Here is a 112,530-nt window from a genome sequence, read left to right as displayed (position 1 = left end):
CTGCCCTCCCGCCTCGCCGCAAGACGTGGGATCACAAGGAGACCGAGCAGTGGATCGCGAGCGTCACGTCGGCGGGGGTTCCCTCACGGGCGCTCGTCTCGGTGGTCATGCCGGTTCTGAATCGGGCCGACCTCGTGGCTACGGCGATCGAGTCCGTCCTCGCGCAGACCCACGACCAGCTCGAACTGATCGTCGTCGATGACGGGTCGACCGACAACACCCGTGACGTCGTCGCGGAGTACGTGCGCACCGACCCTCGGGTGACCCTCCTCGCCGGCCCCCACGCGGGCGTCAGCGCCAGTCGCAACACCGGACTCGAGCAGGCACGCGGCGATTACGTCGCGTTCCTTGACAGTGACAACAGCTGGACACCCAGATTCCTCGAGCTGTCGCTGGCTGCTCTCGAAGCGGCTCCCGACGTCGTCGCCTCCCATGCGGGACTGCGATTGCACGGCGATGACGAGGTCGCCTATCGCGGCGGCGATGCGCAGCTCATCGATCTTCAGCTCGGAAATTCCATCGACCTGAACGTGCTGGTCGTCCGCTCCCAGGCTCTGCAGGAGGCCGGCGTCTTCGACGTCACCCTTCGCCGTTGGGTGGACTACGACCTCGTCCTGCGGCTGGCCAGGCTCGGGCGGCTCGAATACCTTCCGTTCGTGGGCTGCGAGTACGACAACAAGAGCGCCGACGGCCGTATCACCCAGAACCAGTCGCAGCACTGGCAGTGGGTCGTCACCGAGCGCAACCTCATCGACTGGGAGGCCACGCGCCGGTCCGTCGAGAACCGTGTCGTCGACCGCACGAGTCTCGTCACCGTCGTCGCCGGAACGATCGGGCATGCAGCCCGGTCCATCGATCGCCTCCTGCAGTCCTTCGATGAGGATCTCGAGGTCGTCATCATCGACAACGGCTCCCGAGCTGCGGTCGGTCGGCATCTGACACTTCGTTACATGAACGAGCCGCGAGTCCGCTACATCCGCCTCCCGGCGAACAACAACTTCGCCCTCGCGGCAAACTACGGATTCGCCCTCACCACGGGTGCTCACGTCGCTTTCCTCGACCCGGATGCGGATGCCCGTGACGGCTGGCTCCAGGCTCTGTCGACCAGGCGCAGGGAGGTCGGGGCGGCCGGGGTCCAAGCTCTCCTGGTGAACCGCGACTACACCGTCCAGCACTCCGGTTACGCCTTCTTCAACGAGCTGCCCCTCCCAAGCGGGCTGCTGGCGAACCTCACCATCGACGACGCGGCTCTCGCACGGCTCGACGACCTCACCGCCATCAGCGCCAGCGCCAGCATCTTCGACGCCGCGATCTTCGCGGAACTCTCCGGATTCGACCCGCTGTACGCGAACGGGCTCGAAGACGTGGACTTCTGCCGCAGGGCCAAGCAAGAGGTGCCCACGGCTCGATTCGACTGCGAACCGCAGGCGATCGTGATTCATACGCCGGGGACCAGCGCATATCGGGAACGGCGTCAGGTGCAGAATCGCCGCACGTATCTCGATCGTTGGGGCGGACAGGCAGCCCCCGACGACCGAGACCGTTACGACGCCCTGGAGATGACGGTCGCGCGCTTCGCACCGACCTTCAGCCCTGGGCAGCCGACTGCCGTTCCCGTGCTGCTGAGAGAGCCGCGGCACCTCGAGACGGCGTACTCGGATTCCGCCACGCGACTGCGGTGGGCGATCAAGACCGGCGTTCCCTCCACTCGGGGTGGCGATCACTGGGGCGACATCCCGTTCGCGTCGGATCTCGCGCGCGCACTTCGCGCTCACGGGCAGCAGGTGGTCACCGATCGACACGAGGCGTGGACCCGGTCGACGTCGTACCTCGACGACGTCGTGCTGACGCTGCGAGGACGACATGCGATTCCTCCGCAGCCCGGGGCCGTCAACATCCTGTGGGTCATCAGCCGGCCAGAGCTGGTCACAGTCGATGAGGTCCGCGGATACGATGTCGTCTTCGCCGCGTCGGAGAAGTGGGCCTCGTGGATGTCGGCTCGCTCCGGTCGGACCATCGAGCCGCTGCTGCAGGCGACATCCCCCGAACGCTTCCGGCCGGACCTGGAGCCGGTGAGCGAGCCCGACGATCTGATCTTCGTCGGAGGAAGTCACGGGCACGAATTCGGACGCGCGATCGTGGGAATGGCCGTGCAGGCCGAAGCCCCGGTCGGCCTCTGGGGTCCCGGCTGGCACAAGTTCGCTCCCGAGCGCTATGTGCGCGACGGGTATCTCGATGCCGACCGTCTGCCGCACGCCTACAGGTCGGCGAACATCGTTCTCAACGACCATTTCTCCGACATGGCGGAGTGGGGCTTCATCAACAACCGCACGTTCGACGCCCTGGCCTGCGGAACACCGCTGATCAGCGACGCGATCGACGGTCTGGAGATCTTCGAAGGTGCCGTGGTCATCGCGGACTCGGTGGAGCGCATGCGAGAGCTCGTCACGGATCGGAGCTGGATGCCGTCGAGCGAGCAGATGGCGGAGATCTCCTCGAGAATCCGCGCGGACCACTCCTTCGATTCGCGAGCGCGAACGCTTCTCGAAGCGGCGCTGTCGCGGCGTCGGTGATTCCCCGCCCTCCGCATCGCCCCGTCCGTCATCATTCGCACGATTCACTCACTACGCTTAGATCGTTCGCGTCAGCGTCGTCGGTCAGAACAATCCCGAACGTCGCCCGCGCGTCCCCAACGCACGTGCTTCGGTGAGCGGTGCCGCGGCTTGCTCTGACCTGTCCAACCGGCACTTCACGAAACTTGGAGATCCAGTGAGAATCGCTCACTTCGGCACTTTCGACGTCGCCAACTACGGCGATCTCCTGTTCCCACGACTTCTGGAATGGCGACTCGCGGACATCTCAGATGAGATCGTTCACATCTCGCCGGTGGGCGGTGTGCAGATCTACCGTGATGTCGCGGTCAGCCATTCCCTGGCTGACGTTCAGCGAGCAGGAACCGAATTCGACGCCGTCGTCGTCGGGGGCGGAAACATCATCCATGACAACGGGACCAACCTCACGACCTATCAGAGCGTGAAGAGGGTCGCGTATCCGCGACTCTGGCTCGGTGCGACGCAACTCGCAACCAGACAACGCATCCCCCTGGTGGTGAACGCCCCGGGGGTGCCCAAGGTGCCGGGCACGGTCGCGGCGCCGCTGATGCGTCGCTTCGCCACGCGAGCCGACTATCTCGCTGTGCGTGACACATACAGCCAACAGGTGCTCCGGTCCATCGGCGTCCCGGATGCCGCGGTGGTGCCGGACTCCGCCCTGGAGATACGCGACATGTTCTCCTCGAACGCGCCCGCAGACCTGGACGTGCCGCCACGGCTGGCGGCGACTCTGGACTCTCGATTCGCAGCCGTCCACATCAACGACCGGTACAAAGGTGGTGACGTCGCATCGCTCGCCCGTCGCCTCGATGACCTCTCCTCGACGCTGCAAGCGACGATCGTGCTGATCGCCATCGGCCCGTGCCACGGCGATGACCGATTCGCCGAGACAGTGGCTGCGCAGATGCAGTCCGACCCTGTCGTCTTCAGCGCGCCGAAGGCCGTGGAGGACGTCGCCTATGTGATCTCTCGCTCATGCCTGTATGTCGGCTCGTCCATGCACGGGTTCATCACCGCGGCGTCGTTCGGAGTGCCCGGGCTCATCGTCGCCAGCCACGCGGCTCAGCACAAGTTCCGGGGGCTGCTCGCTCACCTCGACGCTGAGGATCGTTTGGTCTCGAGCTGGGAAGAGGCCCTGAACGTCCTCCGATCCAGCGAGCAGCAGGCCGCGCTCGATCCCGTCAATATCGATTCCTCCCTCAAGAGGATCGACGATCACTGGGCAGACCTTCGAACCGCGCTACAGGGCGGTGCCAGCTCGGTCGCGGCTCGGTAGCGCCCGAGCGCATCCGCCCGGCGGGGCGGTCGAGCCGTCGGGCGGCCCCGCGTGGCGGGGCCGCCCGACGTTCACGCCGCTGTCAATGATCGCGAGCGTGAGGTGCTCGCGATGTCCGCAGCGGATCTCAGGAACCGATCGAACTGCGGCTGCTGACCTGCGAGCATGCCGTTCTCGACGAGCCAGGCGCGGGCATCGATACGCGATCCTTCGGCCTCGACGTCGGCTGTCGTGCGACGAAGCGCATCGACCCATGCCTCGAGCGAATTCGCGACCGCTGTCACTCCGGGGATCGGCGTCTCGCTGTACGGTCCGACGGCACTCGCGACGGTGCGCAACCCCAGGGCGAGATGTTCGAGGAGCTTCAGGTCGGATACGGACGCAGGGAGGTCCGCGTCTGCCAGCGGCGCGATCGCGAAGTCGCTCTGTTCGGCGCGCGCACGGAGCCATTCGACCGACTGCGGGTACTGCCGAGCTCGCTCCGGCACCTGCACGCGATGCAGCCAGGGCCGGGTGGCCTGGAGGTCCGCCCACTCGTCTTCAGCGGAGTCACCGACTATCACGAGTTCGAAGTCGGGGCGGGTGGCCGCGAACGCATCGAGAGCAGGAAGCACCAGGTCGAGCTCCCCACGGTGCGCGCGATCTTCAACGTAGAGCGCGCGGACTTTGCCGTCACGCGCCCGAGCGCGAACCGGCACGTTCCACAATCGATCGCTCAGCGCGACAGGGAAGACCTCGACAGGCGCGCCCTGGTCCGCCAACCGGTCGCGGCGCGCTTCCGTCGACACCGAGAACGCGGTTGCTCCACGCAGCAGGGCCGTGACCGCAGGCGAATCCGCGTCGGCCCTCGGGTGCGCTCCTCGTTCGGAGTCGCTCGACATCGGGTCGAGGCCATCTTCGATCACGAGTGCCGCGCCGGCGGAGTCTAGTGCCGCCACAAGGTCAGCGATGGCCGCGACGGGTACGGCGTCCGGCTGCACGATCAAGACGTCGAGCAGGCCTTGCCGCACCGAGGCGACCGCGCCATCCGGTGTGACCCGCACGAAATCCAGGTCGCGGGCTACGGAGTTCCGCGTGCGTTCCCACATGCGGATGTATGTGGATGCCGAAGCCTGCGTGAGGTCGCGTGAAGAACGGGAGAGAATGCCGACGCGAAGAGTGTCAGACGAGTCGCCTTCGGATTCGGAGAGAATCCGACGATAGACGTCGAGGTAGCGCAGCGCCATCTGTGTGGTCGTCCATGCGATGCCCCACCCGTTCTGCCAGTCGTGGACACCACGCAAGGCGGCGACGCGCACCTCGCGATCGTAGAGCGTCTCCGTGATCTGCGTGACCAGGGCTGGTCCGTCCGTGCCGTCGAGAACCCAGCCTGCGCCGAAGCGTCTCACGCGCTGAGCCACGTTGGGGAAGTCGAGAACGAAGACGGGAATGCCGACGCTCCACATCTCCGTCAGGGTATGACAGTAGGTTTCGTCCCAGATCGAGAGCACCGCGCCCGCGTGTGGGGCGATGCTCTCGACGAGCTTGCCGAAGTTCTCGCGCTTGTAGGCGCCGTGATAGACGACGCGCGAGCCGCGCGATTCGAACTTCTCCTTGATCGGTCCGAGAATGTGCCACTCGATCTGGCCGAGGGCGTCGGCGTCCGCCATCGAGCGCAGGATCTCCGCGCCCTTCGCCGCGTTGATGCCCCCCGGCACGAGAATCCGGACGGGCTCGCCGTATACCGGGCGAGCAGCGACGAACCGGAGGACCTCGAAGTCCCGGCCGTGTTCGATGACGCTGAACTTCTCGGGATCCATCTCGGGAAAATGGTAGAGAATCAGATCGCGAGCGCTCTCCGACGTGGTCACGAACGCGTCGCACATCCGAATCGCTCGCCAGAAGCGGTCCTGCCACCACTGCAGCCAGTCCCCCTTCGGAAGAGGGTAGTGCTGCTCCGGCCAGCCGGAGTCGCGGTAGACCGAACCGGAAGCGACGTACTCATCGCCCAGGTACGTCCCTCGATCGTCGATCAGCTTCAGATTGGGCGACAATGCATAGTAGTCGTGGAAGGAGACGACGACCTTCATCCCCAGCTGGGAGGCGATACCCGGGAGCGACAGGGAGTGCCACAGCAGATGCCTGATGTGGACGATGTCGAAGTCGCACTGTCTGAGCCACGACCCCACAACGCTGTCGTACTCCGGAGAGATGTGGCCGATCGGCTCCAGCTCGTGATGCAGCTCGTGCGTGTAGACATCGCGAAGTTCGCCGTTCACGACCCGGCTCAGAGTCATCTCCCGCGAATCGCAACGCAGCACCCACGGCTCCACCGCGTCGTCGAGTGCGTTCATGAGGTCCGCATTCGTCTGGGGCGTCCCGCCCGTCGTCGTCGAGATGACGTAGAGAACTCGGGGCAGGGCCACCGCGTTCCGGGACGCGACGGTCTGCGCCACATGCGCCCGATTGCGTGCGATCGCTATCTCCGGACTCTCGCGGAAGACGCGGATCGCATTCTTGTACTCGGGGTATCGAGCGTCTACGACTGCTCGACCCGCGGCGAGCAGTTCGGTCTTGGTGTCACCGAAGCTCTTCGACCGGTCGTGGAACACGTAGGTGCTGTCATCGATCACGTGGACCCAGCCGGCGCGGCCTGCACGCATGCAGAAGTCGTTCTCCTCGCCGTACCCCCGGGGGAAGGCCTCCGCGTCGAGGGGTCCGATCTCCTCGATGCACAGTCTGCTGATCCACATGCAGAAACCGTTGCCGGTGGGAACCTTCGGATAACTCCTCACCGACTCCCGGCGGAAGGCACGTGCATACGCGATCTCGTCGACGCCGACAGGCAGGGCGTTGTCGTTGCCCATGCTCGGTGCGGAGAACGCGCCGGCACGATCGGACATGGCGGTCACTGTCGCAGTGCGAGGCGAATCGGCGGCGGCGACGAGCATGCCTTCGAGCCATCCGGGCGTCACACGCGCGTCCGAGTTCAAGAGCACGACATCGTCGTCCCCCGCTTCGACGATGCCCCGGTTCACTGTCCTCGTGAACCCCATGTTGGTCTCGTTGGCGAGGATCCTGATCCTCGCGTCGTCCCGATAGGGCGCGAGCACATCCTGCACTCGCTGATCGGGCGAGCAGTCATCGATCAGCAGGATGCTGGCGGAAGCCGGGGTGTGAGCCAGCAGACGTTCGATGCAGACCGCCAGGTCGTCCGGCGCGTTGTAGATCGGGACGATGACGGTCACGCCACGGAGCGAAGGCTCGTCGAACCGAATGCTGCCACCCTGCGAGTGCCGCGGGGCGGAACTGAAGCGATACTCGGTGGTCGTCGTCTGGTCGGGGAACCGCAGCGAGAGCGTGTGCTCCGCACCGTCGGAGATCCACCGGTGCACCGGATTGATGAATCGCAGCCCGCCCTGGCCGTTCGCGAGACCAGCTTTGCGCAGGTCATTGCGAGGCAGGGAGTTCTTGACCGTCAGGTAAGGATGGCCGTCGAGAAGAACCTCGACATCGAAGACGTCGTCCGCCCAGGCCTCATTGACCGCCCATCCGCGTACGGTCGCCGCGTCAGTGAATTCCAGATTGCCGCGGTACGAGTCTTTGAGGGCGGCGGTGCTCACTTCCCTCTCCAGCATGATCGAGCCATCCGCGGGGTCGCGGAGCGTTACCATGACGGATTCCGAAGTGGGGCGGAACGCGCCCGTGGGCACAGAGAATCCCCAGGCCCCCGTGCCGGCCCCTCCGGTTGCGAGTTCGGGGATCACGACGTCGCACCGGTACCCCTCGGCGACACGGCGCTCACCGAGGTAGACGTCCGCGACGACCGGGTCGTTCTTTCCGTTGAGCTTGACCCAACCGCTCAGGGTCCGGTTCTTCGGCTCGCGGATGGAACCGCGCCAGGGCGTGCCACTGAAAGGAGCTCCGAATTCACGCTCTGCGATCAGCTCGCCCGATCCGCTCGCCGAGACGGCGACCTTCACCCGCTCCCCGAACGTGGCGGATGGCGGGAGTTCCCACACGAAACCGTGATTGCCGTGCGGGCCACCGGCGGAGCGGAGATCCTTCCGGAACCTGTTGGCGGGGACACCCTCGGCGACGAGTACGCCGTCGAGCCTGATGTCCACGTGGACGTTCGATTCATCGTCGTCGCGACGAGCCCACCCGAACACACCTCGTCCATTGAACCCGTCGATGACTCCGACCAGTGCTGTCATGTTCGCAGCCCCACCCCTCCTAGTACGGCGCGCAAGATGAACTTGATTTGCGGATCACGAGCCAAAGCCAGGATATCGCAAGCCCCCGATCCGGCCCGGTCCGCGCAGGCGAGTCCGACTGCCCGGTCTGCGCACGGGAGACCGACTGCGAGGCCGTCGGAGCCCGCCCCGTCGTCCGGATCGCGGCGTTCAGGAAACTGTCTGCTCGCGCGGAACGCCCCGGCTCGCGAGGAACGCTCGGGACTGGGCCGCACGCGGCGAGCTGACGCTTCTCCAGGCCTCCAGAAAATCGGGTTCGAAAGGCTCGGCAACGCCTCGTGACGCCCGGTAGAGGGCGAAAGGCAACGCATTCTCGTCCGAGTACACGCGAGAGAGGTACCTCTCGGCGTTGCCGGTGAAGATGATGTCGGGCTCGATCAGCTCCACCATCTCGCGATGATAGAACCTCGTTCGCAGGCATATGACCCTGGTGAAGATGCCGCTCAAGTGCCGCAGCATCAGGCGGAAGAACGAGTCCCCGAACAAGAGGACCGTGGCATTGACCGGCGCCTCCGGGCTCAGCAGGACATCAACCATCCCGTCGTTGAATCCTCCGCCGCTGTTGAACTCCTCGATCGTCCAATCGGGGTCGAGATGCAGCGCCTCTTGGAACTGTTCCGGAAGCAACTTGCTGCCGAGATCACCCGACCACCGTCGCGGCTTCGTGATGCGGCCTGCTAGTCGATCCAGCGCCTCGGGCGCGACGATGTCGACGGCCGACAGCATGTTCCGAAGGACGACGAGCGAGCCCGTGTGCGACAGGTGCGTGTCGAGAGGGAGGCAGCTGGCCGGCTGCTGCCGCAGCTCGCTCACCGGGTACACCACGCGCGACGCCAAGGCCTCGGGCAATTGGTCGAGGTAGGTCTCACCCAACCTCACGACCGGCTGGAAGGGGAACTCCTCGGTCAGCACCGACTGCTTGTCCGGGAAGACGACGTGCGCGAAAGCGATTCCCCTCGCGGCGGTGTCCTGCGAACGAGCGGTCAGATTCCGAGCGAAGACCCGGAGTGACTCCGGCGACGGAGTGAGCTCACCGGTCGCGTACTGCAGCGGCTGCTGATTGCCGCCTGCCAAGAAGGCGACGCCGGTGCCGGACACGAGAACGTCGTTCTCGATACGCCAGCTCGGGGCGGCTGCGTGGTCGTGAGCTGTCGCGTCCATGGGGTTCCTCCGGTCAAGTCGGCTGGCTCTCCGAACTACGAATCCTATCGGCGTGGGCGCGCGTGCCACTCGCCACCCCGATGCGCGCGTGTCGATGGATTCTCGGTCGCGAACTAGACCGGGATCCGCACGGTGGGCGCATCCCCCGTCTCCCAGAAGTCCGCGTCCAAGACGCGGGTCACCGGGTCGGGCTCCTCCGCCCACACCGCAGCACGCCGTGCTCCCTCTGCCGAGCGCGCTGTGGCTCGAGCCTCATTCTGGCGATGCAGTTCGGCCGCGGCGGCGCGACGCTCCCACAGCTCGCGTTCGATCATCGTGCGATCCCTGGCGTGGATCATCGCCCTCAGGATCATCGCCAGCAGCAGACCCGCATATCCGCCGACCGTGTTGGCGAGCACGTCGAGAACGGTAGACACGCGCTCGTCCAGGGCGATGCCCTGCGTGAACTCGATCGCTCCGGAGAAAGCCGGCAGCAGGAAGATCGCGAGCCACCAGGCCTTGCGCGCGAGCGCGAGTCCGAGCAGGAATCCGAGCGGCACGAACATGCCGATGTTGGCGACGAACTCCAGCTCGTTGTAGCCGAACCGCTCGGGCACCCCGAGGTTGTGCAGTGCGCGGAGCACGCGCCCGGCGATGCTGTCGAACTCGAGCTGCTCGGGCTGCGGCCACATCGTCACCAGCAGCACGAAGGCGGAGTAGACGATGAGCAGCAGCGTCGAGATCCACAACCGCGCATGGCTTCGCGGAGGCGGCGGTCCCACGTGGATCTGTGTCATGGTCGCGTTCCTCTCATGCCCGGGGCCGGGCGACGACGCCTGCGGACAGACTCGGGCCATGCTATCGATCGTCGATCGCATCTCGCCGCGAAGTCACCGAGAAACCGCCCCGAGGCCCACTGCCCCGGGTACGACACAGGGGCCGGACCCGAAGGCCCGACCCCTGTGCGAGAAAGCAGATGCTTACTTGATGATCTTCGTGACCGTACCGGCGCCGACGGTGCGTCCACCCTCACGGATGGCGAAGCCGAGGCCCTCCTCCATGGCGATCGGCTGGATCAGCTCGACCGTCACGTCGGTGGTGTCGCCGGGCATGACCATCTCGGTGCCCTCGGGCAGCGTGATGACGCCGGTGACGTCGGTGGTGCGGAAGTAGAACTGCGGGCGGTAGTTCGTGTAGAACGGGTTGTGACGCCCGCCCTCATCCTTGGACAGGATGTACGCGGTACCGGCGAAGTCGGTGTGCGGCGTGACCGAACCCGGCTTGACGATGACCTGACCGCGCTCGACGTCCTCACGCTTCGTGCCACGGAGCAGGAGACCACAGTTCTCGCCGGCCCATGCCTCGTCGAGCTGCTTGTGGAACATCTCGATACCCGTGACCGTGGTCTTGACGGTCGGACGGAGTCCGACGATCTCGACCTCGGAGTTGATGGCCAGCGTGCCACGCTCGGCGCGGCCGGTGACGACGGTTCCACGACCGGTGATCGTGAAGACGTCCTCGACGGGCATGAGGAACGGCTTGTCCTTGTCGCGCACGGGGTCGGGAACGTTGTTGTCGACGGCCTCCATGAGGTCGAGGATGGACTGGGTCCACTTCTCGTCACCCTCGAGTGCCTTCAGAGCGGAGACGCGGACGACAGGAGCGTCCTCGGCGAAGCCCTGCGAGGCGAGCAGCTCGGAGACCTCGAGCTCGACGAGCTCCAGGATCTCCTCGTCGTCGACCATGTCGGCCTTGTTCAGTGCGACGAGCAGGTAGGGGACGCCGACCTGCTTGGCGAGCAGCACGTGCTCACGCGTCTGAGCCATCGGGCCGTCGGTGGCGGCGACCACGAGGATCGCGCCGTCCATCTGAGCAGCACCGGTGATCATGTTCTTGACGTAGTCGGCGTGGCCGGGAGCGTCAACGTGCGCGTAGTGGCGCTTCGGGGTCTCGTACTCGATGTGCGAGATGTTGATGGTGATTCCACGCTGGCGCTCTTCCGGCGCCGAGTCGATGGAAGCGAAGTCGCGCTGCACGTTCGTGTCGGAGGGGTACTTGTCAGCAAGCACCTTCGAGATCGCTGCGGAGAGCGTGGTCTTGCCGTGGTCGACGTGACCGATGGTTCCGATGTTGACGTGCGGCTTGGTCCGCTCGAACTTGGCCTTAGCCACTTGGTCCTCCTCAGGACGTCGTGTAGAGGTCACCGGGCACTGGATTGCGACCGGATCTCTACGGGTTAGGTTCTCAGTTTAGTAGAGAGGGAATGTGAAGTTGTAGGGGACCTGGGAGCCGGGCGTGAACCCGGCTCCCAGGAAAGTGTTACTCGCCGCCGCCCTGGTGCTTCTGGACGATCTCGTCGGCCACAGCGCGGGGAACCTCAGCGTAGCTGTTGAACTCCATCGAGTAGACGGCGCGGCCCGAGGTCTTCGAGCGCAGGTCGCCGATGTAGCCGAACATCTCGGACAGCGGGACGTGTGCACGGACGACCTTGACGCCTGCGGCGTCCTCCATCGACTGGATCTGGCCACGACGCGAGTTCAGGTCGCCGATGACGTCGCCCATGTACTCCTCAGGAGTACGCACCTCGACCGCCATGAGCGGCTCGAGAAGCGCCGGGTTCGCCCGACGAAGGGCTTCCTTCATGCCCATCGATCCTGCGATCTTGAACGCCATCTCCGAGGAGTCGACGTCGTGAGCAGCACCATCGACGATGGTCGCCTTGACACCCACGATGGGGTATCCGGCGAGCACGCCGACGTTCATCGCGTCCTGGAAGCCGGCATCGATCGAGCCGATGTACTCACGCGGGATGCGACCACCGGTGACCGCGTTGACGAACTCGTACGTCTTCTCGTCGTCGAGGTCGAGCGGCTCGATGTTGAACTGGATCTTCGCGAACTGACCCGATCCACCGGTCTGCTTCTTGTGCGTGTAGTCGTACTTCTCGACGCCCTTGCGGATCGTCTCGCGGTACGCCACCTGCGGCTTGCCGACGTTGGCCTCGACGTTGAACTCGCGCTTCATGCGATCGACGAGGATGTCGAGGTGCAGCTCGCCCATGCCCTTGATGGTCGTCTGACCGGTCTCGGGGTTGAGCTCCGTGCGGAAGGTCGGGTCCTCTTCAGCGAGCTTCTGGATGGCGACACCCAGCTTCTCCTGGTCGGCCTTGGTCTTCGGCTCGATCGCGACCTCGATGACGGGCTCGGGGAACGTCATCGACTCGAGGACGACCGGTGAGGCCGGGTCGGTGAGGGTGTCACCGGTGGTGGTGTCCTTCAGACCGATGACGGCGTAGATGTTGCCGGCGGTGACCGAGGGAACCGGGATCTCCTTGTTGGCGTGCATCTGGAAGATCTTCCCGATGCGCTCCTTCTTGCCCTTGGTCGAGTTGATGACCGCAGCGCCGGAGTCGAGCTGTCCCGAGTAGACGCGGACGTAGGTCAGGCGACCGAAGAACGGGTGCACGGCGACCTTGAACGCGAGAGCCGCGAACGGGTCCTTCGCGTCGGGGTGACGCTCGATGATCGTGTCGTAGTCCTTGGGGTCGTGCGCCTCGATCGAGCCCACGTCGAGCGGGTTCGGGAGGTAGTCGACGACGGCATCCAGCATCGGCTGCACGCCACGGTTCTTGAACGCGGAACCGCAGAGGACCGGGTAGATCTCGGAAGCCACGGTGAGCTTGCGGATCGCTCCCTTGATCTCGGCGACGGTCAGCTCCTCGCCACCGAAGAACTTCTCGAGCAGCGCGTCGTCGGTCTCGGCGACGGTCTCGAGGAGCTGCTGACGGTACTCGTCGGCCTTCTCCTTGAGGTCGGCCGGGATCTCCTGGATCTCGTAGGAGGCACCCATGGTGACGTCACCCTTGGAGTCACCCGCCCAGACGAGCGCGCGCATCTCGACGAGGTCGACGACGCCGATGAAGTCGTTCTCCGCACCGATGGGCAGCTGGATGACCAGCGGCTTGGCGCCGAGGCGGTTGATGATGGTGTCGACGGTGAAGTAGAAGTCTGCGCCGAGCTTGTCCATCTTGTTGACGAAGCAGATGCGGGGGACGTTGTACTTGTCGGCCTGACGCCACACGGTCTCGGACTGGGGCTCGACGCCCTCCTTGCCGTCGAAGACGGCGACAGCACCGTCGAGGACGCGGAGCGAGCGCTCCACCTCGACCGTGAAGTCCACGTGACCGGGGGTGTCGATGATGTTGATCTGGTTCTTGTTCCAGTAGCAGGTCACGGCGGCAGACGTGATCGTGATGCCGCGCTCCTTCTCCTGCTCCATCCAGTCGGTGGTCGAGGCACCGTCGTGGGTCTCGCCGAGCTTGTGGTTGACGCCCGTGTAGAACAGGATGCGCTCGGTCGTGGTGGTCTTGCCAGCATCGATGTGAGCCATGATGCCGATGTTCCGAACCTTGCTCAGGTCGGTGAGCACGTCTTGTGCCACAGGAGTGTCCTTATCTTTTGTGCAGTCGTACTGCGAAGAGGGGGTGCCCGCCCCTGATGTGTGATCGGGGGCGGGCGAAGCTGTTTACCAGCGGTAGTGAGCGAACGCGCGGTTCGACTCGGCCATCTTGTGCGTGTCCTCGCGGCGCTTGACCGCTGCACCGAGACCGTTCGACGCGTCGAGGATCTCGTTCTGGAGACGCTCGGTCATCGTCTTCTCACGACGACCCTTGGCGTAGCTGACGAGCCAGCGCAGCGCGAGGGTGTTCGCGCGGTGCGGCTTGACCTCGACCGGAACCTGGTAGGTCGAGCCACCGACGCGGCGGCTCTTGACCTCGAGAGTCGGGCGCACGTTGTCGAGCGCCTTCTTCAGAGTGGCGACGGCGTCCTGACCGTTCTTCGCCTCGACGCCACGGAGGGCGTTGTAGACGATCGACTCGGCGAGGGACTTCTTGCCGTCGACCAGGATCTTGTTGACCAGCTGGCTGACGATCGGAGCGCCGTATACCGGGTCGTTGACGACGGGACGCTTGGGGGCGGGACCCTTACGAGGCATTGGACTCAGCCCTTCTTTGCGCCGTAGCGGCTGCGAGCCTGCTTACGGTTCTTGACGGCCTGGGTGTCCAGGGCGCCACGGACGATCTTGTAACGGACACCGGGGAGGTCCTTGACACGGCCTCCACGGACGAGCACCAGCGAGTGCTCCTGGAGGTTGTGACCCTCACCGGGGATGTAGGCGGTGACCTCGGTGCCGTTGCGGAGCTTCACACGAGCGACCTTGCGCATCGCCGAGTTCGGCTTCTTCGGGGTGGTGGTGTAGACGCGGGTGCAGACCCCGGCCTGCTGCGGGTTCGACTTGAGTGCAGGCGCCTTGGTCTTCGAGACCTTGGGCGAGCGACCCTTGCGAACCAACTGCTGAATGGTTGGCACGTTCTCTCCTCATAATGCTGCACGGTGACAGCGTGATGGGTTTCACATCAGTGACCCACCGGCACGCCGGAATCGACGAGCCTTTGTGGTGGTGGGTATGCCGTGGGGGCGGACCGGCATGGTGCCGACGCCCAGCGCGCACGTCGAGACGTGCACACACCTGATCAAGTGTAATGCCGCGTAACGTGGTGGTCAAATGAAGGCCGCTCAGCGGCGGTCGCTAGGCCTGGTCCGAGTCGAACGGGGAGTCGAGCGAATCGGTGAGCTCGGCGAGCAGCGCCTCGATCTGCGGCTCGACATGCTGCGAGATCGCGGCCTGGATGTAGATGCGGTGGCGCAGCAGGATGCCGCAGATCTCACGGCCGACCATGTTCGCGTACTCGTCGGCGAGGGCGACCTCCTGTCGCAGCGCCACCTTCGCCTCGTCGCTCAGCGGCGGCAACGGCGGCAGATCGTCGACCGCCTCGTCCGCCAGTCCCGCGATCGTGAAGAGGAACGGCGCGCCGGGGACCGGCTCAGGATCGAGCGGGAGGCCGTCGAACTCCGGATCCAGCCCGTCGGCCGGACGGTAGCTGCGCGCCCGGTTCCGTGCGGCCTGCTGGTCGAGCTCGCGCTGCAGCATAGGGAGGTTCCTCGCGGTGTACTCGGCCACGGCATGATCGACGATCGTCTTGATCCGGGTCGAGAGGCCGTGCTGCACGCCGTGCGGCGTGTTCGATCCGATGCCCGCCGCCGACAGGATAGGCGAGCCCAGGCAACGCCGACAGGGCGCGACCCGACCACGATGCGTCGCCGGCTCCCAGCGCGGCACCCACCGCAACCAGGCCTCGACGGCCTGGTCGACCTGCGTCTCCAACGAGCGCTCCACACGTAGAGCGTACGGCGCGTGCACCGCTGCTGCCGAGATTTCGTCTCGACGGCGGGGCGTCATTCCTCGTCGTCGCGCTCCCACGGCCACTGCGGCTGCTGCGCGCGCGTGCGGCGCAGCGCGATGCCGCCCCAGGCGGCGATGGCCCCGGCGGCCAACAGCACCGCGCTCGCCCCGCCACGGACGAGATCGCCCGCGACGACCGTCGCGACGATCAGGTCACCGCTCGCGACCGCGACCGCGACCCAGAGGACGACCAGATGCGCGAGCGCCGTGGCCAGCGCGACGGCGGGCGCCGCGAGGAACGACGGATGCGATCGCCGCAGCGACCCCCAGAGCGACAGCGCGAACGCCACCACCGCCGCGAGCATCCCGACCGCTCCCGGCACCTGCCCCAGGCCAGGGACGGCGATGATGTCCCGGTCGGTGGCCACACTCAGCGCGCCGAGGCCGAACACCGCCAGGGCGAAGAAGCTGATCGTGGCGAGAACCAGAGCCAGGATGACCGAAACCCCCGGGGACGCGGGTCCACGGGGGTTCGGCGATGACATGTTCGTGATTACCTCGAGAGCGTCGGACCGGCCTCGAGCGTGCGCTCGTACTCACGCTGCGCCTCGGCGTTGAGCTCGGTCTTGCGCGCCCCGCTGCGGGCGACCCACGCGCCGAACCAGATGGTCAGCTCACGGCCGAAGACGAACGCTGCGATGGCGAGCGGGTGGAAGAGCTGGGCTCCGATGAGCTCGCTCCCCTCCCGAGCCGTGAGCAGCCAGAACGGCGCCTCGAAGAGAGCACCGAGGATGTGTCCGCCGTAGGCGATGAGCCCGACGATGATGCCGAAGACCACCCAGAGTCCCCAGCGTCCGCGGTTGATGAACGCTCCGAGAAGCCAGAAGCCGAGGAAGAACACCACGACGGGGACCCAGAAGCCCCAGGTCATCAGCGGAGCGAGAGCCGCTTCGCCGATGTTCTCGCCCGTGATGTCACCCGCGACGGCACGAAGGCCGAGCGTCGCACCCAGGTAGAGGATCGCGAAGGCGATGGTCGCGAGCAGACCGATCGCACCGGCGGTGCCGCGGTTACCCCGCTCGCGGGGCGGCTCGGGAGCCTGGACGAAGATCGGCTGCTGCTGGACCGGCGCGATGACCGGTTCGGCGGCGGCAGGCTCGGACGGGACGATCCGGGTCTCGGTGCGGTCGGCCGACGAGTACGCGGCTCCGGCGAGAGCGGACTGCTCGTGCGCGACCGGCGGCGTGTAGGCGGGGGTGCGTCCGCATCCGTGCTGAACGACTTCGTCGTGTCGGCATCCGTGTTCCGCGACGTCGTCGTGTCGTCTGCGTCGAGGTACTTCGGGTCGTTGAGCTCGGGCGTCGCGAAGGTGCCGGGGTGATCCTTCTCGGCGGCTTCGAACGCGGCGAGATCCGGGTCGACGGCGGGCTGGGCAGGTGTCGGAGCCGACGTGTCGTGCGCAGCGTCCGCGGGCGTGCCATGCACGCCTGCACCCGCTGCGGCGGCGGCGTCGAGTCCAGCGTTCGCGCTGTCGACGACGTCGTTGACGTCCTTCGGCCGCTCGGGCTGGGGAACCTCGGGGTCACTCATGGGGGTGCGCCTCTCATCGGATGTGTGCACTGCGAGATTACCGCCGCCCGACCGCACCCCGAGGGAGGCGTGCCGACGTGTCGTGCAGCCCGTGATCGCTAGGGAAGCGTCGAACGGAGGGTGTCGCCGACGAACGATGCGACGACCGGCACGATCGGCATCGAGAACCAGACGAGAGCGCCGATCACGCCCGCGCACAGCACTCCGGCGACCCAGCTGATCGCCACGTTCCGCCCGGCCACACGCGTCATGCCATCACGCTACGGCCGCCGTCGCACGGCGGGTGATCGCAACGCCGCGAACGCGACGACCATGATGGCGGATCAGCCCTTCGTGGCGCCCGCGGTCAGTCCGCCGACGATGTACCGCTGCAGGAACAGGAACAGGATCATCACCGGGATGGCGGCCATCACCGCGCCGGCCGAGAAGGCCGACCAGTCCGCGTATCGAGGGTTGGCGACGAGCTTGGTGAGACCGACGACCAGGGTCTGCTGCTCGACATCGACGAGCATGACGCTCGCGATCACGTACTCGTTCACCGTGCCGATGAACGACAGCAGCGCGACGACCGCGAGGATCGGCGCGACCAGCGGCAGGATCATCGTGAAGAAGATGCGCGCGTGTCCGGCGCCGTCGATGCGCGCCGCTTCATCGAGCTCCATCGGCAGGGTGTTGAAGAACCCGTACATCAAATAGGTGTTCACCCCGAGCGCGCCGCCGAGGTAGACGAGGATCAACCCCGTGTGCGTGTTCAGTCCGATCGCGGGGAACCAGTCCCCCAGCGTCGACATCAGCAGGAAGATCGCGACCACGGCGAGGAGCTGCGGGAACATCTGCACGACGACGATCGTGACGAGGCCGATGCGGCGACCCGCGAAGCGCATGCGCGAGAAGGCGTATGCCGCGAGGGCGCCGATGAACACCGTCACGGCTCCCGTGACCACGGCGATGACGAGCGTGTTCAGGAACCACAGCCCGTAGGGGTTCTGCGGGTCGCTCAGGATGCGCACGTAGCTGTCGAAGCCGAACGCCGAGAACAGCTGGTTCGATCCGGTCAGTGTTCCTCTCGGATTGAGCGAGGCCGAGACGACGTACAGCAGCGGGAACAGCGCGAAGGCGCTGACGACGATGGCGACCACATGGCGCCATCCGGTGTCGGCGAACCATGCGCCGAAGCTGCGGCGACGCGGCGCGAGGTTCTGTTCGACGGCGACGGTGCGGGCGGCGGTGCCGATGTCCGTGGTGCTCATGTCAGTTCAGCTCCTCGAGGGCCTTGGTCTTGCGGAAGCTGATGATCGAGATCGTCGCGACCACGATGAAGATCAGGATCGTGAACGCGGAGGCGAGGCCGTAGTCGCGGGACTGCCCCGTGAAAGCCACCTTGTAGACCATCGAGATCAGGATGTCGGTGTGCCCGACCGGGATGCTGACATCGTCGAACCGCGGCCCGCCCTTGGTCAGCATGTAGATCAGGTTGAAGTTGTTGAAGTTGAACGCGAACGACGAGATCAGCAGCGGCGCCACCGTGACGAGCAGCAGCGGAAGCTTGATGCGCCGGAAGACCTGCCACGGGTTGGCGCCGTCCATCACCGCGGCCTCGTTGACGTCTTCGGGGATGCCCTGGAGGGCGCCCATGCAGACGAGGAACATGTAGGGGAAGCCGAGCCAGAGGTTCACCAGCAGCACCGAGACCTTCGCGAGGTTCGGATCGGTGAGCCAGGGGATGTCCGCTCCCCCGAAGATCACCTGGTTGATGAAGCCGAAGCTCTCGTTCATCATCCCGGCCCAGACGAGCGCGGAGAGGAAGGCCGGGAACGCGTACGGGAGGATCAGGATGATCCGGTACCCGTTGCGGAAGCGCATCCGCGTGTTGTTGAACACCAGCGCGAGGAGCAGGCCGAGGAATAACGTCGTCGCCACGGAGAGCACCGCGAAGACGAAAGTCCAGATCGTCACCGAGATGAGCGGGCCGCGGATCGAGTCGTCGGTCACCGCGCGCACGAAGTTGTCGAACCCGACGGTGGTCTGCCAGCCGGGAAGCAGCTCGGTGCCGTCCTCGGCGATGAACGAGCCCTCCCCCGTGTCGGAGTACACCGCGCCGGTCGTGGTGTCGGTGATGGTGTCGGCATCCGCGTCGTACTCGAGCGTCGAGACGTACAGGTAGCACTTCTGGCCGTCGGGCGCACGCAGGCTGCCGTCGTTGGGGTCGTCGCTGAACGGCACCGAGAGCTTCTCCAGCTCTTCCGAGAGCGTGAACACCTTCGCGAGGGGCAGCGTGGTCCAGCCGTCGACGGCCACAGCCTGGTCGCCGTCGAACTCGGCGTCGACCTCCTCCAGGGGCTGCTCGGCCGTGCCGAGCAGCGCGTCGCCGGAGTCGGGATCGGTCACCAGCAGGCCGTAGGTGCCGAACTGCTCGACGACCGTGACCGGGTACGTCGGGGAGTCCTCGACGCGTTCCTGGGCGGAGGCGAGGAGCGACGAGATCGCCTGGTCCTTCGTGCCGTTGTGGCCGGTGCCGTAGTTGGTGAAGCCGATGTACCCGGTGTACAGCAGCGTGAACACCTGGAAGATGATCAGGAAGATGATGCCGGGCGTGAGGTACTTCGCGGGGATGCGCTTGCGCGAGAAGTAGATGTAGTTGACGAGCGCGGTGACGGCCACGACCAGGCCGAGCACCAGCCACTCCTGCTGCCCGAAGAGGACGAACGCCGCATACAGCGCGATGGCGTCGACGATCGCCAGCAGCAGGATCTTCAAGAGCATCCAGCCGATCGGCCCGGATGCGGCCTCGGCGATGCCGGCGGCCTGGCGCTGGCGCTTGGTGAGTGGAGCCGTGGGCTCGGCGGTGTCTGTCATCTCGTCCCCGTCGTCGAGCTGCCGGGGCGGACGAGGTCCGCCCCGGCAGGGATGGTGCTGGGTGTCTTACTTGATCGCTGCGGTGACGTCGTCGACGAGCTTCTGCCACGTCGACGCCGGGTCGGAGCCGTTGATGATCGCGGCCTCGGCCACGCCCCAGAACTCCCAGACCGATCCCATCGCGGGGATCGCGGGCATCGGGACGGCATCCGCACCGACGGCCTGGAAGCCGGCGATGATCGGGTCGGAGGCGGCGGAATCGGCGGCGGCCGTCAGCGCGGGGAGGATGTTGCCGGCCTCGAACAGCTCGAGCTGCACCTCTTCGGTGCCGATGTAGTTCACGAGGAAGTCGTTCGCGGCGACCTTGTTCTTCGACTCGGAGCTCACGAAGAAGCCCTTGACGCCGGCGAACGGCGACGCGGTCTCACCCGTGGGGCTGGGGATCGGGTCGATCGCGACGTTGATGCCGGCGTCGACTGCGGCGCCGACGTTCCACGGGCCGGTCAGCCAGAAGGACGCGGTGCCGTCGAGGAACTGCTGCTTGGCGATCTCGCCGTCGACGTCGGTGTTCAGCGTGCCTGCGGCGCCCTGAGCGGCGAGCCAGTCGGCGAAGGCCGTTCCGCCCTCGCTGCCGAGCTGCAGATCTGCCGAGTCGTAGCTGCCGGAGTCGTCGGTGCCGAAGACCGGAGCGCCGAACGCCGTCTGGAACGGGTACAGGTGGTACGGGTTGCCCTCGGTGCCCTGCTCGACGACGAACGCGCCCTTCGAGACCATGTCGTCGAAGCTCGTCGCGGCGGCGGGCACCATGTCGGCGTTGCGCAGCACGGCGATGTTCTCGACCGCGTAGGGAAGCATGTAGACGGTTCCGTCGTAGGTCGCCGCCTGAAGGGCGACGGGCAGGTAGTCGGCCGACGAGTCGCCGAGCTCGAGCGGGGCGACCACGCCGTTGGTCGAGAGCTCTCCGAGCCAGTCGTGCGCGCCCATGACCACATCGGGGCCCTTGCCGGTCGGCACCTGCTGGATGAAGTCGTCCTTCATGTCGTCGACGGACTTGCCGACGAGCTCGACCTTGACTCCGGTCTTCTCCTCGTAGGAGTCGGCGGCGCTCTGCAGCGCGTCGACGCGCTCGGCGTCGACCCAGACGGTCAGCGTGCCGCCGTTCTCACCCTCGGATGCGTCGCCGCCGTCGGTCGCGGTCGAGCAACCGGCCAGGGAAAGAGTCGAAACGATCGCGATGACGCCGGCGGCGACGATGCCCCTCTTGTTCACCTTCATTGGTGTGTGCCTCTCTGAGTACTGGTGGCCTGCAAGGACTGCAAGCGCTTACAGTATGCATCGAGAACGACGGGAATCGCAATGCAAAAGCCCTTCGATATCAAGCTGTAACCGCGGATTGGTGCGTGAGAGTCGATGGAAGCGCTTCCAAGCGAGCGTGAAAACGGCGGTGTCGATACACTTTGCGTATGGCTGACAGTTCCTTTGACATCGTCTCGAAAGTGGATCACCAGGAGGCCGAGAACGCCCTGAACCAGGCGCGCAAGGAGATCGAGCAGCGCTACGACTTCAAGGGCACGGGCGCCTCCATCGCCTGGAGCGGCGAGCAGATCCTGATCATCGCCGGCACCGAGGAGCGCGCGAAGGCCGTTCTCGACGTCTTCCAGTCGAAGCTCATCAAGCGCGGCATCTCGCTCAAGAGCCTCGAGTCGGGCGAACCCTTCGCCAGCGGCAAGGAGTTCCGCATCGTCTCGACCCTCAAGGACGGCATCTCCTCGGAGAACGCGAAGAAGATCAACAAGCTCATCCGCGACGAGGGTCCGAAGGGCGTGAAGAGCCAGATCCAGGGCGACGAGCTGCGCGTGCAGTCGAAGAGCCGTGACGACCTCCAGTCGGTGATCGCGCTGCTCAAGGGCGCGGATCTCGATCTCGACCTGCAGTTCATCAACTACCGCTGATCCCACAACGCAGGGGACGGATGCCGCCGCATCCGTCCCCTTTTCTGTGCCCTCGGATCCCATTCCGATATATGGGTCGGAGTGACCGAGACTGGATGCAGTCGCGTCCCGACGCGACAGACGATGCGGCGATGCATGACGCGCTGCCGAACCACGGTTCCGCGCTTCGCGGATCGCGGTTCCCGCCTTGTGGGGACTGGGCGCAGTTCAGCTCCGTGCACGCCATCGTCTGTGGTCGGCGAGTGTCCCAACACTCGCCGACCACAGAAAATCACCCGTACTCAATCCTGCGACGACGCGCCGACGACAAGCGCCTGCGTGATCGTCGGAAAACTCGTCTGTGGATTATTGGCATCGCGATCCACTTCGTGATGTAGTGGCCGTCCGGGCACATCATGGGGAGCCCGGATCTGGAAAGCAACTGGGGGCAGTCCATGAACACCAACAACTCGATGACGAGTATTCGAGAAAGCAAGCAGCTCTTGGCGGAGGAGGTGTTTCAGCACATCGGCGCGCAGATCGTCGACGGTGTGCTGGAGCCGGGGTATCGCATCCGCGATGTCGACGTCGCCGAAGAACTGCATGTGTCACGGACTCCGGTGCGAGAGGCGTTACAGCGTCTCGAGCGTCTCGGGCTCGTGACGATGTACCCGAGCAGATACACCGAGGTCACCACCGTCACGGCAGAGACCGTCGAGCAGACGCTCGAGTTCGCGGGGTATCAGGCGGGGATGGCCGCGCGGATGGGCGTCGCGCGGATGAGCCAGCAGGACCGCGAGAGTCTCGCCGCACTGGTCGAGGAGATGTACACGGCGCTCGATGACGATGTGCACATCTCCAACACACGGTGGGCGGTGTTCTCGTTCCTCAGCGCGCGCAGTCGTAACGCGCAGCACCAGGTGCTGATCAACGACGCGAGCATGGCTCTCTTCCGCAATCTCCGCGGCTGGAGCGTGCCCGAGAACGACCGCGAGCGCATGCTCCAGGTCTACCGGGACTTCCACGACGCGGTGCTGCGCGGCGATGCCGACGAGGCCGAGCAGCAGGCACGTCTGATGCACTACGTCTGACCACTGGGTCGGACACTGCGCCTGATCACTGTCGGCGCGCGGCCGTCCAGCCTCTGACCCATCGGTCGAGGCGGCGATACGCTTCCTCTCTGGCCCCATGCCGCGAGAGGAAGACGTCGTGCAGGGCTCCGTCGATGCGCTCGACAGTGACAGACGGACCGAGCTTCAGCGACGCCCGCGCGATGTCGTCGACGACCAAGACCGAGTCTGCTCGGGTGAGGTCCTCCGACCATCGCGTGGGCGTCGCTGAGCGCGCGGACAGCAGCACGCACACGGGCGCGTCGATCGTCAGCCCCGCCGCGACCTTGGCGTGTCCGGTGAGTATCGCGTGGAACCACCCCGCGTGGACGGCCATCGTCTGCGCCGGACGCCAGAGGAGGTTCACCTCGACCGGATCGTCGGGGTCGGCGACCTCCTGCTGCGCGCGGGTGTAGAAGCCGAGATCGACCTGCGGCGCGACCTCCCGAGGGGCCCACCTGGCCTGCAGCTCGGCGACCGGAGCGATGAGCGGGCGGGCGGAAGCGACCTGGAACTCGAGCCAGGGGCTGTTCAGGATCACGGCATCCGCTGTCTCGGGGTGCCGCGACGCCCACAGGCTCAGGGTGAGTCCGCCGGTCGAATGGCCGAGCAGCACGAGCCGCCGGGGGGATGCCGCGGCTCCAGTCCCGTGCCCCATCGCGGACAGAGCCGCGGCGATGTCCTCGTCGTACGCGACGAGGTCGGTGATGTAGCCGGGAGTCTGCCCATCGCGCAGACTCCGGCCGTACTTGCGCAGGTCGAGCGCGAAGAAGCGCGCCCCGCGAGACGTCCAGAATCGAGCGAGCCGCTTCTGGAAGAAGTAATCCGACCAGCCGTGCACATAGAGCACGTCGACATCGTCCAGCGGGAGGCTCTGCCCGCGCAGCCGGTCCCACCAGGGCCGGTCCCGCGGCACCGCACGCACGAGCGTGGCGACGAGCGGTCCCTCATCGTCCTCGCCGAGCTCGAGCGTGAGCTGCTCGAACTCGTCGCCGAGGACGTCCGGTATCCACTCAGGCATGCCGCCAGGCTATCGAAACGGTGTCGACTACTGGGGAGCGGTGTGTCCGACCGTGAGGCTGCGCACGACCTGCTGCGCGAGCGGTGCCGGATCAGCGGCCCCGGCTCCGTTGTCGAAGGTCACCAGCCGGATCCAGTCCGGACCGACTCGCACGTCGACGATCTTCTCGCCGTTCGCACCCGTGCTCGCCGTGGCGGCATCGGCTCCCTCGAGTTCGACGGGTTCACCGTCGATCTTCTCGAACGCCCATGCCCCGGCGGGAAGTGTCGTGAGCATCAGATAGCTGGATCCTTCGTACTCACTCCCGGCCGACTTGAAATAGCAGATGCGCGATCCGTTGACGACCTCGTACACCTCCGCTGGGATGCCCCAGCCGCCGAAGTCCGAGAAGAGCGCGGCATCCGTCACTCCGAATTCGGCATTCACCTGCTCCGGTGTGATGAAGCGCTCGCACGGCGCACCGACGATGTCGCTCTCGACGTAGTCGACGTCGCGCAGGCTCGCAGCCGCCGAGGCGGCGATCCGACGCAGCGCCTCTTCGATCGGAGCGGTGTCATCCGCTCCGAGATCGGGGTCGACGACGGTGGCCGACAGCAGCACGTCTCCGTCGGGAAGCTCGAAGCCGCAGCGCCCGTCCTCGCAACTCGCCTGCTCACCCCAGAAGCCCTGACGCTCGGTCGCGCCGGCGATCACAGCCCGAGCATCCGGCACGATCGTGACTTCCCAGCTGCGCTCCGTGTCGCCCGCGGAGCACGCGATTCCCCCTGCGCGCTGGAACATGTACTGCCCGGGGCCTGGCAGCCAGCCCATCGCAGACACGAGCGACAGCGCCGGTGCGACCGGCGTCGACGGCTCCCCCACGAGTTCGGCCATAGTGGCGGCGACGTCGTCGCACGTCACATCGAACGCCGCCGCCGGTTCGACGATGGACGCCGGCGTCGGGGACGGTGTGCCGGTCGACGACGCCGTCGCAGACGGCGACCCTGATGGCTTCGGCTCGGCGGCCGGCTCGGCAGTGCACCCTGACACCAGCAGCAGAGCGGCTGTGCCGAGGACGATCAGGGATCGCAGTCGCATCCCTTCACCCTACGGATGCCGCCCCGCAGGCGCACCGGGTGCCGGCAACGATCCGGTGTCGGTCACTCTCCGCGGGAGACGCGCACCATCTCGTCACGCGGCACGACCTTGACGCGCGCGCGCTCGTGCGGCGCACCGAGAGCGACCTCATGCTCGTCGAGCCGGTGCCAGCCTTCGAGGTCGGTCCACTTCACACCGCGCTCGAGCAGCAGGGCGGGGATCGCCTCTTCAGACGGGTCCTCCGGGTGCCACCACGAGCCCTGGTCGTTGATGATGTGCCGCACGGTCTCCATGGCATCCGACTTGGTGTGGCCGATCAGGCCCACCGGCCCGCGCTTGATCCACCCTGTCGCGTAGATGCCGGGCATCTGCTGGTTCGAGTCCTTGGCGAGCACCTGGCCCTCGCGGTTGGGGATGACGCCGTGCTTCTTGTCGAACGGAACGCCCGGAAGCGGCGAGCCGAAGTAGCCGATGGCGCGGTAGAGCGCCTGCAGCGGAACCTCGCGCATCTCGCCCGTGCCCACGGCTCCGCCCTGTCCGTCGGGCTTCGTGCGCTCGTAGACGAGGGCCGCGACGCGACCGGCGTCGTCCTTGCGGACCTCGACCGGGCGGGCCCAGAAGTGCAGGTGCAGACGACGCGATGCCGTGCCTCCCGCATTGTTGACCGAGTCGCGCTTGCGCCACGACTGCAGGATGCGGTCGATCACCATGACCTGCTTGTTGCTGGCCACCGCGTCTTTCGACGCCTCGTCGTAGTCGAAGTCCTCGTCGTAGACGACCATGTCGACGTCACGCAGCTCGCCGAGCTCACGCAGCTCGAGCGGGGTGAACTTGACCTGAGCGGGTCCGCGGCGTCCGAATACGTGCACATCGGTGACGGCGCTCGCCTGGAGACCCTCGTAGACGTTCTCCGGCACCTCGGTGACGAGCAGGTCTTCGGCGTGCTTCGCCAGCATGCGGGCGACGTCGAGAGCGACGTTGCCGTTGCCCAGCACACCGACGGATGCGGCGTCGAGCGGCCACTCGCGCGGCACATCGGGGTGGCCGTCGAACCAGCTCACGTAGTCTGCTGCCCCGTAGGCGCCGACCGCGTCGATGCCGGGGATGTCGAGCGTCGTGTCGCGGATCGCGCCGGTGGCGAAGATGACCGCGTTGTAGTGCTTCTTCAGGTCGTCGAGGGTGATGTCCTCGCCGAACCGGACGTTGCCGAACAGACGGATGTCACCGCGGTCGAGCACATCGCGCAGCGCGTTGACGATGCCCTTGATGCGCGGGTGGTCGGGGGCGACGCCGTAGCGGACCAGGCCGTAGGGGGCGGGGAGCTGCTCGAAGAGATCGATGGAGACGTCGAACTTGCGCTCGGCCTTCAGCAGGATGTCTGCTGCGTAGATGCCGGCGGGGCCCGCTCCGACGATGGCCAGTCTGAGCTTGGTCATAAGGGGTCCTTTCGTATGCCGTCACGCCCGGCGCACGCGGCCGAGGGCCGCGATGCGATCAGCTGGAGCGTTCGACGAGGGTCTCTGCGAAACGAGTGAGCGCTTCGCGCACGGTGCCACGCGGGAGCGGGGCGAGCGCGTCGATCGCATCCTGAGTCCAGGAGTGCGCGAGCGCGAGGGTCTTCTGCGTTCCGACGTGGTCGCGGAGCTCGGTCAGCGGTCCGTCGAGGATCGCGGGGTCGGCCCCTTCGGCGATGCGCGCCACCCCGTCGTCGATGCGCGCGGCGAGACCGATCGAGGCATCATCGGCCTCGGCCTTCAGCAGCAGGTACGGCATCGTCGGAACCCCGGCCCGCAGGTCGGTGCCCGGCACCTTGCCGGTGTCCTCGGGCTTCGCCGACAGGTCGATCACGTCGTCGAGCAGCTGGAAGGCGACGCCGATCTTCTCGCCGTACACGCGCAGCGGCTCTTCGTACTCCGACGGTGCGTTGGAGAAGATCACGCCGCCCTGCGTCGCCGCGGCGATGAGAGAGCCGGTCTTGTCGGCCAGCACCTGGAGGTAGAACTCGATGGGATCATCGTCGGGCTGAGCGCCGATCGTCTCGTGCATCTGTCCGAGGACGAGGCGCTCGAAGGTGTCGGCCTGCAGCCGGATGGCCCGCTCACCCAGACGCGACATCAGCTGGCTCGCACGGGAGAAGAGGATGTCGCCGGTCAGGATCGCGATGTTGTTGCCCCACACGGTCTGCGCCGCGGGCACTCCGCGACGGCGATCCGCACCGTCCATGACGTCGTCGTGATACAGCGAGCCGAGATGGGTGATCTCGAGCGCCTTCGCGACATCGATCACCTGATCGGTGTTGCCGTCGCCGAGCTGGGCCGCGAGCAGCGTCAGCACGGGGCGGATGCGCTTGCCCCCCGCCTCGTACAGATAGCGGCTGGCGGCATCGGCGAGCGGATCGGCCACACGCACGTCGTCGGCAAGACCGGTCTCGACGAGCTCGAGCCCGTCTTCGATCGCCTGCGCGATGCGTCGACCGGCGGTGCCGATGAAGACACGGTCGCTGAAACCGAGACGGCTCGCCAGTCGCGAACCCGGGGCTACGCGGCTCGAAGTCACGGTCTCAGCCTACCGTCGTCAGCTGGGCGGGTACGCGCGTCGCATTCACGCGGGCTTGAACGCCCGGTGCAGCGCGACGATACCGAACGAGAGGTTGCGGTATTCGACCTCGGTCCACCCGGCCTCGCGGATCCACGCGGCGAGCTTCTTCTGGTCGGGCCAGTCACGGATCGACTCGTTCAGGTAGTCGTAGGCGTCGCCGTTGGTGCCGGCGACGCGAGCCACCCGAGGAAGCACCTGCGAGTTGTAGAAGCGGTACGCGGCGCGGAAGACCGAGCCCGGCGGGGTCGAGAACTCGTTGATCACCAGACGACCGCCCGGCTTCGTGACGCGCAGCAGCTCACGCAGCGCCTTCTTCGGGTCGTTGACGTTGCGCAGCGCGTACGACATGGTGACGGCGTCGAACTCGCCGTCGTCGAACGGCAGATCGGTGGCATCCGCCTGCACGAACGAGAGATTGCGGATGCTGCCGTGGCGGCGCTGCCCCTCGGCGAGCATGCCCGGCGAGAAGTCGGCGGCGACGACCTGCGCACCGCTGCGGGCGAGGGATGCCGACGAGGACGCGGTGCCCGCACCGAGGTCGAGGATCTTCTCCCCCGGCTTCGGGGCGACGGCCCTCGTCGTGGCCGCGCGCCAGAGCGCGTCGTTGCCGACCGTCATCGCCGTATTCGTCCGGTCGTAGCCCGCGGCGACCTGGTCGAACATGCCGCTGACGCGGGCGGGGTCCTTGCCGAGATCGGCGCGGTTGGCTTCGTTCGAGGTCACACGCCCAGTCTAGGCGCGAGGTGCAGCGCGTCGAGGCGGTCGAGCCAGAGATCCGGCGTGGCATCGTCGAAAGGGGCGAGGCGATCTCGCACCCGCCGCTCGAGATCGAGGGCCAGAGCCTCGAGTCCGGCCATGATCTCGGCGGGGTATCCGTAGCTCACGCTGTGCTCGGCCCACTCGTCGCGGTCGTCGACCCATGTGCCGCGCGGACCCTCGACCCGCACGACGTCGAGGTCCATGTCGATGCCGACGGCGAGGAGCGGGTCGTCCGACCAGCGCACCTCCCATCCGATGTCGATGTAGATCCGCATGCCCTTCGGGTGGTCACGGTTCACGGTCAGGGCGAAGTCGGACCGCCTCGGCACGAGCGTGACATTGGGGGCCTCGGCGATGTAGCCCGCGCCCGGTCGAGCGCTCGACCAGCCGACGGGCTGGCCGAGCCAGTCGCCCCACTCGTCGGCGCCGAGGTACACGCACTCATGACGCCAGTGCGGAGACCCGTCCCACTTGCGCCACTGGAAGATCATCTCGGTGCCGGGTGCGGGGCGGACGTCGCTCATGCACTCAGCGTAGGCGTGGCCTGTCACATCCCGGTCGACGGGTGACGAACTAGGCTGGAGGGGTGAGCAGCAGGCTGGTCGTGGAGACCCGTGAGATCGATCCGGTCGAGGATCTCCTGGCCTACGCCGACCCGTCGCGGCCTCTCGCCTGGCTGCGCCGCGGCGACGGCATCGTCGCCGTCGGCGACGCCATCGTCGAGACGGTCCGCATCCCCGCCGGCGCAGCGGCCCTGCGATCCGCTGCGATCGCTCGGGCATGGCGAGAGCTCGCGCAGGATGCCGAGATCGATGACGAGCTCGGTCTCCCCGGCTCCGGACTGGTCGCCTTCGGTGCGCTGACCTTCGACGAGGACTCCGCCGCCGACAGCATCCTCGTCGTGCCGGCGCTCGTGATCGGTCGACACCACGGGCGCACCTGGCTCACCCGCATCCGCTCGTCCTCGGCGTCGGCGTCGGCACCCGCAACCGAGCCGCGGCCTGAGGCGGCGACGATCGCCTACGGCCCGCACTGGGCCGGCACCGTCGGCCCCGGTGCCCAGAGCCCGCAGGGCTATCAGGACTCGGTGCGGCAGGCACTCGAACGCATCGCCGCCGGCGAGCTCAGCAAGGTCGTACTCGCACGCGACCTCACCGGCAGCATCCCGGTCGGTTCCGACCTCCGTCGACTCGTGCGCGCGCTGTCGACCGGATACCCCGACACGTGGGCGTTCGCGGTCGACGGGCTGATCGGCGCGAGTCCCGAGACCCTCGTCACCGTGCAGCAGCGCACCGTCACCGCCCGCGTGCTCGCCGGAACGATCGGACGCGGAGCCGACGCGGATGCCGACACCGTCGCATCCAGCCACCTGGCCTCGAGCACCAAGGACCTCGACGAGCACGAGTACGCGGTGCAGAGCGTGCTGGCCTCGCTGCGTCCGCACACCCGCGCGCTGGCGGCGAGCGAGCAGCCGTTCCTGCTCAAGCTGCCGAACCTCTTCCACCTGGCGACCGACGTCGAGGGCGAGCTGGCCGATGGCGGCTCGTCACTCGACCTGGTCGGCGCCCTGCATCCGACCGCCGCCGTGGCCGGCACCCCGACGTCTGCGGCGATCGCGGCGATCCGCGAGCTCGAGCCGTTCGACCGCGGGCGGTACGCCGGTCCGGTGGGATGGGTCGACGCGGCCGGCAACGGCGAGTGGGCGATCGCGCTGCGCTGCGCGCAGTTCACCCCCGCCGAGACCGACATCGCCGTCACCGCCTACGCGGGCGCAGGCATCGTCGCAGGCTCCGACCCCGAGTCCGAGCTGCTCGAGACCCGGGTCAAGTTCCGTCCGCTGGTCGACGCGCTCGCCTGACCCGCGCCGGACCGCCCGCAGTCAGCTCGCTGCGAGGCGCTCCTTCTCGGCTTCGACATCGAAGTCGGCCGCCGGCCACTGCGGATCGATGCGCTGCAGCGCGTCGAGCAGCAGCTCCTGCACGGCGAGGCGGGCGAACCACTTGTGGTTCGCCGGGATCACATGCCACGGAGCCGCCTCGGTCGAGGTGCGCTCGAACATGATCTGATACGCCGCCATGTAGTCGTCCCACAGCAGTCGCTCGTCGACATCGCCCGGGTTGTACTTCCAGTGCTTGTCGGGTCGCTCGAGCCGCTCCATCAGTCTCGACTTCTGCTCGTCGGGCGAGATGTGCAGCATGACCTTGACGATGCGCGTGCCCGATGCGGCGACCGCGGCCTCGAACTCGTTGATCGCGTCGTACCGGCGCTCGATCTCGTCCGCCGGGGCCAGCGAACGCACCCGACCGATCAGCACGTCCTCGTAGTGCGAGCGGTCGAAGACGCCGATGAACCCGGGCTCCGGGAGGCGCCTGGACACACGCCACAGGAAGTCGTGCTCGAGCTCTTCGTCGGTCGGCGCCTTGAACGCCGTGAGTGCGACGCCCTGCGGATCGACCCCGCCGACCACGTGGCGCACGATGCCTCCCTTGCCCGCGGAGTCCATCGCCTGCAGGATCAGCAGCACCGAGTCCTTCGCCACGCCGACGCGGCTCTCGGCGAAGAGCCGCTCCTGCAGCTGATTGAGCTCGTCGAGGCCCGCCTCGAGATCGCGCTTGCCGTCGGCTTTCGCGCCGCTGTAGCCGGGTGTGCTCTGCGGATCGAGGTCGGAGAGGCGGAATCCGTCGCCGACCTGGAGGGCCTTGGCCCACTCATGCGCTGTCATGCGTTCATCCTGCCACTGCGCATCCGCAGCGGAGGCGAAGATCCTCAGCGGGACAGCGGGATTTCGATCAGCTGACGGCCACCGGCCGGGGTGGTGAGGGCCTGGTCGAGTGCCGTGCGGGTCGTCACGCGCTGGTACTCCCATCCGTAGGCGAGTGCCAGCTGCTCGAGCCGCACGGCATGGGGCGTGTAGAACGCGCGATCGAGATCGGCCCGATCCGCCGTGCCCGCGACCTCGAGGCCGTCGAAGATCGTGCCGCCGCCGTCGTTGCCCACGATGACCTGGATGCGAGGCTCGTGCTCGTCGGGCGGGAGCAGCAGGGCGCCGACATCGTGCAGGAAAGTCAGATCGCCGAGCAGCACGCGGGTGACCCCGGGCGCTCCCCGGCCTGACTGGCGAGCGCGATGCCCGTGGCGGTGGCGATCGTGCCGTCGATCCCCGCGAGCCCGCGGTTGGCGTGCACCGGGACCTTCTTGCCACTGAGCACCGCATCGGCCACCCGCACGAGCCGCGACGAGCCGAAGACGAGTCGATCGTGCGGCCAGGTCGCCCGCCAGACGGCGTCGGCGAGCAGCTCACGGTCGAGCGGCCGGCGCACCGCCGCCAGCTCGGCCTTCACCGCGTCGCGCCGCGCCGACGGATCGGTCGACGTGAGACCGTCCTGGTCGGGCGCCCGCTCGCTGAGATCGACGGCGTGAGCCGCGGATGCCGTGAGCCACGCACCGAGCCACCCGCGGTCGGCGACGCCGGGTGCGACCGACACGGACGCCGCGGCCGTCGTGCGGCCGTTGAGATCGAGAGCCTCGCCGCCACGTCGGACGGCGATCACGTCGACATCCGGCCGCGACAGCAGGCGAGCCACCTCACGACTGAGGGTCGGGTGCCCGAGCACGACGGCGCGCTCGATGCGACCGCCCAGCTCGTCGTCGCGCAGCAGCGCGCGATAGCCGTGCACGACCTGGCGGCCGAAGCGCGCACCGCTGACGATTTCGGCGATCAACGGCCAGGATCCGGCGTGCGCGATCTCTTCGGCATCCGGTCCCGCGTCGGCGCCGGCGATGACGACCGTGCGCGGCCCCCGCTCGAGCAGGAGCGGTTCTGCCGCCACCGGTCTGGGCACGTCGCCCGGCACGATGTCGACGGTCGGCACGTCGCCCGACAGCGGCTCGCGCGACGGCAGGTTCAGGTGCACGGGGCCGGCGACACCGGCCAGACCGTGGGTGGCATCCGCGCCCATCGCCGCGGCGACGGCGCGCATCGCGAGACCCGCCCAGTCACCGTCGCCCGGCACGGGGGCATCGATCTGCTCGCGCACCCAGGAGGCGAACATGCCCGGCTGGATGGTGGCCTGATTGGCTCCCACTCCGCGCAGCTCGGGCGGCCGATCGGCCGTCAGCAGCAGCAGCGGCACCCCCGAGTGGAAGGCCTCCATCGCTGCGGGAAGGAGGTTGGCGGCAGCGGTCCCCGAAGTGCAGAGCACCGCCGCGGGCACACCTGTCTCACGCGAGAGACCGAGCGCGGTGAATCCTGCGACCCTCTCGTCGATGCGCACGTGCAGAAGCAGCTGCCCCTGATTCGCGGCATGCACCGCGGCGAGCGCGAGCGCCTGAGATCGAGACCCCGGCGAGAGCACGAGATCGCGCACGCCGTGGCCGATCAGGTCGGCGATCAGGGATGCCGCAGCATCCGTCGCGGGCGATGACGTCACGGACGCGCGTCCGGCGCCGTACCGTCCGGTGCGGCTCCGTCGTCGGTCTCGTCCTCGAGACGAGCGAGCTCCTCCTCGAGACGGCGGATGCGCGCATCCTGCTCGCTCTTGCTGATACTGCGGAGGAACTGGGGGTCGTCGTCGGGCGCGATGATCGTGATCGCTCCGCCGTTGTCGTTCGCGCGGCGTCGGCCGATCGTGAACCAGAGGATGCCCCCGATGACCGGGATGAGGATGACGATGGCGATCCAGGCGGCCTTGGGCACGCCCCGGTGTCGCGTCGGCGGCTGCACTGCGCAGTCGACGATGCTGTACACCCAGAATATGGCGGCCAGGAAGCCGCCAACGATCAACAGTCTCGCCACCCCTCCAGTGTAGGCGGGTCTGTGACGCGTGGATCTGCCTGGGCGCTCAGCGCGGGCGCCGATGCCCGATTGTTAGACTGCGCGGACCATGCCTGCCCCGTCGATGCCGCTGCGTCACCAGGGCGTCGAGCGGATGCTGATCCTCCGGGTCGGTCTCGCCCTCGGCCTCGCCCTGCTGCTCGTCATCGGCGCGTGGTCGGCGTCGCACGGCAGGGCGGATGCGCACACGACGCTGTGCCTCGCTCCGGGCGCGAGCGTCGCGTCGGTCACGGCGCACCACGACGAGACGAGCATGGTCGAGTCCGCTCCGTCGGACGACGCCGGGATCGTCATGGTCGCGGCGCTCTGCTGCGTCCTCCTCGTGCTCCTCTCGTTGCGCTCCGTCAGAGGCGCGCCGCTGATCGGTCGCGCTGCGGCGGTGCGCGCCTCGGCTTCGAGCCGCGCCGGTCCTCGTCTGCACGTCCCCGCACTCACCCTCGCTCAGCTCTCGGTCTCCCGCACCTGAATCAGGCACGCCGCTCGTCGGCGACCCCGGCCGCGCTCGTCGCGGCTCACTCACCCTGCCTGATCCGAACCGTTGGAGAACCCCATGAAGACCCCTGTCAAGGTGGCCCTGATCACCGTCGCCGCCGCGATCGTCCTCGCGATCGTCGGCGTCGCCTACGCCCTGTCGCAGCGCCCCGCAGAACCCCTGTCGCCCGAGGGTGAGAAGCGGCAGACAGTGCGCACCGACTCGCACGTCCTCGACGACGGAGGACCGGACGCCGTCACCGTCGTCGAGTTCCTCGACTTCGAATGCGAAGCATGCGGAGCGTTCTATCCGATCGTCGAAGACCTGCGCGAGAAGTATTCGGGCGAGATCACCTACGTCGTGCGGTACTTCCCTCTGCCCGGTCACATCAACTCGACGCAGGCCGCTCTCGCCGCCGAAGCCGCGGCGCAGCAGGACCGCTTCGAGGACATGTACCACCGCCTCTTCGAGACGCAGGCCCAGTGGGGCGAGAAGTCCGAGGAGACGCCCGAGGTGTTCCGGGGAATCGCGGCCGAGCTCGGACTCGACATGGCCGCATACGATGCGGCGATCACCGACCCGGCGACGCTCGATCGCGTGCAGGCCGACAGGAGCGACGGCGAGCGGCTCGGAGTGCGCAGCACCCCCAGCTTCTTCATCGACGGCGAGCCCGTGGTGCTGGAGGCGTGGGGGGACCTCGAAGCGGCTCTGGAGAAGGCCGTGGAGCAGTAGCCCGCAGAGCCGTCGTCAGAGGAGTCCTCGGGCGAGGAGCGCCTCCTGGTACGCGCCCGCCTTCGCGCTGACGACCTGACGGCAGGCGATCAGCGTCTCGATCTGCGCGTCGAGAGAGCGCTCGTGCGCGCGCAGCAGGGCGAGACGCTCGGCCTCGTTGCCGCTGCCGGCGCGCACCAGGGCGGCGTACTCACGCAGCAGGGCGATGGGGGCGCCGGATTCGCGCAGTCGCGCCAGCAGCGCGAGCCACGCGAGCGAGTCGTGCGCGTAGACCCTCCGACCGCCGGGGGTGCGCGGCACGTCGCGAGGGAAGAGCCCTTCTGCCTCGTACCAGCGCAGCGTGTGCACGCTCACGCCGGCCAGACGGGCGAGCTCGCCGATGCTGAACGTGCGCGTCGTGTCGATCACATCCTCCACGAGGACTCCTCCTTGACTTCGAGTGCACTCTAGATCGTACGGTCGGAGCATGACAGATGCACTCCCCCTCTCGACATGATCGCCCGTCAGCAGCCCCTCGCCTCGGAGTTCGGCTACCGCTCCACTGCGGCCGAGGTGATCGCCGGAGTCGACCTCTCGGGCAAGACCGCGATCGTCTCGGGCGGATACTCGGGACTCGGACTCGAGACGGTGCGTGCGCTCGCGAATGCCGGAGTGCGCGTGATCGTGCCTGCGCGTCGCCTCGACGCCGCCGAGGAGGCGCTCGCAGGGATCGACGCGGTCGACGTCCGCATCGCCGACCTCGGCGACCTCGACTCGGTGGCAGCGTTCACCGAGACCGTCCGTCGCGACGGACGCCCGATCGATCTCGTGCTCGATGTCGCCGGCATCATGGCCACCCCGTTCGGTCACACCGCGCAGGGCTTCGAGTCGCAGTTCGGCACCAACCACCTCGGCCACTTCGCCCTGGTCAACGGAGTGGCCGAACTGCTGCCGGAGGGCGCTCGCGTCGTCTCCTACTCCTCGGGAGGGCACTTCCGCTCCCCCGTGCGATTCGAGGACATCGACTTCGAGACGACGCCCTACGACCCGTGGGTCGCCTACGGGCAGTCGAAGACGGCGAACGCGCTGTTCGCCGTCGGGCTGGCCCGTCGTGGCGCGGCCCGCGGCATCCTCGCCTTCTCGGTGCACCCGGGCGGGATCATGACCGACCTGCAGCGGCACGTGCCCCGTGAGGAGCTGATCTCACGCGGCTGGATCGACGAGGACGGCACGCCGAACCCGCGCTTCAAGACTCCGGCAGAGGGAGCGTCGACGGGTCTCTGGGCCGCGACGGCTCCCGAGCTGGCCGATCGCAGCGGCGCGTACTGCGAGGACTGCTCGATCAAGGGCATCGTCCCGCCCGAGCACACGGACATGACGACCGGCGGCGTGAAGCACTGGGCGATCGATCCCGAGGCCGCCGAGCGGCTGTGGGCGCTCTCGGTCACCGCGACGGGAGTCGACGGCTTCGCCTGAGCAGCGGCCCGCGTCGGGCTGCTGCCCTCAGTCGGCGGCGAGACGGAGGATGCGGTCGTCGCCGGGCGAGGGGCTTCCGCGTCCGTCGGTATTGTTCGTGAGCACCCAGAGCATGCCGTCCGGTCCGGCGACGACGTCGCGCAGCCGCGGAATCGACGCCGAGCGACAGCGTCGACCGGGTGTGCGTGCCGATGAACCCATTTCGGAGAGTCGGATGCAGGAGCACAATACCGATATGAACGAGGGCGCTTCCGTGGAGCAGCCCGTGCCTGCGGAGGGGCCGGCAGGGCCGCACGACGATGTCGCGCCACCACGGACGAGCGGGGAGTCGGATGCGGTGCTGGGCCGCCGTGCGCAGCTTCTCGCCACCGAGCACTGGGGGCTTCTCGCCGCCCGCAGCACCGCGCAGAGCGAGGTGCTGTCGCGCATCACGATCTTCCTGACCCTCGTCTCCGCCGGACTCGTGACCATCGGACTGCTGGGGCAGGCATCGGACTTCGGCGGGTGGTTCGGCGGCGCGTCACTCGCGATCCTCGCGTTCCTCGCGGTCATCGGCTTCATGACCCAGGTGCGCGTGATGAACGTGTCGGAGGAGGACATGATGTACGTCGTCGCGATGAACCGCATCCGCGGCGCGTACGTCGACCTGGATCCGGAGGTCGCCGATGTCTTCCTCGCCTCGCCGCACGACGATGAACCGGGGATGAAGCGCACGTACTCGTTCCTCCGTCCCCGTCGCCTGAGCATCCTGCTCGGCAGCTCGGTCATGCTGCTGATCGTCGTGAACGCCTGCGTCGTGGGGATGCTCGTCGGCTCGGCCGTGATCGCGGGTGGCGGCGCTTTCGCCGGGGCGATCGCGCTCGGCATCGTCGCCGGACTGGTGCTCGCCGCCGGCTTCATGACGTTCGGCGGCGTCGGCTACCGCTGGGCATGGAGCCATCACGCGCCACGACGTTCCACTCCGGAAGGCGACGGTCGGTCGCTACGCTGAGCGCATGACCGAGGCGCGAACCCCCACATCGCATCCCGTCGCCGCCGTACTGCGGCGCATTCCTGCCACCCTCACGATGGTGGCTGTGATCCTCGCCGTCGGCGTGATCTGGCAGGGCCTGTGGACCCCGTTCGAGAAGACCGATCTCTTCGGCACCGTCGCATACGGCCTGCCCAACCTCGCGCAGGGGATGTGGTGGACGCCGCTCACCGGCACGTTCTTCGTCAACGAGCCGTGGGTGTACCTGTTCACGATCTCGGGCTTCTGGGGCATGGCGTATCTCGAATACCGACGTGGCACCAGGGTCGCCCTCGCGTACTACTGGGTCGGACAGCTCTTCGCGATCCTCGCCACCGCGCTCGTCCTGTTCGTCGCCTCGCAACTGCCCTGGGCGTGGGCTCAGGAGCAGGCCCAGGCGCTCGATGTCGGCGCCTCCGGCGGCACCATGGCGTGCATCGCCGCCGCGATCGGGCTCTTCCGCCCGCCATGGCGAGTGCGCGGCTGGCTCGTGCTGCTCGGTTTCGTGTTCATCGCGATGCTGTTCTGGGGTGCGGTCGCCGATCTCGAGCACCTGCTCGCGGTGCTGCTCATCCTCGTCGTCGACCGCACCCTGCGTGTGCAGCGGACCACGGTGCGAGAGCAGCGTCTGATCGCCGTGATCTCGCTCATGGTGCTCGGAGCGGTCGAGATCATCACGACTCTCGTCGCCACCGACGGCCCGTTCGGCCCGACCGAGCCCGCGTCGGGAGGGTTCATCGACCTCGCGCTCGACCTCGTCGTCATCGTGGTGCTCGTGAACGGACTCCTGCGCGGTCGTCGCTGGGCGTGGGTTCTCGTGATGCTGCTCGGTCTCTTCAACATCCTGGTCGCAGCGCTGGTCCTCATCCTCATCACGGTGTTCTCGCAGGCGCAGATCGATCTGCGGTGGGACGGCGAGACGGAGCTCGCGCTCGCCAACGGCTTCCTCTGGGTGATCCTGCTCGTCTACCTGATCGCCGTGCGCCGCGCGTTCCGGGCGAAGCGCAAGTCTCTCCTCGGCATCCAGCCCGCCCCCACGGTCGACGACGTGAAGACCGAGCTGCGCGCGCACGGCGGGGGCACCCTGTCGTGGATGACGACCTGGGAGGGCAACAGCTACGCCCGCAGCGATGCCGGGATCGTCGCCTACCAGCGACGGGCCGGCGTGGCGCTCGCGCTCGCGGATCCGATCGGACCGCCCGCATCCCGCGCAGTCGCCGTCACAGAGTTCATCCGCACGGCGGAGCTGGTGGGCCTCGTCCCGTGCTTCTTCAGTGCAGACGACGCCACCCGGGCCGCTGTGCCCGCCGGCTGGCGCAGCCTGGTCGTCGCCGACGACACCATCGTCGACCTGCCGGGTCTGGAGTTCACCGGCAAGCGCTGGAACTCGGTGCGCAGCTCTCTCAATCGGGCGGGGCGCGAGGAGATGACCTTCCGGATGACGCGCCTGGCGGACGAATCGTGGGGAGTACGGCAGCAGCTGCGTGCGATCTCCGAGGCATGGGTCGGTGACAAGGACCTGCCTGAGATGCGGTTCACTCTCGGCACGCTGGATGAGGCGGAGGACCGCGAGGTGCGACTCGCTCTCGCGATCGCCCCGAACGGCGACGTCGACGGCTTCCTCTCGTGGCTGCCGGTCTATGGCGAAGGCGGCGTCGTGCGCGGCTGGACGCTCGACCTGATGCGCCGCCGCGACGGCGGCTTCGCACCGGTCATGGAGTACCTGATCGGTTCGTCCGCGAAGCAGTTCTCCGAGGAGGGTGCCGAGATCATGTCGCTCTCGGGTGCTCCGCTCGCGCACGACTATCCGCCGGACGCGGGCATCATCGCCGTCCTCAGCGAACGCCTCGCCGAAGCGCTCGAGCCCGTGTACGGCTTCGGCTCGCTGCACCGCTTCAAGCAGAAGTTCCACCCACGGTACGAGACCATGTATCTGCTCTTCCGCGACGAGAGCGATCTCGCGGCGATCGGCACAGCGCTCACCCGCGCGTTCCTGCCGGATGCGACGCTGAGGCAGTTCGCGGGAGCGGGGCTGGAGCTGGTGCGCGGCAGCAAGGACTGAGGCCTCACCTTCCTGAGGTGATGATTCCGCGCTCGCCGAGACCGGCAGCGCCAGGATGAAGCCATGACCGACACCTCCGTTCCCGTCACGTTCGCGAACTTCGCCGAGATCGAGACCGCCCGCATGTTCGCCGCGATCGCGGCGTCGGCCGGCGGTTCCAACCGGTGGAACCACTATCGAGTGCCCACGCCGATCGACCAGCAGACCGTGATCAGGATGAATCGCGACACCCTCTACAGCGCTGCGATCATCGACATCTCCGAAGGGGCGACGATCACCGTGCCGGATGCCGGCGACCGGTACGTCTCGGTGATGCTGGTGAACGAGGGCCACTACATCGACAAGGTGCTGCACGACCCCGGCGTCCACTCGCTCTCGGCCGAAGACCTCGGTTCCGATTTCGTGCTCGCGGCCACTCGCATCCTGGTGGATTCCGAGGATCCTGATGATGTCTCGATCGTGAACGCCCTCCAGGACGAACTCGCTGTGAGCTCGACCGGCGCGCGGGAGTTCGCTGCGCCGGCCTACGACGAATCGAGCTTCGCTGAGACCCGCCAGGCGCTCCTCACCCTCGCGAAGGGCCTCGGCGGTCTGGAGCGCTGCTTCGGTCGAGCCGAGGACGTCGACCCCGTGCGGCACCTTCTCGGGACCGCAGCCGCCTGGGGCGGTCTGCCCGAGAACGAGGCCTTCTACATCAACGTCGATCCCCGGCTCCCGGTCGGCGAGTACACGCTGCGGGTCGGCGATGTGCCGGTGGACGGCTTCTGGTCCGTCTCGCTGTACGACGCGGAAGGCTATTTCGCTCCGAACGACGCCGGCGCATACAGCGTCAACAGCGTGACGGGCGTGCGGGATCCGGACGGGTCGATCACCGTGCGCTTCGGCGGCGACCCCGCACTGTCCAACGTGCTTCCCCTCACTCAAGGGTGGAACTACCTGGTGCGTCTCTACCGACCTCGACCAGAAGTGCTGGACGGCACGTGGTCGTTCCCCGCACTCACGGCGAGCTGATCCCGCGCCCGAGGGGTGGCGCTACGGGGTCGAGCGGAGCGGCACCGAGACGTCGCCGCCCGCTTCCTCCGTCAGTCGCTCCCCCATCTGCACGAAGGTCGGCTCGGCGATGAACCCCCCGGCGAAGAGGGCCTGACCCTGTGTGAAGGTCTGGGACCTGCGGATCGCCTCCTCCGGCGCGAAGCCGAACACCTCGGCCAGCTCCGCCAGGTCGCGCGGCGCGTTGACGCGCATCAGACCGAGGTTGTCGCACTGCGAGAGCACGTTCGGATGGATCTTCGTCGGCCGCTGTGTCGACAGGAACAGCCACAGCCCGAACTTGCGCCCCTCGGCGGCGATCTGAACCAGCTGCTCGGTGAGCGCCCGCTCGACCTCGGTGCGCGGGTCGGGAGGGCACAGATTGTGCGCCTCGTCGATCACGATGAGCAGGGGCTTTCGCTCCTCGCGACGAGACCACAGGTGCTCGAGCACCGCGAGGGCTGCGACCTTCGGTTCGGCGGGGTGGTCGAATCCGCCGAGGTCGAGCACCGTCACCCGCGGCCGCTGCTCGATCACGTCGACGACCGACGCCTCGCCGCGGGACCAGAGCTCCCACTCCAGCACCTGCAGGTTCTCCATGCGGTCGGCGAGTCGGTTGCGGGCGTCGTGCCCGCCGTCGCGCAGGTGGGGCACGATGCGATCCGAGCCGAGCAGCCTCGCGTTCTGATCGAGATGGAGGAGGACGTTGTACTCCTCGGCATCCTGGATCGGACTCATCCGCAGCACGGCTGCCTTGGATGCCGGCGACAGATCGATGTAGCGCACGCGCAACGGCTCGCCCTCGACGCGCCCCGAGCGGAACACCCGGATGTCGGAGTCCGCGATGCGCTCGGCGTGATGCGGGGCCGCGGACGGCCGCGTGCTCTGCAGCCGCACGAAGTCGGCGTTCGGGTCGAGGATCAGCATCGGCAGCTCTGTCTCGAGCAGGAGCTGCTCGAGCACGACGCCCAGCGCGTAGGTCTTGCCGCTGCCGCTCTGGCCGCACCAGAAGGTGTGCCGGTTGAAGCGCCGCGGATCGAGGGTGACGGTTCCGAGCCCGCTGTCGAGAGGCGTGCCGATGGTGAGTGCGGTCATGAACTCAGAGTGCCCGCAGAGGGCGGGTGGCGAAAGCGGACCTCACCTTGTCGGTGCGATGCGCGGGTCAGTCGCTCGGGCGCCTGCGCAGCTGCTTGACATCGGTGCGCCGCTGCTTCGCCTTGAGCCGCCGCTCTTTCGACCCTCGACTCGGCTTGGTCGCGCGGCGCTGCGGCGCCGGCGGACGCAGCGCCTCGGCGACGATGCTCGCGAGTCGTTCACGCGCGGCGTCACGGTTGCGCAGCTGGGCGCGGTGCTCGGATGCGGCGATGGTCAGCACGCCGTTCACGAGACGCCCGCTCAGCCGATCGAGGAGGCGATCCCGCTGGTGCGGGGTGAGCGCCGTGCTGCCCGCGGCATCCCAGAGGAGTTCGACCCGCGAGTCCGCCGTGTTCACCCCCTGTCCGCCGGGGCCCGACGACCGCGAGAACCGCCACGACAGCTCGGCCTCGGGGATCGTGAGACCCGACGAGATCCGCAGACCGGGGCGATGAGGACTGGGCATGTGTCCATCATCCCCCGGCTGCGGAGCCTGCGTCTCAGCTGCGGGCGTCCGTGACCGCGACCGGGACGTCCCTCGCGTCGGTCTCGACCTCGGCCCCTGCATCCTGCGTCCGCGCATCCTTCTTCGCCGTGTTCGCGATGTGCGCACGGGACACGACGATCACGGCGACGATCATCAGCGCGACGCCGAGCCAGTAGGGAGCCGCATGGCTGACCGTGACATAGAGCGCACCGGCGATCAGAGGGGCCGCCGTGTTCATCGCGGCGTTGAGCGACTGCGTCGCTCCGCCCAGCCAGCCCTGCTCGTCGTCGCCGACCGCGTTCGACATGGCTCCGTCCATCGCTGCGGTCGAGGCGCCCTGCCCTGCAGCGAGCATCAGCGCACCGACGATGAACACCCACGGCTGCGCGAAGATCGACGCGACGACAGCGAGCCCGGCCAGTCCGATCGCCTGCGCCACGATGCCGCTGATGATCACGCCGCGCTCGCCGATGCGAGGAAGCAGGATGCCGAGCAGCACGCCCTGGATGAGGATGTCGATGATGCCGACGCCTGCCGTGAGCAGACCGATCTGCGTCGGCCCCCACTGGATCGAGTCCAGCGCGAGCACGCTGAAGTTGTTGACGAAGAAGCCGAACGGGAGCGCCAGGAGGCCGAATCCGATCATCAGACCACGCAGCTCCTTGCGTCCGAACGCTTCCTTGAAGACGCCGAACGGCTGGATCTCGCGCACCGAGATGCGCTCGATCCGGTTCTCGGGCGCGAGGCTCTCGGGCAGCAGGAAGATGCTGAGGATCGCGATCACGAGGGCGACGGCTGCGGTGAGGAAGACCGGCAGCTGCAGACTGACGGCCGCGAGCAGTCCGCCGATCGCGGGTCCGATCATCATGCCGATTCCCGAGAGCGCACCGAGCAGACCGAACCGCTGAGCGCGCTTCTCGGGCGGCGTGATGTCGGCGAGGTAGGCGAAGAGGGCCGGAAGGTCGCCGGCGGTCAGCCCCTGGATGACCCGCGCGAGCACGAGCACCCAGATCGCTCCCCCGATGCCGAACAGCGCCATGGCGAACGCTGCTCCGAAGGCGGCGGCGATGATCACCGGTCGTCGCCCGAAGCGGTCGGACAGGCGACCGAGGAAGGGGGCGACCAGGAAGGCGCACAGGCCGTTGATCGCTTCGAGGATGCCGACCCAGATGGCGAGGTCGCCTTCATGCGACACGTACTGCAGCACGACGAACGGCAGGACGGGAAGCACGACGGTCATGCCGACGACGGTGAGCATCGTCAGCACGATGAGCATGGTCCAGGCGCGCTTGTCGCTGCGCGCGAGCGATATGTTTAGTGAAGTCACTCCGAAACTGTATCAATACCAGTTTTGTTGTCAAGCCAGTTTTGGATCGGGTTCGCGATATCGTGGACGCATGACGAACGCTGAGCCGATCGGTCGCCGCGAGCGCAAGAAGGCCGCGACGCGCAAGAACATCTCCGACGTCGCGACGATGATGTTCCTCGAGCGCGGGTTCGACAACGTCAGCATCCGCGAGGTCGCGGACGCAGCCGACGTCTCTCCGACGACGGTGTTCGCACACTTTCCGCAGAAGGAGGCGCTCGTCTTCGACGAGGACGACGAGCAGCGGGACCGGCTCGTCTCCGCCGTTCGCGACCGCGCCGCGGGCGTCACCATCAACCGCGCGATCCACGACTTCTACACGGCCGAGGTGCACGCGAACCTCGCCGAGCACGGCGCGGAGGTGTCGCAGGTCTTCTCGCGGTTCCTCAACGAGACACCGGCGCTGCGTGAGTACGCCGCCCGGATGTGGCTGCGACACGAGGACGCGCTCGCGGATGCGATCGCGGTCGAACTGGGACTGACCCTGGCCACCCCGGAGATCCGCGTGTACTCGCGGTTCGTGCTGCAGATGCAGCTGCTCGTCAACGAGAGCGACGACCAGCTCGGGATCCTCGCCGCCGGATTCACCGTGCTCGAGAACGGATGGGCGCCGGTCGAAGCGCGGATCACCGGCGAGGACTGACGGCGTCACCGGTGAAGTGGACGCGACGGCGGGAGTCGAACCCGCAACGCCATCAGGTATGAGCTGAGGCCCGGGACCGCCCGGATCGCCGCGATGGGAATGACGCTACCCGGCCCCGACCGGGAAGACCAGGAACGTTGCGGGGATTGACAGAGTGAGTCCGCGCATGACAAGGGCCGTCGCGGGGCGTCACACGTCGGCGTCGGCCCGGCGGTGTACCGTCACGATCATGGCAGCCGCAGACGCCCCCGTCACGACCGGACAGAAGACGCATCGCTACCTGCGTCTGGCGCTGGTTCTCATCGTCGTCGCGCTGATCTTCGCTGTCGTGCTGCAGAGCGTCGTCGTGTCGTGGACACCCCTGATCTTCGGCTGGAACCCGCTGCCCTCGATCAGCCACGCCTTCTACACACCGGTCCGCGACGTCTTCGTCGGCACACTGATCGCGGCATCCGCGGCCCTGCTCGCGCTCTCGGGACGCAGTCGCGCGACGACCCTGCTCGACGTGTGCGCGGTGTTCGCGCCGCTCATCGCGATCGTTCCCGTGGGCATCGCCGATCCGCGCGCGGTCGACCGGATGCCGTGCCCGACGGCGCAGGAGTGCATCCCCGTCGACGCCGTCGCAAGCGCGAAAGCGGGGATCGCCGTCTACGCCGTGGTGGTCGTGGCGGTCGTGGTCACGATGGCGCTGATCCGTCGCCGCACCCGCACCCCGAATCGCTCGGCGACGCTCGTCTCGATCATCGCGCTCGTGACCGCGGTCGTGGTCGTGGCGCTCGCATTCGCTCCGGCGGTCAACGAGCACTTCCCGTTCAACTTCTGGCCGGTCAACAGCATCCACTTCGCAGCGACCCTGTTGTTCTTCGGAGTGTTCGCAGCCGTCCCGATCCTCTACGCGGGAGGGCCGCTCGACCCGGACGAGACGCCGCCCACGCCCCGACAGCGCACGATCTATCGGTGGATCTCGGGGCTGATGATCGCCGACCTCGTGCTGCTGGTGGTGGCTCTGCTCTTCCGTCAGGCCTTCGGTGAGACTCCGGTCGTGCTGATCGGCGAGGCCGTCGCACTGATCCTGTTCGCCACGTTCTGGTGGGTGCAGACCTTCCAGCGGTGGAACGACCCGAACCCGCCGTCGATCGCCCCGCCTCGACCGTCCGCCGCGTGAGGGCACTCAGCCGTGCGAGGGGTCGGCCGCACCCTCAGCGCCGGATCGAGTCGTGGAAGGGGTTCGGCTCGAGCGTGAAATCGGTCGACGCGTCGGCCCAGGTGCCGCCGCCCGCCGACGATCGACCCCGCCGCAGAGCGCCGAGCAGCGCCGTGGCGGGCACACCGACGGCGAGCGCCGCGGTTCCGCGGAGTGTGCGGTCGTTCGCCCCGAGCACACTCGCGCGATGCCACGCCTCGTGCATCGCGCCACCGCGGGCCGCCGGCACGCGCTTCGCCAGGAGTCCCCCGGCGCGGCGCAGCGCGACGAGCTGTTCGACGTGCTCCCACCAGGTCGATTCGGCCGAGGGGTGGAAGTAGTTGTCACGCAGCCAGACGGGGTGCGGATGCCGGAAGCGCCCGGCCACGACCTCGCTGCGCCCGCCCAGCAGACCGCTGCCGACGAACACCGTGTTCAACAGGCTCTTGCTCACTCCGAACGAGTCGAGGGCGATCACCGGCACCCCCTGTGCCACCGCCTCGACCGCCGCGGTGGAGCTGACCGTGACGAGTCCGGCCGCCGTCGACAGCGCCTGTGCCATGGATCCGTACGAGACGACGAGGTTCTCCGGACGCCTCGCAGGGAGCAGATCGAGGTACGCGTCGCGTTCGAGATGCGTCTCCGACTCACCGGGCCGCGACCGCAGCTTGACCACCACACGGCGGTGCGGGTCCGCTTCGGCCGCGCGCACGAGGGTGGCCGCGATCTCGGTCCGCTCCTCCCGGTCGGTGGGCACGAGGGCCTGGGCCGCGAACACGATGTCGGTCGCCGGCATCCGCACCGCCCGGGGCTCGGCCGGCCTCTCGGCGACGAGGGTTCCGGTCGATCCTCCGGACTCGGCCGCGATCACCCGTGCCCGATCAGCCGCCACCATTCGCGATCGGGATCTCGCGAACGGCAGGGTCGCGAGTGCCGTCGGCACCTGCACGCCGATCCGGCGACCGAGCTCGGCGAACGCGCGCTCCTCCCGATGCGAGTGCACGACGAGCAGATCGGCGTTCCGCCGGTACTCGAGGGCACCGCGCTGTGCGGGAACGGCCATGCCCGGAAGTCCGGCGACGACGACCGGTCGCACGGTGAGCCCGTCGACGACCCGGCCCAACAGGCGAACGAACGGGCCGCGGCCGGCGAGCAGCACGACGTCAGGGCGCTGGCCCTCGAGCCAGGCGCTCACGCGCGCGAAGGACAGGCGGGTCACATCGTCGGACAGCATCCCCGTGCCCGCCAGCGCACTCCGCTGCTGGTCGAGGCTGGCGGTCAGCGGCGTCTGCACGAGCAGCAGGTGCGGACGGATGCCGGGCACGCTGCCGAGCAGCGACGCCGACCATTTCACGAACGAGTCGGCGTCGGTGATCGCGACGACCCGCAGCGAACCGGATCCGCTCATGCCGGGATGCGGCGCAGCTTGGCCATCGGCGCCCGCTCGCTGTCGAACACGCGCTTGACGCCGTCGCCCAGGGCCATCTCGATCACGCGGATGTCGCGCACGAGGTGCTCGAGTCCGGTGGGTTCGAGGGATGCCGCATGGTCGGAGCCCCACATCGTGCGGTCGAGCGTGATGTGGCGTTCGACGGCCACCGCTCCGATCGCGACGGCGGCGAGCGAGATCTGCAGCCCCCGCTCGTGGCCCGAGTATCCGACCGGAACACCGGGGTAGCGGTCGCGCAGGGTGGCGATCGCGCGCAGGTTGGCCTCTTCGGGCTCGAGCGGATACGTCGAGGTGGCGTGCATCAGCACCACCCGGTCGGTGCCGAGGGTCGTGAGGGCGCGATCGATCTGCTCGATCGTCGACATGCCGGTGGAGAGGATGACGGGCTTGCCGGTCTCGCGCAGCGCGACGAGCAGCTCGGTGTCGGTCAGGCTCGCGGAGGCGACCTTGTGCGCCACGACGTTGAGGTCTTCGAGGAAGGCGACGCTCGGCACGTCCCACGGCGACGCGAACCAGTCGAGCCCGAGCATCGTGGCGTGATCGCCGATCGCGATGTACTCGTCACGGCCGAACTCGACGCGGCGGCGGTAGTCGAGGTAGCTCATGGTGCCCCATGGCGTCTCGCGCGGAACATCGCGCATGTGCTCGGGGGTGGAGATCTCGGGGGTGCGCTTCTGGAACTTCACGGCGTCGGCTCCCGCCTTCGCCGCGACGTCGATCAAGCGCTTGGCGAGGTCGACGTCGCCGTTGTGGTTGAGGCCGATCTCCGCGATGACATAGGCGGGGTGACCGCCGCCGATCACGCGTGAGCCGATGCTGACAGTCATGGTTCCTCCGGTCGTCGAAATGGCCTTCTCTCCTGAGTACGCGCCGGGGGTGAACGCCGAACGACAGGAGGGTTACCGGCACCGGTCAGGCGGGCAACACCCGTTCGATCAGCTCGCGGACGGCGCCGTGGCCGCCCCTGCGCGTCAGCACGACCCTGGCGGCCTCGAGCACCAGCGGATGCGCATCGGCCACCGCCACCGGCCAGCCGACGATGCGCAGCGCCGGCAGGTCGTTCACGTCGTTGCCCAGGTACGCGATGTCGGCCAGCGCGATGCCGACCTCCTCTGCCCACCCGCGCAGCGCGGACTCCTTGTCGTCGATGCCGTGCAGCACCGGAACGCGCAGCTTGTCGGCCCGAGCCCGCACCACCGCGTTGACCTCGGTGGAGAGGATCAGCATCGGGATGCCGGCCCGCCGCAGCAGCGACACCCCCATGCCGTCTTCCCGGCTCACCCGCACCCGTTCGATGCCGTCGGCGTCGACCGTCGCCGTGTCGTCGGTGTGCACGCCGTCGAAGTCGGTCACGATCGCTCGCACCGGCACCCGGTCCGGGCTCTCGTGAAGGGCGGCGAGCGCTCGGGCGATGCGGAGCTGCTGCTCGTCGTCGATCTCGATCGCCGTCCATTCGGGCACCTCGGCGATGCGGATGCGGCCGAAGAAGCGGTGCTCCGCCTCACGGAAGCCCTCAGCGCGGAAGACGTAGAACGCGCCCGTCTCGAGGTAGTGCGGCTCGCGATCCTGGCGACGCGGGCGACGCGCGGCGTCGTGGTTGAGTGCGACGGCTGCGTCGGCATCCGCGCTGCGTGCCCAGAGGAATCCGTAGGTCTCATGGGCCGCGAACACGCTGTCCGCCCGACGCACGCTCACCTCGCGCACGGCACGAGACAGGGCCTCGCGCGGGATGAACGGCGATGTCGCCTGCAGGAAGGCCACCACGTCAGCCCGGTCTCCCCCGGCGGCGAGCTCGTCGAGAGCATGCAGGATGGCCGACTCCGACGACGCCGTGTCGCCGGAGATCGCGGTCGGACGCCGCACGACTCGCGCCCCGGCCGCCTCGCTCACCGCCGCGATCTCGTCGTCGTCGGTCGACACCACCACGAGGTCGATGCCCTCGGCCTCCAGCGCCGTGCGCACGGCGCGTTCGATGAGAGGCACACCGCCCACACGGCGCAGGTTCTTGCGCGGCACGCCCTTCGACCCGCCACGTGCCGGGATGATCGCGACGACCCTGCCGACATCCGTCCTCTGCTGCTGCTGCTGCTGCTCGATCATGCCGCTCGTCCCCTCGCCGTCATCGCCCGTCATCGTCCGTCATCGCCCTCTGAGCACGCGCCAGGCACGCGAGAGTCTGCGCCGCGCGGCGAGCACGGTGAGCCGCACCTGCTCGACTCGACCGATGCCGCCCACCGGGCGCAGCACGCGTCGGATCGCCGTCTCGCGCGGCGCCCCGGGCAACCGCAGTTCGATCAGCCTCTCGGGCGCGAAGTAGCGATCGCGATCGGACGGGCGGATGCCGGAGAGCAGCTGCTCGGCACGCTCGCGGAGGTGTGCGGCGACGACGGGCTGCATGACGTAGCCGACCGCGTCGATCAGGAGCTGCATGCGCGCCGGATCGCGATACGGGGACTCCGGCCTGGTCAGCGCGTCCACGATCGTCGCAGGCACCCGGTTGCTGTTCTCGTACGGGGTCAGACGTGCGAGCACGGTGTCGGTGCCCACCGCCTCGATCTCTCGACCGAACAGGGTCTGGACGGTCGGCAGCGCCGTCGAGAACCCGGCGATGACGGCCCTGGCATCGACCCGCTCGGCCAGCGCCTCTGCGGCGAGCGCGCCGCGGTACTCGCGGAAGTCGATGCCGTGGACCGCTGCTCGGTCGCGCAGCGCGTCGCTGAGCCGAGGCGGCGCCGACGGGTGCGGCTTGAAGACGATGTGCTGTGGTCGCCGGCCGGCCGCACGATCGATCATCTCCTTCTGCAGCGCGATCTCCTCGCGCTCGCCGACCAGGCCGAGGGCGGACAGGTACTGGCCGAGGACGAGCACTGTCGGCTCTCCGTCGAGCGCGCTCTCGAGCTCCGCCGTGTCGTCGACCGCCTCGGCGGTCTCGGCGAGCACCGCCCGGAACAGATCGGGTGAGACCGGCACCGGCGTCGCGACGGGCGAGCCCACCAGCGGTGTGACCCCCGGCACCACGTCGACGTGCACGACGCGGCCGATCCGAGCGGTGATCGTGTGCGGCATCCGCACCCGCATCGGCGAGTACGTCATGAGCCCGTCGCCGATGATCGTGAGATGCGCATGAGGGAAGATCTGCATCAGGACGCGCGCCGGGGCGACCTGCGGGCTCTGCACGAGCAGTTCGAGGTCGCCGGGGTCGATCCCCCATGCCCTCGTCAGCAGTCGCCGCAGCAGCGGCAGGTCGCCGGCATCCGGCTTCCAGGAGCTCGGATGCAGCGGACCGAGCAGCGCGTCGAGATCCTCGATCCGGTCGAACCGGTCGCGGAGGCTCGCGAGCGCCGGGTCGGCGACGATGCCCACGGACGTCTCGGGCACCCGCGAGGACACGAACGGCACGAGCACGCGCTCGCCGTGCTCGCCGAGCAGCCCGCCGTCGAGCGCGGCGGCGACGGTGGCGAGCCCATAGGCGCTGTGCACCGCGAAGAGCTGGGTCATGCCGCACGTCCGACCGCACGCAGCAGCGGGGCGAGCACTCGGCGACGCGGTCCGTCGAGGCGCGACAGCACGGCCGTCGTCTCACTCTGGGGCAGGCGGGCCAGCAGCCCGCGGAGGCCCGCGCGCATCTCGGCGCGCAGCGACGGCGTCATCCGCCTCGATCGCACCAGGTGCCGGGACGAGAGGGCCATCACGCTCCACACCGCCTTCGGGAGGAAGCGGTCGGCCTCGGCATCCGCCTCGACGATGTCGAGCACCTCGCCCATCGCCCGCACGAAGTCCAGTTGGCGGCGATCGCGCACCTGGGTCAGCGATGTCGACACCCCCCGGCGGTAGAGCAGGGCAGGAGCGTCGACCACCGCGAACGACCGGGCCAGCAGATGCAGACGCCAGATCCACGGACGATCCTCGGCGGTGAACAGGCCGGGTGTGAACCCCGCGATTCCCTCGTCGATCAGGCGACGGTGCAGGATGCCGGCCCACGCGAACGGATAGTCGACCATGGTCGGCTCGTTCTCGGGCAGGATCGCGTCGCGCGGAGAGCCGACCGCCTCGCGCCACGGGTGAGGCGCCGGCACCAGGGTGCGCACGCCGTCCTTCACGGTGACGTGATCGGTGCGGAGCATGTCGCAGCGCAGCTCATGCAGTCGGCGCACCAGCACCGAGAGCCGCCCCGGCTGCATCCAGTCGTCGCCGTCGAGAAAGCAGAACGCGTCGCCGTCGACCCGCTCGAGCCCCTGATTGCGGGCGCTCGCGAGCCCCTTCGGCCGGGCGTTGACGATGACCTCGGCGTGCGGGAAGCGCTCGGCGTATCGACGCATGAGCATGCCGGTGTCATCACGGGAGCCGTCGTCGATCGCCACCAGCTTGAGCGCGGCGGGATCGTCGAACTGCCGTGTCAGCGTCTCGAGCGTCGTGCCGATGTAGGTGCCTGCGTCCTTGGCGGGCAGGATGACGGTCACGAGCGGTGTGCGCACAGAACTCCCCCGGGTCGACGGTGTCGGAATGCTCTCAGGCGCTCCTTGCCGGTCGGCGGCCTGCGGGTGAACGCGCGGTGACGTGATCTCGGTCGACCCCGGCGTGGCGATGCCGGATTCGCACCGCGCCCGGGGATCGGCGACGATGGGAGCATGCTCTGGCCGTTCGGAACGACGTGGCGCCCGGTGCGGCAGAAGCGCCGCAGCACGGTCGACCTGCGGTGGCTGAGCGCCCGCACCTGGACCCGCCGCTGGTACCCGCAGGGCATCGACCTGGGCCTGTGGCAGGGGCGTCGGACTCTCGCCGTGAGCTGGTTCCGGCAGCAGCTCGACGGACACCACCTGGCATCGCGGGTCGCGTTCGTCGACCTCGAGCGCTCCCGACATCTCGACGTGCTGCTCGCGATCGACGAGGACGGCGAGCTCCAGCCCGCCCGGATCCACGCCGGCGGACTCGCGTGGTTCGACGACCGCCTGTTCGTCGCAGCCACCGGCCGTGGCATCTGGGAGTTCGACCTCGCCGACATCCGGCGCGTCCGCGGCCCGGAGGCGCGACGCCTCGCCGGCGCGCGGGGACGCGGTCTGCGGGCCACCGCGCTCGTCGCGGTGCGCACCCGCGTGCACCCGCTCGACCTCCGCTGCTCGTACCTCGGCCGCGTCTACGACGACGAGGGAGTGCCCCTGCGGAGGGTCCTCATCGGCGAGTACACCCGCGACGACGAGGGACGCATCGGCGAGTTCTCCGTGCCGGACGGCGATGGCGACGAGTTCCGCGAGATCAGCCGTTTCTCGCCAGGGATCACGCACATGCAGGGCGCCGTCCGCTGGGGTGACCGGCACTTCGTCTCGCAGTCGGATCACATGCGACCCGGCGTCCTGTGGACGGGGAACCGCGATTCGCTGGCACGCGACCGGGTGCCGCTGCCCGTCGGCTGCGAGGACCTCGCGCTCGACCTCGACGAGAAGCTGCTGTGGTCGCTCGGCGAGCACCCGTGGAAGCGCGTCGTGCGCGGCATCCCGTTCCGGACGCTGGGCATCGACGGCTGACAGCTGACCCCTCAGGTCGCGAACGTAGACTGGGCAGGTGAAGAACCGTGCACCTTTCCTCGTCTACACCGTGCTGCGTCTGCTGGCCTTCCTCGTGCCGCTGGCGATCATGTGGTTCTTCTTCCCGATCTTCCGCGAGTACTGGTGGCTCGCCGCGATCTTCGCCGCGCTCATCGGCGTGAGCATCTCGATGCTGTTCCTGCGCCGGCCGCTCACCGACGCCTCGGCCCGGATCGTCGAGCGCCGCGAAGGCAAGAGCTCCGCCGCGCAGAAGGACGCCGACGTCGAGGACGACGCGATCGACGGCGCCGAGAGGGCCTGACGCACAGCGCCAGCCGGTTCGATCGGCGTCTCAGCCGGCGAGGGCCCAGAAGAACGCACCGGCATAGAGGAGTGCGGTCAGCGATGTCAGCGCCAGGGCCGTGACGAGCTCCTTCGCCTGACGATAGGTCCAGACGATCAGGATGGCCGGGAGCCCGGCGAGGAGCGCGAGCAGCCCGATCCACGCGATCGGGTACAGCAGCGCGATGAACGCGAGGATGCCGAAGGGCACGATCACGAACAGCGTGAAGAGCACCTGGGTCGCGCGCTTGCCGATCAGCACCGTCAGCGTGCGCTTGCCGACCAGGCGATCCTGATCGATGTCGCGCAGGTTGTTGGCGAGGAGCACGGCGCAGGCGAAGAGGCCCGCCGCGATCGCCCCGAGCCACGCCTGCTGGGGCAGTTCGAACGCCTGCACCCACGTCGTGCCGAGCGTCGCGACGAGGCCGAAGAAGATGAAGACGAACACCTCGCCGAGAGCGTTGTACCCGTAGGGCCTCTTGCCGCCGGTGTAGAACCACGCGGCGATGATGCACGCGGCGCCGATGGCCAGCATCCACCACTGCTCGGTGCGGACCACGATCGCGACCCCGACCGCCGCAGCGAGTGCGAAGAAGACCAACGCGGCGACGAGCACGGTGCGGGGCTTCACCCGACCGGATGCCGTCAGGCGGGCCGGGCCGACGCGCACGGCATCGGTGCCCCGGATGCCGTCGCTGTAGTCGTTCGCGAAGTTGACGCCGACCTGCAGCAGCACGGCGACCGCGAGGCACGCGAGCGCGATCACCCAGTGGAACTCCGGACCGGTGCTGCGTGCGGCGCCGGTGCCGATGACGACGGGGGCGACGGCGAGCGGCAGAGTGCGCAGCCGTGCGGCGCCGATCCAGTCGCGGACTGTGACGGGCCCGGCGTCGATGGCGGTCTGGGTCGCCGGATTGCCGCTCGCCCGCTTCGCGGGATTGCCGCTCACACGGGGCTGATTCTTCTTGCGCTTCGAGGATGCTGCCACGCAGGGAATCCTACTGGGGGCGCCGATGGACGCCCCCTCTGCGCCTCAGTCTCGGCGGAAGTTCAGATGGATGACACCGCTCTCGGCCACCTCGGAATGCAGCTCGTAGTCGTTCTCGATGCCGCGCAGTCCGTCCCAGATGCGCTGCCCGCTGCCGATCACGAGCGGGTTGACCGCAAGGTGCAGCCGGTCGACCAGGCCCCTGCGCAGGAACTGCCGCACGACGTCGATGCCGCCGCCGACGCGCACGTCCCGGTCGCCGGCCACCGCTGCAGCCCGGGCGAGCGCCTCCTCCGGGGTCGTCTCGAGGAAGTGGAAGACGGTCCCGTTGGCGAACTCGATCGGCTCGCGCCGTGCATGCGTGAGCACGAAGACCGGGACCTCGAACGGCGGCTCGTCGCCCCACCATCCGCGCCACTCGGTGTCATCGGGGTTCTGGTGCAGACCGAACATCCCGGCACCCATGATCTCGGCGCCGACGCCCTCGAAGTACTCCTGGGCGTATCTCTCGTCGACGCCGGTCGTGCCGGCACCGGACGTGTCGCCGAGCACGCGGCTGCGGAACGTCCGCGTCGCGGTGTACGCCGCGACCAGGCGCGACCAGTCCTCGCCGAACGGATTCTCGGGTGATTGGTCGGTGGTCGTCGCCAATCCGTCGAGGGAGACGTTGAGATCGACGCGGACTGCCATGTGGGCTCCTCGGTGCGGTGTTCTGGGTGTTCTCGGTCGTGCGGTGGCGGGCGGGATCAGCCGTCGGGGTTGCTGTCCTTGCCGTCGAGCCAGAGAGTGTCGGACGCATCGCCGTGCGCGCCGCCCTTGCCGACGTGCTTGTCGCTGATCTTCGGCCCCTTGAGGATCACGTGGACCATCGCCTGGGCATGCCCGTGCCCGAGGCCGTAGTCCTGCTTGAGCCAGTTGAGGACGACGGTGGACTTGGTCGTCTCGTCGAAGCCCTGCTCCTTCGCCAGTTCGATGAACTGCCGCGGGGTGAGGCCGGTCTGCGTCTCGACCTTGTCGAGGTATGCCTGGAAGGACATGGGTGCTCCTGGTGTGTCGTGGGTCAGTCCTCGGAGAGGAAGGTCTGGATGATCGTGGCGGACGCATGGATGCCGATGAGGCGCAGCGTTCCGCGACCGATGTTCGTGAAGGAGTGTGGCACGAAGGCCGGGCCCGTGGCCGTGTCACCGGCGGAGGCGACGATCGTGTCCGCGCCCACCGTGATGCGCGCCGTGCCTTCGAGCACCACCCACGTCTCGGGGTAGGGATGCCAGTGCAGCCCGGGCCCGTCGCCGGGCTGATTCTCGACGTAGAAGTAGGAGATGGCCGCACCGTGATCCGCGCCGACGAAGCGTCGGCTGTTCCCGGTTCCGATGCGGATGCCCGCTGCGGCGACGGCTGCGAGAGCAGATGACGTGGTGTTCATGAGCCCAGTCTCGACAGGCCGTGACGAACGACCTAGAGTTTCGATGTGGATCGAAACTCCGTCGTCGCAGGTGCCGGCACGCCACGCGAGGGCGTCGAGCATCCCGACCACCGCGTGGAGTTCCTTCTGAGCCCCGGAGACATCCAGGCGGTGCGATTCGGCATCTCCCCCGGGCATGAGCTCGCCCACGCCGTGCGCGTGCTGCTGCGGCCGGCCCAGCATCCCCTGCAGTGGGGATGGCTGCGCGCCGTGCGCGATCGGCTGCCTCGCGAGAGCTTCCGCCTGCTCGCCGTCGTCGTCGGCGATGACGGCTATCTTCCCGACTTCTTCACGACCGCCCCCGCATGGGACATGACACCGGAGACCGAGCTGTCGGCGCTGCGCAGCGCACCCCTCGATCCACTGCGCGTCGACCTCGGCAAGATGGTCATCCGCTCGACCGGCGCTCGCCGACGCGCACTGCGCGACATGCAGCAGCAGCCCGAACGAGCGCGGGCGATGATCGCAGACGCCTGGTCGGAGATGTGGGATGCCGCACTGGCGCCGGTCTGGCCGCAGCTGGATCGGCTGCTGCGAGCCGACATCGCGGTCCGATCGCGAGTGATCGCCACGTCGGGGATCAGAGAGATGGCCGGGGGCCTCCACCCGAAGGTGACCTGGGGCGACGGGGCCGTGCGCGTCTCGCTGCGCCGCCACAGCGAGGTCGTCGACTGCCACGGAAGCGGGCTGGTGCTCGTTCCGTCGGTGATGTCGACATGGGGGTGCATGGTGCTCACCGAGCCGCCGGCGCAACCCACGCTGTTCTACCCGGCGCGCGGGGTGACCGCCGGCTGGTCGAGGGACGCCGCCGAGATCTCCGGGGCGCTGGGCGCGCTCGTCGGCCCCGCTCGCGCCGGCATCCTCCTGGGAGCCGGCACGTCCCGCACGACCTCGCAGGTCGCTCAGGACGCGGGAATCGCGGTGTCGACCGCATCCCACCACCTCACCGTGCTGCGCGACGCAGGACTGATCTCGAGCGAGCGCGACGGCGCGAGGATGCTGCATCTGCGCACGCCCCTCGGCGAGGCGATGGTCGGCGCCGCACTGTGAGCACCGCGCGTCCGCGCTATGCGGATGCGTCCGGCGCGACCGAGATGATCGGCCGGTGCTCGTAGTAGGTCTGCAGCACGACCGTGGTGCGGGTGCTCACGTTCGCGGCCAGCCGGATGTCGCGCACGAGCTCTTCCAGCGCGCGGGGCGAGGCGACCCGCACGAACAGCATGTAGCTGGCGTCTCCCGCGATCGAGTGGCACGCCTCGATCGCGTCGAGGTGTTCGAGAAGCTCGGGGGCATTGTCGGGCTGCGCCGGGTCGAGCGGCGTGATCTCGATGAAGGCGGACAGGGGCGTGCCGACGAGTTCGGGGTCGAGGATCGCGCGGTAGCCGGTGATGATCCCGCGCGTCTCGAGGCGACGCAGACGTGACTGCACGGCCGACACGGAGAGGCCGACAGCATCGGACAACTGGGACAGTGTCGCACGGCCGTCTCGTGAGATCTCGGCCAGGATCGCGCGGTCGACAGAGTCATCCATAGATGTAATATTATCGTCAGGATTCCGTATATGCCGGAATCTTTCCGTCAAACTCTCCGATCGGAGGTCCCGATGTCCATCATTTCTGCCCACAGCACCGCTGTTCAGGCCATCGTCGGCGAACCCGAGGTCGTCGAGGACGCATCGATCGCCGAGCAGAGCGTCGCCTGGGCTCAGCTCAAGGACGCCGCGATCGCGATCCGCGAGATGCAGATCAAGGACGGATCGATCCCGGATGCCGCGCACCACGCCGCGGCGCGCGACCTCGTCGCCGCGATCACCGCCGGCATCCGCGCACTCGCTCCCGCCTTCCCGCACGACGCCGAGTACCTCGCCGCCTCCGTCGTCGACTTCGACCGCTGGGTCTCGGAGGGCTTCGGCGTGCCGGACTTCCTCGACTCGCTCCTGGCGTTCCAGCCGCAGCAGCACCGCGTCGACGGCATCCGCCACCTGGTCGTCTTCCCGATGTACACGCAGAACGGATCGAGCGACCGACTCGTCGAGGCGCTGATCGTCGAGACGATCTGGCCCGAGTTCATCGCCGCCCTCGAGGCCGGCGACTACGGCAACAAGCTGTTCGTCTCGCTGCGTCTGGTCGACTTCACGCCCGGCTACGACACCAACTCGGCCGTGCTGTTCCCCGAGACCGTCGCGATGCGCGAGATCCCCTCGTTCACGTGGGGCGCGATCTTCCAGGACCGCGAGGCCGCACGCTACCGCCGGGTCACCCGCGCCGCTGCCGCGATCACCAACCTCGACCTGCCTGAGCGCGCGAGCGCGATGCTCGACGATCAGCAGGTGGCTGAGAAGACCTTCGTCATGTGGGACATCATCCACGACCGCACCCACATGCGCGGCGACCTGCCCTTCGACCCGTTCATGATCAAGCAGCGGATGCCGTTCTTCCTCTACTCGCTCGAGGAGATGCGCTGCGACATGACGGCGTTCCGCGAGTCGGTGAACATCGAGCGCACCCTCGCGGCCCGCATCGCCGCGGGTGAGGAGCTCACCGAGACCGAGCAGGAGATGCACGACTACGCGCACCTCGTGCAGTACGCGGTGATCTTCGACCGGATCTTCCGCTTCTCGATCACCGGCACCCGCACGCGCAACTACGACGCCGTCGGCGGACAGCTGCTGTTCGCCTGGCTGCACCAGCGCGGCGTGCTGCACTGGACCGACACGGCGCTCACCTTCGACTGGGACAACGTGCCGGATGCCGTCGTGGCTCTGGGCGACGCGATCGACGACCTGTACTGGCACTCGATCGACCGCCCGAAGGTCGCGCACTGGCTCGCCGCGTACGACCTCGTGCGCGGCACGCTCACGCCGCACCCGGCATCGCAGTGGGCCCGCGGGTTGTCGGACGAGATCCTCGCCGGCGCGCCGAAGGGTTACACGGATGCCGTGATGGACGACGAGTTCCCGCTGTCGATGTTCTTCGAGACCCTCGACAAGAAGATGAAGGCGGTCATCGAGTCGACCGTCGGCATCCGGGGCACCGACGACTGACTCGAATCGCGCATTTCTGGGGTCCGATCGTGTGGTGCGACCGGACGCAGCGTCTGCGGCCATTCCTGCCCGGGGTGGCCGCAGAACTGTTTCGTCACGAGAGTTGAGCACATGAGCGTCACCGACCGCACGATCCTCCTCGCCGGAGCCACCAGCCCGTCTGGCCTCGCCCTGGCGCGAGCACTCGTCGACGCCGGGGCGCGCGTCGTCGCCACCGGCCGATCTTCAGAACGGCTGCACGCGCTCGACGCACTCGGCGCACAGGTCGAGGTGGCCGACGCGACCTCGCTGGCGTCGATGACGGAACTCGCTTCCCGCCTGCAGGCGATCGACGCCGTGATCCCGCTGGTCGGCGGCTGGCGCGGCGGAGGGGGCCTCGCCGGACAGACCGACGACGACCTGCACGCGCTTATGCCCGCGTTCGATGCGGTGCGCGCCACCAGCCGCGCCTTCGACTCCCTGCTGCGGGCCTCTGACGCCGGACGCTTCGCGATCGTCTCGTCGACAGCGGTCGGTCGCCCTCTGGCGGGAGGCGCGAACTACGCCGCCGTCAAGGCCGCGAGCGAGGCGTGGACGCGCGCGGTGGCGCAGGGCTTCGCGAAGGCAGCGCGGGATGCCGTCGAGCCCCTGCGCGCGGCATCGGTCGTCTTCCGCGCCAAGGCACTGGACCCGGACTCACTCGCGCCGCAGGTGCTCGCGCTGTGGGATGCGGACGCCGCCGATCTCAACGACCGGATCATCACGCTCGACTGAACGCCGCAGCCCGTTCCGCTGCCGACGCGTTCGGCTGGTGACGCCGTTCCGCTAGCGGCGCGCCTCCGGCACCTCAGGAGGGAGCCCTCGGAGCGGCGGCGGAGCATCCGCGACGCGCGCATCGACGCTGCGGTCGTCGGCGGAATCCGCTCGGCCCTCGGCCACCGCGTCCGCGTTCCACTCGGCGCCGGCGTCCGTGCCGCCGCCCGTGTTCTCGCCTGCGTCGTCCGGTGCGCCGTCGCCGTCGCCGTCGGGTTCGCCGTCGCCGGGATTCTGCTCCGGCGCGTTCGCGTAGAGCTCGGTGAGCTTGCGATACGACTTCGTGAAGAAGGCCAGCGTCGCGGCGATCACCATGATGATGCCCGCGAACAGGCAGATCAGGGCGATGCCCCGAGCCTCACCCTCACCCAGCAGCCATTCCCACTGCTGCTGCCCCTCGGGCGTTCTCATGTACGGGATGATCAGGAACTCCGCGATCGGCGCGATGAGGAACGCCGTGATCGGAGCGGCTGCGGCCTCCATCGCCGCGGCGACGCCGAACACACGCCCCTGCCTGTCATAGCGGACGACCTTCTGGATGATGGTCTGCTCGGCCGCCTCGACGGGCGGCACGAGGGCCATGTAGATCCACATGCCGACGACGTAGAGCGGCCACCATTCGCGCAGCATGAACACCGACCCCAGGATGCCCATCGCGATCACGACGAGCAGCAGGGTGCGCATGGGTTTCGCCCCGAGGCCGAACTTCGCCACGAGCCCGCCGCCGATCAGGAACCCGGTCGACGCGAACGCCAGCGCGAAGCCCCACATCTGCGCGTCGAAGAGCGTGAGACCGTACGGATCCATCAGCGCCATGTACACGCCGCCGATGAGGTTGTTGAACGTCGAGAAGATGATCAGCGCGAACAGTCCGGGGGCCAGCCGGATCGCCGCCACACTGCCGCGGAAGTCGAGGGCGCTCTTCGCATCGGGGTCTGGCTGCGGCGCCCCCTCGGGGATGCGGATGAAGAGCAGGTGCACGAAGGTCAGCACCATCGCGCCGATCGCGATCGCGAGCGTCCACCCCATGCCCAGGAAGCCGATGGACAGCCCGGAGAAGACGCTGGTCACGAGGAAGGCCAGACCCTGCACCGTGCCGACCAGGCCGTTGGCGTTGGCCCGTCGATCTTCGGGGACGAGCAGCGTGACGGTCGTCGAGAGCGCGATGTTGCGGAGCTGCTCGATCACCCCGCCGAACAGGATGATCGCCGAGAACAGCCAGAACCACGGACCGCCGAGGTCGAGCAGCGCCGCCTCCGGCTGCCAGACGTAGAGAACGCCGGCGATCAGGAAGGCGACCGCCGAGATGACGCTCGAGAGCAGCATCACCGTGTGTTTGCGATTGCGGTCGACGATGGTGCCGAAGATCATCGCGAAGAAGGCGATGAACAGCATGTACGCGCCGCCGATGACGCCGGTCGCGAGCACGGACTGCGTCTCGATGTAGACCCAGAAGGTCAGCGCGAACCACAGAAAGCTCGTCGTCACGTTCGCGATGAGCGTGTTGACGAGGACGTTCGCGAAGGCGGTCTTCGCAGCGCTGCGCTCCATGAATTAGAGGGTAGGCGGGGCCTCGGACATTCGCTAGAGCGGTATGCCGGCCGGGGGACGCCGGGCTCGGCATCCGCCCGTAGGCTTGTGCGGTGACTATTCAGCATGACCCCGCGGTCCGGGGCTTCGCCAGCGACAACTACTCCGGCGTCCACCCCGAGGTCCTCGCGGCCATCGCAGCGGCGAACGGCGGCCACCAGGTCGCGTACGGCGAGGACGCCTACACCGCCCGTCTGCAGGAGGTGTTCCGCGCCCACTTCGGCGAGGGCGTCCAGGCGTTCCCGGTGTTCAACGGCACGGGTGCGAACGTCACCGGCCTGCAGTCGATGCTGCCCCGCTGGGGAGCCGTCATCGCGGCATCCTCCGCGCACATCAACGTCGACGAGGGCGGAGCGCCCGAGAAGATCGGCGGATTCAAGATCCTCGCCGTCCCGACCGACGACGGCAAGCTCACGCCCGAGCTCGTCGACCGCGAGGCCTGGGGCTGGGGCGACGAGCACCGCGCGCAGCCGCTCGTGGTCTCGATCACGCAGTCGACCGAGCTCGGCACCCTCTACTCCGTCGACGAGATCCGGGCTCTCGCCGATCACGCGCACGAACGCGGCATGACCCTGCACCTCGACGGCGCGCGCATCTCGAACGCGGCCGCAGCCCTCGACGTGCCGCTGCGCGCGTTCACCCGCGACGCCGGCGTCGACGTGCTCAGCTTCGGCGGCACGAAGAACGGCGCGATGCTGGGCGAGGCCATCGTGGTGCTGAACCCCGATGCGTCGAGCGGACTGCAGTACTCCCGCAAGTTCAACATGCAGCTGTCGTCTAAGATGCGCTTCGTCTCCGCCCAGCTCATCGCGCTGCTCGAGGGAGACCTGTGGCTGCGCAACGCCCAGCACGCGAACGCCATGGCGCAGCGACTGCGCGGGGCGATCGAGGCGGGCATCGCGGCCGGCGAGATCACCGGCGTCTCGTTCACGCAGCCGACCCAGGCGAACGGCGTGTTCGCGCAGCTGCCCGACGGCATCGCCGACCAGCTGCGCGAGAAGTTCCGCTTCTACGACTGGGATGCCGCGCGCAACGAGGTGCGGTGGATGTGCGGCTTCGACACCGAGGAGTCCGACGTCGACGAGTTCGTCGCAGAGCTCGCGCGTCTCACAACACGCTGAGCGGAGCGGCTAGCGCAGCAGACCGAGGTTCGCGAGCGCCAGGCGGATGAGGGTGCCTCGCCCGCCCTCCATCTCGGCGGCGACGGCGTCCGATGCCGCGGCCTCGGGCGAGAACCAGGTGACCTCGAGTGCATCCTGGCGCGGCTCGCACGTGCCGGTGACCGGCACCACGAACGCGAGCGAGACGGCATGCTGACGGTCATCGTGGTAGGCGCTGACCCCCGGGATCGGGAAGTACTCGGCGACCGTGAAGGGCAGCGGCTGCGGCGGCAGCAGCGGGAACGCCATCGGGCCCAGATCGTTCTCGACATGGCGGAACAGCGCATCGCGGATCGTCTCGCCGAACCGCACTCGGCCCGAGACGATGGTGCGCGTCATCTCGCCCATGGGCGTCGAACGCAGCAGGATGCCGATCTCGGTCACCTGCCCGGAGCCATCGGTCCTCACCGGGATCGCCTCGACGTAGAGCATGGGCAGATGGCGTCTCGCCTCCGCCAGCTCGAAGTCGCTCAACCACCCCGGGTTGGAGTCACGCGAGGGCTGTGCGGCGCCGAAGCCCTCCATGCCGTCGTCGGGCTCGGGGTCGGGATCAGGTGTGCGGACGGCCATGTCTCCTTTCTACCAGCAGCACCCTCCGGCGAACACCGACTTGAGGCCACGACCGGCATACGATCCGATGATCGTCTCCTGCGGGTGTCGGACGGCGCTGGCAGGATGGGACCGTGAGCGAAGAACTGATGATCGACGGGCTCCTCACGCGCTGGTCGACGGAAGATCGCGCGGGGATGCCGCTGCTGGTGCTGCTGCACGGATACGGCGCCGACGAGCACGACCTGTTCGGGCTCGTCCCCTACCTGCCGGACGGCATCGTGGTCGCGTCCGTCGCCGCCCCGCTCGCTCCCCCGTGGCCGATGCCCGGGCGCTCGTGGTACGCCATCGAGGGTCTCGACGGCCGCAGCTCGGCATCCGTCACCGTCGCGGCAGAGGCGTTCCTGCGCTGGCTCGACGATGTCAGGGCCGACGCCCCTGCCGTGGCCCTTCTCGGGTTCTCGCAGGGTGCCGCCGTCGCCCTGCAGGCCATGCGACTCGCGCCCGGGAGCATCGACACCGTGGTGGCCCTCAGCGGTTACGCCGCGCCCGGCGAGCTGCCGGGCGACGATGCGCTGACCGAGGCGCGACCGCACGTCTTCTGGGGCCGAGGCACGAACGACCAGGTGATCCCCCAGACGCTGGTCGCGCACACCGCCGAGTGGCTTCCGGCGCACTCCGAGTTGTCCGGACGCGTCTACACCGGGCTCACGCACAGCATCTCGGAGGAGGAGCTCCGAGACGTGCGCGCGTTCCTCACGAAGTGGTTGGAGCGCGCCGTCGAGGCGTGACCGCCCCTGCACGCAGCCGCGACACGCCCGGGGTTGCGAAACTCCGACACGCCCGGGTATTGTCGTTGAGTCCTGTCCGCCGTGTCTGGAAGTCCTTTGATCTGATCCGTCGCCTCCGCGCTCATCTTTCCGCGCGCTGACCCGACGATCGCCGACTCCACGGCAGACCACCGCCCGCTGTCCTTCGACAGCGACCCGCTCAGACGGGTCCATCGGGCGACCGGTGTCAGTGCACCCTCGCACTGGACAGGAGACACCATGTCAGTCCCCACTCTTCATTCATCGGTCACCCTCGATCGACTCACCTTCACCTGGCCCGACGGCACGTCAGCGCTCGACTCGGTCTCCGGATCATTCGGCTCCGGTCGCACCGGCCTCGTCGGTCGCAACGGCGCCGGCAAGTCCACGCTGCTGCGGCTGATGGCGGGCGAGCTGAGCCCGACGGCCGGGCACCTCACCACCACCGGCGAGGTCGCCTACCTGCCGCAGCAGCTCACACTCGACGTCGACCGCCGGGTCGCCGATCTTCTCGGAGTGGCTCCCGCCCTCGATGCCGTCCGTGCGATCGGCGCGGGCGACGTCGATCAGGTGCACTTCGACACGGTCGGCGACGAGTGGGACATCGAAGCGCGCGCCGAGATGTCCCTGGCAGACGCCGGGCTCGCCCCCGAGTTCCTCGACCGGAGGGTCGGCGAGCTGTCGGGTGGTGAGGCCGTGCTGGTCGCGATCGCGGGCATCCGTCTCCGGCGCGCGCCGATCACCCTGCTCGACGAACCGACCAACAATCTCGACCGCGACGCCCGCGCGAGACTCGCGGCGATGGTCCGCTCGTGGAAGGGCACACTCATCGTTGTCAGCCACGACCTGTCGCTGCTCGAACTGATGGACGACACCGCCGAGCTCTACGCCCAGACGCTGAGCGTGTTCGGCGGGCCGTACTCCGAATGGCGCGCCTGGTTGGACGCCGAGCAGGATGCCGCGAGGCAGGCGGAGGTGACGGCGAAACAGGAGTTCCGCAAGGAGAAGCGCCAGCGCATCGAGGCCGAGGTCAAGCTCGCCCACCGAGCGCGCACCGCCAAGAAGGCCGAGATCGAGAAGCGCGTGCCGAAGATCGTGGCCCACGGGCGCAAGATGGCGGCCGAGGTGTCGGCGGGCAGGCTGCGCACGGAGGTCGGGGCGAAGGAGGATGCCGCTCGCACCGCTCTCGACGAGGCGGGGCGGCGCCTGAGGTCCGACGCGTCGATGAAGATCGAGCTGCCGGATCCACAGGTGTCACGCAGTCGTCGCATCGCGACGATCGGCGACGGCGAGCGGTCGTGGATCATCCAGGGCCCCGACCGGGTCGCGCTGATCGGGCGCAACGGCGCCGGAAAGACCACGCTGCTCGAACGGCTCGTGGCCGACGTCGGCCACGACTCCGGAGAAGCGCTGCCGCTCGACGCGGACCGGCCCGATCCGTCAGGTGACGACGCGGATCTCCGGAGCTCCGGAGCGCGCCTCGTCGCGACAGCTCTCACCGACCGGATCGGCTACCTGCCGCAGCGCGTCGACGGGCTCGACGAGAACCGGTCGGTGTTCGAGAACATCGCGGATGCCGCACCGCAGGTGCCCGAGAAGGAGCTGCGCAATCGCCTCGCACGGTTCCTCATCAGAGGGGCCACCGCGGAGCGACCTGTCGCCGCTCTGTCAGGCGGGGAGCGGTTCCGCGTGGCTCTGGCGAAACTGCTGCTCTCGGACCCCGCACCCCACCTCGTGGTGCTGGACGAGCCGACGAACAACCTCGACATCGACACGGTCGATCAGCTGGTCGAGGCGCTCCGGGCATACCGCGGGGCGGTGCTGGTCGTGAGTCATGACGATGCGTTCCTCGCGCGTCTCGACCTGGGACTCACGCTCGAGATCGACGTCGACGGCTCACTGACCTCGAGGTGAGCTCACGCCCGTCGGCTCCGCATCGCCCGGGTATGGGCGATCGCGGGGTCGGCGGCGAGCAGGGTGTAGTCCTCGGATTCTCGAGGGACGAGCGCGACCCGCCCCTCGGCGTCGTGGGCGATCCCCCACCCGTAGCGTTTTCCCAGCGGTGATGAGCGCAGGCAGGGCTGCCCCTTCGAGAAGAACGCCTCGCGTGCGGCGGAGTCGTCGGGGTCGATCCCGGCACGCAGCGCATGCGTGGTGAAGATCACGTCGTCGGAGGTGCGCGCATACGGCTCCTGCGCGATCAGTCGATAGTGCAGTGCGGCGATCGTGGGCCTCTCACCCGTCGGCGGCTCTTCGGCGTGGTCGACGGGACAGTCTTCTGCGACCTCGATGAACGTGCTCGCGTAGTTCGTGGTGTGCGTCGCCATGCCTACAGCATGCCCGCACCCTCGGACAATGCCGACCCCGATGTCGGTGGCACGGGTGATGATGGAGGGATGAGCGACGTGCTCGAACGCTTCACCCCTGCCACGCAAGACTGGTTCCGGGGTGCGTTTCCCGAACCCACGCCCGCCCAGTCGGGCGCCTGGAATGCGATCTCTGCCGGAAAGCACGCGCTCGTCGTCGCACCGACCGGCTCGGGCAAGACGCTCTCGGCCTTCCTCTGGGCGATCGACAGCGTGTTCCGCGAGCGCATCGAGCAGCCCACCCCTCCCGCGAAGCGCACGAAGGCCGCCGACGCCTCGCGCACGCGCATCCTCTACATCTCGCCGCTGAAGGCGCTCGGCGTCGACGTGGAGCGCAACCTGCGCTCGCCCCTCATCGGCATCGGCCAGTCGGCCAGGCGGCTCGGCGTCGAGGCCCCTTCGGTGACGGTCGGCGTGCGCTCGGGCGACACGACCTCGAGCGATCGCCGCAAGCTGGTCTCCGATCCGCCCGACATCCTCATCACGACCCCCGAGTCGCTGTATCTGATGCTCACCAGTCGCGCCGGCGAGACGCTGCGCGATGTGCACACGGTCATCATCGACGAGGTGCATGCGGTCGCCGCGACCAAGCGCGGAGCCCACCTCGCGGTGAGCCTCGAGCGTCTCGATGCGCTGCGTCGCACCCACGGCCACGACCAACCCGCACAGCGCATCGGCCTGTCGGCCACCGTGCGTCCGATCGACGAGGTCGCGCGGTTCCTCGGCGGCGCGGCGCCTGTCGAGATCGTCGCGCCGCCGGCGTCCAAGACGTTCGAGCTGGGCGTCGTGGTGCCGATGGACGACATGACCAATCCGCCACCCCTCCCGGCGCGCCGAAGGATGCCGGAGATGCGGCGGATGCGGAGTACACCGAGGTCACCGGCTCCGTGTGGCCCCACGTCGAGGAGGCGATCGTCGATCGCATCCTGCAGAACAAGTCGACCATCGTGTTCTCCAACTCGCGTCGCCTCGCCGAGCGCCTCACCGGGCGACTCAACGAGATCTACTCCGAGCGCATCGGCGTCGCACTGCCCGAGGCCTCCGTGCCGGCAGCCATGATGGCGCAGGCAGGTGCCACCGCCGGAGCAGACCCCGTGCTCGCCAAGGCGCACCACGGGTCGGTCTCGAAAGAGCAGCGCGCCCAGGTCGAAGAAGAGCTCAAGTCCGGTGTCCTGCGCTGCGTCGTCGCGACGAGCAGCCTCGAGCTCGGCATCGACATGGGTGCGGTCGACCTGGTGATCCAGGTCGAGGCTCCGCCGTCCGCGGCCTCCGGTCTGCAGCGCGTCGGGCGAGCAGGCCACCAGGTCGGCGAGATCAGCCGGGCCGCCCTCTTCCCGAAGCACCGCGGCGACGTGCTGCACACCGCGATCGTCACCGAGCGGATGCTGGCGGGCAAGATCGAGGCTATCCAGGTGCCCCGCAATCCACTCGACATCCTCGCGCAGCAGACGGTCGCCGCCAGCGCCCTCGGCGAGATCAGCGTCGAGGAGTGGTTCGAGACCGTGCGTCGCTCGGCTCCGTTCCAGTCGCTCCCGCGATCGGCCTACGAGGCGACGCTCGACCTGCTCGCCGGACGGTTCCCCTCCGATGAGTTCGCCGAGCTCCGCCCGCGGCTGGTGTGGGACAGAGACGCCGGCACCCTGACCGGACGTCCGGGCGCGCAGCGCATCGCCGTCACGAGCGGGGGCACGATCCCCGATCGCGGACTCTTCGGGGTCTTCGTCGCCGGCGAGTCGACCGGCGCCCGCGTCGGCGAGCTCGACGAGGAGATGGTCTACGAGTCGCGAGTGGGCGACGTCTTCACGCTCGGCACGACGAGCTGGCGGATCGCCGAGATCACCCATGACCGGGTCAACGTCATCCCCGCCTACGGCCAGCCCGGCAAGGTGCCGTTCTGGCACGGAGACGGCATCGGCCGACCGTTCGAGCTCGGCGAGGCGCTGGGGAGGTTCTCGCGAGAGGTCTCCGCCGCGACTCCCGAGAAGGCCGCCCAGCGACTGATCGACGCCGGACTCGACGCGCAGGCGCGGATGAACCTGATGGCGCACCTGACCGAGCAGCGCGAAGCGACCGGAACGCTGCCGACCGATCGCACTCTGACGGTCGAGCGCGGGCGCGACGAGGTCGGCGACTGGCGGGTCATCCTTCATTCCCCGTACGGCATGAAGGTGCATGCACCGTGGGCGCTGGCGATCAACGCCCGCATCCGCGAGCGACTCGGAGTCGAGGGCTCTGCGGTCGCGAGCGACGACGGCATCATCGTGCGCATCCCGGATGCCGAGGCCGAGCCGCCCGGGGCCGAGCTCTTCGTGTTCGACCCGGATGAACTCGAGCAGCTCGTCACCCAGGAGGTCGGCGGCTCGGCGCTGTTCGCGTCGCGCTTCCGCGAATGCGCGGCGCGCGCGCTGCTCATGCCGCGCACCAACCCCAACCGGCGCACCCCGCTGTGGCAGCAGCGTCAGCGTTCGGCGCAGCTGCTCGAGGTGGCGCGCCGGCACCCGACGTTCCCCGTGATCCTCGAGACGCTCCGTGAGGTCCTGCAGGACGTCTACGACCTGCCCTCGCTGCGCACGCTGGCGGTGTCGATCGCCGACCGGCGCATCCGGCTCGTCGAGACGCAGCCGTCTCAGCCCTCGCCCTTCGCCCGCGACCTGCTGTTCGGCTACGTCGGCGCCTTCATGTACGAAGGGGACTCTCCCCTCGCCGAGCGCCGGGCGGCCGCCCTCTCGGTCGACCCCGCGCTGCTCGGCGAGCTGCTCGGCACGGTCGAGCTCCGTGAGCTGCTCGACCCCGACGTCATCGCCCAGTTCGAGAGAGAAGCGCAGCGCCTCGACCCCGAGCGACGAGCGCGAGGTCTCGAAGGCGTCGCCGATCTGCTGCGGATGCTCGGTCCGATGGATGCCGCCGAGATCGACGCACGACTCGACCCGGAGACGGGGTCCGCATCCGACCACCTCGACGCTCTGATCGCCGCCCGCCGCGCGATCCCCGTCACCGTCGCCGGCACCACGCGCGTCGCAGCCATCGAGGACGCCGGTCGGCTGCGTGACGCACTCGGCGTCGCGCTGCCCACCGGCATCCCCGTCGCATTCCTCGAACCGCTCGCCGATCCGCTCGGCGACCTCATCGCGCGCTATGCCCGCACGCATGGCCCCTTCACGACGGATGCCGTCGCGACGCGATTCGGGCTCGGCGCCGCCGTCGCGCGGCATACCCTGCAGCGGCTCGAGCACTCGGGCAGACTGACCAGCGGTTACTTCCTGCCCGAGGCCTCGGGCACGGGGAACGAGACCGAATGGTGCGACACCGAGGTGCTGCGCCGCCTGCGGATGCGGTCGCTCGCCGCGATCCGGGGCAGCGTCGAGCCCGTGTCGCCCGAGGCGTATGCGCGCTTCCTGCCGGACTGGCAGCACCTGGGACGCCCGCTCGAGGGACTCGACGGGGTGCTCGCGGTGATCGAGCAGTTCGCCGGGGTGCCCGTGCCCGCGAGCGCGTGGGAGTCGCTCGTGCTGCCCTCTCGGGTGCGCGACTACTCCCCCGCCCTGCTCGACGAGCTCACTGCCTCGGGAGAGGTCATCTGGTCGGGCCACGGCACGCTGCCGGGGCGCGACGGCTGGGTCTCGCTGCATCCCGCAGACCTCGCGCCGTTCACGCTGCCCGAGCCCGACGACGAGATCGCCGCCGACTCGCTCGAGGCCCGAGTGCTGATCGCGCTGGATGCGGGTGGCGCGTACTTCGCCGGTCAGCTGAAGGACATGACCGGCGCCGAGAACGAGCAGTCCGTGCTCGAGGCGCTGTGGGCGCTGACGTGGGGCGGCCGGGTCACCAACGACACCTTCGCCCCGATCCGGTCGCTGCTGGCCGGTGGTTCCCAGGCGCACCGGGTCACCCGACGCGCTCCGCGCACGCGCACCTATCGGGGGATGTCGCTGGCACGGACCGCGCCCCGACCGACGTCGATCGGCGGGCGCTGGTCGCTGCTGCCCACCGTCGACACGGATGCCGCTCGTCGTGCGACCGTCACCGCAGGGCTGCTCCTCGACCGCTACGGCGTGGTCACCCGCGGAGCCGTGCAGGCCGAGGGCGTGCCGGGCGGGTTCGCGCAGACATACCGGGTCCTCGCCGGCTTCGAGGAGGCTGGGCACTGCCGCCGCGGCTATGTGATCGAGAGGCTCGGCGCGGCGCAGTTCGCGGCGTCCGCCACCGTCGACCGACTTCGCACGTTCGCCGGGCTCGCCGATCCGCCTCCCCGCAATGCCGTCACGCTCGCCGCGACAGATCCCGCCAACCCCTACGGCGCGGCGCTCGGATGGCCCAAGCGCGACGAGGTCTCGCATCGCCCCGGGCGCAAGGCCGGAGGCCTGGTGGTGATCGTCGACGGATCGCTCGTCCTCTACCTCGAACGCGGGGGACGCACGGTGCTGTGCTTCACCGACGACGCCGAGGTGCTGCGCGCGGCAGCGACCGACCTCGCAGCGACCGCCCGCGCGCGGCGCCTCGACACCCTCACGGTCGAGAAGGTCAACGGCGAAGGCGTGTACGGCACCGAGCTCGCCCTCGCTCTGCAGGGGTCCGGATTCGTGGCCACCCCTCGCGGCTACACGCTGCGCAAGGCGATCTGACCGGCCCATGACCACTGCTTCTAGGCTGGACGCATGATCGGGGAGTTCATCAGCGGCGTCCGCACCCTGCTGCGCGGTTTCGGCACATGGCGGCGCCGACCGTGGCTCATGGCCCTCGGTCTCGTACCGGGCTTCATCGCCGCGCTGGTGCTGCTCGCCGGACTCATACCGCTGGCGCTCACTCTCGGGCCGATCTCCGACGGTCTCACCCCCTTCGCCGACGGCTGGATCCCGGCCTGGCGCTCGGTGCTGCGCGCCGCCGTGGGCATCGTGATCTTCGCCGCGGCGCTCGCACTCGCGAGCGCCGTGTTCAGCGCCCTCGCCCTGACGATCGGCGACCCGTTCTACCAGCGCATCTGGCGCGCTGTCGAGGCCGATCTCGGCGACGCCCCGCCCTCGGACGGCGGCGGATTCTGGATGGCGGTCGGCGAGGGCCTGAGACTCGTGGTCCTCGGCATCCTGATCGCGATCGCCGTGCTGCTCCTCGGTCTCGTCCCTCTCATCGGCGGATTCCTCGGTGCGGTGGGCGGCGTCGTGCTGTCGGGACGGATGCTCGCCCGCGAGCTCACCGGGCGGGCGTTCGACGCCCGCGATCTCAGCCCTGCCGACCGGGCGGTGCTGTTCCGCGGCAGCCGCGCGCGCGTGCTCGGCTTCGGTGTCGCCACGCAGCTGTGCTTTCTGATCCCCGGCGGGGCTGTCGCGGTCATGCCCGCCGCTGTCGCGGGTGCCACTGTCCTCGCGCGCACCATGCTGCAGCGCACGCCGCTGCCACAGCACACTCCGCAGCACGCTCCACAGCACACTCCTCCGCCTCCCCTGCCGGGCAGCGTCTCGGCGCCGCTGCCGCCACCCCCCGGGTCAGGGCACGCCTGATGCCCGAGGGCGATACCGTCTTCCGCACCGCCAGACGTCTCGACGAGGCGCTGGTCGGCGGCGAGGTGGCGCGCTTCGACCTTCGGGTGCCGCGATTCGCGACGCTCGATCTGACGGGTCAGCCGATCCTCTCGTCGATCGCGCGCGGCAAGCATCTGCTGCTGCGGATCGGCGACAGCACGCTGCATTCCCATCTGCGCATGGACGGCGCCTGGCTCGTCTACCGGGCGGGTGAGAAGTGGCGGCATCCGGCGTTCAAGGTCCGCGCGATCGTCGGCACGGCGCAGCGCGAGGCGGTGGGCATCGACCTCGCCGAGATCGAGGTCGTTCCGACCCGCGACGAGGACGAGCTCGTCGGCCATCTCGGCCCCGATCCGCTCGGCCCGGACTGGGATGCCGTCGAGGCCGCCAGACGCGTGAGCGACGACACCCGCAGCATCCACGTCGCCCTTCTCGACCAGCGGAACGTCGCGGGGTTCGGCAACGAATACGCCGCGGAACTCCTGTTCCTCCGCGGAATCCTGCCGACGACCCCCGCACCGGAGGTCGACGTTCCCGCACTGCTCGACCTCGGCGTGCGCACGATCCGCGCGAACCGCGATCGTCGCCATCGCACCTTCACCGGAGTCGACCGCCCCGGTCAGGGGACGTGGGTGTACGGACGTGCCGGACGCCAGTGCCGCCGCTGCGGAACCCCCATCAGACGCGGCGAGCAGGGCGCGGATCCGACCCGCGAGAGGATCACATTCTGGTGCCCCGTGTGTCAGCGATGACCCGCATCCATGCTCGGGAATGAATCCAGCACCCCCGTGGTTATTGATATATCCGGAGAACTCCGGAACACGGGAGGAATCGTGGGAAAGAACTACGTCGACATCGAGAACGACCAGGGCGCCACGCTGCGATACCGCAAGCACGCCAACGGTCGCGGTCTCGTCGCGCACGGCGCGAAGGTCCATCCGAAGGCGCACATCGAAGCGGGCGCCTACATCGAACCCGGCGCCCGTATCGGCGCGGGGGCGACCATCGCCCGCGGCGCATGGATCGAACCGGATGCCGTGATCGGCGAGGGTGCGCACGTCGACGCGCACGCACACATCGGCCAGGGTGCCGCCGTCGGAGACGGCGCGCACATCGGCGTCCGCACCGAGGTCGGCGCGGGAGCGCGGATCGTCCGCGGTGCGCGCATCGGCGACGACGAGACGGTCGCGGCCGGACTGACGGTCGCCACCGACCCGAAGGGGCTGTGGCTCGCGGCCTGATCGGCCGCGCTCTCAGAACGTCTCACCCCATCCGCCGGGTACCCTGGAGCACATGGCGACTCAGGGACGACGACCGGCAGGACGTGCCGGCAAGGGCTCGCCCGTGCGGCGCAACAAGGCCGCACCGGCTCAGCGGTTCCCGCCGCCCAAGCCTCCGAAGAAGACCGCCAAGGTCGTCTTCGACGCGCCCGACACCGAACCGGAGGAGCCGCGTACATTCCGTCTCGGGGTCGTCCCCGGCGCGACACCGGGCAAGTGGATCGATGCCTGGAAGCAGCGGATGCCGCATGTACTCATCGAGCTGGTGACGATCGAGGTCGCCGATCAGCGAGACGCGATCGGCGACCTCGATGCGGCCCTCGTGCGCCTGCCGCTGTCGGATGAGAACCTGCACATCATCACGCTGTACGACGAGGTGCCGGTGGTGGTCGCATCGATCGAGTCGCACCTCCTCGCGGCCGACGACCTGACCGTCGCCGACCTGTCGGGCGAGATCGTGATGGTCCCGACCGACGATGCGCTCGGTCCGATCGACATCCCGGGTGCCGTCGCGCCGACCTTCGCACCGCTGTCGGTCGCGGACGCCATCGTGACCGCCGCCACCGGAACGGGCATCGTGATCGTCCCCATGTCGCTCGCACGCCTGCACCACCGCAAGGATGTCGGCCACCGGTCCCTGGCCGACGGCCCCACCTCGACGGTCGCCCTGGCTTGGCGCCGCGATCACACCACCCCCGACGTCGAGACGTTCGTCGGGATCGTGCGCGGCCGCACGTCCAACTCATCCCGATGAGGCGAGCGCGCCGCCACCGCGACGGCTCCGCGGCGGCTCCGTGATGTGGTCGGAGTCGGCGGCGACGTCGACCGTGTCCCGTCGTCGTTAGACTCTCGTGGTGGTCTCGCTTCTCTACGTCTGTGTGCGCCCCGAACTCGGGGCGGCGGATGCCGAGCACGCCTCGTTCCGACGGGCGCTCGGCGTCGACGTCGTCGACCGCCTCGACCTGCTCACCGAGCGCCTCGACCCCGCGCGCCTCGCGCGATACAGCGGCGTCGTCGTCGGCGGCTCGCCGTTCAACGTCAGCGACGTCGAGAAGTCCGCTGTGCAGCTGAGGGTCGAAGCGGATCTCGAGCACATCGCGCGGCTGGCGATCGACTCGCAGGTCGCTGCCTTCTTCACCTGCTTCAGCATCGGCGTGGTGACGCGGATGCTCGGCGGCCACGTCACGTCGGACACCCCCGAGTCGGCGAGCGCCACCGTGATCGAGACCACCGCCGCCGGCGCCGCGGACCCCGTCTTCGGTCCGAGCTCCCCCGCGCTCACCGTCTTCACCGCTCACAAGGAGAGCGCTGCGGCTCTGCCGGAGGGCGCGGTGCTGCTCGCCACGAACGACACCTGTCCCGTGCAGGCGTATCGGGTGGGCACCCACCTCTACACGGCGCAGTTCCATCCGGAGCCGACTCCGCGGGACTTCGCCGATCGGATGACGTTCTATCGCACCACCGGGTACTTCGACCCCGACGAGTTCGACGCCGTGCAGGGGCAGGTGCTGTCGGCATCCGTGACGGAGGGCGCGGCGCTGCTGCGCCGTTTCGCGCAGACGTTCGCGGCAGCCTGACGCCCGCGGGCTCAGCCGAGCCGCGGGCTCGGCCGGTCAGCCGAGCCCGTCGCCTCAGCCGCGCAGCAGCTCCACCCGTTCGCGGAGGTATGCCTCGAGCGGCATCCAACCGCCTGCCGTGCTCCATCGCACGGATGGCACCGTGTCGACCATCGCCAGAGGCCCGGACGCTCCGCCCGCGTCCACGGCGGCGAGGTCGATCACCGACCACCCGACGTGCACGACATCGCCCTCGTCGAACCCGCCCCGCAGTGCCAGAGCACGTCGTTCTGCGCGCTCGCGCGCGGACTCCGCCGTGTAGCCGCGGCGCCCCGGATCGGCGGCCCTCAGCACTTCGGCGGTCGCCAGTGCGTGCGTCTCGGTGAGCAGCAGCACGCCGAGGTGCCACGCCTCGCCCACCCGCACGATGCGGCGTCCGCGCCACCGCGATTCGCGCTCTTCACCGAGTCCCTCCTTCGGAAGGCCGGCGAGCGCACGCACCGCGTCGGCGACGAGCGCGGACGCGGCCGTCACAGCTCCCCCTGCGGTGTCTCGCGGACGAGCGCCGGGTCGACGAGTCGTGCCGCCTCGCCGCGGATCAGCATCCCGATCAGGGGGAACAGCAGCACCGACAGCATCCCGGCCCCGACGAGTGCTGCCGCCGTGCCGGTGTCGATCATCTTCTGATCCACCCCGATCGCCGTCACGGCGACGATGATGGGCAGCCCTGTGGCTGCCAGCAGCCCGATCGCCGTGCGGTCCCTGGCGCTCGCGCCCGTCGGCGCGGAGAGCTGCGCGGTCGTGCCTCGGAGCACGAGCAGCGCGACGAGGAACAGCGGAAGCATCAGCATCGCCGACGACGAGCCGGTGAGCGCCTGCAGGTCGAAGTTCACGCCCGTGTAGAGGAAGAAGATCGGCACGAGGAAGCCGAACGCGATGGCCTCGAGCTTCGTCTCGACCGCCTCGGCGTCCTTCTCGGGCGCGCGCGCCATGATGATGCGCCACACCGCTCCGGCGACGAATGCACCCAGCAGCATGTCGAGGTCGAGCACGACGCTGAGGCCGACCAGCGACGCGATGAGCAGCAGCACGAACCGCACGCCGAACTGGTCGGAGGTGTGCAGGGTCGCACGCACGAACGAGTGGAGGCGCCCGTGCGGCATCCTCCGAGCCATGAGCACGGCGAGCCCCGCGAGCACGACGAAGGCGAGCAGCACCGCGGTGGCGAGCGGGGTGGTGCGGGTGCTGAGGAAGAGCGAGATCGCGATCAGCGGCAGGAACTCGCCGACCGCGCCGATCACGGTGACCGCACGTCCGAACAGGGTGTCGGTCTCCTGGGCATCCCTGAGGATCGGCATCAGCGTGCCGAGTGCGGTGGAGCTGAGGGCGATCGCGATCACGACCATCCCCTCGCCCGGGGCGAGGAGGAAGCCGATCCCGATGCCCAGCACCACGCTGATGGCCCACCCGATCGAGGCGCGGACGAGGGGCCGTCCGGCGACCGCCCGGAAGTCGATCTCGGAGCCCGCGATGAAGAACAGCATCGCGAGACCGAAATCACTGAGCTTCTCGAGGATGGGCGTCGGCTCGACCCAGCCGAGCACCGCGGGCCCCGCGAGAATCCCGAGGACGAGCTCGAACACGATGATCGGCACGCGGATGACGGGTCGGATGCCGCGCGCCAGCAGCGGCGCTGCCACGGCGAGCAGCGGGATGAGCACCAGTCCGAGATCGCCCGCGTCCACGCTCCCAGAGTAGCGACCCGTCGTCGCGATGCGTCCGATTCGCCCGGTGGTCGCATCCACGGCAGAATCGATGCACACCCCCGAGGAGCCCTCATGTCTCAGCCCGACACCGCCCGCCTGCTGATCGCCTGCGATGATCAGCCCGGCATCGTCGCCGCCGTCGCCGGCGTGCTCTCCGTCCACGGCGCGAACATCATCTCGCTCGACCAGCACTCCACCGACTCCGAGGGCGGCCGGTTCTTCCAGCGCACGGTGATCCACCTCCCCGGGCTCTCTGCGGCGCGCACGGCTCTCGAAGCCGATCTGGCTCAGGTCGCCGAGCGGTTCGGCATGGAGTGGTCGCTGCACGACACCGCGCGGCGCAAGCGGGTCGCGATCTTCGTCTCGAAGTACGACCACTGCCTGATGGAGCTGCTGTGGCGCACGCAGCGAGGCCAGCTCGACATCGACGTCACGATGGTCGTCTCGAACCACCCCGACCTCGCCGAGTCCGTACGCTCGTTCGGGGTGCCGTTCGTGCACATCCCCTCAGGCGACAAGCAGACGATGGAACAGCGTCAGCTCGAGCTCCTGCGCGGCAACGTGGATCTGGTGGTCCTCGCCCGGTACATGCAGATCCTCACCGACGACTTCATCGAGGGTCTCGGCGCCCCGATCATCAACATCCACCATTCCTTCCTCCCCGCGTTCATCGGGGCGAACCCGTATGCGAGGGCGAAGGACCGCGGTGTGAAGCTGATCGGAGCCACCGCGCACTACGCGACGGCGGATCTCGATGAGGGACCGATCATCGAGCAGGACGTCACCCGTGTCACGCACTCGGAGTCGGCCGCCGATCTGCAGCAGCGCGGCGCCGACGTCGAACGCCTCGTTCTCGCCCGTGCCGTGCAGTGGCATGCCGAGGACCGTGTGATCGTCCACGGCCGGTCCACCGTCATCCTCTGACCCGGGTGCTCAGAGGGGTGCGACGCCTCTAGCCGATGACGTCGCTGGCAAGCCCCCGTACCTGGCCAGCTTCACAGCCCGGATCGACAACGACCCTCACCGGGCCTCCGGCACTCCCGCCAGCAGTTCGGCGAAGGCCTCGGCGGCGGTCGCATGACCGGCCAGTGCCGCGCCCTGACCCATCCAGAGCGACTGCAGCTCGCCGAGGTTCTGCTCGCCCGCTGCCGCGCGGAATCGGCCGGTGAGCCAGTTCTGCATCGGGAACGGGGCGATCGTCCCGCTCGCCTCGATCGCCCGCACCGCGCGGTTGCGGGTGCCGCGGGCGAGGCGTCCGCTCATCGCCTTCGTGAGAACGGTGCCGTCGGCGGCGGTGGAGCGGATGGCGTCGCGATGCGCCTGGTTCGCCGCCGACTCCACCGTCGCGAGGAAGGCCGTGCCGACCTGCACGGCTGACGCTCCGAGCGCGAACGCGGCGGCGACGCCGCGCCTGTCGGCGATGCCGCCGGCCGCGATGACCGGCACATCGACGGCATCCACGACCTGCGGCACGAGTGCGAAGGTCCCGACGAGCGATTCCTCGGCCGGACGGAGGAACGACACCCGATGGCCGCCGGCCTCGAAGCCGGTCGCGACGATGGCGTCGACCCCGGCGTCCGCGAGTGCGACGGCTTCGGCGACGGTCGTCGCGGTTGCCACGACACGGATGCCGCGGCGGTGCGCCTCGTCGACGACGGCCCCGGACGGAACCCCGAAGACGGTGCTCAGCACGGGTGGTGCCGCTTCGAAGATCGCGTCGAGCTGCTCGTCGAGGGGAGGCAGGTAGCGCTCGGGGCGGGCGGGCACCTCGAGTCCGACCGCGTCGTAGAACGGCTGCAGCGCCTGCGCGAACACGGTGTGCTGCGGATTCGGCTCGACCTCGTCGCCGGTCGGCAGCCAGATGTTCACCGCGAAAGGACGCGAGGTCGCCTCCCGCAGAGACGCGATCGTCGCGCCGATGCGGTCGGCGTCGTAGCCGTAGAGCCCATAGCCCCCGAGGCCGCCGGCCTCGCTGACCGCCGCCGTGAGCCCGACGGAGGAGAGCCCGCCGAACGGACCGAGGATGATGGGGTGTTCGATGCCGAGCAGTGCGCGCAGATCACTCATGCTTCGAGGCTATCTCCGCTCCCCTGCCCCGAGGCGGGCGCGCGACCGATGCCGCACTGGGATGCCGGTGATAATCTCGGCGTGAGGGATCAGGGAGGCGCGCGTGAGCGAATGGTTCGGGCAGATGCTCGGCTTCGTCGCGGCCGCGCTCGGGGTCATCGCGGTGCCGGATGCCGCGGCACTCGGTGTCGCGATCGCGCTGATCGCCCTGACGACCCTCACGATCGCCGTGGCGCTGAGCGTCGCACCGCCCTCTCCACGTAGCGCCCCGCACCCGCTGCGGGCGATCGACGTCTCGACCCTGCTCGCCCAGAGCGATCCTGACGCCGCCGGTCACCCGCGTCCTCGTGCGCCGGGAGTCGCCGTCTCCGCGTAGTCCGTCCTCGTACGGGACTGCGCGGCTTTCGCCGACCCTTCCCGACACACGAACGGACTTCCATGGACATCTTCGCCTTCCCACCCCTGACCTTCCTGCTCGACGCGGCGTACGGCGCCCTCGCCGGGCTCTCCGCACTGCTCGAACCGCTCGCCGGAGCATCCGCCGCCGCACTCGCCGTGGTGCTCGTCACGCTTCTCGTGCGCGCCCTGCTGATTCCCGTCGGCGTCTCGCAGGCGAAGGCCGAGCAGACCAGAGCGCGCCTGGCTCCTCGGCTGCGAGAATTGCAGCGCCGGCACAAGAAGAATCCCGAGCGCCTGCAGAAGGAGATGCTCGAGCTCTACCGCTCCGAGAACACGTCTCCGTTCGCCGGGATGCTGCCGGTCCTCGCTCAGGCGCCGGTCGTCGGCATCCTGTACACGCTGTTCATCCGCCCCGACATCGCCGGGCACCCGAACGACCTGCTCACGCACGACCTGTTCGGTGCACCGCTGGGCACCAGTCTCGTCTCCGCCGTCTTCGGCGGCACGGCGACGCCGGAGACGCTGTGGGTCTTCGGTGCGCTGATCGCCGTGATGATCGTGGTGGCCGAGATCACACGACGGGTCTTCCGGCCGGCCGTGGTCGACGACGACTCGCCGCTGAACTCGCCGACGATGCTGCGTGTGACCAGCGCTCTGCACTATCTGACGGCCGTCTTCGCGATGTTCGTGCCGCTCGCCGCCGCGCTGTATCTCACCGTGACCGTGGTCTGGACGCTGGTGCAGCGGATGCTGCTGCGGCGCCGCTATCCGCTGCCCGTGCCTGCTGCGGTCAGCGCCTGACGGGTCGGCCGGTCATTCGGGCAGCGGGATCGGCGCGGTGAAGGGACCGGGCTCGTCGTCGCGGCGGGCGCCGTCGGGCGCGGTCCCGACCTCTCGGGCTGCGGCCGCATCGTCTCGACGGCGCTGACGTCGCACGCCGAGCGTCGTGCCGACGCTCGCCGCCACCACCAGGGCGATCGCGAGCATCCGCAGCGGAGTCGCCGACTGCCCGAGGATCAGCCACCCGGCGAGCGTCGCGAATGCGGGCTCGAGGCTCAGGAGCACGCCGAACACGCGTTGCGGCAGGCGACGCAGCGCGGCGAGCTCGAAGCTGTAGGGGATCACCGACGACAGCACGGCGGTGACCGCGGCGAGCAGCAGCAGCTGCATATCGCCCGCGACGGTGACCGCGGCCGGCACACCGACCGGGATCAGCAGGATCGCGGCCACGACCAGGCCGACCGCGAGTCCGCTGCTGCCGGGGATGATGGCACCCACCCGGGCACTCATCCGGATGTACATGGCCCAGAAGCCGGCGGCGATCAGGATGAAGACGATCCCGAGCGGATCGAGGGGCTCGGCGCCGATCATTCCGTCGACGCCGAGCAGCACCATCCCGAGCAGCGCGACCCCCACCCAGGCGGCATCGACGAGGCGCCTGGTCAGCACGGCGGCGAGGACGAGCGGCCCGAGGAACTCGATCGCGACGGCCGGACCGAGCGGGATGCGGTCGATCGCCGCATAGAAGAAGCCGTTCATCGCGGCGAGCGAGACCCCGAACAGCACGGCGGCGAGCCACTGCGACTTCGTCCACCGGAACGGTCTCGGGCGCACGATGACGACCAGCAGCAGCGCCGCGATCGCCACGCGCAGCGAGGTCACACCCCACGGGCCGAGCACCGGGAAGAGCTGGGCCGCGACCGCGGCCCCGAACGGCAGCGACAGACAGGAGCAGACCACGAGCACGACGCCCACGAGCGGACGGGACGGCGTGGACTGCTTCACCCAGCCAGCCTACGGCGCGCGCGGATGCCGGCGAACCGGCCCCGTCAGAGGTGCTTGCCGCCGGTGACCGCGAGCACGGCGCCGGAGGTGTACGACGACTCCGCCGACGCGAGGTACACGTAGGCGCCGGCGAGCTCTGCGGGCTGTCCGGCCCGGCCGAGAGGCGTGTCGGATCCGAAGGTCTTCACCCGTTCGTCCGACCAGCCGGTGGCCGGGATCAGCGGCGTCCAGATGGGGCCGGGGGCGACGGCGTTCACGCGGATGCCGCGCTCTCCCGCCTCCTCGGCGAGCGCCTTGACGAACGCGACCTGCGCCGCCTTGGTCATCGCGTAGTCGATGAGGTTGGGCGACGGCTCGAAGGCCTGCACGGACGACGTGACGATGATGCTGGAGCCGGACTCCAGATGCGGGTACGCGGCCCTGGCCGAGTACAGCAGGCCGAAGAGGTTGGTCTCGAACACGCGGCGGAGGCGGTCGGTCTCGAGATTCTCGAAGCCGTCGATGTCGTGCTGGTACGCGGCGTTCAGCACCAGGATGTCGAGGCCGCCGAAGGCGCTCCGCGTCTCGGTCACCACCTCGGTGGCGAAGGCCTCGTCGCGGACGTCGCCGGCGAGGCTCAGCCCCTGGCGGCCTTCGGCGCGCACGAGGTCGATGGTCTCGTCGGCATCCGCCTGCTCCTCCGGCATGTGCACGATCGCCACGTCGGCTCCCTCGCGGGCGAAGGCGATCGCGACGGCTCGGCCGATTCCGGAATCCCCGCCGGTGATCAGGGCTCGACGCCCCTCGAGACGCCCGTGGCCCACGTACGACTCCTCGCCGTGGTCCGGAGTCGGGCGCATGTCGTCGGTCAGTCCCGGCTGGTTCTGCTGCTGACCGGGGAATTCCTCGTCGCGATGCTGGCTGCGGGGGTCGGGGGTGCTGTCTGCCATGGTGTCTCCTCTTCCTCGCGACTCGCCATCATCGTGCGTGGCCTGAGTCGGGCGTTCAACGAGACTCGCGGCCCGTCGGCGCCCTCGGGAGGGGGTTGACAATCGACACCTCGATCGACGATCGGAGTGCGACAGGTGAATGGCTCGGGCCGCTCAGGCCCCGGGAGCGGCAGGCTCGTCGTCGGCCGGCGCGACGGGGCCGGACGTGTCCTGTGGCTCGGGAACGAGATACAGCCCGCTCGGCGCGTTCGCGGTGAAGGCGAGCGCCTCGATCCAGGCGCGGTTGATCGACGGCTGCCTGCTGCCGAAGTACTTGAAGACGAGCGAGCTGCCCGGCTGCACCCACACCGTCGTGCGGCCGCCGCCGACGCTCGCGTCTTCGCGCCAGCTGAACGGGAACGGCTCGGCGCGTCGCAGCTTGGCGGTCATCACGAGCTGCAGGTGGGTGAGGGCGCGATCCTCGATCTCGGTCTTCACGCTGCCCTCGTAGATGAACTTACCCATTCGCCCTCTCCTCTGGTGTGCAGGTCTTCGTCATGCAGTTTATGGGACCGCAGGCCCTCGATGCGTCGGCCCGAGCGGGCTGTCCAGACGGGGTCGGAGCGGGCCGAAGTCAACCCCCTGCGTGCGGATCCCTTCGCCGATATCCTGGCAGGAACCGCGAGGAGACCCACCATGAACGCACGACACATCGACGACCGTTCCGATGAGGGCTACACCCCCACGACCACTCACGCCGAGTTCGGCGAGGGCAACCCGCGCCTGCGCGTCACGCGCGACGGCGAGCGCGCCGAGTTCGCCCTCGAGGTCGACGTGGTGCGCATCGGCTCCGCTGCCGACAACGAGCTGCGGCTCGACGGCGCCGACCCCGTGCACGCCACGATCACGCACGACGACCGTGACGAGTACGTCCTCGAACTCCACGGCGAGGGCGAGATGAACAGCAACCCCGACGCCACCGCCACCCACCCCGGCGATCGCACCCAGACGCTGCGCACCGGCGCACGCTTCACCGTCGGCGAGTGGGAGCTGGTCTACGCACGCGACGAGTTCGCCGACCACGGGCGCCCGTACGGCGGACGCCTCGGCGGCGAGTACTCCGACCAGCCGCTGCAGCCCCCGCGGCCCGATTACTCCGACGAGGCGACCATCGAGTCCGACGCCCCGACGCACGCGGACTCCGCCGAAGAGAAGTGACAGCAGAGCAGTCACCGCTGGACCGCGTCAGCGACGTCGCCGCTGAGCGCGGACTGCGCATCTGCGTGGTCGAATCCCTGACCTCGGGACGTCTGGCGAGCACGATCGGCGCGGGGGCCGATGCCGGTTCGTGGTTCGCCGGCGGCATCGTGGCCTACCTCACCGATGTGAAGGAGAGCCTGCTCGGACTCACGCCCGGAACGGATCCGTGCTCCCCCGAGTGCGCCGAGCATCTCGCCGCGAGCGCACTGCGGCTGTTCGACGCCGACGTCTGCATCTCGACGACGGGGGTCGGCGGGCCCGATCCTGAAGGCGGGCACGAGCCCGGCACCGTCTACGTCGGATGGGCCACGGGCGACGGGGTCGGTCACCGCAGGCTGGCGCTCAGCGGCGATCCGCAGGAGGTCCTCGACGAGACGGTCGACACCGCCATGCGGCTGCTCGCTTTCCATGCCGAGGGCATCCGCCCTGCGGGACCGCGGCGCTCGGGACCGGGGTCTTCGGCATCCGCGGCTGCCGAAGACGACGCCGAAGACGACGCCGAGGAAGGTGGCGCGGCAGAGCCCACGGCCTGAGCCCTGGCTCTTCTGCGCTCGACCCGTCTCCCGTCAGCGTCCGGGTACGACGCCGATGCGCAACGGCGCGCCGGGAGCGGATGCCGCGGTGATGGCCTCGTCGAGGTCGGCGAGCTGCCGCACTTCGCCGACCGCGTCCACGAACGGGTAGGCGCGTCCTCGTCCTGCGAGGAATGCGACAGCCTCGGCGAGCTCCGATCCCGTGTAGTTGTGCACGCCGGTGACGGTCACCAGCCGGCGAACGATGCTCTCGGCGTCGAGGGGCACCGGCTCGGCAGGGAAGACGCTCCCGACCAGCACGACCGTGCCCCCGGTGGCGACGCCGGCGAGCGCCTCGGCCACGGCATGCCCCGAGGCCTCGATCACGACGTCCGGGTCACGATCGATCGGACCGGCACCGAAGCGTGCGGCCAGAGCCAGCCGTTCGGGTGCGGGGTCGAGCACCTCGACCGTCGCGCCGTGCTCCACCGCGATCGCCGCGGCCGAGAGCCCGACGAGTCCGGCTCCGTGGATGCGGACGGTCGCGCCGTCGAGGTCGTGATCGCGCGCAGCCCGGGCGACGGCGGCCCAGGCGGTCGCGGTCGCGCACGATGCCGGAGCGAGCACCGCGGCCGGCAGGGACTCGGGCACCCGCACGATCGCCGTGCCCGCCCGCACCTGGACGTGCGAGCCGAACGCGCCGGTGAGGTCGCCGTGCACGCCGATGCGGTCATGGCCGTACTTGCCGAGCGTGCGGCACTTCTGCGGCACACCCTGGGCGCATCTGTCGCAGGTGCCGCACGAGATCGTGACCGACCAGACGATCCGATCCCCGATGCGCACGGGGACGCCGTCGACCGTCGAGGCCCCGCCGTCGCCCAGGGCGATCACGCGTCCGACGCTCTCGTGTCCGAGCACCAGCGGCACCGGGGCGGACCGACGTCCGTGCACGGTGTGGACGTCGGACCCGCAGATCGTCGACATCTCGACGGCGACGAGCACGTCGTGCTCACCGAGCGCGACACCGGGCACGGCGATCATCTCGTGCGGGTGGCCCTCACCGACCCACACCATCGCTGTGGCCGCGGGCCGCAGGGCCACGTCGCGACGGTGGCCGGGAGGACGGATCAGCAGAGTTCCCATGTCAGGGGCTCAGACCGTGGGCACGAGAGGGAGCAGCCCGCGCTCGGTGAGCGTGCCGCGAAGATGCGTCACGTCCTCGAGCACGACGTCGGCACCGGCGAGCTCGAGCGCGCCCGCGTCGTGGGCGCCCGTCAGGACGCCGGCGACGAGACCGGCGCCTGCGCGGCGGCCCGACTCGACGTCGCTGATCGTGTCTCCGGCGACAGCGACAGCGGCGACCGACGAGGTCTGCGTGCGGATCAGCGCCGTGAGCACGAGATCGGGTGCCGGACGCCCGCGCCCGGCGTCGACCGGCGAGAGGGCGAGGTCGACGAGCCCGCGCCAGCCCAGACCGTCGATCAGCGCATCGCGGGTGACCGGCGCGAATCCCGTCGTGAGCACGACCCTCAGACCGGCGTCCTTCAGCCCCTGGATCGCATCGGCCGCCCCGGGGATCTCGGTGACCCCCTGCTCGGCCACGATCTCGGCGTAGGCGCCTTCGAATGCGGCCGTCGCGCGCTCGGCGGCGGCACGGTCTCCTCCCGCGAGGTGCGTGAAGACCTCGATCTTGGACTGCCCCATGGTGGCGCGCACGTGCGCGAGCGCGTCGTCCCACGGCATCCGATCGGCGACGCCGGTGCGTTCGGAGGCGCGCTGGAACGCCGTCTCGACGACCCCGTCGTCGAGCACCGTCGTGCCGGCCATGTCGAGCACGATGAGTTCGAGCGCCGGTGCCGGAGCTGCGTCGAGCTGAGTGGTCATGGGGTTCCTTCCATTGCAGGTGTCCACCCGAAGGTGGCGGTGAGATTATCTTCGGCGAGCCCCAGACCCGTGGTCATTCCGATGCCGGTGGTCGCGGCGAGCACCAGCACCCCCTCGTCGACCGTGTCGATGAGGAAGTCCTTCGACGCCTTCGCATACACGCCCTGCCAGCGCTCCAGCACCCGTGGGGCCGGCATCTCGAACAGCGCCTCCGCCTCGGCGAGGAACGCCGTGAACGCGGCCTCGGGTTGGAACGGCTCCGGCGCGGTCGATGTGGCGTGCGAGTCGCCGATGATGAGCGTGCCGTCCGGCAGCTGCGTGTACATCTGATTGAGATCGAGCGCGGCGAGGTCCGGACGCTCCGAATGCAGGCGATCGCGGAGCGCGGCGGTGGCGGCACCGTCGGCGAAGCGTCCGTAGCGGACGAGCGACCACCCGGTCAGCAGCGGGGCGGAGAGCGGATGCCGGAGACTCACCGCTGCACGCATCATGTCGAGAGCGCACCGGACGACGCCTGACCGTTCCGCCACCTCCGGCAGCAGCTGGTCGATGTCGTGATTCGCCGCGACGACGACCGCGCCTGTGGTGATCGCGCCTCTCGTCGTCTCGACGCGGCGTCCGGCGACGGAGGTCGCCGCCGTGCGGAAGCGGAAGTCGACGCCCAGTCCTGCGAGGTGCCGCACGATCGCCGCGGCGGCGGTGCGCGGATCGGTCTGCAGGTCGGTCTCGATGTGCGCTCCACCGAGGAGTCCCGGGCGACGGAGCGGGGCGAGGCGCAGCAGCTCATCCGCATCGAGCATCCGGATGCCGCCATCGGCCGCCGCCTGCTCGAGCACGGCGATCTCGTCGGCGTGGCGGGCGGCGACCAGTGTCCCCGACTCGCGGATCCAGAACCCCGCATCCTGAGCGAGGCGCAGCCACAGGTCTCTGGACAGGTCCGCGTAGCGCCGGGCCTCCCCCGTCTGCGCGCCGATGCAGAGGTGGCCGAAGTTGCGGATCGTCGCGCCGACGGGAGCATCCGCTCTGTCGACGACGATGACGCTCAGACCCCGCCGCACCGCCGCGTAGGCGGCGCCGAGGCCGATGATCCCCGAGCCGACGACCACGAGGTCGGCGGAGTCGGTCGAGCCGGTGCGGCCGCTCATCGGAACACCTTGCGCATCCACATCGCGAGCCCTTCGACGACGAGCACGGTGACGAGGATCATCAGCACGATCGCCGTCACGGTCTCATAGCGCGAACCCTGGCTGGCGTTGAGCAGGTAGTACCCGACACCGCCTCCGCCGACGATGCCGAGGATGGTCGCGGCGCGGATGTTCGTGTCGAGCATGTAGAAGCTGTGCCCGATGAGCGCCTGCATGCCCTGCGGCACGGTCGCCGAGGCGTAGGTCTGCAGCCGGGTGGCGCCGACCGCCCGCAGGGCCCGTTCGGGCCCACGGTCGACCTCCTCGAGGGAATCGGCGATCAGCTTGCCGAGCAGACCGATGCCGCCGATGGCCAGCGCGATGACTCCCGCCTGGGCGCCGAGGCCGGTGATGACGACGAGCACGATCGCGAGGATCAGCTCGGGAATGCCGCGGATGCCGACGAGCAGGAAGCGCGCGATGCCCCGCGCTCCCGCTCCGGGTGCGACGTTGCTCGCGGCGAGGGAGCCGAGGATCAGCGACGGCAGCAGCGTGAGCACCGTCGCCGCGAGTGCGATCGCGACCGTGTCCCGCATGGCCGCGATCATCGCCGACGCCTCATAGCTGCCGAATGACGGCGGCCAGAACTTCGCTGCGACCTCGGGGAGCTTGGCCCAGAAGGTGAAGAAGTCCATCCAGTTGATCTGGCTGACGACGACGCTGCCGATGACGACGAGCACCGCCGTCACGATGCCGGTCGTGTTGCGCACCCGCTCCGCGGTCCACGGTCGACGCACGGCGGTCTGCGGGCTGGCCGCCCACTCCGGGCGCTCCGTCGTCGCCGCGCCCGTCGCCCCGCGCAGTCGCGGGTGGATGATGCGGTCGATCCACGACCGCGTCTGCCGCTGCTGGCCGAGCATTGCCCCGCGCACCAGGCTCGACACGATCTCCATCACGACGCACAGGATGAAGATGACCAGGGCGATGCCGAGGCCCTTGCCGTAGTTCAGCGACTTGAAGGCGTAGGACATCTCGAGTCCGAGGCCTGCCACGCCCACGTAGCCGAGCACGACGCTGCCGCGCAGGTTGATGTCGTTGCGGTGCAGCACCGTCGCGACCCAGCTCGGCAGCACCTGGGGAAGGATTCCTGAGGCGAACTCCTGCACCTTCGATCCGCCCGCGGCGCGGATCGCGAGCCGGGGGCCCTCGTCGATCTGCTCGATCGCGTCGGCGAACATCTTCGAGATCATCCCGATCGAATGGATGCCGATGGCGAGGATGCCGGGCAGGGTGCCGAGCGAGAACATGAGAACGAACGCCATCGCGAGCACGACGTCCGGCAGCGCTCGGGTGAGCACTCCCACGAACCGCGCGGCGGCACGCCATCCGTTGCCGGGGGTCGTGTTGGAGGCTGCGAGGTAGGCGATCGGCACCGACAGGGCGGCGGCGAGCAACGTGCCGACGAGCACGAGCCCCACGGTGAGGGCGATCAGCCAGGCGAGGTCGGCCGGTTCAGGGAACGAGAGGCCGCCGACTCGGGCCATGAAGTTCTCGGCGTTGCCCCAGCTCTGCACCATCGCCGGGATCGAGATGCCGACCTCGTCGACCGCGAGGATGCCGAGCACCAGGAGCGCCAGCAGCGTCAGCCCGGCGGCGATGCGCTCGGCGGAGATCGGGCGGCGAGGAGCTCGATCGGCGACACTCGCGCGTGCGGGGGTCGCGTGCGCCCGAGGCGGGTCCGAGAGGACGGTCATGAGGCCCGCGCCTTGTCGAGCTGGGCGACGCCGACCGTGATCTCGGTGAGTTCGTCCTGCACGGCGCGGATCTCTGCGGTGGTCGTGGCGACGCGGCCGTAGATCTCCATGACCTCGGCCTTGGTCAGGTCGCCGGTCGGGGTGTCGAGCACGATCTCGCCGTGGCGCAGCCCCACGATGCGGTCGGCCCACGAGATCGCGAGGTCGACCTGGTGCAGGCTGCAGACGACCGTGAGCCCCTCGTCGGCGGCGATCTCACGGATCAGCGCCATCACCTGGTCGCTGGACTCCGGGTCGAGGGATGCGACGGGCTCGTCGGCGAGCAGGATGTCGGGCTTCTGCATCAGGGCGCGGGCGATCGCGACGCGCTGCTGCTGGCCGCCGGAGAGGGTGTCGCTGCGCTGATAGGCCCGGTCGAGCAGCCCGACGCGATCGAGGTGCTCGAGGGCGCGCAGCTTCGCCGCCTTCGAGTAGCCCCAGAGGCCGAGCCGCGGGCCGCGGACCTCCGACAGAGAACCGGTGAGCACGTTCTCGAGCACCGTCAGCGAGGGCACGAGCTCGAACTGCTGGAAGATGAATCCCACCCGGCTGCGGAGGGCGCGCAGCGCCTTGCCCTTGAGCGTCGGGACCTTCGCGCCGAGCACCTCGATCTCACCCGAGGTCGGCACCTCGAGACCGTCGAGGTGGCGCAGCAGCGTCGACTTGCCCGAGCCGGAGAGCCCGAGCAGCACGACGATCTCGCCGCGTGAGACCTGCAGCGATGCGTTCTTCAGCGCGGTGGTCGAGCCGAAGGTCTTCGTCACACCGTCCAGGCGGATGAGGGCATCGGTTGCCGTGTTCATGTCAGTTCTCCAGGGTCGTGGCGTCGAGCGTGATTCTTGCGGGTGAGCGCCCCGCGCTCCGCTGCCCAGGGTGGGAGCACACTGCGGAACGGGGGCGCTCGGCTGACGCTGCGGTCAGCGATCGGGCGTCAGCCCTGGCACTGCTCCGCTTCGGTCTCCTTGCAGATGTCGCGGATCAGGTCGTAGTACGCGTCGTCGACGGGCTTGGTGGCGTAGAACACGCTGCGGAACGCATCAGTGTCCGCGCCCTCGATGCCGGCGGCGATGATGTCGTCGATCGTGATCTCGGAGAGTCCGTCGATGAGCTCCTGCGCGACGTCGTCCGGCAGAGTCGACGAGTAGACGAGCGGCGCTCCGGGGACCATGGTCTCGTCGATGACCTTGACGGCATCCGACTTCTCGACCTCGGAGTCCTCGGCGAATCCGACCTCGCACTCGACGCCTTCGCCGACCTTCTGCACGCTCACGTCATGCTTGCCCGCGAAGACGGGCGTGATGTCGGTCTTGGGGTCGATGCCCGCCTCGAGCAGGTTGTAGGAGGGGAAGAGGTATCCCGACGTCGACGAGGGATCGACGAAGCAGACCTTCTTGCCGGCGAAGTCCTCGATGCTTGAGATGTCGCTGTCGGCAGGCACGATGGCCTGGGAGTAGTACCCGGGCTCCTGGCCCTCCTCGGTCACGATCGAGGAGATCGGGGTGAGCTTCGCGCCGTTGTTCGTGGCGGTGACGTAGGTGAAACCCGAGAACGAGGCGACATCGACCTTGCCGGCGACCGCGGCCTCGATGAGCGCCGCGTAGTCGGTGGACTCGTGGTACTCCACCGTCTTGCCGGTGATCTCGGCGATGTAGTCCATGAGCGGCTGGTAGTTAGTCTCGGTGTCGACCGAGTCGGGCACGACGCCGAAGACGAGCGTGTTCTCGTCGACGGCGAATCCGCCGGCGGCCGATGATGCGTCGGCACCGGACGCGCCGGTGGCCTCTGCGGAGCCGGAGCAGGCGGCGAGGCCGAGCGCGAGGATCGCGGCGCCGGCGAGTACGGGGAGAGCGCGGAGCTTCATGAGGACCTTTCGGAGTGGGAGGGGTGATCCACGAGCCACTCTGACAGGACAACAGCCAAGATATGTACCTAACTTGGAAGAGTTCAAGGTCCGTTCACCCGGTCTTTCCTCGGATGAACGGCGAGGGAACGCGCAACCGTTCCACATCGATAGCGAAGTAGTATGCCTATGTGGCCGAAGCTGTATACACCCAGATCGCAGACGACCTCCGCGCGCAGATCGCGGCGGGCACCCTGCGCCCCGGCGACGACGTGCCGACCGAGGCGGAGCTCGCCGAACGGTGGCGCACCTCGCGGGGTCCAATCAGGAACGCTCTCGCCGCCCTGCGCGGAGAGGGCCTGATCGAGACGGGGCGGGGACGCCCCGCGCGGGTCGTGTCGCGCAAGGCCAGCCAGGCGGTCGATGTGTCGGTGCCGTTCACTCGCTGGGCCCGCGATCTCGGGGTGACTCCGGGCGCGCAGACGCAGGAGTTGAGCCTTCGCAGGGCCGGTGACCGCGCAGAACTGCTCGGAGTGTCGCCCGACGACACGATCGTCAGCGTCGTGCGACTGCGCCTGCTCGACGGCAGGCCGACGATGCTCGAGCGGCTCTTCTACACCGAGGCAGTAGGACGACGACTGCTCGACGTCGACACGGACGAGATCTCCATCACGGAGTACCTCGGGTCGGTGGGACACCCGATCGTCGGGCTTGAGCACCAGATCGACGCCGTCGCCGCCGACGAGCAGGACGCCGCCCTGCTGCGCGTGCCGCAGGGAACGCCGATCCTTCGACTCAGCCGCATCTCCCGTGATGCGGGCGGGCGCATCTTCGAGGCATCCGAAGATCGCTACCTCAGCGAGGTGGTGCGGTTCACGGTCGCGGCGTCGGGGATCTCGACGGACGGGCACTACATGCGTGCGGTGGGCGGCTGACAGCCGGCCAGTCGATCGGCATCGATTCCTCGAGGTGACTCGTCGGAAGAAGCCGATCGCGAGCGCGATGGGGATCAGATTCCAAAGACCGCGCTCGCGATCACAGCGCTGGGGATGCGCTATTTCTGGGGTATACCCAATGTAAGCGCCCGGCTACACCATGGAACACGGTCTATAGTCGAGATCTACCCTGGACTTTCGTCTAGGTTTCACGTCGAAAACCCCGGAATTCCGCGGATCCTGCTCCCAGTGTACCGGAATACCGGTACGCAATCCCCTGCCATTTTCAAGCCGGGATGCTGGGATGCTGGAGGCGTCAGACGATCGGCAGCAGCGCCGAGACGACCCAGCGGCCGTCGACTTCGCCGGCGCTGAATTCGCCGCTGGCACCGAGAACTCGTTCGGCCATGCGGCCGATGCCCGTGCGGCTCGAGGAGAGCTCGCGACGCGGCGTGATGGAGAGCGGACTGCTCACCGCCATCTTCGCGGCGTCGTCGTCGATGTCGAATCGGATCTCGACTTCGCCCGCGCCGGCGTACTTGAGGACGTTGGTGGCGGACTCTCGCATGATGCGCGCGAGGATGATCTCGGCGGCCCGCGGGACGCGCTCATCGGAGGGGTCGCCGATGACGGCCACGGCATGGCCGGCGGCTTCGAACTCCTGCGCGGCCTCCTCGACGGAGGCCACCAGATCACCGGAGGGCATTCCCTCGGAGCGGGGTCCGTCGTCTGCGAGGTCGATCACGAAGCGGAGGTCGGTCATCGCCTTACGTGCGGCGATGCGAATCGCCTCCTGCGAATCTCTGCTCGTGCGATCGTCGTCGAGCATCTGCACGTGCAGCGCCACCACGGTGAGGTGGTGCGCGATGCTGTCGTGCAGCTCGCCGGCGATCCAGCGCCGCTCAGCGAGTACTGCCTGGCGTTCCTGCTCGGCCTTCTCGGCCAGTTGCATCTCGAGCGTCCGCCCTCGAGCGAATGCCAGGCGAAGCGCATAGCCGACGGCTCCGGATACTGCGGCGCCGACCAGGAAGATGCCGATGTTGAACGCATCCGTCGAATCGCCCATGGCGACCAACGCGGATGCGACGAGGAAGACTCCGACATAGGACAGGACCAGTGAGGTCCACCCCAGGCGCACGATCAAGCCGGCCGCGAAAGCGGCGACGGTCAGCACCTGGGCTTCGATGCCGGGGATGAAGGATAGGGCGAACACGACGCCGAGGGCGTATGTCGCGATGAGTGGCGACCAGAGGAAGAGGCCGAGGACTGCAGTGGATGCGATCCCGATTGCCGCTGTCAGAGGTTCCAGCCCCGGAGGGAGGAACAGTCCGACGATGTCGAAGATGACGATGGTCCCGACGACCGCCAAGACGGCGATGCGTTCTATCGTGCTGAGCTTCTCGCCCCTGCCGAGTCGGGTGACGTCAGAGGGGTCACCCGTCGAAAGACTTGAAGCCATACTTCAGTATCTCCTTTTCGCCATATATATTAGCGGTAGAAGCCGAAGAAGTGACCAACCTGGTTCCAGAAAGACATATACGTTCACCTCCTTTATTGCACTTTTGACTAGCGATGTACTCATCTTCTCGGTGATCTGCGAGCGGCACATCTGTCTCACGGCTATACCTCGATAGCCAAAGGTCTAATACCTCGCGCCGCAGGTAGACCCCGGTTAGGCTTCCTCCATGTCCCAAATCCGCGTCGTGATCGTCGATGACGATCCCCTGGTGCGCTCAGCGCTCTCTCACTTCGTCTCCCGCGACCCGGAGATCACGGTGATCGCCGAGGCGGAGTCCGGGCTCGAGGGCATCGAGGTCGTGGAACGCGAGCGTCCCGACGTCGTGATGATGGACGTGCAGATGCCGGAGATGAACGGCATCGAGGCGACGGCGGTGATCAGCGAACGCTGGCCTGAGATCAAGATCCTCGCGGTCACCACGCTGGACGGCAGCGATACCGTGCTTCCGATGCTCAGCGCAGGTGCGTCGGGCTATCTGCTGAAGGACTCGAGCGCGGCGAGCATTCTCGAGGGTGTGCGAGAGGTGTACAGCGGAGCGAGCTCGCTGTCGCCGCGGATCGCGTCGCTGCTGATCAAGCACGTGCGGGATACGGAGCCCGTCGGGGGCGACGACACCCTGGAGGCGCTCACGGATCGCGAGCAGGAGGTGCTGCAGCGACTCGCGCAGGGGATGTCCAACGCCGAGATCGCGCGCACACTGATCGTGTCGGAGGGAACCGTGAAGGCCCACCTCGGCCGCATCATGTCGAAGTGGCACGTGCGCGATCGCGTGCAGATCCTCGTCACGGCAGCGCACGCCGGGCTGGTCGACTTCCGCTGAGGCGGGACCGCTGACCGGCGAGACCGCTGACCGGCGAGACCGCTGACCGCCGGGATCATTGGAGTGAGACTGCTGAGGCGCGTCCATTGAGCCGGGCACGGCGAGACGGGCCCGTTGAGCCGGGCACTGTGAGTCCGGCCCGCTGGGGCTGGCCCGCTTAGTCTGGCCGGCTGTTCGGGATCAGCAGCACTTGCCGTGAGGATGCCGCCGCGTATCACCCGGTTCGAACGAGGCGCCTTCGGTCACGGTCCGCGGGGAGGCTGTGTTGTGGGGTGCGCCAGCGTTGGTCGGGGTCCCACCAGTTCGGTCCACGGACTTCGGGGAGCCCGTTGTTCATACGGATCTCCCACTGCGAGGTGCCCAGGGATCGGTGGTGCCACCAGCACAAAGGCACACCGTTGTCGGTGTGGGTCGGCCCACCGCGGGCGTGTTCGGTGACGTGATGGATCTCGCACCAGGATGCGGGCACGTGGCACCCGGGGATGAGGCATTCCTTGTCGCGGGCGATGATCGCCCGGCGTTGATGCACGGTGAACACGCGGTCGGTGGTGCTGATCCCGATGATGCGCCCCTCGTCCAGAAGCATCCGTTGGATCACCCCCGCACATGCGGTCTGCGCCGCGACGGACACAGGCACATGCGCACCGGATCCAGGGATCGTCGCCCACCCGCCATTGCCCGCACCACCACCCGCGCCGGCGATGCCCGCACCGAAAGCAGAACCTCCCGCATGGTGGGCGAGGTCTGTCGCGTCGACGGTGACGACGAGCACCGGGGAGGCACCACCGAGCGTGGGCATGTCCTTGTGACGGGCGGCTATCGCGAGAGCGGCGGCGAGAGCATCGTGGCGTTTCTGCGACGCGGTGCGATCATCGAGCACGCTGCGCTCATCCTCATTGAACGGATCAACACCCGGGTCAGCACCGGTGTCTGTGTCTGTGTCTGTGTCTGTGTGACCGGTGTCACCGCTGGGGGTGAAGAACACTCCCGGCATGGGCGGGCCGTCACCCTTCGGGTTCAGCATCGCGTCCAGGATCAGCTGCAACTGGGCCGCGGCATCCGGAGTCAGATACCCCCGGATCGCATGCATCCCGTCCGTGAGACGACCGATCGTGATCCCGCGCTTGCGCCGCGCGTCCTCATCCTTCGGCTCCTCCCCGTCCGGGTCGAACATCGAGGCGAGATCCTCCGCAAGAGCTTTCAGATCCTGCACCGTCGGCGCCGGACCAGAATCCGCGCCCCCGCCGATCCCGTGCCCGCGGGCGCACCCCGCCAACGCCACATCCGCCGCCAACCGCTGATCCACGCTCAACCGGTCCCACACCCGCTCGATCGGGCCCGTCGCCGCCAGAAACCCCGTGACACCCACCACACCATCCAACAAGGCCACGCGCATCTCCGACCACCGCGCCGGCATCCGCTCCCCCGCCAGACTCACCGGCCGGCGCACCAGATCGACGACCCTGTCGACCCGGGACGCACCCCGCACATCCACGCCGACCATCCGCTGCACCAGCTCGTTCACCCCGCGACACCCTGCCGCATGCGGAAAATCCACAGGATCCCCGGTCGCCACGGTTTCCACGATCACCGCCTCGGCCCGCCGGAACACGGCCCCCGCCGCCTGCAGCACCGCGACACGCTCCGCATCGCTCAACCCCGCCAACGCGTCATCACACAGCACCGCATCAAGGTCAGTGACGACCCGACCCAGACGCTCCACGATGCTGTTCATACCCTCGAGTCAACACGGGGCCACCGACATTCGACCCCCGAAACCAGTCCGATTTATCCCAGATCACAGCAAGTATTCCAATCTCCCGGAATGCCGCAGAACGCAGGCACAAGAGGAGCGGAGAGACCAGTCGACAAGCGAGGAAGAGACGGAGCAAGAGGAACGAGGAACGCGGAACGAGACACGAGGAACGAGACAACGGGAACGAGACCCCAGACCGCTGACCCCAGGCCGCTGACCCCAGGAACGAGACACGCGACTCGAGAAAACAAGCAACACAGGAGACGAGACGGCAAGAACAGGAAACAAAGACAGTCGACAACGCCCCCAACAAAGCCAGTCGACAACGCCGGACAACGGAACATCGTGCGCGCGACACCGAACGCCCGCCACGGAGCGCCCGCCACGAGCACCCGCCACGAGCACCCGTCACGGGGCACCCGATCAGCGCCGGAGCGGCTCGGCCTTCATGAAGACGTCGACCGCGTCTTCGCTCTCGAGCTCGAAGCCGTGCCTCTCGTACAGCCGTCGCGCCGGACTGCCCTGCAGCACATTGAGGCGGAACGGCCGGTCATCGCCCGCATGACGCGTCTCCAAGGCGTCCGCCAGCACCGCGGAGCCGAGGCCGCGGCCCTGCTGAGCGGGATCGAGGTAGAAGTGCTCGATCCACACCGCGTCGCTCTCGGGCCTCACCGCGATGAGCCCCACGTCCTGCCCGGCAACCACGATCACTCGCGTGTTCTGCGGGACGAACCCATCGAGGAACCGCTGCCGCACACGCACCGGGTCGAAGCGTCCGAGACGCTCCAGATCGGCGCGCATGACGATCGCTCGCAGCTCCGACATCCAGTGCGCATCCGACGGACTGCTCTCTCGAAGACTCCACCCGGCGCACACAGCATCCATACAATCACGCAGGCCACGCACCCGGAGCGACCACGACCCCGACCACGACCACGACCACGACCACGACCCCGACCACGACCACGACCACGACCACGACCACGACCACGACCACGACCACGACCACAGAACCACGACCACAGAACCACCGCCGCAGAACCACCGCTACAGCGCGAGCAGCACGATCCCGCCCGCGACGACCGCGGACGCGGCGAGACGCCATTCGGGCCTGCTCTCCTTCAGGGCGAAGACACCGAACAGGCTGACCAGCACGACGCTGACCTCGCGCAGCGGCGCGACCAGTGCGACCGGAGCGATCTGGATGGCCGTGAGCACCAGGATGTACGAAAGCGGCGACAGGATGCTGAACGCCACGATGCGCTTCCACTGCGTGCGGCCGAGCGCGCGAACGGCCGCCCATCGGCCTCGGACGCCGAGCGAGTAGAACGGGATCTCGAGCAGCATCGTCCCCACCATGAAGGCGACGGGCGAGAGGTTCCACGTGCGCACGGCGTTGGCGTCCCAGATCGTGTAGACCGCGATCGCGACGCCGGTGAGCAGACCGAACACGAGCCCGGGATCCAGGCGACGCGACCGGTCGGCGCGTCCGCGGTCGACGAGACCGATCGCGACGACTCCGAGGATGATCGCCGCGACGCCGGTGAGCGCGAGGGCCGATGGACGCTCCCCGAGCACCAGCACGGCGACGATCACAGAGAGGAACGGCCCGGTGCCCCGAGCCGTCGCGTAGACGGTCGAGAGGTTGCCTTCGCGATATCCGCGTTGCAGCACCGCCATGTAGGCGACGTGCAGCACACCGGAGACTCCGACGCCGAGCAGGAACGCCAGCACGTCGTCGGTGCCGAGCCCGCCGGTGAACGGCACGACCCCGATCCAGACGGCGGTTCCTCCGACGGCCCCCCACCAGAGGAACGGCGTCCCTGCGCGGCTCACGCCGTGGGCGATGATGTTCCAGGCGGCGTGCGTGACGGCTGCGGCGAGGACGAGAGCGAAGGCGAGAGCGGACATCAGAGACCCTTCCGTTCTTCGCGGGCGCGACGAACAGGGTCCTCCGGGCTTTTGTCCTGTCAGATGACGGCGCTCCTGCGGAGGAGCACCGTGGCGCCGCTCGGACCAGACGGGACGAACCCCGGAACCCTAGGCGCTATCGAGATCGACCGTACCGGCCGATGGTGACGAGAAGGTGAACGACCGCCATCCGACCGTCGCGGAGATCGCGCATCGAGTCGCCGATTACGATCGAAGGACCGCCCCTGCAGGAAGGTCGCTCATGCCCGTCACCCCGGACGCTCTCGCCCACGCCGAGGATCTCGCCGACTTCGTCGCCGCCTCGCCCTCGAGCTATCACGCCGCCGCCGAGGTGGCCAGGCGCCTCGAGGATGCCGGTTTCACGCGGCTCGAAGAGGATCAGGCCTGGGATGTCGCCCCCGGCGGACGCTACGTCGTCGTGCGAGACGGTGCCGCGATCGCGTGGACGGTTCCGGGGGACGCCACCGCGACCACGCCCGCTCACATCCTGGGTGCTCACACCGACTCCCCCGGCTTCAAGCTCAAGCCGCAGCCGACGACCGGTTCGAGGGGCTGGCTGCAGGCGGCCGTCGAGGTGTACGGCGGTCCGCTGCTGAGCTCGTGGCTCGACCGCGAGCTGCGTCTCGCCGGACGGCTGGCCCTCGCCGACGGACGCGTGGTGCTCGCCGACACGGGAGCGCTGCTGCGGCTTCCCCAGCTCGCGATCCACCTCGACCGCGAGGCGAACACGGGCCTCGCGCTCGACAAGCAGTTCCAGACGCAGCCGGTCTGGGGCCTCGGCGACCCGACCCAGGAGGACATCCTGGCCGAGCTCGCCGGTTCGGCCGGCGTCTCGGCATCCGACATCCGCGGTTACGACGTCGTGATCGCCGACACAGCGCGCGGCGCGATCTTCGGCAAGGACCGCGCGTTCTTCGCTTCCGGCCGACTCGACGACCTCGCCTCGGTGCACGCCGGCGTCGTCGCGCTCGAGAAGATCGATACGGCAGTCAGCGGACCGATCGCGATCCTCGCGGCGTTCGACCATGAGGAACTGGGCTCCAACTCCCGCTCCGGCGCGGGCGGCCCCCTGCTCGAAGACATCCTCGGCCGCGTCTACGACGCGCTCGGCGCCGACGCCTCCGAGCGTCGACGCGCGTTCTCCGCGTCGTGGTGCCTGTCGAGCGACGTGGGCCACTCGGTGCACCCGAACTACGTGCACAAGCACGACCCCGTCGTGCAGCCGGTGCTCGGCTCGGGACCGATCCTCAAGCTCAACGCCAACCAGCGCTATGCGACGGATGCCGTCGGCTCCGCCGCCTGGCGCGGCTGGTGCGAGACCGCCGACGTGGTCACGCAGGAGTTCGTGTCGAACAACAACGTGCCGTGCGGCTCGACGATCGGCCCGATCACGGCCACGCGTCTCGGCATCCGCACGGTCGACGTCGGCATCCCGATCCTGTCGATGCACTCGGCGCGCGAGCTCGCCGGCGTCTCGGACCTGCACGACCTCACCCGCGTCGCCGGAGCTTTCTTCGCCGGCTGAGCCCTGCCGACGCCCTCACGGGCCCTGCGCAGTGCCAGGATGATGGCATGACGGACATCAAGCCTGCTCTCATCGAGCGCGCGGGCATCGAGATCATCCCCGAATCCGAGCGCACCGCCAAGCCGAGCGACCTCTTCTGGCCGTGGTTCGCGGCGAACGTCTCGGTGTTCGGCATGTCGTACGGCTCGTTCGTGCTGGGCTTCGGCATCTCGTTCTGGCAGGCGACCCTCGTGTCGATCATCGGCATCGTCGTGTCGTTCCTGCTGTGCGGACTGATCGCGATCGCCGGCAAGCGCGGTTCGGCGCCCACCATGGTGCTGTCCCGTGCGGCGTTCGGCGTGCAGGGGCAGAAGGTTCCGGGCATCGTCTCGTGGCTGACGTCGATCGGCTGGGAGACGTTCCTCGCGATCATGGCCGTGCTCGCCACGGCCACCGTCATCACGCAGCTCGGCGGTGACGGCGACAGCATCGCGCTGAAGATCACCGCCACAGTGATCGTCGCCGCGCTCATCGTCGCGGCATCCGTGCTCGGCTATCACACGATCATGAAGCTGCAGTCGGTGCTCACCTGGGTCACCGGCATCGTGACGGTGCTCTACATCGTCCTCGCCGCTCCGAGCATCGACATGGCGGCCGTCCTCGCGCGTCCGGACGGCGGGATCGGACAGGTCACCGGCGCACTCGTCATGGTCATGACCGGCTTCGGCCTCGGCTGGATCAACATCGCCGCCGACTGGTCGCGATACCAGAAGCGCACGGCATCCGACGGAGCGATTGTCCTGTGGAACACGATCGGCGGCTCGGTGGCTCCCGTGATCCTCGTCATCGTCGGTCTGCTGCTCGCCGGATCCGACGACGAGCTCAGCGCGGCGATCGCCGCCGACCCGATCGGCGCGCTCGCGACGATCCTGCCCATCTGGGTGCTCGTTCCGTTCCTGCTCACCGCCGTGCTGGCGCTCGTCTCCGGCGCGGTGCTGGGCATCTACTCCTCGGGCCTCACGCTGCTGAGCCTCGGCATCCGCATCCCCCGCCCGTCCGCGGCGGCGATCGACGGCGTGATCCTCACGATCGGCACGATCTACGTGGTGTTCTTCGCGACCGACTTCCTCGGTCCGTTCCAGAGCTTCCTCATCACGCTGGGCGTGCCGCTGGCGTCATGGGCCGGCATCCTGATCGCCGACATCCTGCGCCGCAAGAAGGACTACGACGACGAGGCGCTCTTCGACAGCCGCGGCCGCTACGGCGCGTGGGACTGGATCTCGATCGGCACTATGGTGATCGCGAGCGTGATCGGCTGGGGCTTCGTGCTCAACGGATTCGCGGATGCGGCGCCGTGGAACAACTGGCAGGGCTACCTGCTCGGCCTCGTCGGGGGTGTCGACGGCGACTGGGCCTATGCCAACCTCGGCGTCTTCTTCGCCCTCGTCCTGTCGTTCGTCGTGACCTGGTTCGCCCGGGCCGGAAAGATCCGCGCGCAGGAGGCCTCGGCGTGAGCGACGGTCCCTGGCTGATCGTGATCGACCCTCAGCAGATCTTCGCGTCGCCCGGATCTGCGTGGGGATCGCCGTTCTTCGCCGACACGATGCCGCGCATCCGCGAGCTGGCCACGGCCTTCGGCGACCGCGTGATCGTGACGCGCTGGATGCCGACGGCAGACCGCTCGACCTCGTGGGGCGCCTACTTCGCCGCGTGGCCGTTCGCCGACCAGCCGCCGACGGATCCACTGTTCGACCTCGTCCCCGACGCGGCCGGGCTGTCGCCGCATCCGACTCTCGACCTGCCGACCTTCGGCAAGTGGGGCGCAGAGATCGAGGCGGTCGTCGGCCGAGGGGCGCACGTCGTGCTGGCGGGTGTCGCGACCGACTGCTGCGTCATCTCGACCGCACTGGCCGCAGCGGATGCCGGAGCGCACGTCACCGTGGTCGGCGATGCCTGCGCGGGATCGACGGCGGAGAATCATGCGGCCGCGATGCAGGTGATGGGTCTCTACCCGCCGCAGATCACGATCAGCGACACCGCCTCCGTGTTGTCGGGGCTCTAGCTCCCCGCGCGCACCGCGGCCGCGATGTCGGCGGGCGACCCCCGCCACGGAGCTCCGTGCCCGGGCAGCACCCATGATGCCGACACGGCGGCCAGCCTGTCGAGAGACGCGATGGCCTCGGTCGGCTCATCCGTGAACGGCGCGGGCTGAGGACCGACCTGCCCCGTCAGCACATGGCGCGTGGTGAGGGCGTCGCCGACGAACACCGCGTCCGCTGCGGGAAAGTGCACCGCGATGCTGCCCGGCGAGTGTCCCGGCATCCCGATGATGACCGGAGATCCCGGCAGGTCGAGCACCTCGCCGTCGGCGACCGTCATGACGTCGGTGACATGGCGCGTGCGCAGCCCGCTCTTGCGCACGCCATAGGCGAGAAAGCCGAGCAGTGGACCGACGCGAGCGGGTCCCATCGGGGTCTTCGGCTTCTCACCCGTGCGCACGCGGTGCGCGTCGGCGCTGTGGATGAAGATCGGCACGTCTGCTTCGCTGCGCAGCCGCTCGGCGAACCCGATGTGGTCGCTGTCGCCGTGGGTCAGGACGAGACCCCGGATGTCGGAGAGCGGGCGCCCCAGTTCTGCGAGGGTGCGCTGCAGATCGTTCCAGTGGCCGGGCAGCCCGGCGTCGACGAGCGTGATCCCCTCGGGCAGATCGATGAGATATGACGCGACGATGTCGTTGCCGAGTCGATGCAGGTGCGGTGCGAGCTTCATGGCCGTTCCCTTCGCGGTGGCTTATGATGGCTAGACTACGTAGCTATCATAGCTAATGTCAATAGCCATGAAGGAGACCTGGATGCCGACCCCCGAACGAACCTCGCTGGCGGCCATCATCGACGCCGGTCGCGACATCCTCGAGTCCGCCGGACCCGCGGGACTCACCATGCAGGCGGTCGCCGAGCGGGTGGGCGTCCGCGCACCTTCCCTCTACAAGCGGATCCGCGATCGTGACGCTCTGCTCTCTGCAGTGGCGGAGGCCTCGGCCGACGCGCTGACGGTCAGGCTCGACGCCGCAGGCGACGAGCTCCCCCTCCTCGCCTCCGCCTACCGCACCTTCGCGCACGAGCGCCCGCACGCGTTCCGCCTGCTGTTCACCGCCTCCGCACCCGAAGACGCCCTGCACCGGACGTCTGTTCCGGTGCTGCGCTCATGCGCCGCTCTCGTCGGGCCGGATCGGGCACTCGATGCGGCCCGGCTCTTCACCTCCTGGGCGACCGGGTTCCTGCAGATGGAACTCGCCGGAGCCTTCCGTCTGGGCGGCGACGTCGACGAGGCGTTCGACTACGCGGTGGAGCGCATACTCGCGGGACTGACCGCCTGAGAGGTCGGAGCACCCCGCTCGGTGGCCTGCCGATCTCGCCGCTCGGCGAGCGGCTGCGCCGAAGAGCAACCGGAATACTGCCAAGATGATGCGCGGAGAGGGGTTTCCATGACCGCGAGCGCGCACGACGACGGATCCGTCCACCCGACGAAGGGTCGTCGCCCCTGGCATCGCACGAAGGTGGCCGCCGGAATCGTGCTGATCGTCGTCGCCGTGGTGGCGATCATCGGCGCGCTCACCCCCTGGCCGTCCGCGATGGTCATCCGCGCGGTGTTCACCCAGGGCGGCGACGAGACTGCCGCCGAGATGGACAAGCACGTGCCCGACACCGAACTCACCGAGAAGCTCGATCTCGCGTATGCGGACGGAGGCGCCGACACCACGATGGACGTCTTCACACCGGCATCCGCCACGGGCCCGCTTCCGACCGTCGTCTGGATTCACGGCGGCGCCTGGATCTCGGGATCGAAGGAGAACGTCGACCCGTACATGCGGATCCTCGCTGCGGAGGGCTACACGACCATCGCCGTGAACTACACCATCGGACCCGAAGGGGTGTATCCGCTCGCCGTGCACCAGCTCAACGACGCGCTCGCCTACATCGACGCGCACGCCGACGAGCTGGGCGTCGACCCGACCCAGATCGTGCTCGCGGGCGACTCCGCCGGAGGTCAGCTGGCCAGTCAGATGGCGACGCTCATCACGAGCCCCGACTACGCCGACATCATGGACGTCACCCCGGCACTCGAGGCCGAGCAGGTGGTGGCGACCGTGCTGAACTGCGGCGTCTACGACCTGGCCGCACTCGCGACGCTCGACGGCATCGCCGGATGGGGGTTGAAGACCTCGATGTGGGCGTACTCAGGCACCAAGACCTGGGCCGAGGACTCGACCGGTGCCACGATGTCGACGATCGACTGGGTCACCGAGGACTTCCCGACGACCTACATCTCGGGCGGCAATGGCGACGGTCTCACCTGGCTGCAGTCGATCCCCATGGCCCAGCGGCTCGACGCGCTCGGCGTCGACGTGACGACCCTCTTCTGGCCTGCGCCGCACGAGCCGCAGCTGCCCCACGAATACCAGTTCCATCTCGACATGCCGGATGCGCAGACGGCCCTGCAGAAGACCATCGACTTCCTGGACGCGCACACCACCCGCTGACGGGGCGGGGTCGGGGTGGGCCGTCTTTCGTGTCCCGCTGCCTACTTCATCGTGTCGAGGATGCCGACGAGGTCGTCGAACGTGGTGAGCGGGTTGAGGATCGCGAAGCGGGTGTTCGGGCGGCCTCCATGCGAGCTCGGCACGACGAACGCGCGCTGCGAGTCGAGGAGCTCGTCGGACCACCGGTCGTAGTCGCCGCGTTCCCAGCCCTCGCGTTCGAAGACGACGACCGACAGCTGCGGGTCGCGCACGAGACGGAGCTCGGGCCGCGCGGCGATCTCGGCGGCGATCCGCTGCGTCAGAGCGAGCGTCGCGCTCACGGCCTCGCGATAGGCCGTCACCCCGTACGTCGCGAGCGAGAACCAGAGCGGCAACCCCCGGGGGCGCCGGGTGAGCTGGATCGAGTAGTCCGACGGGCTGAAGTCGCCCGCGTCGGTGAGCGTGTCGAGGTATTCGGCGTGCTGGGTGTGCGCGCGACGACCCGCATCGGGGTCGCGGTAGATCAGCGCGCAGCAGTCGAAGGGCGCGAACAGCCACTTGTGCGGATCGACGATCACCGAGTCGGCTCGCTCCACCCCGGCGAAGACACCCCGGGCTTCAGGGGCGAGCATGGCGGTCAGCCCATACGCGCCGTCGATGTGCAGCCAGAAGTCGAACTCGTCCTTCAGCGCGGCGATGCCGGCGATGTCGTCGACGATACCGAAGTTGGTCGAGCCGCCGGTGGCGACCACAGCGCAGATCTCGTCGCCGTGCTCGGCGAGTGCGTCGCGCACCGCGTCCGCCCTCAGCACGCCGTCGTCTCCGGCCGGCACGAGCAGCACGTCGGCGTCCATGACCTTCGCCGCCGACTTGTTCGAGGAGTGCGCCTCGACGCTGCACACGATCTTCCAGCGACGAGGCAGCTCCTTGCCCGCGTCGAGCAGCTTCGCCTTCGCCGCCTCGCGCGCCGCGACGAGTGCCGACAGGTTGCCGATCGTGCCACCCTGCACGAACACCCCGCCCGCGGTGTCGGGAAGGCCGAACTCGGAGGCGAGGAACGACAGCACCTCGTTCTCGGCGTGCACGGCTCCTGCGCCCTCGAGCCAGCTGCCGCCATAGAGGCCGGATGCCGAGACCACGAGGTCGAACGCGATCGACGCGATGGTCGGCGCCGTTGGGATGAACGACAGATACGCCGGGTGGCTCGTCGTCAGGCAGGCGGGAGCGAGGATGTGCTCGAACACGCTGAGCGCCCGCTGCGATCCGAGACCCTCATCGGTGATCGTCGTGCCGACCAGACGGTCGAGCTCGGCGGGCGACTGGGGCTTGTCGAGCGGCACATCGGCCGCGAGCATCCGCCGGCGCGAGTAGTCGAGCACTGCATCGACGATCGCCGTCGATTCGGCCGAGGCCGCGTGCATGCGTTCTGCTCCCATGAGCTGTCCTTACCTGAGGGTTTCTGCGGGCTGTGCGGGCTGTGCTGCCCGTCGTGCTGCGCCGGGCTCGAGATCGTCCGACACCGGAACGGAGGGCTCCGGAACGTCCGTCACGGGGACATCGAGCACGGCGGAGAGGGTGCGGCGAGCGAGTGCCGCCCGATCGCGCGGCGCCCAGTGCACGAGCGAGTGGGCGCTCATCCCGTCGACCATGGCGAGCAGCATCCACGCCGACGAATCGGGATCGACCCGCACTGCCGGATCTTCGGCGATCGCCCGGGCGATGAGGTCTTCGAGGGCGCTGTGCCAGAGGTCCATCTCGGTGCGCACCCGGGTGCCGAGCGCCTCGTTGCGGGCTCCGAGCGCCCACGACTGCACCCACACCATCGCCACGTCGTCGCGCGAGTCGTCGAGCAGCGTCTCGATGAGACGCAGCAGATTCGTGCGCAGGTCGACAGTCGGGTCGTAGGAGGAGATGACCTCTTCGCGCTCGGCCGCGACGATCGTCGTGAAGACCTCGGCGACGAACGACTCCATCACGGGCCGGTAGTGGGCGACGAGAGCGGGTGTGACGCCGACCCGCGCAGCGACGGCTCGCACGGTGAGGGCCTCGAGGCCGCTCTCCGAGGCGAGCGATACGGCGCCGTCGAGGATCGAGCGTTCGCGCTCCTCCGGCGGCAGCCTGCGCGGTGCGGCGGCTCTTGACGTGGTCTTCATCACGGGTTACCGTATCACTCGTTGATCGCGTGTTCAATAGCGACGGCGACTCTCGTTGCCGAGGTCGTGATCAGCAGCGAGGGAGACAACCATGGCCTGGCACATGCCCGCCGAGACCGCACCGCACGACCGCACCTGGATGGCGTTCCCCGCCGAGGGGCCGACGCTCGGCGAGACGGCGGCCGAGCGCGACGAGGGCTACGAGACCTGGACCGCCGTCGCCCATGCGGTCGCCGAGTTCGAGCCGGTCACGATGATCGTCGACCCGGCGGAGATCGCCCGCGCCCGGCGGATGCTCAGCGGTGCCATCGACATCGTCGAGGCGCCGGTCGACGAGTTCTGGATGCGCGACTCCGGGCCGACGTTCGTCATCGACGACGAGCGACCCGGCGTGCTCGGCGCGGTGGACTGGATCTTCAACGGGTGGGGCGCACCGGCCTGGGCGCAGTGGCAGAAGGCGGCGCAGCACGCGCGCATCATCGCCGGGGCCGTCGACGCCGAGCTCGTGAGCTCGACCCTCGTCAACGAGGGCGGCGGAATCCACGTCGACGGCGAGGGCACCGTGCTGCTCACCGAGACCGTGCAGCTCGATCCGCGCCGCAACCCCTACGCCGACAAGGCCCGCGTCGAGGCCGAGATGGCCCGCACTCTCGGCACCTCGAAGGCCGTGTGGCTGCCCCGGGGCCTCACCCGCGACTACGACGACTTCGGCACGAACGGCCACGTCGACATCGTGGCGACGATCGTCTCCCCCGGTCGGCTGCTGCTGCACGATCAGCAGGATCCCGCGCACCCCGACCACGAGGTCACCCGCGAGCTGCGCGCGCACCTCGGCGATCAGACCGATGCCGCCGGTCGCCGCTTCGAGATCGTCGACCTGCCCGCGCCCGCGACCCTGCGCGACGACGAGGGGTTCGTGGACTGGAGCTACGTCAACCATCTGGTCACCAACGACGGCGTCGTCGCGTGCGGTTTCGGCGACGAGAAAGCGGATGCCGCCGCGAGGGCCATCCTCGCCGACGTCTATCCCGGCCGCCGGGTCGTCACCGTCGACGCGCGCCCGCTGTTCGACCGCGGCGGCGGCATCCACTGCATCACCCAGCAGCAGCCGAGTGTGGGGGTGTCCGCATGATCGACGTGGTCGAGGCGTCGATCGCCGACCTGCGACGAGCGCTGGAGACGGGCGCTGCCACCTCCGTCGAACTGGTCGACGCCTACCTCGCGCGCATCGCCGCCTACGACGGCCTCGATACGGACACCGCTCTGAACGCGATCGTCGTCGCGAATCCCGAGGCGCGCACGGAGGCCGAGGCATCGGACGCGAGACGTGCCCGTGGCGAGACGCGGGGGCCGCTCGACGGCATTCCGTACACGGCGAAAGACAGTTATCTCGTGCGAGGGCTCACGGCGGCCGCCGGCAGCCCCGCCTTCGCCGACCTCGTCGCGCAGCGCGACGCGTTCACGATCGAGCGCCTGCGGTCGGGAGGCGCGATCTGCCTCGGGCTGACCAACATGCCGCCGATGGCGAACGGCGGCATGCAGCGCGGCGTCTACGGCCGCGCCGAGAGCCCCTACAACGCAGACTTCCTCACCGCGCCCTTCGCCTCCGGGTCGTCGAACGGCTCGGGCACGGCGACGGCGGCCAGCTTCGGCGCGTTCGGTCTGGGCGAGGAGACCTGGTCGAGCGGTCGCGGCCCGGCCACGAACAACGCCCTGTGCGCCTACACGCCCTCGCGAGGCGTCATCTCGACGCGGGGCAACTGGCCGCTCGTGCCGACGATGGATGTCGTCGTGCCGCACACCCGCACCATGGCCGATCTTCTCGAGGTGCTCGATGTGATCGTCGCCGACGACGCCGAGGTCCGCGGCGATTTCTGGCGCGCACAGCCGTGGGTGTCACTGCCGCAGTCCTCCGAGGTCCGCCCCGCGTCGTACCGCGCGCTCTCCACCGATGCGGCGGCAGCTCTCGACGGCGCTCGCATCGGAATCCCGCGCATGTACATCAACGCCGACTCCGACGCGGGCACCGCCGACGATGCGGGCATCGGCGGCCCGACCGGCCGGCGCATCGCGACGCGTCCGTCCGTGATCGACCAGTGGCAGGCGGCCCGACGGAGCCTCGAGGCGGCCGGCGCGACGGTCGTCGACGTGGACTTCCCGGTGGTGTCGAACTACGAGGGCGATCGACCCGGCGCCCCGACCATCGCCACCCGCAGGCTCGTCACGCCGGAGTACCTGCACCGCGAGATCGTCGACCTGTCGGCCTGGGCCTGGGAGGATTTCCTGCAGGCGAACGGCGACCCGCGGCTGCACACTCTCGCTGAGGTCGACGGGGCATCGATCTTCCCCCACCCTGAGGGTGCGCTGCCCGACCGCTACACCGGCTTCGACGACGACATCGCCGAGTACCCGGAATGGGTGCGCGAGAACCCCGGCGTCGGATTCGAGGACATGCCCGAGCTGCCTGACGGCCTCCGCGGACTCGAGGAGACCCGCCGGGTCGACCTCGAGCAGTGGATGGACGAGCTCGAGCTCGACGCGGTCGTCTTCCCCGCGGTGGCCGACGTCGGGCCGGCTGACATGGATGTGAACGAGTCATCCGCCGACCTCGGCTGGCGCAACGGCACCTGGATCGCGAACGGCAACCTGACCATCCGTCATCTCGGCATTCCGACCGTGACGGTGCCGATGGGTCTGATGGCCGACATCGGCATGCCGATCGGCCTGACGTTCGCCGGCCGCGCCTACGACGACTCGTCACTGCTGCGACTCGCGGCCGGGTTCGAAGCCGTCGGCGCGCCCGGCGAGCGGCGTACTCCCCCGCTGCGCACGCCGAGGCTCTGACCCCGGCGGAAGCCGGTCCCATCGTGCGACATTTCACTATTGTGACGCTCGCCACGATTGTTATATGTTCTTCCTGTCCGTCACGACAGGAAGCGACCCATGAGCACCGAGAACAACGAGCGCGAGCTCGAGGCCGGCATCGTCACCGATCTGTCCGGACGCATGACGTACGGGTCGTATCTGTCGCTCGATCAGCTGCTCACTGCCCAGAATCCCGTCAGCGTCCCGGAGCACCATGACGAGCTGCTGTTCATCATCCAGCACCAGACGACAGAGCTCTGGCTCAAGCAGCTGCTGCACGAGCTGTCGTCGGCACGCCAGCTGCTCGCGAGCGACGATCTCCGTGAGGCGCTGAAGAGGGTCGCGCGCGTCAAGCGCATCCAGGACGTCATGACCCAGCAGTGGGCGATCCTCGCGACGCTCACGCCCACCGAATACGCGCAGTTCCGCGGAGCGCTCGGCAATTCCTCCGGCTTCCAGTCGGTGCAGTACCGCGCCGTCGAGTTCGCGCTGGGCAACAAGAACGAGAAGATGCTGAGCGTCTTCAGCGACCACCCTGCGAACCTCGCGCTGCTCACCGCCGAATGGCACAAGCCGACGCTCTATGACGAGTTCCTGCGCTACGCCTCGCGACGCGGCCTCCCGATCCCGACCGAGATCCTCGACCGGGACGTGCGTCTCCCCTACCGCGAAACGCCCGCACTCGTGCCGGCCATCCGTGAGATCTACCAGAACCACCAGCAGCACTGGGATCTGTATGAAGCGTGCGAAGACCTCGTCGACCTCGAGGACAACTTCCAGTTCTGGCGCTTCCGTCACCTCAAGACCGTCGCGCGCACGATCGGCATGAAGGTCGGCACCGGCGGCTCGAGCGGAGTCGGATTCCTGCAGCGCGCCCTCGACCTGACGTTCTTCCCCGAGCTCTACACCGTGCGCACCGAGATCGGCGGCTGATGCACGCGGCGACCTTCTTCGACGGCGAAGGATGGCGCGACGGCATCATCGACCGCGACGGCGAGCGGATGCGGCTCCGCGCCGAGCCTCCCGCCCGTGATCTGCCCCGTCTGGACGGCGTGGTCATCGGCGGCTTCACCGACCACCACGTGCACCTTCAGCTCATCGACCACACGTTGCTCGCGAGCTCGACCCTGGGCCGCGTGGTCGACCTCGGGGCGGACCCGGCCGTCATCGAACCGCTGTCCCGGGCATCGTCGCCCCACGACTTTGAAGATCTGCGCCACACCATCCCGGATTCTGCGGATGTCCGCCGATCCGACGCGGGGATTCCGGAGTTCCGGCGAATCGACGCCTCGCACCGTGTCCAGGTCGACTTCGCCGGCACATTCCTCACTCCCGTCGGCGGGTACCCGAGTGACCGCGACTGGGCCCCGACAGGATCCTTCCGCGAGATCGCGAACGCAGAGACGGCGCGCGCGGCCGTCACCGCGATGGCGGATGCCGGAGCATCCTGCATCAAGGTGGCGAGCAACGCCACCGCAGGCCCCGTCTTCGACGACGACCTGTTCCGCACGATCGTCGACGCCGCCTCGGCCCGCGGGCTGTCTGTGGTCGCCCATGCCGAGGGACCGGGCCAGGCGCAGCGCACCGCTCGCCTCGGGGCCGCCCGTCTCGCCCATGCACCGTTCACCGAACGGCTCACCGACGACGAGATCGCCCGACAGGCGGCATCCGTCTCGTGGATCTCGACGCTCGCGATCCACGATGCAGACAGCGACGAGCGAGCCACCGCGGTCGACAACGTCCGCCGCTTCCACGCCGCCGGCGGAATGGTGCTCTACGGCACTGACATGGGCAACGGTCCGACGCCCGTGGGCCTGAACCCCGCCGAGCTCGCAGCGCTCCGCGAGGCAGGCATCGCGGGCGATGACCTCCTGCGCGCTCTCGCGCCACAGGACCTGCTCGATCCCGCCGCTCTGCTCCTGAGACTCCCCGGCGCCGACGCCGACCCGACACTCGCCCGCCCGCTGACCAGCGCCGATCTGAAGGCATGACATGACCGACTCACCCGAGACCACGACCGCCGCTCCGACCGCCGACAGCACCCTCCTCGACCTCGCGCAGGCTCTCGACGCGGCCGATCCGCTGCATTCGCATCTCTCCGCCTTCGCCGAAGCGCCCGGCGTCGGCGCCTACCTCGACGGCAACTCGCTCGGCCGGCCCCTGAAGGACACCCCCGAGAAGCTCGCCGCATTCGTGCGCGACGACTGGGGCACCCGCCTGATCCGCTCGTGGGACGAGCAGTGGATGGCCTTGCCGATGGAGCTCGGCGATCGTATCGGACGTGTCACCCTCGGCGCCGCCGCGGGTCAGACCGTGGTCGCCGACTCGACCAGCGTGCTGATCTACAAGCTGATGCGCGCGGCCGCCACCGCCGACCCCTCGCGCACCGAGCTCGTCATCGAGGCGGGCAACTTCCCGACCGACCGGTTCATGGCCGAGGGCGTCGCCGCCGAGACCGGCATGACGGTGCGGTGGATCGAGCCCGATCCGGTGCTCGGGGTGCAGATGGCCGATGTGGTCGCTGCGATCTCTGCGAAGACGGCGCTCGTGTCGCTGAGCCACGTCGACTACCGCTCCGGCGCCCTCGCCGATATGCCGGCGATCACCACCGCGGTGCACGAGGTCGGCGCGCTGATGATGTGGGATCTGTGCCACTCGGCCGGCGTGATCCCCATGCAGCTCGACGACTGGGGCGTCGACATGGCCGTCGGGTGCACCTACAAGTACCTCAACGGCGGCCCCGGCTCCCCCGCGTTCGCCTACCTGCGCCGCGAGCATCAGGGTGTGCTGCGCCAGCCGATCCAGGGGTGGTGGAGCGCCGCCGACATCTTCGCGATGGGTCCGCAGTACGAACCGGCCGGCGACATCCGTCAGCTGCTCAGCGGCACTCCCCCGATCACCTCGATGCTCGCGATGCAGGGCATGCTCGACCTGATCGAGCAGGCGTCGGTCGAGGCGATCCGTGAGAAGTCGCTCTCGCTCACCGATTTCGCGGTCCGCGCCCACGACGAGGTGCTCGCGCCTCTCGGCGTGCGCCTGCTCAGCACCCGCGACGCCGCACAGCGCGGAAGCCACGTGACCATCGGCCACCCCGACTTCCGCGCGGTGACGCAGCGGCTGTGGGCCGACGGCATCATCCCCGACTTCCGCTTCCCCGACGGCATCCGTCTGGGGCTCTCCCCTCTCAGCACGTCGTATGTCGAGACGCTCACCGGCGTCCTCGCCGTGCGCGACGCGCTGGAGTCGCATGACCGCTGACCGCGCAGAGGCGACCACAGGCCCCGTGCTCGATGACATCGATGCGCGCCCCGGCAGCACCGCCTCCCTCTTGCGCACTCTGGTCGGGCTGTATCTGCGACCTCTCGGCGGCTGGATCTCGACGGCCGACCTGGTCGCCCTCGCCGGCGATCTCGGGATCCCCACGGCGCAGGCGCGCACCGGCGTCACCCGTCTCAAGCAGAAGGGACTGCTGCTCGCCGAGCGCAAGCACGCGGCCGGGTATCTGCTGAATCCGGATGCCGCGACGATGCTCGAGCGCGGCGATCGGCGCATCTTCGAGATGCGCGAGATGACGGATGCCGACAGCTGGTGCCTCATCTCGTTCTCGATGCCCGAGAGCGCGCGAGCCACCCGGCACCAGCTTCGCCGTCGCCTGCAGTGGATCGGGGCGGGTGTCGTCTCGCCTGCGCTGTGGATCTGTCCGGGGCATCTGCAGGGCGAGGTGCAGGAGATCGTCGACGACCTCGAAGCGAGCGAGTGGGTGACCCTGTTCCAGGCCGGCACGCCGACGACGGCCCGCACACTGCCCGAGGCCGCCGCCGACTGGTGGGACCTCGAGTCGCTGCGCGCCGAGCACCTCGCGTTCCAGGCCTCGCTCGCGACGCTGCCCACCGCGCCGTTCGCCGCGTATGTGCAGCTGCTCGACCGCTGGCGAGTGCTGCCCTACGTCGATCCGGGGCTGCCGCCGTCGATGCTGCCGGCCGAGTGGCCCGGTCGGCGCAGCGTCGCCGAGTTCCAGAGGCTGTCGACAGAGCTGTCGGATGCCGCGTGGCGGCGTGTGCGCGACGTCACGCGACACCCCGCGGCCGGAAGCTCCGCGACCGGCGCCGAGCTCACCGCGGCGGGGCGGTCGTAGCCCGCACCACCAGCCGCGTCGGCAGGATCACGTGCATCTCGTCGACCTCCTGCCCCGCGAGCAGCGTGAACACCATGTCAGCCGCGACCGCGCCGAGTCGCCGCATCGGCTGCTGGATGGTCGTGAGCGGCAGCGCCCTTCTGGTGGCCTCCGGCACGTCGTCGAATCCGATCACCGACAGATCGTCGGGCACCCGCAGACCGAGCTCGTGGGCGACATCGATGACCGCGATCGCGGAGAGGTCGTTGGCGGCGAAGATCGCCGTGGGACGCGAGTCGCCGCTCAGCATGATGCGGGCGGATTCCCTGGTCGCGTCGAGCTCGTAGCGACCGACACCGATGAGGGACGGATCGAGGGGGATCCCCGCGTCCGACAGTGCCCTGCGATACCCGGCGTCGCGCAGCCCGGCCGAGCGCAGGTCGGGGCGACCGGCGAGGAAGCCGATGCGGCGGTGGCCCAGTTCGATGAGGTGTCTGGTCGCGACGAGCGCGCCTCCGAAGCTGTCCGACTCGACCGTGGGCAGGTCGGCCCGGCCCGTGTGCGGATCGATCGCGACGACGGGGATCTCGGTGCCGGCGCTGACGACCGTGGGCGTGACCATGATCGCGGCGTCGATCAGCGTGCCGGAGAGCCTGCTCAGGGATCGGCGTTCCCATCCGTCGCCCGCGCCGAGGTGGGAACCGCTGTACGCGAGCAGATCGAAGGAGGTGTCGTGCACGGCCGAGCCGACGCCTTTCAGGATCTCGGCGCTGAAGGGTTCGAAGTCCGCCAGCAGCACGCCGATCACACCGGTGCGCCGCGCGCGCATGCTGCTCGCCACGAGGCTCGACTCGTAGCCGAGCTCCTTCACCGCGTCGAGTACGCGCTGCACCGTGGCATCGGCGATCCCGTACCGGCCGTTCACCGCCTTCGAGACGGTCGACACAGACACTCCCGCCGCTTTCGCGACGTCATGGATCGTCGTGCGTGCCCCCATGAGACGCCAGCGTAGTCTCCCGCCGATCGCGATGGAAACTGTTTTCGAAAACGTTTGACGATCGAGCGCGTCCGCCGGAGACTCATGCCACTGCGGTCTCACCAGAGTGTCCGCAGGCGCCCCGCAGTGACGCGGCGCGCAACTCGATGAGGAGAACGATCACATGAACAGCAGAAGGCTCCCCCTCGCCTCCGCAGTCACGGTCCTGGCCGTCGGAGCGCTCGCGCTCTCGGGCTGCACCGCGGACTCGTCCGGCTCCGGTGACGGCGGCGACACCAGCATGACCCTGTGGCACAACTCGACGACGGGCCCCGGAGTGGAGTTCTGGGAACAGACCGTCGCGGATTTCGAGAAGGACAACCCGGGCGTCACGATCGACATCCAGTCGATCCAGAACGAGGATCTCGACGGCAAGCTGCAGACCGCCCTCAACTCGGGCGACGCCCCCGACATCTTCCTGCAGCGCGGTGGCGGCAAGATGGCGGCGATGGTCAAGGCCGGCCAGCTCAAGGACCTCACCGACGCCATCGACGGCCCGGCCGCCGACGAGATCCCCGATGCGTCGTACTCGGCGAACAGCCTTGACGGCAAGATCTACGCCATGCCCGTCGCCGTGTTGCCCGGCGGCCTCTTCTACAGCCAGGACCTCTTCGACCAGGCCGGCATCACCGAGAACCCGACGACCCTCGAGGAGCTCGAGGTCGCCACCGAGGCGCTGAAGGCAGAGGGGATCGACCCGATCGCACTCGGCGCCAAGGACGCCTGGCCCGCCGCGCACTGGTACTACTGGCTGGCGCTGC

The 112,530-nt window shown here is 68.8% G+C and carries 105 protein-coding genes, 1 tRNA gene and 3 pseudogenes (2 of these 109 running past the window's edge); 46 read left to right on the top strand and 63 right to left on the bottom strand.

Annotated elements, in window-relative coordinates; translation table 11 throughout:
- Positions 1–2,573, top strand: the 3' portion of a protein-coding gene (locus tag ACZZZQ_RS12085; protein ID WP_463507654.1) for a glycosyltransferase. It extends 493 nt beyond the left edge of the window; the window shows 2,573 of its 3,066 coding nt (coding positions 494–3,066); its start codon lies beyond the left edge, outside the window; its stop codon occupies positions 2,571–2,573.
- 196 nt (positions 2,574–2,769) lie between these two features.
- Complete coding sequence (locus ACZZZQ_RS12080) at positions 2,770–3,888, top strand: polysaccharide pyruvyl transferase family protein (protein ID WP_463507653.1); 1,119 nt, start codon at positions 2,770–2,772, stop codon at positions 3,886–3,888.
- A 71-nt stretch (positions 3,889–3,959) separates the two neighbouring features.
- Here the strand turns inward: ACZZZQ_RS12080 and ACZZZQ_RS12075 are convergent, their stop codons facing one another.
- From ACZZZQ_RS12075 to ACZZZQ_RS12005, 15 genes are all read right to left on the bottom strand, one after another.
- Complete coding sequence (locus ACZZZQ_RS12075; protein ID WP_463507652.1) at positions 3,960–8,084, bottom strand: glycosyltransferase; 4,125 nt, start codon at positions 8,082–8,084, stop codon at positions 3,960–3,962.
- A 189-nt stretch (positions 8,085–8,273) separates the two neighbouring features.
- Complete coding sequence (locus ACZZZQ_RS12070; RefSeq protein WP_463507651.1) at positions 8,274–9,284, bottom strand: hypothetical protein; 1,011 nt, start codon at positions 9,282–9,284, stop codon at positions 8,274–8,276.
- A 113-nt stretch (positions 9,285–9,397) separates the two neighbouring features.
- On the bottom strand, positions 9,398–10,060 hold the full coding sequence (locus tag ACZZZQ_RS12065; protein WP_463507650.1) for a VanZ family protein: 663 nt from the start codon (positions 10,058–10,060) through the stop codon (positions 9,398–9,400).
- Positions 10,061–10,243: 183 nt separating this feature from the next.
- Positions 10,244–11,434, bottom strand: a complete 1,191-nt coding sequence (tuf, locus tag ACZZZQ_RS12060) for an elongation factor Tu (RefSeq protein ID WP_053097508.1) — start codon at positions 11,432–11,434, stop codon at positions 10,244–10,246.
- A 148-nt stretch (positions 11,435–11,582) separates the two neighbouring features.
- Positions 11,583–13,703 (bottom strand): elongation factor G, encoded by a 2,121-nt coding sequence (gene fusA, locus ACZZZQ_RS12055; protein WP_053097509.1) that lies wholly within the window; start codon positions 13,701–13,703, stop codon positions 11,583–11,585.
- Positions 13,704–13,787: 84 nt separating this feature from the next.
- Positions 13,788–14,258, bottom strand: coding sequence for a 30S ribosomal protein S7 (rpsG, locus tag ACZZZQ_RS12050; RefSeq protein ID WP_050722490.1), 471 nt, complete (start codon positions 14,256–14,258; stop codon positions 13,788–13,790).
- A 5-nt stretch (positions 14,259–14,263) separates the two neighbouring features.
- Positions 14,264–14,632 (bottom strand): 30S ribosomal protein S12, encoded by a 369-nt coding sequence (rpsL, locus tag ACZZZQ_RS12045; protein WP_013584051.1) that lies wholly within the window; start codon positions 14,630–14,632, stop codon positions 14,264–14,266.
- A 220-nt stretch (positions 14,633–14,852) separates the two neighbouring features.
- Complete coding sequence (locus ACZZZQ_RS12040) at positions 14,853–15,500, bottom strand: hypothetical protein (protein WP_053099216.1); 648 nt, start codon at positions 15,498–15,500, stop codon at positions 14,853–14,855.
- A 59-nt stretch (positions 15,501–15,559) separates the two neighbouring features.
- Entirely contained in the window at positions 15,560–16,051 is a 492-nt protein-coding gene (locus tag ACZZZQ_RS12035) for a hypothetical protein (protein WP_463507649.1), read from the bottom strand.
- 8 nt (positions 16,052–16,059) lie between these two features.
- Complete coding sequence (locus ACZZZQ_RS12030; RefSeq protein ID WP_463507648.1) at positions 16,060–16,437, bottom strand: hypothetical protein; 378 nt, start codon at positions 16,435–16,437, stop codon at positions 16,060–16,062.
- A complete protein-coding gene (locus ACZZZQ_RS12025) occupies positions 16,437–17,096 on the bottom strand; it encodes a hypothetical protein (RefSeq protein WP_463507647.1) in 660 nt (219 codons plus the stop codon). The genes ACZZZQ_RS12030 and ACZZZQ_RS12025 overlap by 1 nt, the downstream gene beginning before the upstream one ends.
- A 98-nt stretch (positions 17,097–17,194) precedes the next feature.
- On the bottom strand, positions 17,195–17,347 hold the full coding sequence (locus ACZZZQ_RS12020; RefSeq protein WP_171821933.1) for a hypothetical protein: 153 nt from the start codon (positions 17,345–17,347) through the stop codon (positions 17,195–17,197).
- 72 nt (positions 17,348–17,419) lie between these two features.
- Positions 17,420–18,346 (bottom strand): sugar ABC transporter permease, encoded by a 927-nt coding sequence (locus ACZZZQ_RS12015; protein ID WP_400341725.1) that lies wholly within the window; start codon positions 18,344–18,346, stop codon positions 17,420–17,422.
- A 1-nt stretch (position 18,347) separates the two neighbouring features.
- Complete coding sequence (gene malF, locus ACZZZQ_RS12010) at positions 18,348–19,952, bottom strand: maltose ABC transporter permease MalF (RefSeq protein WP_463507646.1); 1,605 nt, start codon at positions 19,950–19,952, stop codon at positions 18,348–18,350.
- A gap of 66 nt (positions 19,953–20,018) precedes the next feature.
- Positions 20,019–21,227 (bottom strand): sugar ABC transporter substrate-binding protein, encoded by a 1,209-nt coding sequence (locus ACZZZQ_RS12005; protein WP_053097514.1) that lies wholly within the window; start codon positions 21,225–21,227, stop codon positions 20,019–20,021.
- A 188-nt stretch (positions 21,228–21,415) separates the two neighbouring features.
- On the opposite strand from ACZZZQ_RS12005, the gene ACZZZQ_RS12000 reads away from it, so the two are divergent.
- Both ACZZZQ_RS12000 and ACZZZQ_RS11995 read left to right on the top strand, forming a co-directional pair.
- The gene (locus ACZZZQ_RS12000; protein ID WP_053097515.1) at positions 21,416–21,904 is read left to right on the top strand and encodes a YajQ family cyclic di-GMP-binding protein; all 489 of its coding nucleotides are present in this window, start codon (positions 21,416–21,418) and stop codon (positions 21,902–21,904) included.
- A gap of 434 nt (positions 21,905–22,338) precedes the next feature.
- The gene (locus ACZZZQ_RS11995) at positions 22,339–22,974 is read left to right on the top strand and encodes a GntR family transcriptional regulator (protein ID WP_463507645.1); all 636 of its coding nucleotides are present in this window, start codon (positions 22,339–22,341) and stop codon (positions 22,972–22,974) included.
- A 25-nt stretch (positions 22,975–22,999) separates the two neighbouring features.
- Here the strand turns inward: ACZZZQ_RS11995 and ACZZZQ_RS11990 are convergent, their stop codons facing one another.
- The 6 genes from ACZZZQ_RS11990 to ACZZZQ_RS11965 all read right to left on the bottom strand — a co-directional run bounded on the left by ACZZZQ_RS11990 (position 23,000) and on the right by ACZZZQ_RS11965 (position 28,971).
- Complete coding sequence (locus tag ACZZZQ_RS11990) at positions 23,000–24,013, bottom strand: alpha/beta hydrolase (protein ID WP_053097532.1); 1,014 nt, start codon at positions 24,011–24,013, stop codon at positions 23,000–23,002.
- A 27-nt stretch (positions 24,014–24,040) separates the two neighbouring features.
- Positions 24,041–25,090 carry a hypothetical protein gene (locus tag ACZZZQ_RS11985; protein ID WP_463507644.1) on the bottom strand — a complete coding sequence of 350 codons (1,050 nt, stop codon included), beginning with the start codon at positions 25,088–25,090 and terminating at the stop codon, positions 24,041–24,043.
- A gap of 62 nt (positions 25,091–25,152) precedes the next feature.
- Positions 25,153–26,526 carry an FAD-dependent oxidoreductase gene (locus ACZZZQ_RS11980; protein ID WP_295104781.1) on the bottom strand — a complete coding sequence of 458 codons (1,374 nt, stop codon included), beginning with the start codon at positions 26,524–26,526 and terminating at the stop codon, positions 25,153–25,155.
- Positions 26,527–26,584: 58 nt separating this feature from the next.
- Complete coding sequence (locus ACZZZQ_RS11975; RefSeq protein WP_053097535.1) at positions 26,585–27,646, bottom strand: polyprenyl synthetase family protein; 1,062 nt, start codon at positions 27,644–27,646, stop codon at positions 26,585–26,587.
- Between the two features lie 45 nt (positions 27,647–27,691).
- Positions 27,692–28,351 carry a ubiquinone/menaquinone biosynthesis methyltransferase gene (locus tag ACZZZQ_RS11970; RefSeq protein ID WP_222839434.1) on the bottom strand — a complete coding sequence of 220 codons (660 nt, stop codon included), beginning with the start codon at positions 28,349–28,351 and terminating at the stop codon, positions 27,692–27,694.
- Positions 28,352–28,407: 56 nt separating this feature from the next.
- Complete coding sequence (locus ACZZZQ_RS11965; RefSeq protein WP_056279688.1) at positions 28,408–28,971, bottom strand: hypothetical protein; 564 nt, start codon at positions 28,969–28,971, stop codon at positions 28,408–28,410.
- A 62-nt stretch (positions 28,972–29,033) separates the two neighbouring features.
- Between ACZZZQ_RS11965 and ACZZZQ_RS11960 the strand changes: the two genes are divergently transcribed.
- Entirely contained in the window at positions 29,034–30,305 is a 1,272-nt protein-coding gene (locus tag ACZZZQ_RS11960; RefSeq protein WP_463507643.1) for an isochorismate synthase, read from the top strand.
- Between the two features lie 21 nt (positions 30,306–30,326).
- Here ACZZZQ_RS11960 and ACZZZQ_RS11955 read toward each other — a convergent pair whose 3' ends face one another.
- The 3 genes and pseudogenes from ACZZZQ_RS11955 to ACZZZQ_RS11945 form a co-directional block, all read right to left on the bottom strand.
- Entirely contained in the window at positions 30,327–31,169 is an 843-nt protein-coding gene (locus tag ACZZZQ_RS11955) for a polyphosphate kinase 2 family protein (protein ID WP_463507642.1), read from the bottom strand.
- Positions 31,170–31,213: 44 nt separating this feature from the next.
- Positions 31,214–32,877 (bottom strand): annotated as a pseudogene (menD, locus tag ACZZZQ_RS11950) (2-succinyl-5-enolpyruvyl-6-hydroxy-3-cyclohexene-1-carboxylic-acid synthase).
- Complete coding sequence (locus ACZZZQ_RS11945; protein WP_053097541.1) at positions 32,874–33,242, bottom strand: PLD nuclease N-terminal domain-containing protein; 369 nt, start codon at positions 33,240–33,242, stop codon at positions 32,874–32,876. The pseudogene menD and the gene ACZZZQ_RS11945 overlap by 4 nt, the downstream one beginning before the upstream one ends.
- 88 nt (positions 33,243–33,330) lie before the next feature.
- Here ACZZZQ_RS11945 and ACZZZQ_RS11940 point away from each other — a divergent pair, with 88 nt between their 5' ends.
- Together ACZZZQ_RS11940 and ACZZZQ_RS11935 are read left to right on the top strand one after the other, a co-directional pair.
- Positions 33,331–33,747 carry a hypothetical protein gene (locus tag ACZZZQ_RS11940; protein ID WP_463507641.1) on the top strand — a complete coding sequence of 139 codons (417 nt, stop codon included), beginning with the start codon at positions 33,331–33,333 and terminating at the stop codon, positions 33,745–33,747.
- An 84-nt stretch (positions 33,748–33,831) separates the two neighbouring features.
- Positions 33,832–34,485 carry a DsbA family protein gene (locus ACZZZQ_RS11935; protein ID WP_056279680.1) on the top strand — a complete coding sequence of 218 codons (654 nt, stop codon included), beginning with the start codon at positions 33,832–33,834 and terminating at the stop codon, positions 34,483–34,485.
- 15 nt (positions 34,486–34,500) lie between these two features.
- On the opposite strand, the gene ACZZZQ_RS11930 is transcribed toward ACZZZQ_RS11935, so the two are convergent.
- Positions 34,501–34,902: a MerR family transcriptional regulator gene (locus ACZZZQ_RS11930; RefSeq protein WP_056279678.1), complete on the bottom strand. Its 402-nt coding sequence runs from the start codon at positions 34,900–34,902 to the stop codon at positions 34,501–34,503.
- Positions 34,903–34,977: 75 nt separating this feature from the next.
- Between ACZZZQ_RS11930 and ACZZZQ_RS11925 the strand changes: the two genes are divergently transcribed.
- Entirely contained in the window at positions 34,978–35,940 is a 963-nt protein-coding gene (locus ACZZZQ_RS11925) for an oxidoreductase (RefSeq protein WP_463507640.1), read from the top strand.
- A gap of 27 nt (positions 35,941–35,967) precedes the next feature.
- Here the strand turns inward: ACZZZQ_RS11925 and ACZZZQ_RS11920 are convergent.
- Positions 35,968–36,090 (bottom strand): annotated as a pseudogene (locus ACZZZQ_RS11920) (PQQ-dependent sugar dehydrogenase); the annotation flags it as partial.
- An 85-nt stretch (positions 36,091–36,175) separates the two neighbouring features.
- On the opposite strand from ACZZZQ_RS11920, the gene ACZZZQ_RS11915 reads away from it, so the two are divergent.
- The 3 genes from ACZZZQ_RS11915 to ACZZZQ_RS11905 all read left to right on the top strand — a co-directional run bounded on the left by ACZZZQ_RS11915 (position 36,176) and on the right by ACZZZQ_RS11905 (position 40,022).
- Entirely contained in the window at positions 36,176–36,931 is a 756-nt protein-coding gene (locus tag ACZZZQ_RS11915) for a hypothetical protein (RefSeq protein WP_150115106.1), read from the top strand.
- 4 nt (positions 36,932–36,935) lie between these two features.
- Entirely contained in the window at positions 36,936–39,011 is a 2,076-nt protein-coding gene (locus ACZZZQ_RS11910) for a bifunctional lysylphosphatidylglycerol flippase/synthetase MprF (protein WP_295103941.1), read from the top strand.
- 63 nt (positions 39,012–39,074) lie between these two features.
- Positions 39,075–40,022 carry a DUF1214 domain-containing protein gene (locus ACZZZQ_RS11905; RefSeq protein WP_463507639.1) on the top strand — a complete coding sequence of 316 codons (948 nt, stop codon included), beginning with the start codon at positions 39,075–39,077 and terminating at the stop codon, positions 40,020–40,022.
- Between the two features lie 21 nt (positions 40,023–40,043).
- Here the strand turns inward: ACZZZQ_RS11905 and ACZZZQ_RS11900 are convergent, their stop codons facing one another.
- From ACZZZQ_RS11900 to ACZZZQ_RS11890, 3 genes are all read right to left on the bottom strand, one after another.
- Positions 40,044–41,135: an ATP-binding protein gene (locus ACZZZQ_RS11900; RefSeq protein ID WP_463507638.1), complete on the bottom strand. Its 1,092-nt coding sequence runs from the start codon at positions 41,133–41,135 to the stop codon at positions 40,044–40,046.
- Between the two features lie 67 nt (positions 41,136–41,202).
- Complete coding sequence (arfB, locus tag ACZZZQ_RS11895) at positions 41,203–41,640, bottom strand: alternative ribosome rescue aminoacyl-tRNA hydrolase ArfB (RefSeq protein ID WP_463507637.1); 438 nt, start codon at positions 41,638–41,640, stop codon at positions 41,203–41,205.
- A 34-nt stretch (positions 41,641–41,674) separates the two neighbouring features.
- Positions 41,675–42,988 (bottom strand): MFS transporter, encoded by a 1,314-nt coding sequence (locus ACZZZQ_RS11890; RefSeq protein ID WP_463507636.1) that lies wholly within the window; start codon positions 42,986–42,988, stop codon positions 41,675–41,677.
- 70 nt (positions 42,989–43,058) lie between these two features.
- On the opposite strand from ACZZZQ_RS11890, the gene ACZZZQ_RS11885 reads away from it, so the two are divergent.
- A complete protein-coding gene (locus tag ACZZZQ_RS11885) occupies positions 43,059–43,670 on the top strand; it encodes a TetR/AcrR family transcriptional regulator (RefSeq protein ID WP_187250297.1) in 612 nt (203 codons plus the stop codon).
- A gap of 17 nt (positions 43,671–43,687) precedes the next feature.
- On the opposite strand, the gene ACZZZQ_RS11880 is transcribed toward ACZZZQ_RS11885, so the two are convergent.
- A tRNA-Met gene (locus ACZZZQ_RS11880) sits at positions 43,688–43,763 on the bottom strand.
- A 136-nt stretch (positions 43,764–43,899) separates the two neighbouring features.
- Between ACZZZQ_RS11880 and ACZZZQ_RS11875 the strand changes: the two genes are divergently transcribed.
- Positions 43,900–44,835, top strand: coding sequence for a hypothetical protein (locus ACZZZQ_RS11875; protein WP_463507635.1), 936 nt, complete (start codon positions 43,900–43,902; stop codon positions 44,833–44,835).
- A gap of 34 nt (positions 44,836–44,869) precedes the next feature.
- Here ACZZZQ_RS11875 and ACZZZQ_RS11870 read toward each other — a convergent pair whose 3' ends face one another.
- From ACZZZQ_RS11870 to ACZZZQ_RS11850, 5 genes are all read right to left on the bottom strand, one after another.
- Positions 44,870–46,261 (bottom strand): DUF6716 putative glycosyltransferase, encoded by a 1,392-nt coding sequence (locus ACZZZQ_RS11870; protein ID WP_463507634.1) that lies wholly within the window; start codon positions 46,259–46,261, stop codon positions 44,870–44,872.
- The gene (locus ACZZZQ_RS11865; protein WP_056279662.1) at positions 46,258–47,130 is read right to left on the bottom strand and encodes an N-acetylneuraminate synthase family protein; all 873 of its coding nucleotides are present in this window, start codon (positions 47,128–47,130) and stop codon (positions 46,258–46,260) included. Before ACZZZQ_RS11865 ends, ACZZZQ_RS11870 begins: the two co-directional genes overlap by 4 nt.
- 85 nt (positions 47,131–47,215) lie before the next feature.
- Positions 47,216–48,436: a cytidylyltransferase domain-containing protein gene (locus ACZZZQ_RS11860; protein WP_463507633.1), complete on the bottom strand. Its 1,221-nt coding sequence runs from the start codon at positions 48,434–48,436 to the stop codon at positions 47,216–47,218.
- Positions 48,437–48,442: 6 nt separating this feature from the next.
- On the bottom strand, positions 48,443–49,801 hold the full coding sequence (locus ACZZZQ_RS11855) for a polysialyltransferase family glycosyltransferase (protein ID WP_463507632.1): 1,359 nt from the start codon (positions 49,799–49,801) through the stop codon (positions 48,443–48,445).
- Positions 49,798–50,778, bottom strand: a complete 981-nt coding sequence (locus ACZZZQ_RS11850; protein WP_463507631.1) for a glycosyltransferase family 2 protein — start codon at positions 50,776–50,778, stop codon at positions 49,798–49,800. The genes ACZZZQ_RS11855 and ACZZZQ_RS11850 overlap by 4 nt, the downstream gene beginning before the upstream one ends.
- Positions 50,779–50,931: 153 nt before the next feature.
- On the opposite strand from ACZZZQ_RS11850, the gene ACZZZQ_RS11845 reads away from it, so the two are divergent.
- Both ACZZZQ_RS11845 and ACZZZQ_RS11840 read left to right on the top strand, forming a co-directional pair.
- Entirely contained in the window at positions 50,932–51,825 is an 894-nt protein-coding gene (locus ACZZZQ_RS11845) for a hypothetical protein (protein ID WP_056279657.1), read from the top strand.
- A gap of 37 nt (positions 51,826–51,862) precedes the next feature.
- Complete coding sequence (locus ACZZZQ_RS11840) at positions 51,863–52,147, top strand: DUF4229 domain-containing protein (RefSeq protein ID WP_053097557.1); 285 nt, start codon at positions 51,863–51,865, stop codon at positions 52,145–52,147.
- Between the two features lie 30 nt (positions 52,148–52,177).
- On the opposite strand, the gene ACZZZQ_RS11835 is transcribed toward ACZZZQ_RS11840, so the two are convergent.
- The 4 genes from ACZZZQ_RS11835 to ACZZZQ_RS11820 are packed head-to-tail and all read right to left on the bottom strand — an operon-like array spanning position 52,178 to position 54,578.
- Entirely contained in the window at positions 52,178–53,155 is a 978-nt protein-coding gene (locus ACZZZQ_RS11835; RefSeq protein ID WP_053097558.1) for a 1,4-dihydroxy-2-naphthoate polyprenyltransferase, read from the bottom strand.
- Between the two features lie 45 nt (positions 53,156–53,200).
- Positions 53,201–53,845, bottom strand: coding sequence for a dihydrofolate reductase family protein (locus ACZZZQ_RS11830; RefSeq protein WP_187250292.1), 645 nt, complete (start codon positions 53,843–53,845; stop codon positions 53,201–53,203).
- A gap of 56 nt (positions 53,846–53,901) precedes the next feature.
- Positions 53,902–54,192, bottom strand: a complete 291-nt coding sequence (locus ACZZZQ_RS11825; protein WP_187250291.1) for a DUF4287 domain-containing protein — start codon at positions 54,190–54,192, stop codon at positions 53,902–53,904.
- Between the two features lie 23 nt (positions 54,193–54,215).
- Positions 54,216–54,578: a cupin domain-containing protein gene (locus ACZZZQ_RS11820; RefSeq protein WP_463507630.1), complete on the bottom strand. Its 363-nt coding sequence runs from the start codon at positions 54,576–54,578 to the stop codon at positions 54,216–54,218.
- 45 nt (positions 54,579–54,623) lie between these two features.
- On the opposite strand from ACZZZQ_RS11820, the gene ACZZZQ_RS11815 reads away from it, so the two are divergent.
- Entirely contained in the window at positions 54,624–55,667 is a 1,044-nt protein-coding gene (locus ACZZZQ_RS11815; RefSeq protein ID WP_463507629.1) for an ArsR/SmtB family transcription factor, read from the top strand.
- 16 nt (positions 55,668–55,683) lie between these two features.
- Here the strand turns inward: ACZZZQ_RS11815 and ACZZZQ_RS11810 are convergent, their stop codons facing one another.
- On the bottom strand, positions 55,684–56,148 hold the full coding sequence (locus tag ACZZZQ_RS11810; protein ID WP_053097561.1) for an Lrp/AsnC family transcriptional regulator: 465 nt from the start codon (positions 56,146–56,148) through the stop codon (positions 55,684–55,686).
- A gap of 72 nt (positions 56,149–56,220) precedes the next feature.
- Here ACZZZQ_RS11810 and ACZZZQ_RS11805 point away from each other — a divergent pair, with 72 nt between their 5' ends.
- Positions 56,221–57,660 carry a DUF6421 family protein gene (locus tag ACZZZQ_RS11805; protein ID WP_053097562.1) on the top strand — a complete coding sequence of 480 codons (1,440 nt, stop codon included), beginning with the start codon at positions 56,221–56,223 and terminating at the stop codon, positions 57,658–57,660.
- Positions 57,661–57,771: 111 nt separating this feature from the next.
- Positions 57,772–58,413 (top strand): SDR family NAD(P)-dependent oxidoreductase, encoded by a 642-nt coding sequence (locus tag ACZZZQ_RS11800; protein ID WP_187250289.1) that lies wholly within the window; start codon positions 57,772–57,774, stop codon positions 58,411–58,413.
- Between the two features lie 51 nt (positions 58,414–58,464).
- On the opposite strand, the gene ACZZZQ_RS11795 is transcribed toward ACZZZQ_RS11800, so the two are convergent.
- Positions 58,465–60,003 (bottom strand): MFS transporter, encoded by a 1,539-nt coding sequence (locus tag ACZZZQ_RS11795; protein WP_463507628.1) that lies wholly within the window; start codon positions 60,001–60,003, stop codon positions 58,465–58,467.
- Positions 60,004–60,095: 92 nt separating this feature from the next.
- Here ACZZZQ_RS11795 and ACZZZQ_RS11790 point away from each other — a divergent pair, with 92 nt between their 5' ends.
- On the top strand, positions 60,096–61,163 hold the full coding sequence (locus tag ACZZZQ_RS11790; RefSeq protein WP_463507627.1) for a threonine aldolase family protein: 1,068 nt from the start codon (positions 60,096–60,098) through the stop codon (positions 61,161–61,163).
- 9 nt (positions 61,164–61,172) lie between these two features.
- Here ACZZZQ_RS11790 and ACZZZQ_RS11785 read toward each other — a convergent pair whose 3' ends face one another.
- Complete coding sequence (locus ACZZZQ_RS11785; RefSeq protein ID WP_053097566.1) at positions 61,173–61,772, bottom strand: DUF4916 domain-containing protein; 600 nt, start codon at positions 61,770–61,772, stop codon at positions 61,173–61,175.
- A 113-nt stretch (positions 61,773–61,885) separates the two neighbouring features.
- Between ACZZZQ_RS11785 and ACZZZQ_RS11780 the strand changes: the two genes are divergently transcribed.
- Positions 61,886–62,542, top strand: a complete 657-nt coding sequence (locus tag ACZZZQ_RS11780) for an alpha/beta hydrolase (RefSeq protein ID WP_463507626.1) — start codon at positions 61,886–61,888, stop codon at positions 62,540–62,542.
- 258 nt (positions 62,543–62,800) lie between these two features.
- Positions 62,801–64,474 (top strand): ABC-F family ATP-binding cassette domain-containing protein, encoded by a 1,674-nt coding sequence (locus tag ACZZZQ_RS11775; RefSeq protein WP_463507625.1) that lies wholly within the window; start codon positions 62,801–62,803, stop codon positions 64,472–64,474.
- A gap of 2 nt (positions 64,475–64,476) precedes the next feature.
- Here ACZZZQ_RS11775 and ACZZZQ_RS11770 read toward each other — a convergent pair whose 3' ends face one another.
- On the bottom strand, positions 64,477–64,887 hold the full coding sequence (locus tag ACZZZQ_RS11770) for a DUF6157 family protein (protein ID WP_056279641.1): 411 nt from the start codon (positions 64,885–64,887) through the stop codon (positions 64,477–64,479).
- Between the two features lie 69 nt (positions 64,888–64,956).
- Between ACZZZQ_RS11770 and ACZZZQ_RS11765 the strand changes: the two are divergent.
- The 6 genes and pseudogenes from ACZZZQ_RS11765 (at position 64,957) to ACZZZQ_RS11740 (ending at position 73,299) form a co-directional block, all read left to right on the top strand.
- Positions 64,957–69,548, top strand: a pseudogene (locus ACZZZQ_RS11765) (ATP-dependent helicase).
- A gap of 33 nt (positions 69,549–69,581) precedes the next feature.
- Positions 69,582–70,421 (top strand): EI24 domain-containing protein, encoded by an 840-nt coding sequence (locus ACZZZQ_RS11760; protein WP_463507624.1) that lies wholly within the window; start codon positions 69,582–69,584, stop codon positions 70,419–70,421.
- Complete coding sequence (locus tag ACZZZQ_RS11755) at positions 70,421–71,194, top strand: DNA-formamidopyrimidine glycosylase family protein (RefSeq protein WP_463507623.1); 774 nt, start codon at positions 70,421–70,423, stop codon at positions 71,192–71,194. Before ACZZZQ_RS11760 ends, ACZZZQ_RS11755 begins: the two co-directional genes overlap by 1 nt.
- 81 nt (positions 71,195–71,275) lie before the next feature.
- Positions 71,276–71,683, top strand: coding sequence for a DapH/DapD/GlmU-related protein (locus ACZZZQ_RS11750; RefSeq protein ID WP_053097570.1), 408 nt, complete (start codon positions 71,276–71,278; stop codon positions 71,681–71,683).
- A 52-nt stretch (positions 71,684–71,735) separates the two neighbouring features.
- Positions 71,736–72,476 carry a LysR substrate-binding domain-containing protein gene (locus ACZZZQ_RS11745; protein WP_463507622.1) on the top strand — a complete coding sequence of 247 codons (741 nt, stop codon included), beginning with the start codon at positions 71,736–71,738 and terminating at the stop codon, positions 72,474–72,476.
- A gap of 100 nt (positions 72,477–72,576) precedes the next feature.
- The gene (locus tag ACZZZQ_RS11740; RefSeq protein WP_431738960.1) at positions 72,577–73,299 is read left to right on the top strand and encodes a glutamine amidotransferase-related protein; all 723 of its coding nucleotides are present in this window, start codon (positions 72,577–72,579) and stop codon (positions 73,297–73,299) included.
- Between the two features lie 54 nt (positions 73,300–73,353).
- On the opposite strand, the gene ACZZZQ_RS11735 is transcribed toward ACZZZQ_RS11740, so the two are convergent.
- Positions 73,354–73,812: a hypothetical protein gene (locus ACZZZQ_RS11735; protein ID WP_053097572.1), complete on the bottom strand. Its 459-nt coding sequence runs from the start codon at positions 73,810–73,812 to the stop codon at positions 73,354–73,356.
- Complete coding sequence (locus ACZZZQ_RS11730) at positions 73,809–75,023, bottom strand: cation:proton antiporter (RefSeq protein WP_463507621.1); 1,215 nt, start codon at positions 75,021–75,023, stop codon at positions 73,809–73,811. Before ACZZZQ_RS11730 ends, ACZZZQ_RS11735 begins: the two co-directional genes overlap by 4 nt.
- Positions 75,024–75,116: 93 nt before the next feature.
- Between ACZZZQ_RS11730 and purU the strand changes: the two genes are divergently transcribed.
- The gene (gene purU, locus ACZZZQ_RS11725) at positions 75,117–75,968 is read left to right on the top strand and encodes a formyltetrahydrofolate deformylase (RefSeq protein ID WP_056279633.1); all 852 of its coding nucleotides are present in this window, start codon (positions 75,117–75,119) and stop codon (positions 75,966–75,968) included.
- Positions 75,969–76,064: 96 nt separating this feature from the next.
- Here the strand turns inward: purU and ACZZZQ_RS11720 are convergent, their stop codons facing one another.
- Complete coding sequence (locus ACZZZQ_RS11720; protein ID WP_463507620.1) at positions 76,065–77,111, bottom strand: NAD(P)H-dependent flavin oxidoreductase; 1,047 nt, start codon at positions 77,109–77,111, stop codon at positions 76,065–76,067.
- 103 nt (positions 77,112–77,214) lie between these two features.
- Between ACZZZQ_RS11720 and ACZZZQ_RS11715 the strand changes: the two genes are divergently transcribed.
- Both ACZZZQ_RS11715 and ACZZZQ_RS11710 read left to right on the top strand, forming a co-directional pair.
- On the top strand, positions 77,215–77,487 hold the full coding sequence (locus ACZZZQ_RS11715; protein WP_053097575.1) for a DUF6412 domain-containing protein: 273 nt from the start codon (positions 77,215–77,217) through the stop codon (positions 77,485–77,487).
- 62 nt (positions 77,488–77,549) lie between these two features.
- The gene (locus tag ACZZZQ_RS11710; protein WP_053097576.1) at positions 77,550–78,311 is read left to right on the top strand and encodes a YidC/Oxa1 family membrane protein insertase; all 762 of its coding nucleotides are present in this window, start codon (positions 77,550–77,552) and stop codon (positions 78,309–78,311) included.
- A 12-nt stretch (positions 78,312–78,323) separates the two neighbouring features.
- Here ACZZZQ_RS11710 and ACZZZQ_RS11705 read toward each other — a convergent pair whose 3' ends face one another.
- The 3 genes from ACZZZQ_RS11705 to ACZZZQ_RS11695 all read right to left on the bottom strand — a co-directional run bounded on the left by ACZZZQ_RS11705 (position 78,324) and on the right by ACZZZQ_RS11695 (position 80,728).
- Positions 78,324–79,295 carry an EamA family transporter gene (locus ACZZZQ_RS11705; RefSeq protein ID WP_463507619.1) on the bottom strand — a complete coding sequence of 324 codons (972 nt, stop codon included), beginning with the start codon at positions 79,293–79,295 and terminating at the stop codon, positions 78,324–78,326.
- A 44-nt stretch (positions 79,296–79,339) separates the two neighbouring features.
- Positions 79,340–80,224: an SDR family oxidoreductase gene (locus ACZZZQ_RS11700; protein ID WP_400341669.1), complete on the bottom strand. Its 885-nt coding sequence runs from the start codon at positions 80,222–80,224 to the stop codon at positions 79,340–79,342.
- A gap of 153 nt (positions 80,225–80,377) precedes the next feature.
- Positions 80,378–80,728, bottom strand: a complete 351-nt coding sequence (locus ACZZZQ_RS11695; protein ID WP_053097579.1) for a DUF7882 family protein — start codon at positions 80,726–80,728, stop codon at positions 80,378–80,380.
- A 171-nt stretch (positions 80,729–80,899) separates the two neighbouring features.
- On the opposite strand from ACZZZQ_RS11695, the gene ACZZZQ_RS11690 reads away from it, so the two are divergent.
- Both ACZZZQ_RS11690 and ACZZZQ_RS11685 read left to right on the top strand, forming a co-directional pair.
- Positions 80,900–81,421, top strand: coding sequence for an FHA domain-containing protein (locus tag ACZZZQ_RS11690; protein WP_053097580.1), 522 nt, complete (start codon positions 80,900–80,902; stop codon positions 81,419–81,421).
- The gene (locus ACZZZQ_RS11685) at positions 81,418–81,996 is read left to right on the top strand and encodes a CinA family protein (RefSeq protein WP_463507618.1); all 579 of its coding nucleotides are present in this window, start codon (positions 81,418–81,420) and stop codon (positions 81,994–81,996) included. The genes ACZZZQ_RS11690 and ACZZZQ_RS11685 overlap by 4 nt, the downstream gene beginning before the upstream one ends.
- A 33-nt stretch (positions 81,997–82,029) precedes the next feature.
- Here the strand turns inward: ACZZZQ_RS11685 and ACZZZQ_RS11680 are convergent, their stop codons facing one another.
- The 6 genes from ACZZZQ_RS11680 to ACZZZQ_RS11655 all read right to left on the bottom strand — a co-directional run bounded on the left by ACZZZQ_RS11680 (position 82,030) and on the right by ACZZZQ_RS11655 (position 88,637).
- Complete coding sequence (locus ACZZZQ_RS11680; protein WP_463507617.1) at positions 82,030–83,118, bottom strand: alcohol dehydrogenase catalytic domain-containing protein; 1,089 nt, start codon at positions 83,116–83,118, stop codon at positions 82,030–82,032.
- Positions 83,119–83,127: 9 nt separating this feature from the next.
- Positions 83,128–83,859, bottom strand: coding sequence for an HAD family hydrolase (locus ACZZZQ_RS11675; RefSeq protein ID WP_463507616.1), 732 nt, complete (start codon positions 83,857–83,859; stop codon positions 83,128–83,130).
- A complete protein-coding gene (locus ACZZZQ_RS11670; protein WP_463507615.1) occupies positions 83,856–85,004 on the bottom strand; it encodes a TIGR03364 family FAD-dependent oxidoreductase in 1,149 nt (382 codons plus the stop codon). The genes ACZZZQ_RS11675 and ACZZZQ_RS11670 overlap by 4 nt, the downstream gene beginning before the upstream one ends.
- Positions 85,001–86,737: a phosphonate ABC transporter, permease protein PhnE gene (phnE, locus tag ACZZZQ_RS11665; protein WP_463507614.1), complete on the bottom strand. Its 1,737-nt coding sequence runs from the start codon at positions 86,735–86,737 to the stop codon at positions 85,001–85,003. Before phnE ends, ACZZZQ_RS11670 begins: the two co-directional genes overlap by 4 nt.
- Complete coding sequence (phnC, locus tag ACZZZQ_RS11660; protein WP_463507613.1) at positions 86,734–87,579, bottom strand: phosphonate ABC transporter ATP-binding protein; 846 nt, start codon at positions 87,577–87,579, stop codon at positions 86,734–86,736. Before phnC ends, phnE begins: the two co-directional genes overlap by 4 nt.
- 128 nt (positions 87,580–87,707) lie before the next feature.
- The gene (locus tag ACZZZQ_RS11655) at positions 87,708–88,637 is read right to left on the bottom strand and encodes a phosphate/phosphite/phosphonate ABC transporter substrate-binding protein (RefSeq protein WP_053097587.1); all 930 of its coding nucleotides are present in this window, start codon (positions 88,635–88,637) and stop codon (positions 87,708–87,710) included.
- Positions 88,638–88,807: 170 nt separating this feature from the next.
- Between ACZZZQ_RS11655 and ACZZZQ_RS11650 the strand changes: the two genes are divergently transcribed.
- On the top strand, positions 88,808–89,551 hold the full coding sequence (locus ACZZZQ_RS11650; RefSeq protein ID WP_400341658.1) for a GntR family transcriptional regulator: 744 nt from the start codon (positions 88,808–88,810) through the stop codon (positions 89,549–89,551).
- Between the two features lie 316 nt (positions 89,552–89,867).
- Here ACZZZQ_RS11650 and ACZZZQ_RS11645 read toward each other — a convergent pair whose 3' ends face one another.
- Positions 89,868–91,010: a sensor histidine kinase gene (locus ACZZZQ_RS11645; protein ID WP_463507612.1), complete on the bottom strand. Its 1,143-nt coding sequence runs from the start codon at positions 91,008–91,010 to the stop codon at positions 89,868–89,870.
- A 226-nt stretch (positions 91,011–91,236) separates the two neighbouring features.
- Between ACZZZQ_RS11645 and ACZZZQ_RS11640 the strand changes: the two genes are divergently transcribed.
- The gene (locus ACZZZQ_RS11640; RefSeq protein WP_222839407.1) at positions 91,237–91,890 is read left to right on the top strand and encodes a response regulator; all 654 of its coding nucleotides are present in this window, start codon (positions 91,237–91,239) and stop codon (positions 91,888–91,890) included.
- Positions 91,891–92,104: 214 nt separating this feature from the next.
- Here the strand turns inward: ACZZZQ_RS11640 and ACZZZQ_RS11635 are convergent, their stop codons facing one another.
- The 3 genes from ACZZZQ_RS11635 to ACZZZQ_RS11625 form a co-directional block, all read right to left on the bottom strand.
- Entirely contained in the window at positions 92,105–93,625 is a 1,521-nt protein-coding gene (locus tag ACZZZQ_RS11635) for an HNH endonuclease signature motif containing protein (RefSeq protein WP_463507611.1), read from the bottom strand.
- A gap of 444 nt (positions 93,626–94,069) precedes the next feature.
- Positions 94,070–94,471 (bottom strand): GNAT family N-acetyltransferase, encoded by a 402-nt coding sequence (locus ACZZZQ_RS11630; protein WP_261987849.1) that lies wholly within the window; start codon positions 94,469–94,471, stop codon positions 94,070–94,072.
- A gap of 222 nt (positions 94,472–94,693) precedes the next feature.
- Positions 94,694–95,557: an EamA family transporter gene (locus tag ACZZZQ_RS11625; RefSeq protein WP_463507610.1), complete on the bottom strand. Its 864-nt coding sequence runs from the start codon at positions 95,555–95,557 to the stop codon at positions 94,694–94,696.
- Between the two features lie 262 nt (positions 95,558–95,819).
- On the opposite strand from ACZZZQ_RS11625, the gene ACZZZQ_RS11620 reads away from it, so the two are divergent.
- Genes ACZZZQ_RS11620 through ACZZZQ_RS11610 form a run of 3 tightly spaced genes read left to right on the top strand, consistent with a single transcriptional unit; the run spans position 95,820 to position 99,144 of the window.
- The gene (locus ACZZZQ_RS11620) at positions 95,820–97,103 is read left to right on the top strand and encodes a M18 family aminopeptidase (protein WP_463499426.1); all 1,284 of its coding nucleotides are present in this window, start codon (positions 95,820–95,822) and stop codon (positions 97,101–97,103) included.
- A 47-nt stretch (positions 97,104–97,150) separates the two neighbouring features.
- Positions 97,151–98,596 carry a purine-cytosine permease family protein gene (locus ACZZZQ_RS11615; protein ID WP_463507609.1) on the top strand — a complete coding sequence of 482 codons (1,446 nt, stop codon included), beginning with the start codon at positions 97,151–97,153 and terminating at the stop codon, positions 98,594–98,596.
- Positions 98,593–99,144 (top strand): cysteine hydrolase family protein, encoded by a 552-nt coding sequence (locus ACZZZQ_RS11610; RefSeq protein ID WP_320490466.1) that lies wholly within the window; start codon positions 98,593–98,595, stop codon positions 99,142–99,144. The genes ACZZZQ_RS11615 and ACZZZQ_RS11610 overlap by 4 nt, the downstream gene beginning before the upstream one ends.
- Here ACZZZQ_RS11610 and ACZZZQ_RS11605 read toward each other — a convergent pair.
- The gene (locus ACZZZQ_RS11605; RefSeq protein ID WP_463507608.1) at positions 99,141–99,851 is read right to left on the bottom strand and encodes an MBL fold metallo-hydrolase; all 711 of its coding nucleotides are present in this window, start codon (positions 99,849–99,851) and stop codon (positions 99,141–99,143) included. The two genes, ACZZZQ_RS11610 and ACZZZQ_RS11605, sit on opposite strands and share 4 nt — an antisense overlap.
- A gap of 82 nt (positions 99,852–99,933) precedes the next feature.
- Here ACZZZQ_RS11605 and ACZZZQ_RS11600 point away from each other — a divergent pair, with 82 nt between their 5' ends.
- Together ACZZZQ_RS11600 and ACZZZQ_RS11595 are read left to right on the top strand one after the other, a co-directional pair.
- Complete coding sequence (locus tag ACZZZQ_RS11600; protein WP_053097597.1) at positions 99,934–100,458, top strand: TetR/AcrR family transcriptional regulator; 525 nt, start codon at positions 99,934–99,936, stop codon at positions 100,456–100,458.
- Positions 100,459–100,566: 108 nt separating this feature from the next.
- Positions 100,567–101,622: an alpha/beta hydrolase gene (locus ACZZZQ_RS11595; protein ID WP_463507607.1), complete on the top strand. Its 1,056-nt coding sequence runs from the start codon at positions 100,567–100,569 to the stop codon at positions 101,620–101,622.
- Between the two features lie 41 nt (positions 101,623–101,663).
- On the opposite strand, the gene ACZZZQ_RS11590 is transcribed toward ACZZZQ_RS11595, so the two are convergent.
- Together ACZZZQ_RS11590 and ACZZZQ_RS11585 are read right to left on the bottom strand one after the other, a co-directional pair.
- A complete protein-coding gene (locus ACZZZQ_RS11590; RefSeq protein ID WP_463507606.1) occupies positions 101,664–103,037 on the bottom strand; it encodes a pyridoxal phosphate-dependent decarboxylase family protein in 1,374 nt (457 codons plus the stop codon).
- Positions 103,038–103,046: 9 nt separating this feature from the next.
- Positions 103,047–103,754: a TetR/AcrR family transcriptional regulator gene (locus ACZZZQ_RS11585; RefSeq protein WP_053097600.1), complete on the bottom strand. Its 708-nt coding sequence runs from the start codon at positions 103,752–103,754 to the stop codon at positions 103,047–103,049.
- Positions 103,755–103,845: 91 nt separating this feature from the next.
- On the opposite strand from ACZZZQ_RS11585, the gene ACZZZQ_RS11580 reads away from it, so the two are divergent.
- From ACZZZQ_RS11580 to ACZZZQ_RS11555, 6 genes are all read left to right on the top strand, one after another.
- On the top strand, positions 103,846–104,886 hold the full coding sequence (locus ACZZZQ_RS11580; RefSeq protein WP_463507605.1) for an agmatine deiminase family protein: 1,041 nt from the start codon (positions 103,846–103,848) through the stop codon (positions 104,884–104,886).
- Positions 104,883–106,598 (top strand): amidase, encoded by a 1,716-nt coding sequence (locus ACZZZQ_RS11575; protein WP_463507604.1) that lies wholly within the window; start codon positions 104,883–104,885, stop codon positions 106,596–106,598. Before ACZZZQ_RS11580 ends, ACZZZQ_RS11575 begins: the two co-directional genes overlap by 4 nt.
- A gap of 99 nt (positions 106,599–106,697) precedes the next feature.
- A complete protein-coding gene (locus tag ACZZZQ_RS11570) occupies positions 106,698–107,552 on the top strand; it encodes a tryptophan 2,3-dioxygenase (RefSeq protein WP_053097603.1) in 855 nt (284 codons plus the stop codon).
- Positions 107,552–108,610 (top strand): amidohydrolase family protein, encoded by a 1,059-nt coding sequence (locus tag ACZZZQ_RS11565; protein ID WP_463507603.1) that lies wholly within the window; start codon positions 107,552–107,554, stop codon positions 108,608–108,610. The genes ACZZZQ_RS11570 and ACZZZQ_RS11565 overlap by 1 nt, the downstream gene beginning before the upstream one ends.
- Position 108,611: 1 nt before the next feature.
- Positions 108,612–109,877, top strand: coding sequence for a kynureninase (locus ACZZZQ_RS11560; protein ID WP_072591740.1), 1,266 nt, complete (start codon positions 108,612–108,614; stop codon positions 109,875–109,877).
- Positions 109,867–110,754 (top strand): PaaX family transcriptional regulator, encoded by an 888-nt coding sequence (locus tag ACZZZQ_RS11555; RefSeq protein ID WP_463507602.1) that lies wholly within the window; start codon positions 109,867–109,869, stop codon positions 110,752–110,754. Before ACZZZQ_RS11560 ends, ACZZZQ_RS11555 begins: the two co-directional genes overlap by 11 nt.
- On the opposite strand, the gene ACZZZQ_RS11550 is transcribed toward ACZZZQ_RS11555, so the two are convergent.
- A complete protein-coding gene (locus ACZZZQ_RS11550) occupies positions 110,732–111,730 on the bottom strand; it encodes a LacI family DNA-binding transcriptional regulator (RefSeq protein ID WP_053097606.1) in 999 nt (332 codons plus the stop codon). The genes ACZZZQ_RS11555 and ACZZZQ_RS11550 overlap by 23 nt on opposite strands.
- A 163-nt stretch (positions 111,731–111,893) precedes the next feature.
- Here ACZZZQ_RS11550 and ACZZZQ_RS11545 point away from each other — a divergent pair, with 163 nt between their 5' ends.
- Positions 111,894–112,530 carry the 5' portion of an ABC transporter substrate-binding protein gene (locus ACZZZQ_RS11545; RefSeq protein ID WP_187250262.1) on the top strand. It continues 659 nt past the right edge of the window, so only the first 637 of its 1,296 coding nucleotides appear in the window; it begins with the start codon at positions 111,894–111,896; its stop codon lies off the right edge, out of view.

The sequence above is a fragment of the Microbacterium sp. AC132 genome (assembly GCF_979258525.1).
The sequence above is the reverse complement of the archived record's forward strand: the minus strand, read 5'-3'. Positions and strand labels throughout refer to the sequence as shown.

Bases quoted from the DNA above. Each gene is read 5' to 3' on its own strand.
- ACZZZQ_RS12075 (WP_463507652.1), bottom strand. From the start codon at position 8,084: ATGACAGCACTGGTCGGAGTCATCGACGGGTTCAATGGACGAGGTGTG.
- ACZZZQ_RS12070 (WP_463507651.1), bottom strand. From the start codon at position 9,284: ATGGACGCGACAGCTCACGACCACGCAGCCGCCCCGAGCTGGCGTATC.
- ACZZZQ_RS12065 (WP_463507650.1), bottom strand. From the start codon at position 10,060: ATGACACAGATCCACGTGGGACCGCCGCCTCCGCGAAGCCATGCGCGG.
- rpsG (WP_050722490.1), bottom strand. From the start codon at position 14,258: ATGCCTCGTAAGGGTCCCGCCCCCAAGCGTCCCGTCGTCAACGACCCG.
- ACZZZQ_RS12035 (WP_463507649.1), bottom strand. From the start codon at position 16,051: ATGTCATCGCCGAACCCCCGTGGACCCGCGTCCCCGGGGGTTTCGGTC.
- ACZZZQ_RS12030 (WP_463507648.1), bottom strand. From the start codon at position 16,437: ATGACCTGGGGCTTCTGGGTCCCCGTCGTGGTGTTCTTCCTCGGCTTC.
- ACZZZQ_RS12025 (WP_463507647.1), bottom strand. From the start codon at position 17,096: ATGAGTGACCCCGAGGTTCCCCAGCCCGAGCGGCCGAAGGACGTCAAC.
- ACZZZQ_RS12020 (WP_171821933.1), bottom strand. From the start codon at position 17,347: ATGACGCGTGTGGCCGGGCGGAACGTGGCGATCAGCTGGGTCGCCGGA.
- ACZZZQ_RS12015 (WP_400341725.1), bottom strand. From the start codon at position 18,346: ATGAGCACCACGGACATCGGCACCGCCGCCCGCACCGTCGCCGTCGAA.
- malF (WP_463507646.1), bottom strand. From the start codon at position 19,952: ATGACAGACACCGCCGAGCCCACGGCTCCACTCACCAAGCGCCAGCGC.
- ACZZZQ_RS12005 (WP_053097514.1), bottom strand. From the start codon at position 21,227: ATGAAGGTGAACAAGAGGGGCATCGTCGCCGCCGGCGTCATCGCGATC.
- ACZZZQ_RS12000 (WP_053097515.1), top strand. From the start codon at position 21,416: ATGGCTGACAGTTCCTTTGACATCGTCTCGAAAGTGGATCACCAGGAG.
- ACZZZQ_RS11995 (WP_463507645.1), top strand. From the start codon at position 22,339: ATGAACACCAACAACTCGATGACGAGTATTCGAGAAAGCAAGCAGCTC.
- ACZZZQ_RS11990 (WP_053097532.1), bottom strand. From the start codon at position 24,013: ATGCCTGAGTGGATACCGGACGTCCTCGGCGACGAGTTCGAGCAGCTC.
- ACZZZQ_RS11985 (WP_463507644.1), bottom strand. From the start codon at position 25,090: ATGCGACTGCGATCCCTGATCGTCCTCGGCACAGCCGCTCTGCTGCTG.
- ACZZZQ_RS11980 (WP_295104781.1), bottom strand. From the start codon at position 26,526: ATGACCAAGCTCAGACTGGCCATCGTCGGAGCGGGCCCCGCCGGCATC.
- ACZZZQ_RS11970 (WP_222839434.1), bottom strand. From the start codon at position 28,351: ATGTTCGACCAGGTCGCCGCGGGCTACGACCGGACGAATACGGCGATG.
- ACZZZQ_RS11965 (WP_056279688.1), bottom strand. From the start codon at position 28,971: ATGAGCGACGTCCGCCCCGCACCCGGCACCGAGATGATCTTCCAGTGG.
- ACZZZQ_RS11955 (WP_463507642.1), bottom strand. From the start codon at position 31,169: ATGACAGCGCATGAGTGGGCCAAGGCCCTCCAGGTCGGCGACGGATTC.
- ACZZZQ_RS11940 (WP_463507641.1), top strand. From the start codon at position 33,331: ATGCCTGCCCCGTCGATGCCGCTGCGTCACCAGGGCGTCGAGCGGATG.
- ACZZZQ_RS11935 (WP_056279680.1), top strand. From the start codon at position 33,832: ATGAAGACCCCTGTCAAGGTGGCCCTGATCACCGTCGCCGCCGCGATC.
- ACZZZQ_RS11925 (WP_463507640.1), top strand. From the start codon at position 34,978: ATGATCGCCCGTCAGCAGCCCCTCGCCTCGGAGTTCGGCTACCGCTCC.
- ACZZZQ_RS11915 (WP_150115106.1), top strand. From the start codon at position 36,176: ATGAACGAGGGCGCTTCCGTGGAGCAGCCCGTGCCTGCGGAGGGGCCG.
- ACZZZQ_RS11910 (WP_295103941.1), top strand. From the start codon at position 36,936: ATGACCGAGGCGCGAACCCCCACATCGCATCCCGTCGCCGCCGTACTG.
- ACZZZQ_RS11905 (WP_463507639.1), top strand. From the start codon at position 39,075: ATGACCGACACCTCCGTTCCCGTCACGTTCGCGAACTTCGCCGAGATC.
- ACZZZQ_RS11900 (WP_463507638.1), bottom strand. From the start codon at position 41,135: ATGACCGCACTCACCATCGGCACGCCTCTCGACAGCGGGCTCGGAACC.
- arfB (WP_463507637.1), bottom strand. From the start codon at position 41,640: ATGCCCAGTCCTCATCGCCCCGGTCTGCGGATCTCGTCGGGTCTCACG.
- ACZZZQ_RS11885 (WP_187250297.1), top strand. From the start codon at position 43,059: ATGACGAACGCTGAGCCGATCGGTCGCCGCGAGCGCAAGAAGGCCGCG.
- ACZZZQ_RS11875 (WP_463507635.1), top strand. From the start codon at position 43,900: ATGGCAGCCGCAGACGCCCCCGTCACGACCGGACAGAAGACGCATCGC.
- ACZZZQ_RS11870 (WP_463507634.1), bottom strand. From the start codon at position 46,261: ATGAGCGGATCCGGTTCGCTGCGGGTCGTCGCGATCACCGACGCCGAC.
- ACZZZQ_RS11865 (WP_056279662.1), bottom strand. From the start codon at position 47,130: ATGACTGTCAGCATCGGCTCACGCGTGATCGGCGGCGGTCACCCCGCC.
- ACZZZQ_RS11860 (WP_463507633.1), bottom strand. From the start codon at position 48,436: ATGACGGGCGATGACGGCGAGGGGACGAGCGGCATGATCGAGCAGCAG.
- ACZZZQ_RS11855 (WP_463507632.1), bottom strand. From the start codon at position 49,801: ATGACCCAGCTCTTCGCGGTGCACAGCGCCTATGGGCTCGCCACCGTC.
- ACZZZQ_RS11845 (WP_056279657.1), top strand. From the start codon at position 50,932: ATGCTCTGGCCGTTCGGAACGACGTGGCGCCCGGTGCGGCAGAAGCGC.
- ACZZZQ_RS11830 (WP_187250292.1), bottom strand. From the start codon at position 53,845: ATGGCAGTCCGCGTCGATCTCAACGTCTCCCTCGACGGATTGGCGACG.
- ACZZZQ_RS11825 (WP_187250291.1), bottom strand. From the start codon at position 54,192: ATGTCCTTCCAGGCATACCTCGACAAGGTCGAGACGCAGACCGGCCTC.
- ACZZZQ_RS11820 (WP_463507630.1), bottom strand. From the start codon at position 54,578: ATGAACACCACGTCATCTGCTCTCGCAGCCGTCGCCGCAGCGGGCATC.
- ACZZZQ_RS11810 (WP_053097561.1), bottom strand. From the start codon at position 56,148: ATGGATGACTCTGTCGACCGCGCGATCCTGGCCGAGATCTCACGAGAC.
- ACZZZQ_RS11805 (WP_053097562.1), top strand. From the start codon at position 56,221: ATGTCCATCATTTCTGCCCACAGCACCGCTGTTCAGGCCATCGTCGGC.
- ACZZZQ_RS11800 (WP_187250289.1), top strand. From the start codon at position 57,772: ATGAGCGTCACCGACCGCACGATCCTCCTCGCCGGAGCCACCAGCCCG.
- ACZZZQ_RS11795 (WP_463507628.1), bottom strand. From the start codon at position 60,003: ATGGAGCGCAGCGCTGCGAAGACCGCCTTCGCGAACGTCCTCGTCAAC.
- ACZZZQ_RS11785 (WP_053097566.1), bottom strand. From the start codon at position 61,772: ATGGCCGTCCGCACACCTGATCCCGACCCCGAGCCCGACGACGGCATG.
- ACZZZQ_RS11775 (WP_463507625.1), top strand. From the start codon at position 62,801: ATGTCAGTCCCCACTCTTCATTCATCGGTCACCCTCGATCGACTCACC.
- ACZZZQ_RS11770 (WP_056279641.1), bottom strand. From the start codon at position 64,887: ATGGCGACGCACACCACGAACTACGCGAGCACGTTCATCGAGGTCGCA.
- ACZZZQ_RS11760 (WP_463507624.1), top strand. From the start codon at position 69,582: ATGATCGGGGAGTTCATCAGCGGCGTCCGCACCCTGCTGCGCGGTTTC.
- ACZZZQ_RS11755 (WP_463507623.1), top strand. From the start codon at position 70,421: ATGCCCGAGGGCGATACCGTCTTCCGCACCGCCAGACGTCTCGACGAG.
- ACZZZQ_RS11745 (WP_463507622.1), top strand. From the start codon at position 71,736: ATGGCGACTCAGGGACGACGACCGGCAGGACGTGCCGGCAAGGGCTCG.
- purU (WP_056279633.1), top strand. From the start codon at position 75,117: ATGTCTCAGCCCGACACCGCCCGCCTGCTGATCGCCTGCGATGATCAG.
- ACZZZQ_RS11720 (WP_463507620.1), bottom strand. From the start codon at position 77,111: ATGAGTGATCTGCGCGCACTGCTCGGCATCGAACACCCCATCATCCTC.
- ACZZZQ_RS11710 (WP_053097576.1), top strand. From the start codon at position 77,550: ATGGACATCTTCGCCTTCCCACCCCTGACCTTCCTGCTCGACGCGGCG.
- ACZZZQ_RS11700 (WP_400341669.1), bottom strand. From the start codon at position 80,224: ATGGCAGACAGCACCCCCGACCCCCGCAGCCAGCATCGCGACGAGGAA.
- ACZZZQ_RS11695 (WP_053097579.1), bottom strand. From the start codon at position 80,728: ATGGGTAAGTTCATCTACGAGGGCAGCGTGAAGACCGAGATCGAGGAT.
- ACZZZQ_RS11690 (WP_053097580.1), top strand. From the start codon at position 80,900: ATGAACGCACGACACATCGACGACCGTTCCGATGAGGGCTACACCCCC.
- ACZZZQ_RS11680 (WP_463507617.1), bottom strand. From the start codon at position 83,118: ATGGGAACTCTGCTGATCCGTCCTCCCGGCCACCGTCGCGACGTGGCC.
- ACZZZQ_RS11675 (WP_463507616.1), bottom strand. From the start codon at position 83,859: ATGACCACTCAGCTCGACGCAGCTCCGGCACCGGCGCTCGAACTCATC.
- ACZZZQ_RS11670 (WP_463507615.1), bottom strand. From the start codon at position 85,004: ATGAGCGGCCGCACCGGCTCGACCGACTCCGCCGACCTCGTGGTCGTC.
- phnE (WP_463507614.1), bottom strand. From the start codon at position 86,737: ATGACCGTCCTCTCGGACCCGCCTCGGGCGCACGCGACCCCCGCACGC.
- phnC (WP_463507613.1), bottom strand. From the start codon at position 87,579: ATGAACACGGCAACCGATGCCCTCATCCGCCTGGACGGTGTGACGAAG.
- ACZZZQ_RS11655 (WP_053097587.1), bottom strand. From the start codon at position 88,637: ATGAAGCTCCGCGCTCTCCCCGTACTCGCCGGCGCCGCGATCCTCGCG.
- ACZZZQ_RS11645 (WP_463507612.1), bottom strand. From the start codon at position 91,010: ATGGCTTCAAGTCTTTCGACGGGTGACCCCTCTGACGTCACCCGACTC.
- ACZZZQ_RS11640 (WP_222839407.1), top strand. From the start codon at position 91,237: ATGTCCCAAATCCGCGTCGTGATCGTCGATGACGATCCCCTGGTGCGC.
- ACZZZQ_RS11635 (WP_463507611.1), bottom strand. From the start codon at position 93,625: ATGAACAGCATCGTGGAGCGTCTGGGTCGGGTCGTCACTGACCTTGAT.
- ACZZZQ_RS11630 (WP_261987849.1), bottom strand. From the start codon at position 94,471: ATGTCGGAGCTGCGAGCGATCGTCATGCGCGCCGATCTGGAGCGTCTC.
- ACZZZQ_RS11625 (WP_463507610.1), bottom strand. From the start codon at position 95,557: ATGTCCGCTCTCGCCTTCGCTCTCGTCCTCGCCGCAGCCGTCACGCAC.
- ACZZZQ_RS11620 (WP_463499426.1), top strand. From the start codon at position 95,820: ATGCCCGTCACCCCGGACGCTCTCGCCCACGCCGAGGATCTCGCCGAC.
- ACZZZQ_RS11615 (WP_463507609.1), top strand. From the start codon at position 97,151: ATGACGGACATCAAGCCTGCTCTCATCGAGCGCGCGGGCATCGAGATC.
- ACZZZQ_RS11605 (WP_463507608.1), bottom strand. From the start codon at position 99,851: ATGAAGCTCGCACCGCACCTGCATCGACTCGGCAACGACATCGTCGCG.
- ACZZZQ_RS11600 (WP_053097597.1), top strand. From the start codon at position 99,934: ATGCCGACCCCCGAACGAACCTCGCTGGCGGCCATCATCGACGCCGGT.
- ACZZZQ_RS11595 (WP_463507607.1), top strand. From the start codon at position 100,567: ATGACCGCGAGCGCGCACGACGACGGATCCGTCCACCCGACGAAGGGT.
- ACZZZQ_RS11590 (WP_463507606.1), bottom strand. From the start codon at position 103,037: ATGGGAGCAGAACGCATGCACGCGGCCTCGGCCGAATCGACGGCGATC.
- ACZZZQ_RS11585 (WP_053097600.1), bottom strand. From the start codon at position 103,754: ATGAAGACCACGTCAAGAGCCGCCGCACCGCGCAGGCTGCCGCCGGAG.
- ACZZZQ_RS11580 (WP_463507605.1), top strand. From the start codon at position 103,846: ATGGCCTGGCACATGCCCGCCGAGACCGCACCGCACGACCGCACCTGG.
- ACZZZQ_RS11575 (WP_463507604.1), top strand. From the start codon at position 104,883: ATGATCGACGTGGTCGAGGCGTCGATCGCCGACCTGCGACGAGCGCTG.
- ACZZZQ_RS11570 (WP_053097603.1), top strand. From the start codon at position 106,698: ATGAGCACCGAGAACAACGAGCGCGAGCTCGAGGCCGGCATCGTCACC.
- ACZZZQ_RS11565 (WP_463507603.1), top strand. From the start codon at position 107,552: ATGCACGCGGCGACCTTCTTCGACGGCGAAGGATGGCGCGACGGCATC.
- ACZZZQ_RS11560 (WP_072591740.1), top strand. From the start codon at position 108,612: ATGACCGACTCACCCGAGACCACGACCGCCGCTCCGACCGCCGACAGC.
- ACZZZQ_RS11555 (WP_463507602.1), top strand. From the start codon at position 109,867: ATGACCGCTGACCGCGCAGAGGCGACCACAGGCCCCGTGCTCGATGAC.
- ACZZZQ_RS11550 (WP_053097606.1), bottom strand. From the start codon at position 111,730: ATGGGGGCACGCACGACGATCCATGACGTCGCGAAAGCGGCGGGAGTG.